General features: G+C 74.3%; 98 protein-coding genes and 1 pseudogene (2 of these 99 cut by a window edge). 33 read left to right on the top strand and 66 right to left on the bottom strand.

The window, feature by feature from the left end:
• The 11 genes from ACQFYA_RS05120 to ACQFYA_RS05070 form a co-directional block, all read right to left on the bottom strand.
• Positions 1-585 carry the 5' portion of a serine/threonine-protein kinase gene (locus ACQFYA_RS05120; protein WP_499122001.1) on the bottom strand. The gene continues 1032 nt to the left of window position 1, outside the view, so the window shows 585 of its 1617 coding nt (coding positions 1-585); its start codon is at positions 583-585; its stop codon lies off the left edge, out of view.
• Complete coding sequence (locus ACQFYA_RS05115) at positions 586-2391, bottom strand: FHA domain-containing protein (RefSeq protein ID WP_499122000.1); 1806 nt, start codon at positions 2389-2391, stop codon at positions 586-588.
• A complete protein-coding gene (locus tag ACQFYA_RS05110) occupies positions 2388-3224 on the bottom strand; it encodes a PP2C family protein-serine/threonine phosphatase (protein ID WP_499121999.1) in 837 nt (278 codons plus the stop codon). The genes ACQFYA_RS05115 and ACQFYA_RS05110 overlap by 4 nt, the downstream gene beginning before the upstream one ends.
• Positions 3221-4705, bottom strand: coding sequence for an RDD family protein (locus ACQFYA_RS05105; protein WP_499121997.1), 1485 nt, complete (start codon positions 4703-4705; stop codon positions 3221-3223). The genes ACQFYA_RS05110 and ACQFYA_RS05105 overlap by 4 nt, the downstream gene beginning before the upstream one ends.
• The gene (locus ACQFYA_RS05100) at positions 4702-7284 is read right to left on the bottom strand and encodes a transglutaminase-like domain-containing protein (RefSeq protein WP_499121995.1); all 2583 of its coding nucleotides are present in this window, start codon (positions 7282-7284) and stop codon (positions 4702-4704) included. Before ACQFYA_RS05100 ends, ACQFYA_RS05105 begins: the two co-directional genes overlap by 4 nt.
• Positions 7277-8644, bottom strand: coding sequence for a DUF58 domain-containing protein (locus ACQFYA_RS05095; RefSeq protein ID WP_499121994.1), 1368 nt, complete (start codon positions 8642-8644; stop codon positions 7277-7279). The genes ACQFYA_RS05100 and ACQFYA_RS05095 overlap by 8 nt, the downstream gene beginning before the upstream one ends.
• Positions 8645-8669: 25 nt before the next feature.
• The gene (locus tag ACQFYA_RS05090; protein WP_499121993.1) at positions 8670-9644 is read right to left on the bottom strand and encodes an AAA family ATPase; all 975 of its coding nucleotides are present in this window, start codon (positions 9642-9644) and stop codon (positions 8670-8672) included.
• An 86-nt stretch (positions 9645-9730) separates the two neighbouring features.
• Complete coding sequence (locus ACQFYA_RS05085; RefSeq protein ID WP_499121992.1) at positions 9731-15766, bottom strand: Ig-like domain-containing protein; 6036 nt, start codon at positions 15764-15766, stop codon at positions 9731-9733.
• 373 nt (positions 15767-16139) lie between these two features.
• Positions 16140-17105, bottom strand: a complete 966-nt coding sequence (locus ACQFYA_RS05080) for an NAD(P)/FAD-dependent oxidoreductase (RefSeq protein ID WP_499121991.1) — start codon at positions 17103-17105, stop codon at positions 16140-16142.
• Between the two features lie 7 nt (positions 17106-17112).
• Positions 17113-17652: an isoprenylcysteine carboxyl methyltransferase family protein gene (locus tag ACQFYA_RS05075; protein ID WP_499121989.1), complete on the bottom strand. Its 540-nt coding sequence runs from the start codon at positions 17650-17652 to the stop codon at positions 17113-17115.
• Positions 17649-18860: a type III polyketide synthase gene (locus tag ACQFYA_RS05070; protein WP_499121988.1), complete on the bottom strand. Its 1212-nt coding sequence runs from the start codon at positions 18858-18860 to the stop codon at positions 17649-17651. The genes ACQFYA_RS05075 and ACQFYA_RS05070 overlap by 4 nt, the downstream gene beginning before the upstream one ends.
• On the opposite strand from ACQFYA_RS05070, the gene ACQFYA_RS05065 reads away from it, so the two are divergent.
• Positions 18810-19643 (top strand): UbiA family prenyltransferase, encoded by an 834-nt coding sequence (locus ACQFYA_RS05065; protein ID WP_499121987.1) that lies wholly within the window; start codon positions 18810-18812, stop codon positions 19641-19643. The two genes, ACQFYA_RS05070 and ACQFYA_RS05065, sit on opposite strands and share 51 nt — an antisense overlap.
• A 66-nt stretch (positions 19644-19709) precedes the next feature.
• Positions 19710-20282 carry a prepilin peptidase gene (locus ACQFYA_RS05060; protein ID WP_499121985.1) on the top strand — a complete coding sequence of 191 codons (573 nt, stop codon included), beginning with the start codon at positions 19710-19712 and terminating at the stop codon, positions 20280-20282.
• 28 nt (positions 20283-20310) lie between these two features.
• On the opposite strand, the gene ACQFYA_RS05055 is transcribed toward ACQFYA_RS05060, so the two are convergent.
• The 16 genes from ACQFYA_RS05055 to ACQFYA_RS04980 all read right to left on the bottom strand — a co-directional run bounded on the left by ACQFYA_RS05055 (position 20311) and on the right by ACQFYA_RS04980 (position 39647).
• A complete protein-coding gene (locus tag ACQFYA_RS05055; protein WP_499121983.1) occupies positions 20311-21366 on the bottom strand; it encodes a polyprenyl synthetase family protein in 1056 nt (351 codons plus the stop codon).
• Positions 21367-21485: 119 nt separating this feature from the next.
• Positions 21486-23252 carry an NADH-quinone oxidoreductase subunit NuoN gene (gene nuoN, locus ACQFYA_RS05050; RefSeq protein ID WP_499121981.1) on the bottom strand — a complete coding sequence of 589 codons (1767 nt, stop codon included), beginning with the start codon at positions 23250-23252 and terminating at the stop codon, positions 21486-21488.
• Positions 23249-24907 (bottom strand): NADH-quinone oxidoreductase subunit M, encoded by a 1659-nt coding sequence (locus ACQFYA_RS05045; protein ID WP_499121979.1) that lies wholly within the window; start codon positions 24905-24907, stop codon positions 23249-23251. Before ACQFYA_RS05045 ends, nuoN begins: the two co-directional genes overlap by 4 nt.
• A gap of 39 nt (positions 24908-24946) precedes the next feature.
• Positions 24947-26872 (bottom strand): NADH-quinone oxidoreductase subunit L, encoded by a 1926-nt coding sequence (nuoL, locus tag ACQFYA_RS05040; protein WP_499127442.1) that lies wholly within the window; start codon positions 26870-26872, stop codon positions 24947-24949.
• Between the two features lie 24 nt (positions 26873-26896).
• The gene (gene nuoK, locus ACQFYA_RS05035) at positions 26897-27196 is read right to left on the bottom strand and encodes an NADH-quinone oxidoreductase subunit NuoK (protein WP_380241969.1); all 300 of its coding nucleotides are present in this window, start codon (positions 27194-27196) and stop codon (positions 26897-26899) included.
• Complete coding sequence (locus ACQFYA_RS05030; protein WP_499121978.1) at positions 27196-28041, bottom strand: NADH-quinone oxidoreductase subunit J; 846 nt, start codon at positions 28039-28041, stop codon at positions 27196-27198. The genes nuoK and ACQFYA_RS05030 overlap by 1 nt, the downstream gene beginning before the upstream one ends.
• A complete protein-coding gene (gene nuoI, locus ACQFYA_RS05025; RefSeq protein ID WP_499121977.1) occupies positions 28038-28817 on the bottom strand; it encodes an NADH-quinone oxidoreductase subunit NuoI in 780 nt (259 codons plus the stop codon). Before nuoI ends, ACQFYA_RS05030 begins: the two co-directional genes overlap by 4 nt.
• A complete protein-coding gene (nuoH, locus tag ACQFYA_RS05020; RefSeq protein WP_499121975.1) occupies positions 28814-30148 on the bottom strand; it encodes an NADH-quinone oxidoreductase subunit NuoH in 1335 nt (444 codons plus the stop codon). The genes nuoI and nuoH overlap by 4 nt, the downstream gene beginning before the upstream one ends.
• On the bottom strand, positions 30145-32820 hold the full coding sequence (locus ACQFYA_RS05015; protein ID WP_499121974.1) for an NADH-quinone oxidoreductase subunit G: 2676 nt from the start codon (positions 32818-32820) through the stop codon (positions 30145-30147). The genes nuoH and ACQFYA_RS05015 overlap by 4 nt, the downstream gene beginning before the upstream one ends.
• Positions 32820-34169 carry an NADH-quinone oxidoreductase subunit NuoF gene (nuoF, locus tag ACQFYA_RS05010; protein WP_499121973.1) on the bottom strand — a complete coding sequence of 450 codons (1350 nt, stop codon included), beginning with the start codon at positions 34167-34169 and terminating at the stop codon, positions 32820-32822. Before nuoF ends, ACQFYA_RS05015 begins: the two co-directional genes overlap by 1 nt.
• Entirely contained in the window at positions 34162-35055 is an 894-nt protein-coding gene (gene nuoE, locus ACQFYA_RS05005; RefSeq protein WP_499121972.1) for an NADH-quinone oxidoreductase subunit NuoE, read from the bottom strand. Before nuoE ends, nuoF begins: the two co-directional genes overlap by 8 nt.
• Positions 35052-36398, bottom strand: coding sequence for an NADH-quinone oxidoreductase subunit D (locus ACQFYA_RS05000; RefSeq protein WP_499121970.1), 1347 nt, complete (start codon positions 36396-36398; stop codon positions 35052-35054). The genes nuoE and ACQFYA_RS05000 overlap by 4 nt, the downstream gene beginning before the upstream one ends.
• Positions 36395-37216: an NADH-quinone oxidoreductase subunit C gene (locus ACQFYA_RS04995; protein ID WP_499121969.1), complete on the bottom strand. Its 822-nt coding sequence runs from the start codon at positions 37214-37216 to the stop codon at positions 36395-36397. The genes ACQFYA_RS05000 and ACQFYA_RS04995 overlap by 4 nt, the downstream gene beginning before the upstream one ends.
• The gene (locus tag ACQFYA_RS04990) at positions 37213-37764 is read right to left on the bottom strand and encodes a NuoB/complex I 20 kDa subunit family protein (protein WP_499121967.1); all 552 of its coding nucleotides are present in this window, start codon (positions 37762-37764) and stop codon (positions 37213-37215) included. The genes ACQFYA_RS04995 and ACQFYA_RS04990 overlap by 4 nt, the downstream gene beginning before the upstream one ends.
• 130 nt (positions 37765-37894) lie before the next feature.
• Entirely contained in the window at positions 37895-38257 is a 363-nt protein-coding gene (locus tag ACQFYA_RS04985; RefSeq protein WP_499121966.1) for an NADH-quinone oxidoreductase subunit A, read from the bottom strand.
• A gap of 76 nt (positions 38258-38333) precedes the next feature.
• Entirely contained in the window at positions 38334-39647 is a 1314-nt protein-coding gene (locus ACQFYA_RS04980) for a geranylgeranyl reductase family protein (protein WP_499121964.1), read from the bottom strand.
• A gap of 291 nt (positions 39648-39938) precedes the next feature.
• Here ACQFYA_RS04980 and ACQFYA_RS04975 point away from each other — a divergent pair, with 291 nt between their 5' ends.
• Positions 39939-40154, top strand: a complete 216-nt coding sequence (locus tag ACQFYA_RS04975; RefSeq protein WP_499121963.1) for a YtxH domain-containing protein — start codon at positions 39939-39941, stop codon at positions 40152-40154.
• A 63-nt stretch (positions 40155-40217) separates the two neighbouring features.
• On the opposite strand, the gene ACQFYA_RS04970 is transcribed toward ACQFYA_RS04975, so the two are convergent.
• Both ACQFYA_RS04970 and ACQFYA_RS04965 read right to left on the bottom strand, forming a co-directional pair.
• On the bottom strand, positions 40218-41549 hold the full coding sequence (locus ACQFYA_RS04970; RefSeq protein WP_499121962.1) for an MFS transporter: 1332 nt from the start codon (positions 41547-41549) through the stop codon (positions 40218-40220).
• Positions 41550-41731: 182 nt separating this feature from the next.
• On the bottom strand, positions 41732-42427 hold the full coding sequence (locus tag ACQFYA_RS04965; protein WP_499127441.1) for a demethylmenaquinone methyltransferase: 696 nt from the start codon (positions 42425-42427) through the stop codon (positions 41732-41734).
• 155 nt (positions 42428-42582) lie between these two features.
• On the opposite strand from ACQFYA_RS04965, the gene ACQFYA_RS04960 reads away from it, so the two are divergent.
• From ACQFYA_RS04960 to ACQFYA_RS04950, 3 genes are all read left to right on the top strand, one after another.
• The gene (locus ACQFYA_RS04960; protein ID WP_499121960.1) at positions 42583-43953 is read left to right on the top strand and encodes an 8-oxoguanine deaminase; all 1371 of its coding nucleotides are present in this window, start codon (positions 42583-42585) and stop codon (positions 43951-43953) included.
• Between the two features lie 138 nt (positions 43954-44091).
• The gene (locus ACQFYA_RS04955; RefSeq protein ID WP_499121958.1) at positions 44092-45561 is read left to right on the top strand and encodes a nucleobase:cation symporter-2 family protein; all 1470 of its coding nucleotides are present in this window, start codon (positions 44092-44094) and stop codon (positions 45559-45561) included.
• Positions 45562-45639: 78 nt separating this feature from the next.
• The gene (locus ACQFYA_RS04950) at positions 45640-47055 is read left to right on the top strand and encodes an isochorismate synthase (protein ID WP_499121956.1); all 1416 of its coding nucleotides are present in this window, start codon (positions 45640-45642) and stop codon (positions 47053-47055) included.
• Positions 47056-47140: 85 nt separating this feature from the next.
• On the opposite strand, the gene ACQFYA_RS04945 is transcribed toward ACQFYA_RS04950, so the two are convergent.
• On the bottom strand, positions 47141-48739 hold the full coding sequence (locus ACQFYA_RS04945) for a DUF6114 domain-containing protein (protein WP_499121954.1): 1599 nt from the start codon (positions 48737-48739) through the stop codon (positions 47141-47143).
• 28 nt (positions 48740-48767) lie between these two features.
• Complete coding sequence (locus ACQFYA_RS04940) at positions 48768-49358, bottom strand: DUF6230 family protein (RefSeq protein ID WP_499121953.1); 591 nt, start codon at positions 49356-49358, stop codon at positions 48768-48770.
• A gap of 153 nt (positions 49359-49511) precedes the next feature.
• On the opposite strand from ACQFYA_RS04940, the gene ACQFYA_RS04935 reads away from it, so the two are divergent.
• Positions 49512-50120, top strand: coding sequence for a TetR/AcrR family transcriptional regulator (locus tag ACQFYA_RS04935; RefSeq protein ID WP_499121951.1), 609 nt, complete (start codon positions 49512-49514; stop codon positions 50118-50120).
• Positions 50121-50673: 553 nt separating this feature from the next.
• On the opposite strand, the gene ACQFYA_RS04930 is transcribed toward ACQFYA_RS04935, so the two are convergent.
• The 4 genes from ACQFYA_RS04930 to ACQFYA_RS04915 all read right to left on the bottom strand — a co-directional run bounded on the left by ACQFYA_RS04930 (position 50674) and on the right by ACQFYA_RS04915 (position 55664).
• A complete protein-coding gene (locus tag ACQFYA_RS04930; RefSeq protein ID WP_499121950.1) occupies positions 50674-52491 on the bottom strand; it encodes a S1C family serine protease in 1818 nt (605 codons plus the stop codon).
• A 96-nt stretch (positions 52492-52587) separates the two neighbouring features.
• The gene (gene menD / locus ACQFYA_RS04925; RefSeq protein WP_499121948.1) at positions 52588-54417 is read right to left on the bottom strand and encodes a 2-succinyl-5-enolpyruvyl-6-hydroxy-3-cyclohexene-1-carboxylic-acid synthase; all 1830 of its coding nucleotides are present in this window, start codon (positions 54415-54417) and stop codon (positions 52588-52590) included.
• On the bottom strand, positions 54414-55430 hold the full coding sequence (locus ACQFYA_RS04920) for an o-succinylbenzoate synthase (RefSeq protein WP_499121946.1): 1017 nt from the start codon (positions 55428-55430) through the stop codon (positions 54414-54416). Before ACQFYA_RS04920 ends, menD begins: the two co-directional genes overlap by 4 nt.
• Positions 55431-55496: 66 nt before the next feature.
• Positions 55497-55664 carry a hypothetical protein gene (locus tag ACQFYA_RS04915; RefSeq protein WP_499121945.1) on the bottom strand — a complete coding sequence of 56 codons (168 nt, stop codon included), beginning with the start codon at positions 55662-55664 and terminating at the stop codon, positions 55497-55499.
• Positions 55665-56061: 397 nt separating this feature from the next.
• Between ACQFYA_RS04915 and ACQFYA_RS04910 the strand changes: the two genes are divergently transcribed.
• Entirely contained in the window at positions 56062-57771 is a 1710-nt protein-coding gene (locus ACQFYA_RS04910; protein ID WP_499127439.1) for a BCCT family transporter, read from the top strand.
• Positions 57772-57934: 163 nt separating this feature from the next.
• On the opposite strand, the gene pdxR is transcribed toward ACQFYA_RS04910, so the two are convergent.
• On the bottom strand, positions 57935-59335 hold the full coding sequence (gene pdxR / locus ACQFYA_RS04905) for a MocR-like pyridoxine biosynthesis transcription factor PdxR (protein ID WP_499121944.1): 1401 nt from the start codon (positions 59333-59335) through the stop codon (positions 57935-57937).
• 110 nt (positions 59336-59445) lie between these two features.
• On the opposite strand from pdxR, the gene ACQFYA_RS04900 reads away from it, so the two are divergent.
• From ACQFYA_RS04900 to ACQFYA_RS04885, 4 genes are all read left to right on the top strand, one after another.
• Positions 59446-60441 (top strand): DMT family transporter, encoded by a 996-nt coding sequence (locus ACQFYA_RS04900; protein ID WP_499121942.1) that lies wholly within the window; start codon positions 59446-59448, stop codon positions 60439-60441.
• Positions 60438-61430 (top strand): 1,4-dihydroxy-2-naphthoyl-CoA synthase, encoded by a 993-nt coding sequence (locus tag ACQFYA_RS04895; RefSeq protein ID WP_499121941.1) that lies wholly within the window; start codon positions 60438-60440, stop codon positions 61428-61430. Before ACQFYA_RS04900 ends, ACQFYA_RS04895 begins: the two co-directional genes overlap by 4 nt.
• Positions 61431-61539: 109 nt before the next feature.
• On the top strand, positions 61540-63150 hold the full coding sequence (locus ACQFYA_RS04890) for an outer membrane protein assembly factor BamB family protein (protein ID WP_499121940.1): 1611 nt from the start codon (positions 61540-61542) through the stop codon (positions 63148-63150).
• Positions 63151-63241: 91 nt separating this feature from the next.
• Positions 63242-64873, top strand: a complete 1632-nt coding sequence (locus tag ACQFYA_RS04885) for an outer membrane protein assembly factor BamB family protein (protein ID WP_499121939.1) — start codon at positions 63242-63244, stop codon at positions 64871-64873.
• 12 nt (positions 64874-64885) lie between these two features.
• On the opposite strand, the gene ACQFYA_RS04880 is transcribed toward ACQFYA_RS04885, so the two are convergent.
• Both ACQFYA_RS04880 and ACQFYA_RS04875 read right to left on the bottom strand, forming a co-directional pair.
• Positions 64886-65968, bottom strand: a complete 1083-nt coding sequence (locus ACQFYA_RS04880; protein WP_499121938.1) for a DUF3048 domain-containing protein — start codon at positions 65966-65968, stop codon at positions 64886-64888.
• 78 nt (positions 65969-66046) lie between these two features.
• Positions 66047-67168 carry a DUF3048 domain-containing protein gene (locus ACQFYA_RS04875; RefSeq protein WP_499121937.1) on the bottom strand — a complete coding sequence of 374 codons (1122 nt, stop codon included), beginning with the start codon at positions 67166-67168 and terminating at the stop codon, positions 66047-66049.
• 109 nt (positions 67169-67277) lie between these two features.
• Here ACQFYA_RS04875 and ACQFYA_RS04870 point away from each other — a divergent pair, with 109 nt between their 5' ends.
• A complete protein-coding gene (locus tag ACQFYA_RS04870; RefSeq protein ID WP_499121935.1) occupies positions 67278-68579 on the top strand; it encodes an AMP-binding protein in 1302 nt (433 codons plus the stop codon).
• A 49-nt stretch (positions 68580-68628) separates the two neighbouring features.
• On the top strand, positions 68629-69498 hold the full coding sequence (locus tag ACQFYA_RS04865; protein WP_499121933.1) for a 1,4-dihydroxy-2-naphthoate polyprenyltransferase: 870 nt from the start codon (positions 68629-68631) through the stop codon (positions 69496-69498).
• Here ACQFYA_RS04865 and ACQFYA_RS04860 read toward each other — a convergent pair.
• Positions 69481-69789: a DUF4229 domain-containing protein gene (locus ACQFYA_RS04860; protein ID WP_499121932.1), complete on the bottom strand. Its 309-nt coding sequence runs from the start codon at positions 69787-69789 to the stop codon at positions 69481-69483. The two genes, ACQFYA_RS04865 and ACQFYA_RS04860, sit on opposite strands and share 18 nt — an antisense overlap.
• A 55-nt stretch (positions 69790-69844) precedes the next feature.
• Between ACQFYA_RS04860 and ACQFYA_RS04855 the strand changes: the two genes are divergently transcribed.
• Positions 69845-70201 carry a PLDc N-terminal domain-containing protein gene (locus ACQFYA_RS04855; protein WP_499121930.1) on the top strand — a complete coding sequence of 119 codons (357 nt, stop codon included), beginning with the start codon at positions 69845-69847 and terminating at the stop codon, positions 70199-70201.
• Positions 70202-70286: 85 nt separating this feature from the next.
• Here the strand turns inward: ACQFYA_RS04855 and ccsB are convergent, their stop codons facing one another.
• From ccsB to ACQFYA_RS04825, 6 genes are all read right to left on the bottom strand, one after another.
• The gene (ccsB, locus tag ACQFYA_RS04850; protein WP_499121929.1) at positions 70287-71270 is read right to left on the bottom strand and encodes a c-type cytochrome biogenesis protein CcsB; all 984 of its coding nucleotides are present in this window, start codon (positions 71268-71270) and stop codon (positions 70287-70289) included.
• A 2-nt stretch (positions 71271-71272) separates the two neighbouring features.
• Positions 71273-73048 carry a cytochrome c biogenesis protein ResB gene (gene resB, locus ACQFYA_RS04845; RefSeq protein ID WP_499121928.1) on the bottom strand — a complete coding sequence of 592 codons (1776 nt, stop codon included), beginning with the start codon at positions 73046-73048 and terminating at the stop codon, positions 71273-71275.
• Positions 73048-73824 (bottom strand): cytochrome c biogenesis CcdA family protein, encoded by a 777-nt coding sequence (locus tag ACQFYA_RS04840; protein WP_499121927.1) that lies wholly within the window; start codon positions 73822-73824, stop codon positions 73048-73050. Before ACQFYA_RS04840 ends, resB begins: the two co-directional genes overlap by 1 nt.
• Positions 73824-74456, bottom strand: a complete 633-nt coding sequence (locus tag ACQFYA_RS04835; protein ID WP_499121925.1) for a TlpA family protein disulfide reductase — start codon at positions 74454-74456, stop codon at positions 73824-73826. The genes ACQFYA_RS04840 and ACQFYA_RS04835 overlap by 1 nt, the downstream gene beginning before the upstream one ends.
• Positions 74456-75100, bottom strand: coding sequence for a histidine phosphatase family protein (locus ACQFYA_RS04830; protein ID WP_499121923.1), 645 nt, complete (start codon positions 75098-75100; stop codon positions 74456-74458). The genes ACQFYA_RS04835 and ACQFYA_RS04830 overlap by 1 nt, the downstream gene beginning before the upstream one ends.
• 61 nt (positions 75101-75161) lie before the next feature.
• A complete protein-coding gene (locus tag ACQFYA_RS04825) occupies positions 75162-75743 on the bottom strand; it encodes a MarR family winged helix-turn-helix transcriptional regulator (RefSeq protein WP_499121922.1) in 582 nt (193 codons plus the stop codon).
• A 77-nt stretch (positions 75744-75820) separates the two neighbouring features.
• Between ACQFYA_RS04825 and ACQFYA_RS04820 the strand changes: the two genes are divergently transcribed.
• Positions 75821-76393 (top strand): YceI family protein, encoded by a 573-nt coding sequence (locus tag ACQFYA_RS04820; RefSeq protein ID WP_499121921.1) that lies wholly within the window; start codon positions 75821-75823, stop codon positions 76391-76393.
• Positions 76394-76501: 108 nt separating this feature from the next.
• Here ACQFYA_RS04820 and ACQFYA_RS04815 read toward each other — a convergent pair whose 3' ends face one another.
• A complete protein-coding gene (locus ACQFYA_RS04815) occupies positions 76502-77161 on the bottom strand; it encodes a redox-sensing transcriptional repressor Rex (RefSeq protein ID WP_499121919.1) in 660 nt (219 codons plus the stop codon).
• A 19-nt stretch (positions 77162-77180) separates the two neighbouring features.
• The gene (locus ACQFYA_RS04810; protein ID WP_499121918.1) at positions 77181-77456 is read right to left on the bottom strand and encodes a glutaredoxin family protein; all 276 of its coding nucleotides are present in this window, start codon (positions 77454-77456) and stop codon (positions 77181-77183) included.
• Positions 77457-77491: 35 nt separating this feature from the next.
• Between ACQFYA_RS04810 and ACQFYA_RS04805 the strand changes: the two genes are divergently transcribed.
• Positions 77492-78295, top strand: a complete 804-nt coding sequence (locus ACQFYA_RS04805; RefSeq protein ID WP_499121917.1) for an HAD family hydrolase — start codon at positions 77492-77494, stop codon at positions 78293-78295.
• 94 nt (positions 78296-78389) lie between these two features.
• Here the strand turns inward: ACQFYA_RS04805 and ACQFYA_RS04800 are convergent, their stop codons facing one another.
• Together ACQFYA_RS04800 and ACQFYA_RS04795 are read right to left on the bottom strand one after the other, a co-directional pair.
• Positions 78390-78488 carry a 30S ribosomal protein bS22 gene (locus ACQFYA_RS04800; RefSeq protein WP_003792170.1) on the bottom strand — a complete coding sequence of 33 codons (99 nt, stop codon included), beginning with the start codon at positions 78486-78488 and terminating at the stop codon, positions 78390-78392.
• Positions 78489-78640: 152 nt separating this feature from the next.
• Complete coding sequence (locus ACQFYA_RS04795; RefSeq protein WP_499121915.1) at positions 78641-79816, bottom strand: acetoin utilization protein AcuC; 1176 nt, start codon at positions 79814-79816, stop codon at positions 78641-78643.
• Positions 79817-79880: 64 nt separating this feature from the next.
• On the opposite strand from ACQFYA_RS04795, the gene ACQFYA_RS04790 reads away from it, so the two are divergent.
• The 3 genes from ACQFYA_RS04790 (at position 79881) to ACQFYA_RS04780 (ending at position 83434) form a co-directional block, all read left to right on the top strand.
• Positions 79881-81269: a TrkH family potassium uptake protein gene (locus ACQFYA_RS04790; protein ID WP_499121913.1), complete on the top strand. Its 1389-nt coding sequence runs from the start codon at positions 79881-79883 to the stop codon at positions 81267-81269.
• A 23-nt stretch (positions 81270-81292) separates the two neighbouring features.
• On the top strand, positions 81293-81964 hold the full coding sequence (locus ACQFYA_RS04785) for a potassium channel family protein (RefSeq protein ID WP_499121912.1): 672 nt from the start codon (positions 81293-81295) through the stop codon (positions 81962-81964).
• 90 nt (positions 81965-82054) lie between these two features.
• A complete protein-coding gene (locus tag ACQFYA_RS04780; protein WP_499121911.1) occupies positions 82055-83434 on the top strand; it encodes a phytase in 1380 nt (459 codons plus the stop codon).
• A gap of 266 nt (positions 83435-83700) precedes the next feature.
• Here ACQFYA_RS04780 and ACQFYA_RS04775 read toward each other — a convergent pair whose 3' ends face one another.
• From ACQFYA_RS04775 to ACQFYA_RS04750, 6 genes are all read right to left on the bottom strand, one after another.
• A complete protein-coding gene (locus ACQFYA_RS04775) occupies positions 83701-84423 on the bottom strand; it encodes an ABC transporter permease (protein WP_499121910.1) in 723 nt (240 codons plus the stop codon).
• Positions 84420-85199, bottom strand: coding sequence for an ABC transporter ATP-binding protein (locus ACQFYA_RS04770; protein WP_499121909.1), 780 nt, complete (start codon positions 85197-85199; stop codon positions 84420-84422). Before ACQFYA_RS04770 ends, ACQFYA_RS04775 begins: the two co-directional genes overlap by 4 nt.
• A gap of 63 nt (positions 85200-85262) precedes the next feature.
• Positions 85263-85871, bottom strand: coding sequence for a TetR/AcrR family transcriptional regulator (locus ACQFYA_RS04765; protein ID WP_499121907.1), 609 nt, complete (start codon positions 85869-85871; stop codon positions 85263-85265).
• Positions 85872-85883: 12 nt separating this feature from the next.
• Complete coding sequence (gene proC, locus ACQFYA_RS04760) at positions 85884-86684, bottom strand: pyrroline-5-carboxylate reductase (protein ID WP_499127438.1); 801 nt, start codon at positions 86682-86684, stop codon at positions 85884-85886.
• Positions 86685-86770: 86 nt separating this feature from the next.
• The gene (locus ACQFYA_RS04755; protein WP_499121906.1) at positions 86771-87397 is read right to left on the bottom strand and encodes a hypothetical protein; all 627 of its coding nucleotides are present in this window, start codon (positions 87395-87397) and stop codon (positions 86771-86773) included.
• Positions 87398-87509: 112 nt separating this feature from the next.
• On the bottom strand, positions 87510-88202 hold the full coding sequence (locus ACQFYA_RS04750) for a DUF2087 domain-containing protein (protein WP_499121905.1): 693 nt from the start codon (positions 88200-88202) through the stop codon (positions 87510-87512).
• Between the two features lie 70 nt (positions 88203-88272).
• Here ACQFYA_RS04750 and radA point away from each other — a divergent pair, with 70 nt between their 5' ends.
• Positions 88273-89703 carry a DNA repair protein RadA gene (radA, locus tag ACQFYA_RS04745; RefSeq protein WP_499121904.1) on the top strand — a complete coding sequence of 477 codons (1431 nt, stop codon included), beginning with the start codon at positions 88273-88275 and terminating at the stop codon, positions 89701-89703.
• Positions 89704-89727: 24 nt separating this feature from the next.
• Positions 89728-90813 (top strand): DNA integrity scanning diadenylate cyclase DisA, encoded by a 1086-nt coding sequence (disA, locus tag ACQFYA_RS04740; protein ID WP_499121902.1) that lies wholly within the window; start codon positions 89728-89730, stop codon positions 90811-90813.
• A gap of 71 nt (positions 90814-90884) precedes the next feature.
• Here the strand turns inward: disA and ACQFYA_RS04735 are convergent, their stop codons facing one another.
• Positions 90885-91610, bottom strand: coding sequence for a hypothetical protein (locus ACQFYA_RS04735; RefSeq protein ID WP_499121901.1), 726 nt, complete (start codon positions 91608-91610; stop codon positions 90885-90887).
• 127 nt (positions 91611-91737) lie between these two features.
• Here ACQFYA_RS04735 and ACQFYA_RS04730 point away from each other — a divergent pair, with 127 nt between their 5' ends.
• Positions 91738-92265, top strand: coding sequence for a hypothetical protein (locus ACQFYA_RS04730; RefSeq protein ID WP_499121900.1), 528 nt, complete (start codon positions 91738-91740; stop codon positions 92263-92265).
• Positions 92266-92358: 93 nt separating this feature from the next.
• Positions 92359-93279, top strand: a complete 921-nt coding sequence (locus tag ACQFYA_RS04725) for an HhH-GPD family protein (RefSeq protein ID WP_499121899.1) — start codon at positions 92359-92361, stop codon at positions 93277-93279.
• Positions 93280-93347: 68 nt separating this feature from the next.
• On the opposite strand, the gene ACQFYA_RS04720 is transcribed toward ACQFYA_RS04725, so the two are convergent.
• Entirely contained in the window at positions 93348-93878 is a 531-nt protein-coding gene (locus tag ACQFYA_RS04720; protein ID WP_499121898.1) for an amino-acid N-acetyltransferase, read from the bottom strand.
• 56 nt (positions 93879-93934) lie between these two features.
• Positions 93935-94900, bottom strand: coding sequence for a sugar-binding transcriptional regulator (locus ACQFYA_RS04715; protein WP_499121897.1), 966 nt, complete (start codon positions 94898-94900; stop codon positions 93935-93937).
• A 99-nt stretch (positions 94901-94999) separates the two neighbouring features.
• On the opposite strand from ACQFYA_RS04715, the gene ACQFYA_RS04710 reads away from it, so the two are divergent.
• The 3 genes from ACQFYA_RS04710 to glpK all read left to right on the top strand — a co-directional run bounded on the left by ACQFYA_RS04710 (position 95000) and on the right by glpK (position 99202).
• A complete protein-coding gene (locus ACQFYA_RS04710) occupies positions 95000-96745 on the top strand; it encodes a glycerol-3-phosphate dehydrogenase/oxidase (RefSeq protein ID WP_499121896.1) in 1746 nt (581 codons plus the stop codon).
• A 105-nt stretch (positions 96746-96850) separates the two neighbouring features.
• Positions 96851-97612, top strand: a complete 762-nt coding sequence (locus ACQFYA_RS04705) for an MIP/aquaporin family protein (RefSeq protein ID WP_499121895.1) — start codon at positions 96851-96853, stop codon at positions 97610-97612.
• Between the two features lie 75 nt (positions 97613-97687).
• A complete protein-coding gene (glpK, locus tag ACQFYA_RS04700) occupies positions 97688-99202 on the top strand; it encodes a glycerol kinase GlpK (RefSeq protein WP_499121894.1) in 1515 nt (504 codons plus the stop codon).
• 210 nt (positions 99203-99412) lie between these two features.
• Here the strand turns inward: glpK and ACQFYA_RS04695 are convergent, their stop codons facing one another.
• Both ACQFYA_RS04695 and ACQFYA_RS04690 read right to left on the bottom strand, forming a co-directional pair.
• Positions 99413-100018 (bottom strand): TetR/AcrR family transcriptional regulator, encoded by a 606-nt coding sequence (locus ACQFYA_RS04695; RefSeq protein ID WP_499121892.1) that lies wholly within the window; start codon positions 100016-100018, stop codon positions 99413-99415.
• On the bottom strand, positions 100002-100721 hold the full coding sequence (locus ACQFYA_RS04690; RefSeq protein ID WP_499121891.1) for a YqeB family protein: 720 nt from the start codon (positions 100719-100721) through the stop codon (positions 100002-100004). The genes ACQFYA_RS04695 and ACQFYA_RS04690 overlap by 17 nt, the downstream gene beginning before the upstream one ends.
• 62 nt (positions 100722-100783) lie before the next feature.
• Between ACQFYA_RS04690 and ACQFYA_RS04685 the strand changes: the two genes are divergently transcribed.
• Entirely contained in the window at positions 100784-102082 is a 1299-nt protein-coding gene (locus tag ACQFYA_RS04685; protein WP_499127437.1) for an alpha/beta fold hydrolase, read from the top strand.
• A gap of 15 nt (positions 102083-102097) precedes the next feature.
• Here the strand turns inward: ACQFYA_RS04685 and ACQFYA_RS04680 are convergent, their stop codons facing one another.
• Complete coding sequence (locus ACQFYA_RS04680) at positions 102098-102478, bottom strand: YybH family protein (RefSeq protein WP_499121889.1); 381 nt, start codon at positions 102476-102478, stop codon at positions 102098-102100.
• Positions 102479-102768: 290 nt separating this feature from the next.
• Between ACQFYA_RS04680 and ACQFYA_RS04675 the strand changes: the two genes are divergently transcribed.
• Positions 102769-103911 (top strand): IS30 family transposase, encoded by a 1143-nt coding sequence (locus ACQFYA_RS04675; protein ID WP_499121887.1) that lies wholly within the window; start codon positions 102769-102771, stop codon positions 103909-103911.
• Between the two features lie 46 nt (positions 103912-103957).
• Here ACQFYA_RS04675 and ACQFYA_RS04670 read toward each other — a convergent pair whose 3' ends face one another.
• The 3 genes and pseudogenes from ACQFYA_RS04670 to ACQFYA_RS04660 form a co-directional block, all read right to left on the bottom strand.
• Positions 103958-104416, bottom strand: a complete 459-nt coding sequence (locus ACQFYA_RS04670) for a hypothetical protein (protein WP_499121885.1) — start codon at positions 104414-104416, stop codon at positions 103958-103960.
• Positions 104417-104870: 454 nt separating this feature from the next.
• Positions 104871-105407 (bottom strand): GrpB family protein, encoded by a 537-nt coding sequence (locus tag ACQFYA_RS04665; protein ID WP_499121883.1) that lies wholly within the window; start codon positions 105405-105407, stop codon positions 104871-104873.
• A 163-nt stretch (positions 105408-105570) separates the two neighbouring features.
• Positions 105571-106293 (bottom strand): annotated as a pseudogene (locus ACQFYA_RS04660) (inositol monophosphatase family protein); the annotation flags it as partial.
• Between the two features lie 162 nt (positions 106294-106455).
• Here ACQFYA_RS04660 and ACQFYA_RS04655 point away from each other — a divergent pair.
• Both ACQFYA_RS04655 and ACQFYA_RS04650 read left to right on the top strand, forming a co-directional pair.
• Positions 106456-107247, top strand: coding sequence for an ABC transporter ATP-binding protein (locus tag ACQFYA_RS04655; RefSeq protein WP_499121881.1), 792 nt, complete (start codon positions 106456-106458; stop codon positions 107245-107247).
• Positions 107248-107359: 112 nt separating this feature from the next.
• On the top strand, positions 107360-108673 hold the full coding sequence (locus ACQFYA_RS04650) for a hemolysin family protein (protein WP_499121879.1): 1314 nt from the start codon (positions 107360-107362) through the stop codon (positions 108671-108673).
• Here ACQFYA_RS04650 and ACQFYA_RS04645 read toward each other — a convergent pair.
• Entirely contained in the window at positions 108670-110199 is a 1530-nt protein-coding gene (locus ACQFYA_RS04645; RefSeq protein WP_499121878.1) for a helix-turn-helix domain-containing protein, read from the bottom strand. The genes ACQFYA_RS04650 and ACQFYA_RS04645 overlap by 4 nt on opposite strands.
• A 187-nt stretch (positions 110200-110386) precedes the next feature.
• Between ACQFYA_RS04645 and ACQFYA_RS04640 the strand changes: the two genes are divergently transcribed.
• Positions 110387-112315: a phosphoenolpyruvate carboxykinase (GTP) gene (locus tag ACQFYA_RS04640; protein WP_499121876.1), complete on the top strand. Its 1929-nt coding sequence runs from the start codon at positions 110387-110389 to the stop codon at positions 112313-112315.
• A 203-nt stretch (positions 112316-112518) separates the two neighbouring features.
• Here ACQFYA_RS04640 and trpS read toward each other — a convergent pair whose 3' ends face one another.
• Complete coding sequence (gene trpS / locus ACQFYA_RS04635; RefSeq protein WP_499121874.1) at positions 112519-113649, bottom strand: tryptophan--tRNA ligase; 1131 nt, start codon at positions 113647-113649, stop codon at positions 112519-112521.
• 305 nt (positions 113650-113954) lie between these two features.
• Here trpS and ACQFYA_RS04630 point away from each other — a divergent pair, with 305 nt between their 5' ends.
• Positions 113955-115343 carry the 5' end (the start) of a helix-turn-helix transcriptional regulator gene (locus ACQFYA_RS04630; protein ID WP_499121872.1) on the top strand. 1395 nt of this gene lie beyond the right edge of the window, so only the first 1389 of its 2784 coding nucleotides appear in the window; the start codon lies at positions 113955-113957; its stop codon lies off the right edge, out of view.

The raw sequence follows: 115343 nt of genomic DNA, 5'->3' as shown, positions 1-115343 counted from the left end.
CACGTCGGTCGACACGCTGGTGCGCGGCGGCTCCGCGAACGACTCCGGCGGCGACCACGGGATCGACATGCCCTCGGCCAGGCCCGCGTCGTCGAGGGTCGACGAGATGCCGAAGTCCGTGAGGGCCGGGTGCCCGTACTCGGTCACCAGGATGTTGGCCGGCTTGATGTCGCGGTGCAGGATCCCGGCGCGGTGCGAGGTCTCGACCGCGCCCGCGACCTGCACGGCGATCCGCAGCACGTCGGGCACGCTGAGCCGCTCGCTGCGGTAGCGGGCGCCCAGGTTGGGCCGGGAGCAGAACTCCATGGCCAGGTAGGGGCGCCCGTCGGCGGCGACGTCCGCCTCGTACATCGTGACGATGGACGGGTGGGTGGACAGCGTGGCCATGAGGTCGGCCTCGGCCTCGAAGGCCTCGCGCTGCCCCTCGTTGGTCCACTCGTGGAGCAGCACCTTGACCGCGACCCGGCGGCGCGGTCGGCGCTGCTGGTAGAGGAAGACGTCGGAGAACCCGCCCGAGCCGATGAGGGAGACGTACTCGAACCCCTCGATCTCGGGCGGCGGCGACGGCGGGCGCTTGCGGCTCACTCAGAGGATCCCTTCGAAGGTCAGCGTCACGCCGTCGCCCAGGTCGATGACGTCCCGCGAGACGACCAGGACGGGCTCGCCCGGGTGCAGCCGCAGCGGGGGCTGGCCCGACCGCAGCAGCGTGGTGCCGTTCGTCGTGCTCATGTCGCTCACGAGGACGTGCCAGCCCTCCAGGCGCACATCCACGTGCGACCGGGAGATGTCCTGCTGCGGGCTGGGGACCGTCACCAGCCGGGGCACGTCGTCCCCCGTGGCGCGCGGCGAGCGCGGGCGGCGGCCCACGACGACCGGACGGTCCAGCGTCACGCGCGGGCCGCCCGAGACGCCCATGACGCCGAGCGCCGGGCGGGGCACCTGCCGGGCCTCCCCCACGAGCGACTGCCCGCACGTGGCGCAGTCGTCGCGCTGGGGCGGGTTCGGGTGCCCGGACGTGCACGACCGCGCGAGGATCATCGGCCGGCCCGGCTGCGGGGCCGACGCGAACGACGGGCCGGGCGGCGCGACGGCGCCGTAGGGCCCCGGGTCGACCGCGACCGCGCCCGACGCGGGCCGGGCGTCCGACCGGGCGTCCGACCGGGCGTCCGACGAGGGCGCGCCGCCCGCGGCCTGCGTGCCCGCCGCGGCGCGGAGGTCCGCGATCGCCGACGAGAGCACCGTGCTGCCCTCGATCTCGTCGGCGCCCGACGCCACGACCTCGGGCGGCGGCGCGACGGTCTCCTGGCCCACCGGCTCCTGGTCGGCAGCGTCCTGCTCAGCGGCGTCCTGGGCTGCGACGTCCTGGGCAGCGGTGCCCGGGGCAGCGGTGCCCGGGGCAGCGGTGCCCGGGGCAGCGGTGTCCGGGGCAGCGTCCGGCACGGCCGGCTCGGCTGCCGGTCCGGCGTCGGGCTCCCGCGCGGGCGCCTCGGCGGCGGCCCCGTCCGGGCCGGCGTCGTCCTCGTCGTCGTCCTCCCCCTGCGGGCGGATCGCCGCAGCCTCGACGGCGCGGTGCACCGTGGAGCCCCAGAGGTGGTCGTACCCGCTGGTCTCCTCGGGCGGCGGCTCGTCGGCGGGCGGCGCGGCGTCGGGCACGGCACCGGCGGCGAAGTCCGGCCCGGGGGTGTCGGCGGCGACCGGGGCCTCGTGCGCGGGGGCCGCCGGAGCGGGACGGGGCACGTCGCCGGACGTCACGGTCAGGCCGGGCACCATCGTCGCCTCGGGCGCGACGGTCGGCTCCGGAGCGGGCGCGGCGTCCACCGCAGCGGGTGCCGTGCCGGGTGCCGAGCCGGGACGCGCGACGACGGGCTCCGGCTCCGGCTCCTCCCACGGCTCGCGGACGGGCTCCGGCCGTCGGGCCAGGGCCGCGGGCAGGGCGTCCTCGGTGAGCCGGGTGCCGACCGAGCGCACCAGCACCACGCCCGCGTCGAGCGGGAGGGCGCGCGCGTCGACCAGGTCGTCGGGCTCGGTCACGCCCACCTGCACCGCGAAGTCGACCACGTCGTGGAACGTGCGCTCCGCCCACGTGGTCACCCCCTCGCCGGACACGTGGTCGCGGCCGTCGGAGCGCGCCACCGTCACCGAGGTGGCGCCGCGGCTCGCGACCTGCACGCGCCGCCCGTCCGCGACCGCCATCGCGAACGGCGGCAGCGACGCCAGGCTGGCGCCGAACGAGCCCGTGAGCACCTCCAGCACCGGCACCACGCCGCCGCCGGCGCCGAGCGCGGTCCACAGCTCGTCCACCAGCTCCGGCGTCACCTTCTCCGGCAGCACGACCACGGCGCCGCCGCGCACCACGGCGTACGCCGGGCCGATCACGTAGCGCACGGTCACGTCAGGGCCCCCTTCCACGGCGACCGCCGGGGCACCGTGTCCTCGTCGTCATCGTGGTCGGCGCGCCGGTCCCGGGGCGCCGTGCTCTCCAGGGCATCCGTCAGCCCTGTGGCGTCCACCACGATGACCGTGATGTTATCCCGGCCGCCCGCCTCGAGGGCCTCGCGTACCAGACGCTCGGCGGCCACCTGCGGGTCGGCCTCGACGAGCAGCAGCTCGGCCACCCGCCGGTCGGTCAGCTCGGCCGTCAGCCCGTCCGAGCACACCAGCATCCGGTCGCCCGGGTGCACGGGCAGGAACCAGAAGTCGGGCTCCGGGTCGTCGGGGGCGCCGAGCGCGCGCGTCACGACGTGGCGGCGCGGGTGCGTGAGGGCCTGCACCGCGGTGATGCGGCCCGCGTCGACGAGCTCCTGCACCTCGGAGTGGTCCACGCTCACCTGCTCGAGCACGCCGTCCGCGCTGCGGTAGGTGCGGGAGTCGCCCAGGTTGACCACGAGCCAGTACGGCTCGCCCCCCTGGTCGGTCAGCACCACGCCCGTGAGCGTGGTGCCGGCGCCCCGGCCCGGGGCGGTCTCGATCGCCTGCACCGCGTCGTGCGCGGCGCGGACGCGGCAGCGCACGTCGTCCACGCCCACGACCACCGACTCCCCCAGGGGGGCCAGCGCCTCGACCGCGGCCGCGCTCGCGACCTCGCCCGCGTCGTGCCCGCCCATCCCGTCGGCGACGAAGAACACGGAGCCGCCCGCCAGGAAGGAGTCCTCGTTGAGGCTCCGGCGCGCACCCTGGTGCGTCGCCGCACCCCAGAGCAGGCCGAGGCTCACCGGTGCGGTCATGCCCCGGCGTCCTGCCCGACCACGGTGAGGCGGCGGGCGCCGGCCTGCACGACCCACCCGGCCGTCACGGTCACCGGACGCCCGGCGGCGAGCTCCTGCACGCCCCCGCCCGGCGCGATGACGGCGCTGCCGTTCGTGCTCCCCAGGTCCGTGACCCGCAGGCCGTCCGCGGCGGGCTGGAGCTCGAGGTGCGTCTTGGACACCGAGCGGGTCGGGTCGTCGAGCCGCAGCAGCGTGGCGGGTGCGCCGCCGTCCTGCTGCGGCTGCCGGCCCACGAGCGTGCGCGTCGCGACGTGCACGCGGCGGTCCGCGTCGATCTCGACGACGATCCGCGGCGGCGCGGTGCCGTCGCCCGCGCTGCGGCGCGACGAGACGCTGAACCGGGTGGCCTCGAGGTCGTCCAGGTCCTCCGCCGGCGGCGCGACGGGCGCGACGGGCGCGACCGGCAGGACGGGCGCCTGCATCGTCGCGGGCGCCGACTCGTGCGCATGCGGGCTTCGGGGTGCGGGCGCCTGCGGGGAGGGCGCCCTGGGCGCCGGGGTCTCGGCGGGCGCCTGCCCGCGGTGGACCGTGTGCGCCTCGACGCCGGCGGGGTCCTCCTGCGCCGGGGCGCCGTCGGCGGAGCCGGGCACGCCCGTGATGAGGCCGCCGGCGTCGCGCTGCGCGGCCGGGAACGCCCACGGGTCCGCCGCCGCCTGTCCCGCGTGCGCCTGGCCGGCGGGCGCCGGGGCGCCGGGCGCGGCCGGGGAGGCGGGCGCGAAGCTGCGCGGTGCGACGCCGCGGACGTCCCGCACCACGCTCCGGGCGGCCTTGTCCTGCCAGCCCTGCCGGCGGCCGGACGAGTCGAACGTCGGGGACACGAGCACGAGCACCGTGCCCACGACCGGGAGGATGCCGCACGCCGCGAGCACGAGCCAGCGCAGCAGGTCCCGCCCGGCACCGACCGGGCCGCCGTCCACGGCGACCGTGCGGATGCCCAGCAGGGAGTTGCCGACCGTGCGGCCCGTGCGGCCCTCCCACAGCGCCAGGCCCACCCAGCACAGCAGGCTGACCAGGCCGACCACGAGGTACACGGTGGTGAGCGCGGAGACCAGCTCTGACGCCGCGGCGTCCTGGCCCATCCGCGTGGTCGCCGCCGCCAGGTCGGACATCCGCGCGAGCAGGCGCACGGCCAGCGCGGTGATGGCCCCGGCGACGCCGGCGACGAGCGAGATCGCGAGCAGGTCGAGCACGTAGGCCCCGGCACGCCGGCCGACGCCCGCCAGGGGCGGCTCACCGTGCTGCGGCGCGCCGGACGCCGCCCGCACGTCCGCCGGGGCGCGGCGGGTGAGCTCGCGCATCTCCGGCTCCGTGGTCACCTCCAGGCTTCCGGTGGGCGGGCCTGGTGTGCGGTAGGCGGTCGCCACGGTGGGCGTCCCGCACACGGAGCAGAACGCGCCGCTCTGCTCCGCGGCACCGCACGCGGTGCACGTCGTCGTCATCGATCCTCCTGCTGCCGGGAGCGCCGGGCGCCGTCCTTGCGCCGCCGCGCGCGCGCCATCCTGTCATGCAGCGGCCGCACCGCGGCCCGCCCGATCCTGCCCATCGCGGCGGGCACCGACGCCAGTCGCCGGCGGACGGCCTCCCGCGCGGGCGGCGCGTCCGCGCCGCGGACCGAGCGCAGCGAGAGCCGGGCCGCCACACGGCGGCGCCAGGGCACGCCCGCGCGCATCGTCCCGACGGCCTCGTCGACCTCCGCCCAGTACTGCGCGACCTCCTCGTCGGAGGGGACGCCCGCGCCGAAGACGGTCTCGTCCGCCCGGTGCGCGAGCAGCACCGTGCCGGGCGTCGCCGACGGCACCTGCTCGGCCACCAGGCGGGCACCCTCGCGCCGCGTCGCGGCCGGGGGCACGCCGGCCCCGAGGTCCGTCGCGGCGTCGACCACCTCGCGCCAGCCGCCGCTGACCCGGTCGGCGGGCAGGGGCGCCGTCAGACGCCGGCCGCGGCGCCGGCGCTTGAAGCCGAGGATCAGCAGCAGCGGGATCGCGACGATGGCGAGCGGCACGCCGACCGACACGGCGATCATCGCGACCATGCGCCAGTCGATGGCGGACGGGTCCTCGTCCTGGTCGTCCTCCTCCACGTCGCCGGCCTCCGCCTGCGGCGGCTCCTCGGGCGACTCCGGGGTCTCCAGGACCGGGGGCTTCGGCACCTGCTTGGAGCGCGGGAGCGGCTCCACCTTGTTGTCCTCGTCCGGGACGACGTCGAACGGCACCCAGCCGTAGCCCTCGAACGGGACCTCGACCCAGGCGTGCACGTCCCCGCCGGTGACGGTGTACGGCTCGCCCGGCTTCACGGCGTCCTTGTCCGGGTAGAAGCCCATGACGACGCGCGCCGGGATGCCGGCCTGCTGCGCCATCAGCGAGAACGCGACGGCGAACTGCTCGTCGTCGCCGACCATCTCGTCCTGCGCGAGGAGGGTGTCGATGCGGGCGGCCGAGTGGCCCGGCCGTGACGCCGGCTGGTTCTCGAGGCCGCTCGAGTAGACGCCGGTCGCCACGAGCGTGTCGCGAATGTTGGTCAGGCGCTCGAACGGCTCGGTGGCGTCGGCCGCGAACTGCGCCGACTTCGAGGGCACGGCGTCCGCCACGTCCTGCGGCTTGGGGAGGTCCACGTCCTCGATCGGCACGGTCGCCAGGTCGTCGTCGGAGGGTCGCGGCGCCACGATCGCGTCGATCTCGTAGGAGTCGCCGGGCCGCACCCCCGCGGTGGACAGCGCCGTGCCCGAGGTGGCGTTGTAGTACGTGGTGGACGCGAGCTCGCCGGAGCGCTGCCCGCCGAACGTGATGCCGCCCATCTCGCCCACGTCGGGCAGCCAGACGCCCGCGTAGCCGGTGACCGACACCTGGACGTCCGCGCGCGTGCCCGCCGCGACCGTGTCCACGACCTCACCGGCGCGGTTGAACACGCCGGTGCTGCCGCCGCTCGACGCGTCGTACACGGTGCCCGCGTAGGTGTCGAGGGTCGCGAGGCGTACCCGGCCGTCCTCGGGCAGGCCGGTGACGGTGAACAGCTCGGTGTCCTTGAGGTCCTTGGTGTAGTGCCGGAAGCCGACCAGCGGGCTCGTGTACTGGTGCAGGTCGAGCGGCGGGGTGATCAGCTCGCGGAGCGCGAGGCGCTCCCCGTGCGCCGTCTGCGGCGCCACGAGCACCGCCGCGACGCCGCCGATCGCCAGCAGCATCGCGCCGCCGCGCACCCGCTGCGCGCGCAGCCGGCGCGTGGCCGAGCGGCTCGCGTCGGACAGCAGCCGGTTGGCGCCCATCCGGCTCTCCATCGCGCGCCACGAGCCCCACAGCAGCCCCACGACCGCGACCACGAGGCCCTGCGCCAGCGGGTACGCCGGGAGGATCGTGCCGAGCAGGGCGACGCCGGCCAGCGCCACCACGACGGGCAGCAGCGCCCAGGCGGCCAGCCGCGCCCGCCACGCGATCGTCCCCGCGAGCAGGCCCGTCAGGAGCATCAGCAGGTACGGCACCACCGCGAGGTCGGGGAACGACGCCAGCGGCGGCACGGTGGTGACGAACGCCTTCCACCCGTGCACGGCGCCGAGCGCGAGCTCCTGCAGCGTGGTGAGGGAGGGCAGGACGCCGGCGATCGCCGTGTCCGGCAGGGCGAGCGCGCCGCCGAAGAGGAAGTACGCCAGCACGGTCGTGGCGGCCGTGAGCAGCACCGACCAGCGCAGCCAGGCGCCCAGCCACGCCACGAGCAGGCCGACGACGGCGCCGCCGAGGGCGGGCACGAGGTAGCCCGTGGTGCCCCAGGCGGGCCCGAACCCGACCGCGACGACGCCGAGCAGCGCGAGCAGCACGACGCCGTCGATCGCGCCGGCGCCCGTGAGCGCGCGCGGGCCGTCGCCCTCGCGGCGCTTCGCGCGGGTGGTCCCGCCGCGCACCGAGGTGCGCGACGTGCCGCCGGTGCGGCCGGTGCTCCCCGTGTGGCCCGTGCTGCCGGTGTGCCCGGCGGGTCCGGCGTGCGACGTGCGGTCGTCCGGCTCGGCCCCGGGGGCGTGGCCCTCAGTCATTCATCCTCCGCAGCGCGTTCGGCAGGTCCGGCAGCTCGCCGAGGGTGAGCACCTGCATGTCGGCCACCCGGCCGCGGCTCACCTTCGCCCCGGGGACGCACTGCATCGCCACGAGGCGGGCGTCGACGGGGAGGCGCACGGCGGCGGCGCGCAGGTCGGTCGGGGTGACGCGGCTGCCCACGACCACCGCGACCACGGACGCGTCCGTCACCGTGGCCGACGCGACGCGCGCCACCTCGGCGAGGCTGGTGCGCGCGGGGGCGAGCTCGAGCCGGGTCAGGTCGTCCAGCAGGCGGGTGCGGTGGTCGCCGCGCACGCGCGCCTGCTGCACCAGCACCGTGAGGCCGCCGTCCTCCCGGATGGCCTGCAGGCCGAGCGAGCCGCACACCGACACGGCGAGCTCGAACTCCTCCGGGTCGGCGTAGTCCTCGCTGCGGGTGGACAGGATGACGGCGAGCCGGGAGCGGCGGGTCTCCTCGAACTGCCGCACCATCAGCTGACCGGTGCGGGCCGTGGACTTCCAGTGGATGTGCCGGCGGTCGTCGCCGGGCACGTAGTCGCGCAGGGCGTGGAACGACACGTCGGAGTCCGAGATGTCGGGTGTGACCCGGCCCTCGAGGTCGTGCAGCAGGCCCGTGGAGGACCCGGACAGCGGCAGCGTGCGCGGGTGCACGAACAGCTCCTCCGGCTCGGTCCACGTCAGCTCGCGACGCAGCAGGCCGAGGGGGTCGGCGCGCACGGAGCGCACGGGGCCCAGGGGGATCACCGCGCGGCGGTGGGTCGGGACCGCGAAGATCTCCTCGTGCTCGGCGTCGGGCCGCAGCCGCGGCACCGGGAACGTGGCGATGCCCTGCCCCACCTGCAGCTCCATGACGGCCGGCAGCATCGTGCGCGGCGAGCCGTTGCGCACCAGCAGGCGGCCCACGGCCCGGTCCCCCACGACCACCCGGCGGGAGGCGACGTCGAGCGTCACGTCGTAGCGCAGCCGGCCGAGCACGAACACGATCGCGCCCAGGAGCGCGACCGTCACGGTCACCGCGACGACGGCCCACTCCTCCCAGTGCAGCGCGAGGCCGGCCCACCACGCCGCGACGGTGAGCGCGAGCACGACCCAGCCGAAGGACGAGACGACGCCCAGCACGGGGGCCGTGCGCGCCCAGCCCCGCACGGCGAGGTCGCCGGCGGCGCGGCCCGCGCGCGCGAGCGCGTCCCCGACGCCGCGGGTCCCCGCCGCGACGGTGCGCGCGCCGCGGCGGCGCGCCTCGTCCGACGACGGCTCGGGCGTCTGCTGGTCGGGGCTCGCGTCCGCGTCCGGCCCCGCCGGGGCGGCCGCGGTGTCCCGCTCGGTGGTGGTCGTCATGAGATCTCCGGGTCTGCTCTCCGGCTCAGGCGGTCCGGCGTTCCTGCGGGGCGGCGACGTCGCTCAGCAGGCGGGCGATGGTCCCCTCCGCCGTGGCGCCGCCGAACTCCGCCTCGGCGTCCAGCACGAGACGGTGGCCCCACACGGGCTGCACGAGCTCCTTGACGTCGTCGGGCAGCACGTAGTTGCGCCCGTGCGCCGCCGCCCACACCTTCATGCAGCGCACCAGCGCCAGGGCGCCACGCACGGAGACGCCGACGTGCACGTCGGCCGCCGCGCGCGACTCCTCGGCGAGCCGCGACACGTACTCCAGCACCGCCGGGTCGACGTGGGTCGCCGCCGCCAGGGACGCCATCTCCACCACGGCCTGGCCGGTGATGACGGGCTGCAGCGCGGCGCTGCGGTCGCGGACCGCTGAGCCCGCGAGGATCTCCACGGTCGAGGCAAGGTCCGGGTAGCCGATCGACGTCTTCATGAGGAATCGGTCGAGCTGCGCCTCCGGCAGGCGGTACGTGCCGGCCTGCTCGATCGGGTTCTGCGTCGCGACCACCATGAACGGGGTGCCGGTCCGGTGCGTGGTGCCGTCCACCGTGACCTGGCCCTCCTCCATGACCTCCAGGAGCGCCGACTGCGTCTTCGGCGAGGCGCGGTTGATCTCGTCCGCGAGCACGATGTTCGCGAAGATCGGCCCCTCGTGGAACTCGAACGTGCCGGTCTTCTGGTCGTAGATCGTCACGCCCGTGACGTCCGACGGCAGCAGGTCCGGCGTGAACTGGATGCGGTGGTTCGTGCCCTGCACGCTCGCCGCCATCGCGCGCGCCAGCATCGTCTTGCCGGTGCCGGGCGCGTCCTCCAGCAGCAGGTGGCCCTCGGCCAGCATGCACGTCAGCGCCAGGCGGATCTGGTCGTCCTTGCCCAGCACCGCCTGCGCGACGTTGCCGACGATCCGGTCGAACGTCTGGGCGAACCAGCTGGCCTGCTCGGGGGTCATCGTGGTCATCTCGTCGTTCCTGTCCGTTCGGTGTGCGCCGGGGCGCGGTCTGCTCGTTGTCCAAGAGGCCGCAAGCGGCCGTGTGTAACCCGCGGCTACCAGATGACGGTGTTGCTGGTGAGGCCGAGACTGGTGGTGACCTTGACTCGCTCGCCGCTGGCGCCTGTGTAGCACCACAGGTCGCGCGGGCCGGCGTTGCCGTTGGCGTCCGTGCTCGTCGCCTCGGCACGCTTCCAGTTGGTCCCAGCCTTGTTGAACTTCACGTCGTTCGAGATGCACTCATACGTGAACTTCTGGTTCGGCTGTGCGTCGCGGATCGTGATGTTCAGGAATGCGCAGGGGTCATAGCTGCATGCGCCGTACTCGTACTCACCCTTGGCGCTCGAGCCACGCTGGAGCGTCAGCGTCGGCTTGGGCTCCGCCTCGGTCGCTCCGCTCGCCGAGGCGTTGGAGCAGCCCGCGTTGTTACAGGCCTGCACGCTGACGGAGTACGACTTGTCGTAGCCGCCGTTCACACCGACCCGTCCGGCACCGTTGCCCGAGCCGTTTTGCGATCCGGAGAGTGTCCACTTCACCGTGCCAGAGTCGCCGTTCCAGCTGCCCGGCCCGCTGACGGTGAAGTAGCCGTCCGTCGCTGACGTCTTCGTCCAGCTCACGGCGGGCGCGGACGGCGCGCTGTAGGCCTTGACCCCGTTGGACGGTCCGCCGGCACCGGACTCGCCTGCGGCGTTGTGCGCCGTCACGGTGAACGTGTAGGTGCCCCCGTTCGGAAGGCCCGTGAACCGGGCGCTCGTCCCCGTGGCCGACACGGTGGCGCCGTTGGACGCCGACACCGTGTAACTGGTGATCGGCGAGCCGTTGTCGTCCGGGGCGCTCCACGACACGACCGGCACGCCCTTGTCGTCCGTCGCCTTCACACCCGTCGGGGTGCGGGGCTTGCCGTACGGCGTCACCGGGGTCGACGCCGCGCTGGTGGCGCCCTCGCCCGCCTTGTTCGTCGCCGAGACGGCGAAGGTGTAGGAGGCCTTGGTGTCGAGGCCCTCGAACGTCGTCGAGGTGCCGTCCACCGTGCGGGTGTCCACGGCGGACCCGTTCTTGAGCACCTTGACGGCGTACTCCGAGATGGTGTCGCCGTTGTCGTTCGGCGCGGTCCAGGACACGTCGACCTGCCCGCCGTCGGGGGCGATGTCCGAGCTGACGCGGGTGGCGGTCGGTGCGGCGGGCGCGTCGGGCTTGCCCGCCGGGATCTCCGACGCCGACCAGGCGCCCCAGTCGGACGGGTCCTCCGCGAGGTTGTTCGCGCGGATCCGCACCTTGTAGGCGGTGCCGTTCGACAGCCCCTCCCACACGACCCGGTTCGCGGTGACGCCGACCTTCTGCGTCTCGCCGTTCGTGGGGGACGGCGAGATCTCCAGGTCGACCGACGTAATCGGCGACCGGTCGGTGTACGACGCGTTGGTCCACGTGACCGTGAGCGACCCGTCCCCGAACACGAGCTCGGGCGCGGCCGGCGGGTCCGGCTTCTGGTCCGGCCGGGCCTCGGCGGACGCCGGGGAGGCCTCCGAGTCGCCCACCGCGTTGGTCGCCTGCACCGTGAACGTGTACGTGACGTTGTTGGTCAGCGGCGTCAGGGTGCAGGTGGTGGTGCTGCAGTCGAACGTGTCGCCCTGGCTCGACGTCACCGTGTAGCCGGTGATCTCGGAGCCGTTGTTCGCCGGCGGCGTCCACGACAGCACGACCGTCTCGGAGCGGACCTCCTCGACCACCGGCTTGGAGGGCGCCTCCGGCACGCCGATGACGTTGACCGTCACGCGGCCCTCGACCTGGCGGTCCGGGTCCTGCGTGGCGTCCTGCACCGTGTAGCGCACCACCATCGTGCCGACGAAGTCCTCCTTCGGCGTCACGACCACCCTGCCGCCGTCCGACGTCGCGTCGCCGCGACCCGTCTCGACGGTGGGCTGGCCGACGAGCTCGAGCGGCCCGCGGTCCTCGAACGGGTTGGAGTCGTTCGCCAGCACCTCCACGGACACCGGCTCGCCCTGGTGGGCGTCCTCGATCGTGTCGTCGACGGCGCGGGCCAGCGGGCGCGTGGAGGCGACGACCTCGACCGAGAGCTCGCCGTCCACCGGCGGGTGCTCGTCGTCGGTCACGGTGAACGGCACCGTGAGCCGGGTGCCCTTCGGGGTGTCCGGCGTGGCCTCCAGGGTCACGCGGCCGCCCTGCAGGGTGGCCCCGAGGCCGCCGGGCAGCGACCCGAGGTCGAAGCGCAGGTCGTCGCCGTCCGGGTCCTTGGCGAACCGGCTGAGGTCGACCACGCTCTCCTCGCCCGCGGCCACCTGGCCGGACGGCGAGCCCGGCTCCGGCGGCAGGTTCTCCGGGGGCAGCACGGTGATCGGCAGCGTCAGGACGGCCGTGTGGCCGTCCGGGTCGTCCGGTCCCTCGCCGTCGGTGACCTCGAAGGTCACGCCCGCCGAGCCCGTGAAGTCCTCGCGCGGCGTGTACGTCATGGTGGTCTTGCCGGTCACCTCGACCTCGCCCTCCAGGGCGGTGACCTCGTCCGCGGTGGTGAGGCGCGGGGTGCGGCCCTCCAGCACGAGCACGTGGTCGGCGATGTCGATGTCCAGGGACTCGCCCGCCGCGACCTCCAGCGGGGCCTGGCCCGGCTTGAGGATCGGCTCGGCGGAGGCCAGGCCGGGCACGACCACGAACGCCTTCGACGTCAGGCCGTCCATGTCGGTGACGGTGTAGGTGATGACCTGGCGGTGCTCGGTGAGGGCGATCTCCAGCTCGCCCTCGGGCGTGACGGTCACGGCCTCGGTCCCGACGGTGACGGCGAGGTCGTCGGCGGCGCCGTCCGGGTCCTCGTCGTTGTCGAGCACGGGCACGGTCACCGTCGTCTTGCCGAGGATGTCGGCCACGGGCACCGAGTCGTCGCGCGCGATCGGCGCGAGCAGCGGGGCGTCCTTCGCGACCTTCACGCTGACGGACGCCGACGCGCGCGCCGCGTAGGTGTCCTCGACGGAGTAGAAGAACGTCGTGGTCCCGTCCTCGGACGGCGTCTGCACGACGATCCGGTCCTCGGCGACCTTGGCCTTGAGGTCGTCCCCACCCTCGATCGACCCGGGCACGAGCCCGATCTGGTCGCCGTCGGGGTCGGAGTCGTTCTCCAGCGCCGGCACGGCGACCCGGCGGTCCGGGCGCACCGTGACCTCGTCGTCCTCGGCGACCGGCGGCTGGTTGGTGGCCGGCGGCTGGGCGATCCCCACCCGCACGAGGCCGGTCGCGACCTCGCCGCGCGCGTCCTGCACGGTGTAGCGGAACTCGTCGAGGCCGCGCGCGTTCTCGCTCGCCGCGTAGTCGATGTACCCGTCGACGACCTCGGCGCGACCCTGGGTCGGGCCCGTGGCCAGGCCGGTGAGCTGCACGGAGTCGCCGTCGGGGTCGATGCCGTCCAGGGGCACGGGGATGCGCACCGTGCCGCCCGACAGGGCGCGGGCGTCGACGTCCCGCGGCACCGGCGCCGCGTTGTCCTTGCCGCCGCGGATGTGGATCGTGACCTGGGCGGAGTCCTCCTGCCCGTTCGGGTCGCGCACCTTGTAGATCGCGTACGCCGTCCCGGCCTGGGAGCCGGCGCGGAACCGCAGCCGGTCCTCGGAGACGAACAGCTCGCCCTGGCCCGGGTCCACGGACTGCTCGAGCTCCTCGTCCAGCGTGAGCTCGAGGCCGTCCGGGTGCGTATCGTTGTCCAGCACGTCGATGTTCACGTAGTCGCCGGCGCGCACGGTCACCTCGTCGGGTGCGGCGTTCGGCGGCTGCAGGCGGTCCGGCGGCGGCACCGGGAGCACGCGCACCTCGCCGGTCGAGGTCTCGGTCCCGTTGGAGACCGTGTACGCCAGCGTGATCGCCTCGGAGATGCGGCGGGTCTCGGTGATGCGCAGCATCTGGTGGCTCAGCACCGCGACGCTCACCCCCGCGTCGTCCGGCACGTCCACCGACTGCACCACGAGGACCCCGCCCGCGGGGTCGGTGTCGTTGGCCAGCACGTCCACGAGGGTCGACCCGCCGGCGGGCAGCAGCGCGGTGTCGGAGACGACCACGGGGGCGCCCTGCGCGGCGTCGGGGTCCTGGACGTCGACGCGCACGACGCCGGTCGTCGAGCCCGGCCCGTCGCTGACCTGGTACAGCACGTCGTAGGACTTCGGCTCCTGCGCCAGGAAGGTGAAGGTGCCCGCGTCGTAGTTCGGCGTGATCTCGGCGGGCGCGGCGTCGGCCACGTTGGCCAGCCGCAGCTCGTCGCCGTTCGGGTCCGTGTCGTTCTTCAGCGGCTCGATCGTGACCGGCTGCCCCGCGGTGACCACCACGTGGTCGCCCACGGCGACCGGCGGCTCGTTGCTGTCGCCCAGCACCTGCACCCACAGGGTGCCCTCGATCGTCTCGCCGCGGCCGTCGCCCACGACGAGCGTGACCTTCTTGCGCCCGGTGGCGGTGCCGCCGTCGCGGAACTCGACGGTGCCGTCCGGGTAGGCCCGGACCTCGTCGCCCTCCACCGTCGACGCCGCCGTCGCGAGGTAGACGTCGTCGCCGTCGGGGTCGCGGAAGTAGGGCAGCACCTTGATCGACGCCGACTTCCCCTGCTCCACCCGCAGCACCGGGTCGCCGTCCTGCTCCGGGGCCTCGTTCTGGTCCTCGGGGACCACCTTGACCTTGACGGTCGCCTCGTCGGTGCCGCCGCGCCCGTCGTCGGCCTCGTAGGTGAAGGTCACCGTGCCGCTCGCGTCGTCGGGGACGACGGCCTGCAGCGCCTTGCCGCCCATGACGCGCTCGATGCGCACGCCGTCGGGCTGATCGCCCACGAGGGACGCCGTGATCACGTCGCCGTCGGGGTCCATGTCGTTCGACAGCACGTCCAGCACCGTGGTGCGGCCGGGACGGGCGCCGAACGAGTCGTCGTCGGCCTTCGGCGGGTCCTCCTTCTTGCGGTCCACGACCGTGTTGTCGACCAGCTCCGGCTTCGCGTCCTCGGCGTCCTCGTCCGAGCCCTCGGCCTGCTCCGGGAGCTTGATGTCCCAGTCGTCGACCTTCTCGTACTCGTCCAGCGCCATCCACAGCGTGCCGGCCGTGAGGTCGTTGAGCACCACGTTGCGGCGGTTCACCTGGTAGGCGAGCTCCGTGCTCTGGTCGATCCCCTCGAGCACCTCGTCGACGTCGCGGTCCGTGCCCTCGCAGTCGCGCACGATCTGCCCCGTGCCCGACCAGGCCCCGTACAGGCAGCCCTCCAGCTGCACGGGCGCCGCGGGCGACCCCGACGCCTCGCGCGAGGTGGCCGCGCCGCCGCCCAGCGGCTGCAGCACGAGCGCCGAGTCCGTCGCGTAGGCCACCGCGTCGGAGTCCGCGCCCGGCTGCTGCAGCTGCGCGTCCTGGGCCCCCTCGACCGCGACGACGTCGCCGCCGGGCAGGCGCAGCCTCCCCCGGGTCCGGTCGAGGACCACGACGTCGTCGCCCACCGTCGTCAGGGTGACGTCGTCGCCCTCCGCCGTGAGGTCGAGCGCCGTCGTCTCCGGCGCCTTGCCCGGCTCGACGGTCCACAGCACGTCGCGGCCCGGCACCACCGCGTACGTGGTGCCCTCCTCCGAGACCACGACCTCGGCGGCCCCGTCGAGCTCGGCCGTCGGGTCGGCCTCCTCGGTGTCCAGGCCCGGGAAGCGGTCGACGGTGGTCACCCACAGCGAGCCGGACTCGTCGTCCACCACGGCCACCCGGCCGCCGCCCATCGAGCTCTGTGCGCCGGCCGGCAGCTTGGTCGTCGACCCGAACTTCATGTGCGCGACCTGCACCAGGTTCCCGGCGCTGCTGCCCTCGTCGGCCACCAGCACCTGGCTCGCCTGCTGGTCCACGTCGAACGCGGAGCTGCCCGCGAGCATGGTCCCGTCCAGGGCCTTCGCCTCGGTGTTGAACCGCCCCACCAGGCCCGACGCCTGGTTGGTGACCCACACCCCGGAGTCGTTGAGGTCGACGTCGGCCGTCGCCTCGCCGTCGTAGAGCACCGCGGCCGTCACGACGCCCGCGGACAGCGCGAGCACCACCGTCGTCGCGATGCCGGTCCGACGGTCCGTGCGCAGCCGCGTGAACACGCTGAGTATCCTCCTGAGATGTGGGCACTGCCCGGCCGGTCCCCGTCATTCGGCCGCATGCAGCGCCCGCACAGGATAGCCAGAGTCGGTACGTCGGGGACACTGCCGACCGCGACTTGAGCATGGGGAGAGGTCCCCATGCGCCGCCTCGTGGGACCCTTCCTGAGCTTCTCCACGTGCACGTGACCTCGGCCAGACACCCCCCGACCTGCACCGTCGTCAGGGCACAGGGAGAGACCGGCCTGCGCCCCTGATACGTGCCGTCAGCGCGCGAGCCGGTCCACGACCGCCCCGTACAGCCGCGGCAGGCGGACGGCCGCCGGGACGACCACGCCCCGCAGCGGCGACCCGGCGGCGGCGACCAGGCCGGCGGTCAGCACCCGGACGTCGCGGGTGGCCCGGGTCCACGAGCGCTCGTAGCCGGACGGGTCGTCCAGGTGCTCGACGGCGGCGCGCGCCTGGGCCAGCCCCACGCGCAGCCCCTCCCCGTGAGCGCGTCGACGTACCCGGCCGCGCCGCCCCCCAGCCGCCCCCGCCCCGCCGTCCGGGCGGAGGACCGCACGCGCATCGGCCCGGCGCCCCGCACCGGCCCGTCCGGCGTGGCCCCCGCGATCCTGCCGGCGAGCTCGGGCAGCGTGGCGAGCTCGGCCTCGAAGTCGACCCCGGCCGGCCCCAGCAGCGCGACCCCGACCAGGCCGTCCGCCACGGGCGTCACGTACGCCTCGACGCGGGGACCCCAGTGCACCTCGACGAGGTCGGTCCACGGCGCCACCCGGTAGTGCCGTCGCAGCCCGAACCGCCGCCGTCGCCGCCCGTCCGTGCGCCGGCCGGCGGCACCGGGCCCGTGGTCGTCCCGCGCCCCGAGCCCCCCCTCGCTCCGCACGCGGGAGTGCAGCCCGTCGCAGGCGAGGAGCCACCTCGCCCGCAGCCCGCCCGCCGTCACGTGGGCGTCGTGGCCGTCGGCACCGTCGGACTGCTCGACGGTCGTGACCCGGCGCGGCAGCACGACCGCCCCCGCGTCCCGCGCGGCCTCGTGCAGCGCCGCGTGCAGCGCCGTCCGCCGCACCCCCCGCCCCGGGCCCGCGACGAACCGGTGGTCCGCGACCGCGTCGCCCTGCCGGTAGGAGATGCCGCCCAGGTCGTACCCGGGCGGGTCGACGCCGAGCCGCCGCACCGCGGCGAGCGTGCCCGGCATGAGGCCCTCGCCGCACGCCTTGTCGACGGGGGCGGCCCGCGGCTCGAGCACCACGACGTCCAGGCCGGCGCGGCGCGCCTCGATCGCGGCCGCGAGCCCGACGGGGCCGCCGCCCGCCACCACCACGTCGGTGTCCGGCGTCATGGCGGGGTCACCCCGGCCGGGCGTCGTCCGCGACGCGCAGCGCGCGCTCCTCGGCGGGCACGCGGAACCCGAGCAGCAGCCAGGCGTTCAGCACGGTGAAGACGACGGCGGTGAGCCACGCGGTGTGCACCAGCGGCAGCGCGATCCCCTCCACCACGACCGCCACGTAGTTCGGGTGCCGGAACCACCGGTACGGGCCCCCGTGCACCAGCGCCATCCCCGGCACGACGATCACGCGGGTGTTCCAGCGCGGGCCGAGCGTCGCGATGCACCACCAGCGCAGACCCTGGCTCGCGAGGACCAGCGCCAGCATCGGCCAGCCCAGCCAGGGCACGAACGGCCGGTCGAGCGTCACCACCTCGACGACGCACGCGAGCAGCAGCCCGGTGTGCAGCGCGACCATCGCCGGGAAGTGGCCGCGCCCCGACTCCACGCCGCCGCGGTCGAAGGACCAGCGGGCGTGCCGCGCCGAGACCACGAGCTCGGCGACGCGCTCGGCCCCGGTCGCGAGGACCAGCGCGACGTACAGGACGACCGACGTGCTCACGCGACCTCCCGACCGCGTAGGAGCACGAGCTCGGCGGACACCCCGGGACCGAACGCCATGAGCACGGCCCAGCCGCCGGGCGGCGGCGCGCCGTCGTCGAGCGTGGACGCGAGCACGTGCAGCACGGACGACGACGAGAGGTTGCCCTCCGCGGCCAGGGTCGCCCGGGTCCGGGCCAGGGCGGCGTCGTCGAGCCCCAGCGCGTCTCGGACGGCGTCGACGATCTTCGGTCCGCCCGCGTGCACCACCCAGGTCCCGACGTCGGACACCTGGAGGTCGTGCGCGGCGAGCAGGTCCTTGACGTCGCCCGCGAGGTGGGCGCGCAGCAGGCGGGGCAGCTCGGCCGACAGGACGATGCCGAACCCGGTGTCCCGCACGTCCCAGCCGAGCTGGCGCTCGGTGCCCGGGTAGAGCCGGCTCCGCGTCCCGACGACCTCGGGTGCCACGCGCCCGGGCGGGACCTCGACGTCCTCCCCTGCCATGACCACCGCGCTCGCGCCGTCCCCGAACAGGCCCGACGACACGAGGTTCGCCGTCGACGCGTCGTCGCGCTGGAACGTGAGCGAGCACAGCTCCACCGAGACCAGCAGCGCCCGGCCGCCGGGGGTACCCCGCAGGTACTCGTGCAGGAGGCCGAGCCCCGCGGCGCCGCCCGAGCACCCCAGGCCGAACGACGGCACCCGCCGCACGTCCGGCCGCAGCCCGAGCCGGCCCACGAGGGCGGCGTCGAGCGACGGCGCGCTGATGCCGGTCACGGAGGTGAAGAACAGCAGGTCGACGTCCTGCGGCGGGACACCGGCCGCCGCGAGCGCGGCGCGGGCCGCCTCCTCGGCCAGGTCGGTGCCCTCGCGGACGAAGTGCTCGTTGGCGCGGGCGAAGGTCGTCAGCCCCGCGTAGTCGGGCAGCGGGAGCGCGAGATGGCGGGTGCGCACGCCCGACGAGGCGTGCAGCCGGCGGGCGAGGGTGCGGCGGGAGTCGTCGGCCGCGAGGAGCGGGAGCACGGCGTCGTCGATCCGCTCCTGCGGGTGCGCCGGTCCGGGCAGGACGGGGGCGACGGCCAGGACTCGCGACATGCTGGCATCGTGGCACCGCTCGGTGTGTTCCGCGCGGGCGCGGGTCTGGCTGCCCGATCGGCCAGGCCGCGCTACGTTCCGTTCATGACGGTCGTGGGCGTGGCGCGCTGGCGCGGGCTGGTCGTCGCCGCGCACGCGGCGCCCGCCGTCGTGGTGACGCTGCTCGCCCTCGGTCTGGCGCTCGGCGCGGGGGCGGCCGTCCCGCGCGCCCTGCTGGTCACCGCGGCGGTCGCCGCGGGCCAGCTCTCCGTCGGGTGGAGCAACGACTGGCTCGACGCCGCCCGGGACGCCCGCGTCGGGCGCCGGGACAAGCCGACGGTCACCGGCGCCGTTGACGCCCCGACGCTACGCGCCGCGGCCCTCGGCGCGCTGGCGGCCTGCGCGGCGCTCTCCCTCGCGACCGGGCTGCTCCCCGGGCTGCTGCACCTCGCCGCCGTGGCGAGCGCGTGGGCGTACAACGGCGGTCTCAAGGCGACCGTCGTGTCGTGGCTGCCGTATGCGGTCTCGTTCGGCCTGCTGCCGGCCTTCGTCGTCCTCGCGGCCGGGCGGCCGGTGGCTCCCGCCTGGCTCGTCGTCGCCGGGGCCCTGCTCGGGGTGGGCGCCCACGTGGCGAACGTGCTGCCTGACCTGGAGGACGACCGCGCGACCGGCGTGCGCGGCCTGCCCCACCGCCTCGGCCGCCGGCCCTCGAGCGTGCTGGCCCCGGTGGTGCTCGCCGCGGGAAGCGTCGTCGCGCTGGCCGGGCCCCCGGGCGCGCCCACGCCCGCGGCGGTCGCCCTCACCGCGGCGGCCGTGGCCCTCGCGGTCGCCGCGGGCGTCGTCGGGGTCGCGCGACCCCGCAGCCGCGCGCCGTTCCTCCTGAGCATGGCCGTGGCGGTCGTGTGCCTGGCGCAGCTGGTGCTCGCCGTCTCCCTCTAGGCGGACCGACACCACGGCCTGTGGACGGGGGCCCCGGCCGCCGGACGGCCCGCCTAGCATCGTCGGGTGCCCCTGTCACTCGACCGCACCCGGCGCGAGCTCGCGCCGTACCGGCGCGCCGTCGGCTGGGGCAGCGTCCCGGCGGCGGCGTGGGCCGTGTGGGTGAGCGGCCCGGGCTGGTCCGCGCCCGCGTTCGTCGTCGTGGCGTGCGCCGGGGTCGCGCTGGCCGTCGTCGACGCGCGCACCCATCGGCTGCCCGACGCCGTCACGCTCCCGGCGACCGCGCTGACCGCCCTGCTGCTCGGCGTCGCCGCCCTCGCGACCGGCGACGGGCAGGCGCTGCTCCGGGCCCTGGCCGGCGGGCTGGCGCTGGGGGCGGCCTACCTGCTGCTGCACCTCGTCCACCGCGCCGGGATGGGGCTGGGGGACGTGAAGCTCGCCGTCCTGCTCGGCCTGGCGACGGCCTGGGCGGGCTGGTCCGCGTGGACGGCGGCGGCCCTGCTCCCGTTCCTGCTCGGCGGGGTCGTCGCCGCCGTCCTGCTCGTCGCACGGCGCGCGTCGCGCACGACGGCCCTCGCGTTCGGCCCGTTCATGCTGGTGGGCGCGGCGGTCGCGCTCACCGTGGCGCGCCTCGCCTGAGCGTCGGGCGCCGGAGCACGCAGGCGGGTCAGACCGTACGGTCCGCGAGGGCCGTGGCCAGGTCGGCGAGCGCGTCCTTGACGGGGCCGGCGGGCAGCGGGTCGAGCTCGGCCGCGGCCTCCCGCGCCCAGCGGCCGGCGAGCGTCCGCGTCCGGGCGAGGACGTCGTGGGCCCGCAGGTCGGCGACGACCGCGGCCAGCGCCTCGTCGTCGGACAGGTCGCCGTCGAGCCGCGCGACGAGCGCGGCGTCCTCCGCCGTGCCCTCCCCGCGCCCGACGCGCTGGCGCAGGAGCAGCACGGGCATCGTCGGCACGTGCTCGCGCAGGTCGGTCCCCGGGGTCTTGCCGGACTCGTCGCCCGTGGACGCGATGTCGAGCACGTCGTCGGCGAGCTGGAACGCCACGCCCACCTTCTCGCCGTACGCGGTGACGGCGTCCATGATCTCGGGCGGGCAGCCGCCGAACATCGCGCCGAGCCGGGCCGACGTCGCGAGCAGCGACGCGGTCTTGTCGCTGAGCACCTGCAGGTAGTGCTCCACCGGGTCCTCGCCGTCGCGCGGCCCGATCGTCTCGTGGAGCTGGCCGAGGCACATGCGCTCGAACGTGCGCGACTGGAGCACCACCGCCTCGGGGCCGAGGCCGGCCACCAGCGCCGACGCCCGGGCGAACAGCAGGTCGCCGACGAGGATGGCCACCGAGTTGCCCCACACCGTGTGGGCGGCGGGCGCCCCGCGGCGCACGGGCGCGGAGTCCATCACGTCGTCGTGGTACAGCGACGCGACCTGCGTGAGCTCGACGACGACCGCGGCGTCGACCAGCTCGGGGACCGTGCCGTCGCCGAGCTCGCCCGCGAGCAGCGTGAGCAGGGGCCGGAACCGCTTGCCGCCCGCCGCCACGAGGTGGCGCGACGCGTCGTCGGCCAGCGCGTCCGTCGAGGCCACGGCCGTGTCGAGCGCCGCGTCGACGCGCGTCATCCGCTCCGCGAGCCGCTCGGCGAGCGCAGGGTCGGACAGCGGGATCGCCGTCGGCGGCGAGGGCGGCGTGCGCCGCGGCCCGGGGGCCGGTGCGGAGGGTGCGCGAGTCACTGTCCGAACCTATCCGCCCACGACGCCGAACACCGCACCGAAACGGCCCGCAGGCGCATCGCGTGGCTCACTGCCGCGCCCCGCGCACGCCAGGGTCGCCCCCGCCCCGCCCGCCCGCGTCAGGGCCGGAACTGCGCCGCCTGGGCGGCCAGGTCCAGCGCGCCCGCGGGCAGGATGCCGAGCAGCAGCACGCCGACCGCGCACACGGCGATCGCGAACGCGGCCGGGCCGCGCGAGCCGACCACCGTCACGACGGTGCGGGAGACCAGGGTGCGCGTCGCCGCACCGGTGAGGGTGGCCGCGCCGCCGCCCGACGCCCCCGGTGCGGGCGCGCCGCCCTCCGACGACGCGTCCTCGGCCGCCGCGCCCTCCGCGGCGGTCCCGGCCAGGTCCCGCTCGGCGGGCGGGGTGAGCACCATGAGCACGATGACGCGGACGTAGAAGAACACCGCGATCGCCGAGGCGATGACGCCGAGCAGCGCGAGCGGCCACGCCCCGGCCTCGACCGCGGCGGAGAAGACACCGAACTTCGCCACGAACCCGGCCGTGAGCGGGATGCCCGCCATCGACAGGAGGAACAGGGAGAACGCCGCGGTGAGCCACGGGGCCTTGCGGCCCAGGCCCGCCCACTGCGCGAGCCGGGTGGCCTCGCCGAGCACGACGCCGTCGTCGGGGACGGGCCCCTCGGCCGGCACCTCGTCACCCGTCACGGTGCGCTCCCGGACGAGCGTCACGACGGCGAACGCACCGATCGTGGCCAGCCCGTACGCGAGCAGGTAGAACAGCACCGCCTGCGCGCCGACCTCGTCCATCCCGACCAGGCCCACGACGAGGAAGCCGGCGTGCGCGATCGACGAGTAGGCGAGCATCCGCTTGACGTCGGTCTGCACGGCACCGGCGACGGTGCCGACCAGCATCGTGAGGATCGCGACCGCCCAGAGCGCGACCTCGACGTCGTGCCGCGTCGCCGGGTCCAGGCCGTTCGCCAGCGTGAACAGCACCCGCACCAGCGCGCCGATCGCGGCCGCCTTGGTGCAGGCCGCCATGAAGCCGGTGATGGGCGTGGGGGCGCCCTGGTACACGTCGGGCGTCCAGGCGTGGAACGGCGCCGCGCCGATCTTGAACAGCAGGCCGCTGAGCACGAGCAGCAGCCCCACCACCACGAGGGCGGGCATGGTGCCGAGCGGCGAGACGGACGGGTCGGCGAGCACCTGGACCACGCCCTCCAGGCGCACCGTGCCCGCGAAGCCGTAGACGAGCGCGATGCCGAAGACGAACAGCGCCGAGGCGAACGCGCCGAGCACGAAGTACTTGAACGCCGCCTCCTGGCTGAGCAGCCGGCGCCGGCGCGCCGTCGCGCACAGCACGTACAGCGGCAGCGACAGCACCTCGAGCGCGACGAACATGACGATGAGGTCGTCCGTGGCCGGGAACAGCAGCATCCCGCCGGTGGCGAACAGCATCAGGGGGTAGATCTCGGTCTGCTGCAGCCCGGCGCGCCGGGTCTCGTCCTCGTACGCCGTGCCGGGCACGGCCGCCGCGGCCGGGGCGAACGCGTCCTGCCCGGTGGTGGTGCGCTCCGCGACGACCAGCACGCCGAGCAGCGCGCAGATCGCGACCACGGCCTGCACGCCGAGCCCGAACGGCGTCAGCAGGTACGACCCGCCGACCACCGACACGGCCCCGTCCTGCACGCGGTCCCAGAGCAGCCCGACCGCCACGAGCGAGCCCGCGAGCGCCGCCAGGGCGAGCGTGAGCTGCGTGGCGCGGCGCGCGCGGTCGGGGACGAACGCCTCCAGCAGGACGCCGAGCACGCCCGCGGCGAGCACGATCAGCACCGGGGAGACGGCCGCCCAGTCGATGGGCGGGGCGACGAACTCGTTCACAGCAGGCTCCCCTCGGTGATGCTTCCGTCGGTCGAGCCTGTCGAGACCATCGCCGGGGTCTCGACAGGCTCGACCACCGGTGGCGGGTCGGTCTCGCCGACCTGCTCGACGGCGACCTCGCCGGGCGCCCGCACGTAGTCGAGCACGGGACCCGGCACGAGGCCGAGCACCAGCAGCGCGGCGACGAGCACCCCGGCCACCGTCTTCTCCCTGCCGTCGAGGTCGCGCGCCCCCGCGAGCTCGGGCGTCGTCTCGCCGGTGAACATCCGCTGGTAGGTGAGCAGCACGTACACGGCGGCGAGGACGACGGCGGGCACGGCCACGAGCACCGCGGCGGGCCAGCGGGAGTACGAGCCGAGGAACACCATGATCTCGGAGACGAACGTGGCCAGGCCGGGCAGCGCCGCCGCGGACAGGCCCGCCACGAGGAACGTGCCGCCCAGGATCGGGGCCACCCGGCGCAGCCCGCCGTAGTCGCCGACGAGCTGGCTCTGCCGCGGGTGGCGTGCGATGGCGAACCCGGCGATCAGGAACAGCGCGCCGGTGGAGATGCCGTGGTTGAGCATCATCAGGCTGGAGCCCGCGGTGCCCAGCGACGTGAACGTGAAGATGCCCAGGATGATGAACCCGAAGTGGGACACCGACGTGTAGCCGATCAGGCGCAGCACGTCGCTCTGCCCGATGGCGAGGATCGCGCCGTACAGGATCGAGATCACCGCGAGCACGATCACGAACGGGGCCGCCCACCGGCTGGCCCCGGGGAACAGCGGCAGGCAGAGCGTCAGCATCCCGAAGGTGCCCACCTTGTCGAGCACGCAGATGAGCAGCGTCGACGTGCCGGGCGTCGCGTGCTGCGCGACGTCGGGCAGCCATGTGTGCACCGGGAACATCGGCGCCTTGATCGCGAACGCGAGGAAGAAGGCGCAGAACATGAGCTTCTCGGCCGTCGGGTCGAGCGTCAGCCCCGTGAGGTTGTCGGTGAGGAAGGCCTGCGGCCCGCGGTCGGCGGCGGGCACCTGCAGGTAGAGCGCGATGACGCCCACCAGCATGACCAGCCCGCCCGCGAGCGAGAAGAGCAGGAACTTCACGGCCGCGTACCGGCGCTGCGGACCCTGCCCGAACCCCCCGATGAGGAAGTACGCGGGGATGAGCATGGCCTCGAAGACCACGTAGAAGAGGAAGACGTCGCGGGCCACGAAGACCGTCACCATGAACGCCTCGAGCAGCAGCACGGTGGCCAGGTAGCGGCGCAGCCGCACGTGGTCGCCCCCCTGCTCCCGCCACGCGGCGAGGATCACCAGCGGCACCAGGCACACCGACAGCGCGACGAGCAGCAGCCCCACGCCGTCCACCCCGACGGCGTAGCTGGCGCCCAGCGCCGGGATCCACGAGTGCGTCTCGGAGAGCTGGTGGTCGCCGGCCGCGCCGGTGTCGAAGGCGGCGAACGCCCCCGCGAGCAGCGCCACCTCGACCAGCGCGCCCACCAGCGCGACGGTGCGGGCGGAGCCCGCCCCGAACCGGCCCGCGCCGGTCACCGCGCCCCCGGCGGGGCGGCCCCGGCCCACGCCGGTGAGCGCCGTCGCGGCGGCCGCCACGAGCGGCCACACGATGAGGAGCGTCAGCCAGGGGAACCCTGCGGACGTTGCTTCGGACATCGTCATCCTTCCTTCGTCCGTGTCATCAGCAGGGCCCCGTCAGCTCGCCAGCGCCCACACGACGATCCCCACGACCCCGAGGCCGCCGAGCATCGTCGCCGCGTACGAGCGCACGTAGCCGTTCTGGAGCTTGCGCAGCCTCGTGCCGAGCCGCCCGATCCCGCCCGCGAGGCCCAGCCAGCCGCCGTCCACCGCCGTGCGGTCGGAGTACACGAGCGACCGGGTCAGGTACTGCCCGGGCAGCATGACCAGCGCCTCGTTGACGTCGTCCTGGTGCAGGTCGACCCGGGCGGCGCGCACGACGGCGGGCGCCCGCGGCGGCGCCACCGGCACCGCCGCGACGGCGTACTGCCGGAAGGCGAGCAGCGCGCCCAGCACCACGAGCACCAGCGTGAGCGTGATCAGCAGCCACACCGGCAGCACCGGCTCGGCGTGCTCCGCGTGGCCGGTGACGGGCTCGAGCCAGGTGACGAACCGGTCGCCCGCGGCGAGGATCCCGCCGAGCGCCACGGAGCCCACGGCCAGCACGATCATCGGCCAGGTCATGAGCCGCGGGGACTCGTGCGGGTGCCGCACGGGCGCGCCGTCGTCGCCGGGCCCGCCGTCGCTCCAGCGGCGCCGGCCCGCGAACGTCATGAAGAAGAGGCGGGACATGTAGTACGCGGTGATCCCGGCGCCCAGCAGCGCGGTGAGGCCGAACACCCACGGTCGCCAGCCCTCCCCCACGAACGCCGCCTCGATGATCTTGTCCTTCGACCAGAAGCCGGAGAACGGCGGCACGCCCAGGATGGCGAGCCAGCCCAGGCCCATCGTGATGGCCGTGACGGGCAGCAGGCGGGCGAGGCCGCCGAAGCGGCGCATGTTCACGTCGTCGTCCATCGCGTGCATCACGGAGCCGGCGCCGAGGAACAGCCCCGCCTTGAAGAAGCCGTGCGTGAGCAGGTGGAAGATCGCGAACGCGTACCCGACCGGGCCCAGCCCGGCGGCGAGCATCATGTAGCCGATCTGCGACATCGTCGACGCCGCGAGCGCCTTCTTGATGTCGTCCTTCGCGCAGCCGACGATCGCGCCGAACAGCAGGGTCAGGGCGCCGACGATCGCGATGACGAGCTGCGCGTCGGGCGCGGCCTCGAGGAGCGGGCCGGAGCGCACCAGCAGGTACACCCCGGCGGTCACCATCGTGGCCGCGTGGATCAGCGCGGACACCGGCGTCGGGCCCGCCATCGCGTCCCCGAGCCACGCCTGCAGCGGGAGCTGCGCCGACTTGCCGCACGCGGCGAGCAGCAGCATGAGGCCGATCGCCGTCATCGTGCCCTGGCCGGCCGCCGCCGCGCCCTCCCCCGCCGCCGGGAGCACCGTGCCGAAGTCCACGGCGCCGAACGTCGCGAGCAGGAGCATCATCGCGACGATGAGCCCCATGTCGCCCACGCGGTTCATGACGAACGCCTTCTTGCCCGCCACCGCGTTGGCCCGCTTGCCGTCCCAGAACCCGATGAGCAGGAAGGACGCCAGGCCCACGCCCTCCCAGCCGACGAAGAGGAGCAGGTAGGAGTCGGCGAGCACCAGCAGCAGCATCGCCGCGACGAACAGGTTGAGGTAGCCGAAGAAGCGGCGCCGGTCGACGTCGTGGTCCATGTACGCCACCGAGTACACGTGGATCAGCGTGCCGACGAAGGTCACCAGCATCACGAACGTCATCGACAGCGGGTCCACCTGGAACCCGAGGTCCACGTGCAGCGACCCGGTGTCGATCCACGTGCCCACGGTGCGGGTGCCCACCCGCTGGTCCGCGGGGGTGCCGAGCATGTCGAGGAGCATCACCAGCCCGACGACGAACGTCGCGGCGCTGGCCAGCACGCCCAGCCAGTGCCCCCACCGGTCGGTGCGCCGGCCGGCGACCAGCAGCACCAGGGCGCCGGCCATCGGGATCGCGACCAGCCAGGGGGCCAGGGAGAGGGTCTGCATCATCTGCGTCGTCACCGGAGCCCTTCAGCTCTGCAGCAGGTTGACGTCGTCGACCGAGGCCGATCGGCGGGAGCGGAAGATCGTGATGATGATCGCGAGACCCACCACCACCTCGGCGGCCGCGACCACCATGACGAAGAACGCGAGCACCTGGCCCGTCACGTCGCCGTGGATGCGGGCGAACGTGACGAACGCGAGGTTGGTCGCGTTGAGCATGAGCTCCACACCCATGAACACGACGATGGCGTTCCGCCGCAGCAGCACCGTCGTCGCACCGATCGCGAACAGGATCGCGGCCAGCCCCAGGTAGTTGGTGATCTCCATCAGCGCGCCTCCCCGTCCTCGTCGTCCCCGCCGGTCGAGCCTGTCGAGACCACGTCGGGGGTATCGACCGGCTCGACCAGCGAGATCGACGAGACCACCAGCGTCTCCTCCTCGGCGAGCAGCGCGGTGGCCGACCGCTCCTGGCCGCGGATGCGCAGCACCCGGGGCACCGAGTGCGGCAGCGGCTCGCCGTCCGGGCCGAGCGCCGGCGTGTCCATCGCGTTGTTCTGCGCGTAGACGCCGGGAGCGGGCAGCGGCGTGAGCGTGCGGCCCTCCTCGATGGCGGCGACCCGCGCGGCGGCGAGCGACCGCTGGGTGGGCCGCACGTGCAGCCGGCGCCGGTGCGTGAGGACCAGCCCCGCCAGCGCGGCGGTGACCAGCAGGACGCCGACCACCTCCATCGCGAGCACGTAGTCGCCCAGCAGCACCCGCGCGAGGGCCACCGGGTTGGTCACGGCGTTGGCCTCGGCGAGCCCGACCGCGGGCGGGAACGCCGCCTGCGCGATCACGCCGAGCAGCACCGCGACCAGCCCGAGGCCGAGCAGCACGCCCAGCCACCGCTGGCCCTTGATGGTCTCGGTCAGCGAGTCGGCCGAGTCGACGCCCACGAGCATCAGCACGAACAGGAAGAGCATCATCACGGCGCCCGTGTACACGACCACCTGCACGACGCCGAGGAACGGCGCCTCCTGAGCCACGTACAGGATGGCCAGGCCGACCATCACGAACATCACGCAGACCGCGGCGTGCACCGCCTTGCGGGCGAACAGCAGCCCGAGGGCGGCGAGCACCATGAGCGGCGCGAGCACCCAGAACAGCGCGGCCTCCGCGCCCGACGCCGTCACGACCGGCCGTCGCTGGGGTCGGGGGTCGGGAGCGTCGCGACGTGCCCGCCCTCCGCGGCCTGCCGCGTCGCGACCGCCGCCTTGGTGGCGCTGCCGCGCAGCCGGTGCCGGCGCGGGGTGGGGGGCGGCGCGTCGCCGTGCACCACCTGCTCGGCGCCCTCGAGGCTGGGGTCGTCGGGCCGGTGCTCGCGCACCCATGCCACCTGCTCGTCCGTGGGCGCCGTGACCTCGCCGCGGTAGTACTCGGTGTCGGTGGTGCCCTCGACCATCGGGTGCGGCGCGGCGAGCATGCCCTCCGCGAGCGGGGCGAGCAGGTCCTGCTTCTCGTAGATCATCCCGGCGCGGTCGGGGCCGGCCAGCTCGTAGTCGTTCGTCATCGTGAGCGCCCGGGTGGGGCACGCCTCGATGCAGAGCCCGCAGAAGATGCAGCGCAGGTAGTTGATCTGGTAGACGCGGCCGTACCGCTCGCCGGGCGACATGTGCTCGCCGTCGGGCAGCTCGGCGTTGTCCGCGCCCTCCACGTAGATCGCGTCCGCGGGGCACGCCCAGGCGCACAGCTCGCAGCCGATGCACTTCTCCAGCCCGTCGGCGTACCGGTTGAGCTGGTGGCGGCCGTGGTACCGGCGCTGCGGCGGCGTCTTGGTGCGGGGGTACTGCTCCGTCACCGTGGGCCGGAACATGGAGGAGAACGTCACGCCGAACCCGGCCACCGGGGCGAACAGGTCGCCCAGCGGGCCCTTGCTCGGGCGCAGCGGTTCGTACGGCTTGTCGGTCATCGCGTCTCCTCGGATCGGTCGACGGCGGAGGCGGGGACGTGCCGGCGCGCCCGGGGCGACGGCGGCAGGGACTGCCCGGGCAGGGGCGGCACGGGGAAGCCGTCGGCGAAGGCGTCGAACTCCCCCGACCGGGCGGGGGAGGCGCCCGGCGGGCCGGACCCCGCCTCCGCGGGTCTCCCGTCGGCGGCATTGCGGTCGGGCCACAGCCACAGCAGGCCGATGACCACCGCGGCAGCGACGACCACGCCGGTGATGAGCTGGGTGCGGGTGATGCCCGCGAGCCCGAGGTACTGGAACACGCTGAGCACCACGACCCACACCAGCGCGACCGGGATCAGCACCTTCCAGCCGAAGGACATGAACTGGTCGTACCGGAGCCGCAGCAGCGTGCCGCGCACCCAGACGAACACGAACATGACCAGCCAGAGCTTGACCAGGAACCACAGCACGGGCCACCAGCCGGTGTTGAACATGCCGTCGTTGATCGCCGAGATCGGCCACGGTGCGCGCCACCCGCCGAGGAACAGCGTGGTGGCGACGGCCGAGACGTTGAGCATGTTGATGTACTCCGCCAGGAAGAACCAGGCGAACTTCATCGAGCTGTACTCGGTCATGTACCCGGAGACGAGCTCGCCCTCGGCCTCGGGCAGGTCGAACGGGAGGCGGTTGGTCTCGCCGATCATCGAGATGACGTACACGACGAACGCGGGCAGCAGGGGCAGGAACCACCAGATGCTCGTCTGCGACGCGACGATCTGCGACGTCGACATCGACCCGGCCATGATGAACACGCTGACCAGGGAGAGGCCCATCGCCAGCTCGTAGGAGATGACCTGGGCCGTGGACCGCACCGACCCGAGCAGCGGGTAGGTGGAGCCGGAGGACCAGCCGCCCAGCACGATGCCGTACACGCCCATCGACGCGCAGGCCAGCACGTACAGGATGGCCACCGGGAAGTCGGTGAGCTGCGCCGGCGTGGAGTAGTCGGTGAACGGGATCGTCACCTCGGGGCCGAACGGGATGACCGCGAAGACCAGCAGCGCGCAGAACACGGAGATCATCGGCGCCAGCAGGTACACGACCCGGTCGGCGCGGGTGACGTTCACGTCCTCCTTGAGGAGCAGCTTCATCGCGTCCGCGAGCGACTGCAGCAGGCCGAAGGGGCCGTGCCAGTTGGGGCCGGGGCGCACCTGCATGCGCGCCACGACCTTGCGCTCGAACCAGATCGCGAACAGCACGCTCGTCAGCAGGAAGACGACGATGAGCACCGCCTTGATCAGCGAGACCCACAGCCAGTCGTTGCTGAAGTCGGACGCGACCCCGGGGATCATGCGGCACCTCCGTCGTCGGTCGAGGCGGTCGAGGCGGTCGAGGCGGTCGAGGCGGGCGGCCCGATGCGCACGAGGTCGCCCGGTACCGCGCCGAGCGCGTCGTGCACGCGGCAGCCGCGGGACGCGAGCGGCAGCCACACCACGTGGTCGACCATCTCCGTGATGGCCACCGGCACGGTCACGGAGCCCCGGTCGGTGGTCACCGTCACGCGGTCGCGGTCGTAGACGTCGACGGCGGCCGCCGTGGCGGCGGACATCCGCGCCACGGGCCGCTTCGCGGTGCCGGCGAGGAACTGCTCGCCGTCCTGCAGCGCGCCGTCGTCGAGCAGCAGGTGCCAGCTCGCCAGGACGGCGGAGCCCGGCGGCACCTCGGGCGGCTCGACGAGCTCGCCCTCCGGGGCCGGCACCCTCGCGCCGCCCCAGGCCGGCAGCGCCGCGATCGCCCGGTGCGCCTCGAGCGGGGTCGCCGCGCCGAGGTCGACGCCGGCCTGCTCGGCGAGGGCGTCGAGCACGCGGTGGTCGGGCAGCGCGCCGCTCTCCAGCGCCGCGCCGAACGCGCGGACGCGGCCCTCCCAGTTCCAGTACGACCCGGCCCGCTCGACCGGCGGGGCCACGGGCAGCACGACGTCCGCCAGGTCGGTCACCTCGGACCGGCGGACCTCGAGCGAGACCACGAAGCCCGCGGCGGCGAGCGCCGTCCGGGCGTGCGCCGGGTCGGGCAGGTCGGCCGGCTCCACGCCGCCGACCAGGGCGCCGCCGAGCTGCCCGACCGACAGGGCGTCGAGGATCTCCGCGACGTCGCGACCCGGTGCGGCCGGCAGCGCGTCGGCGTCGACCCCCCAGGCGGCCGCGACCTCGGCGCGGGCCGCGGGGTCGGTCAGCGGGCGTCCGCCGGGCAGCAGGCCCGGCAGCAGCCCCGCCTCGAGCCCGCCGCGCTCCCCCGCGCGGCGCGGGATCCACGCGACCCGCGCGCCGGTGGCGGCGGCGAGCCGCAGGGCCTCCGCGTAGGCGCCGGGAGCCGACGCGAGCCGCTCGCCCACGAGGATCACGGCGCCCGGCGCGGCGAGCGCCTCGGCGACGGCGCCGAGGGTGGCGGCGTCGGAGTCGGCGGGCACCAGACCGCCGCCGGCCCGCGTGGCGAGGATGCCGAGCCACTCGGCCTCGGTGCCGGGGGCGGCGGGCAGCAGCGTGCCGTCCAGGCGGGCGAGCCCGCGGCTGGCGAACGGCGCCATCGACCAGACCTTCGTTCCGTGCGTGCGCACCCCCTTGCGCAGCCGCAGGAAGGTGACGCCGGCCTCCTCCTCCGCCTCCAGGCCCGCCAGCAGCACGGCGGGGGCGGCCTCGACGTCGCCGAAGGTCACGCCGACGCCCGTCCCGGCCACCGCGTGGCCCAGGAACGCCGTCTCCTCCGCCGAGCCCACGCGGGCGCGCTGGTCGACGTCGTCCGTGCCGAGCACGGTGCGCGCGTACCGCGACCAGGCGAAGGCGTCCTCGACGGTCAGCCGGCCGCCGGGCAGCACCCCGACCCCGCCGGCCGCCCGCGCGGCGGCCAGGCCCTCGGCCGCCAGCTCGAACGCCTCGACCCACGACGCGGGCCGCAGCTCGCCGCGCGACACGACGGCGCCGTTCTCGTCGAGCACCCGGTCCCGCACCAGCGGGGTGGTGAGCCGGTCCGGGGCGGCCTGCCAGGTGAAGGCGAAGCGGTCCTTGTCGGTGATCCACTCCTCGTTGACCGCCGGGTCCTCCCCCGACAGCCGCCGCAGCACGACGCCCCGCCGGTGGTCGACGCGGATCGCGGAGCCGCAGGAGTCGTGCTCGGAGACGCCGGGCGTCGACACGAGGTCGAACGGGCGGGACCGGAAGCGGTACGCGGCGCCGGTGAGCGCGCCGACCGGGCAGATCTGCACCGTGTTGCCGGAGTAGTAGGACGCGAACGGCTGCCCGGACGTGCTGGTCGTGCTCGTCGAGACCACGCCCTCGCTGTCGGCGGGCTCGACCGTCGACGACGGCGGCGGCGCGAAGTCGAGCACGGTCTCGTCGAAGCGGCCGATCTGCTGGACCGACCCGCGCTCCTGCAGGGCGATGAACGCGTCGCCCGCGATCTCCTCGCTGAACCGGGTGCAGCGCTGGCACAGCACGCACCGCTCGCGGTCGAGCAGGATCTCGGTGGAGACGGCGATCGGCTTGGGGAAGGTGCGCTTGACGTCCTCGAACCGGGACTCGGCGCGCCCGTTGGTCATCGCCTGGTTCTGCAGGGGGCACTCGCCGCCCTTGTCGCACACCGGGCAGTCCAGCGGGTGGTTCATGAGCAGCAGCTCCATGACCCCCTGCTGCGCCTTGTCCGCGACCGGGGAGGTGCGCTGCGTCTTGACGATCATCCCGGGGGTGACCGTCATCGTGCACGACGCCTGCGGCTTCGGCATGGGCCGCACGTTGCCCTCGCGGTCCGGCATCGCGACCTCGACGAGGCACTGCCGGCATGCGCCGGCGGGCTCCAGCAGCGGATGGTCGCAGAACCGCGGGATCTGGATGCCCACCTGCTCGGCCGCGCGGATGATGAGCGTGCCCTTCGGCACGGTCACCTCGACCTCGTCGATGGTGAGCGTCACCGTCTCGACGGGAGGCGCGCCCTGGCCCCCGCCGGAGGTCGGCTTGTCCGTGGTCGCCGTCATCAGTGACCTCCCACACCGGCCGCGCCCGCCAGGGCCGGGGTCCGGTGATTCCTCGGGGTGTAGTCGAACAGGGCGCTGGCGCGCGGGTCGAACGGGCACCCGTGGCCCTCGATGTGCGCCTCGTACTCGTCGCGGAAGAGCTGGACGCTCGACGTCACGGGCGACGTCGCGCCGTCGCCGAGCGCGCAGAACGCGCGGCCCAGGATGTTGTCGCACAGGTCGAGCAGCAGGTCGACGTCGCGCTCCTCGCCCTGGCCCGCCTCGATGCGGTGCAGCACCTGCTTGAGCCAGTACGTGCCCTCGCGGCAGGGCGTGCACTTGCCGCACGACTCGTGCGCGTAGAAATCCGTCCAGCGGCTGACCGCTCGGACCACGCAGGTCGTGTCGTCGAAGAGCTGCAGCGCGCGGGTGCCGAGCATCGAGCCCGCCGCCCCGACCGACTCGTAGTCGAGCGGGGTGTCGAGGTGGTCGGCCGTGAACAGCGGCGTCGACGACCCGCCCGGCGTCCAGAACTTCAGCTCGTGGCCCGGCCGGATCCCGCCCGCGAGGTCGAGCAGCTCGCGCAGGGTGATGCCGAGCGGCGCCTCGTACTGCCCCGGGCGGACGACGTGCCCGGACAGGGAGAACAGGCCGTGGCCCTGCGACTTCGCGGTGCCCATGCCGGAGAACCAGTCGGCCCCGCGCGCCACGATGCCCGGCACCGACGCGATGGACTCGACGTTGTTCACCACCGTGGGCCGCGCGTACAGTCCGGCGACGGCCGGGAACGGCGGCTTCAGCCGCGGCTGGCCGCGCTTGCCCTCGAGGGAGTCGAGCAGCGCCGTCTCCTCCCCGCAGATGTACGCGCCCGCGCCCGCGTGCACCGTGACCTCCAGGTCGAAGCCGGAGCCGAGCACGTCCTTGCCCAGGTAGCCGGCGTCGTAGGCCTCCTGCACCGCCGCGAGCACGCGCCGGTACACGTGCAGCACCTCGCCACGCACGTACACGAACGCGTGGTGGCAGCCGATCGCGTAGCTCGTGATCGCGATGCCCTCCACCAGGTGCTGCGGGCTCGCCATCATCAGCGGGATGTCCTTGCACGTGCCCGGCTCGGACTCGTCCGCGTTGACCACGAGGTATCGCGGCCCGCCATCGGGCGGTGGGAGGAAGCCCCACTTCATGCCGGTCGGGAACCCGGCGCCGCCGCGGCCGCGCAGGCCCGAGTCCTTCACCGTCTGCACGAGGTCGCCGGGCTCCGTCGCCAGGGCCGTGCGCAGCCCGCGGTACCCGCCGGCCGCCTCGTAGGCCGCGAGCGTCCACGACCGGTCGGCGTCCCACGTGTCCGTCAGCACGGGCAAGAGCTCAGTCATCGCCGTCACCCTTTCCGGAGGTCGAACGTCCCGGCTCGTCGTCCCCGGGCACGGAAGGCTCCCGCTCCGCCGACGACTGCTCCCCGCCGGTCTCGGGCGCGACCTCGGTGGTCGAGCCTGTCGATCCGCTGGTTGAGCTGGTCGAAACCCGGGTCTCGACAGGCTCGACCGACGACGACGAAGGCTCCCCCGCCCCGTCCGACGCACCCTCCACGGCAGCAGCAGCCCGGGCCAGCCGAAGACCGGCCAGCGTCGGCTCCCCCGCCCCCACGCCCTCGTCGGCGCGGCCGTCGGTGAACCCGGCCAGCACGCGGCTCATCTGCTTGAAGCTGCACACCGAGGACGCGCCGCGCGTGGGCGCCACCTCCTGGCCGGCGCGCAGCCGGTCGGCGAGGTCGGTGGCCGACCCGGGCGTCTGGTTGTCGAAGAACTCCCAGTTGACCATCACGACGGGCGCGTAGTCGCAGGCCGCGTTGCACTCGACGCGCTCGAGCGTGATCGCGCCGTCGTCGGTGGTCTCGTCGTGCCCGACGCCGAGGTGGTCGCTCAGCTCGTCGAAGATGGCGTCGCCACCCATGACGGCGCACAGCGTGTTGGTGCACACGCCCACGGTGTAGGTGCCGTTGGGGTGCCGCTTGTACTGGGTGTAGAACGTGGCGACCGCGCTGACCTCGGCCGGCGTGAGCTCCAGCTGCTCGGCGCAGAACAGGATGCCGTCCCGGCTCACGTACCCGTCCACGGACTGCACCAGGTGCAGCATCGGCAGCAGCCCGGAGCGCGGGTCCGGGTAGCGTGCCCTGATCGCCGCCGCGTCGGCGGCGAGTCCCGCCAGCGTGTCCGCGTCGTACCGCGTCTGCGAGCGCGCGCTCGTGGGTTCTGCCGTCATCGGTCGACCCCTCCCAGCACGGGGTCCAGGGACGCGACGGCCACGACGACGTCGGCCACCTGGCCGCCCTCGCACATCACCGACACGGCCTGGAGGTTGTTGAACGACGGGTCGCGGAAGTGCGCCCGGTACGGCTTGGTGCCCCCGTCGGACACCGCGTGCACGCCGAGCTCGCCGCGCGGGTGCTCGACGGTCTGCCAGACCTGCCCGGCCGGCACGCGGAAGCCCTCGGTGACGAGCTTGAAGTGATGGATCAGGGCCTCCATCGAGGTGCCCATGATCTGGCGGATGTGGTCGAGCGAGTTGCCCTGGCCGTCCGCGCCCACCGCGAGCTGGGCGGGCCAGGCGATCTTCTTGTCGGCCACCATGACCGGTGCACCGGCCGTCCCCTCGAGCCGGGCGAGCGCCTGCTCGACGATCCGCAGCGACTGGTAGCACTCCTCGATCCGCAGCACCACGCGGGCGTAGCAGTCCGCGTCGGTCGACGTCGGGACGTCGAAGTCGTACGTCTCGTAGCCGGAGTACGGGAACGCCTTGCGCACGTCGTAGGGCAGCCCGGTGGAGCGCAGCACGGGGCCGGTGACCCCGAGCGCCATGCACCCGGCGAGGTTGAGCACGCCGACGTCGACGAGGCGCCCCTTGAAGATCGGGTTGGCGAGCATGAGGTCGCCGAGCTGCCCGAGGTAGTGGCGGATCTTCGGCAGCGCCGCCCGCACCTGGTCCTCGAAGCCCTCGGGCACGTCCTGCGCGACGCCGCCCGGGCGCACGTAGGCGTGGTTCATGCGCAGCCCGGTGACCGCCTCGAACAGACGCAGGATCTCCTCGCGCGCCGTGAACCCGATGGTCATGACCGTCGTCGCGCCCATCTCGTTGCCGCCCGTGCCGAGGCACACGAGGTGGGACGCCACCCGGTTGAGCTCCATCATGAGCACCCGGATGATCGACGCCCGCTCGGGCACGTCGTCCGTGATCCCCAGCAGCTTCTCGGTGGCGAGGCAGTAGGCCGTCTCCTGGAACAGCGGCGCGAGGTAGTCCATCCGGGTGCAGAACGTGGTGCCCTGCGTCCAGGTGCGGAACTCCATGTTCTTCTCGATGCCGGTGTGGAGGTAGCCGATGCCGCAGCGGGCCTCGGTGACCGTCTCGCCGTCGATCTCGAGCATGAGGCGCAGCACCCCGTGCGTGGACGGGTGCTGCGGGCCCATGTTGACGACGATGCGCTCCTCGCCCACGGCCTCGCGGGCGATCTCGTCCCAGTCCCCGCCCGAGGCCTCGAACCCGGGGATCCCCGGGTCGAAGTCGTCGGTGGGCGGGCGGGTGGCGTGCGGCGTTCCCGTGGTTGTCACGAGTACGACCTCCTCGTGTCGGGCGGGGGCACCGTGGCGCCCTTGTACTCCACGGGGATGCCGCCCAGCGGGTAGTCCTTGCGCTGCGGGTGGCCCGGCCAGTCGTCGGGCATCTCGATGCGCGCCAGGCCCGGGTGGCCGTCGAAGACGATCCCGAAGAAGTCCCAGGTCTCGCGCTCGTGCCAGTCGTTCGTCGGGTACACGGACGTGGTGGAGGGGACGTGCGGGTCCGCGTCGGGCACCGCGACCTCGAGCCGCACCTGCCGGCCGTGCGTCACCGACGTGAGGTGGTAGACGGCGTGCAGCTCGCGCCCGGCGTCCTGCGGGTAGTGCACCCCGGAGACCCCGAGGCTGAGCTCGAAGCGCAGGTCCTGGTCGTCGCGCAGCGCCCGGCAGACGGCCAGCAGGTGCTCGGGCGCGACGTGCAGCGTGAGCTCGGCGCGCGGGCTCGGCGGGTCGGCCTGCGGGTCGACGACGACGCGCTCGACCGCGGCGTCGAACGCGACCCCCGCCGCCGCCAGCACCTCCCCGAGCACGTCGACCGCCTCGTCGAACCAGCCCCCGTACGGGCGGGTCGCCGCGCCGGGCATCGCCACCGGCTGCTGCAGGCCGCCGTAGCCCGACGTGTCGCCGGAGCCCTGCACGCCGAACATCCCGCGCCGCACCTCGACGACCTCGGGCCCGCGCCCCGGCCGCCCGGCCTGGTCGCTGCCCGCGACCAGCTCGCCCGCACGCGGCCCGAGGACCTCCTCGGGCTGCGGCACGGGCTTGTCGGCGCTCGCCCCGCCCGCCGGCGTGCCGGTGGTGCCCCCGCTCATCGCAGCAGCCCCTTGAGCTCGAACGTCGGCGTGGCGTCGAGCGCGGCCGCCTCGGCGGCCGCGGCCGCCTCCTTGCGGTTGACGCCCAGCGGCGAGTCCTGGATCTGCTGGTGCAGCGCGAGGATCGCGTTGATCAGCATCTCCGGGCGCGGCGGGCAGCCGGGCAGGTACACGTCGACCGGCACGATGTGGTCGACGCCCTGCACGATCGCGTAGTTGTTGAACATGCCGCCGCTGGACGCGCAGACCCCCATGGACAGCACCCACTTGGGCTCGCTCATCTGGTCGTAGACCTGCCGCACGACCGGGGCCATCTTCTGACTCACCCGGCCCGCGACGATCATGAGGTCCGCCTGCCGCGGCGACGCCCGGAACACCTCCATGCCGAACCGCGACAGGTCGAACCGCGACGCGCCGGCCGCCATCATCTCGATGGCGCAGCACGCCAATCCGAACGTCACCGGCCACACGGACGCCTTGCGCAGGTAGCCCGCCAGGTCCTCGATCGTCGTCAGCAGGAAGCCCGACGGAGCCTCTTCCAGGCCCATGAACCCTCCCCTCGTGAGCATCGGTGCCGGATCCCGCCGGCACCGTCGCCGTCCGTCTTGCCGTGTTCGTGCTGGGTCGTCGTGCTGGGTCGTGCAGGTCGTGCTGGGTCGTGCCGTCGTGCGCCCGGGCCTAGACCCAGGAGAGTCCGCCCCGTCGCCACTCGTAGACGAAGGGCACGGTGATGAGGGCGAGGAAGGTCAGCATCGCGACCAGGCCGAAGCCGGCGAGCGCCGCGAAGTCCACCGCCCACGGGTAGAGGAAGACCACCTCGATGTCGAAGACGATGAACGTCATGGCGACCAGGTAGTACTTGACCGGGAGCCGACCGCCGCCCACCGCGTGCGGCGTCGGCTCGATGCCGCACTCGTAGGCGTCGAGCTTGGCCCGGTTGTAGCGCTTGGGCCCGATGACGGCGCTCGCCGTCACGCCGCCCACGGCCAGCACCAGGGCCACGCCCATGAGCATGAGGACCGGCACGTACGGGTTCGTCATCGTGCCGCTCCCGACCGCGCCGCCGCGCTCCGCCCGACCTCGTGCATCTCGACCACTCCCTTGTGCTCGTCTGCGCTCATGCCGCCGGGACCACCCTGGTGAGCCCCGCGACGACCCGGTCCACCCAGTCGCCGCCGCGCGGCTCGTAGCAGTCGGACAGCAGCTTGAGCACGAACCTCATGACCACCGGCCGCGGCAGCCCGTACCGCACGCACAGCCGCATGACCTGCGGGTGCTCGATGAGCCGCACGAACCAGCGACCCACCGTGTAGTAGCCGCCCAGGTCGGCCCGCATCCGGTCCGCGTAGGACGCGAGCGTGCGCTCCCGGGCGTCGTCCGTGGTGCGGGTGCGCGCCTGCGCGATCGCGTCGGCCGCGACCCGCCCCGCCTGCAGGGCGTAGGCGATGCCCTCGCCGTTGAACGGGCTGACCATCCCGGCCGCGTCGCCCACCAGCACCGCGCCGTCGCGGTAGAGCGGGCTGCGGTTGAAGCCCATCGGCAGCGCCGCGCCCCGCACCGGGCCCACCTGGTTGTCGGGCGTGAAGCCCCAGTCCTCGGGGGTGTTCCGCATCCAGGCCTGCAGCATGCTGCGGTAGTCGTGGCCCGTCGCCGACTGCCGCGCGGGCGTGGAGCTCACGGCGCCGAGGCCCACGTTGGCCGTGCCGTCGCCGAGCGCGAAGATCCACCCGTAGCCGGGCAGCAGGTTGGACGCGCCGGGCGCGCCGTCCCACAGCTCGAGGTGCGACTCCATCCACGCGTCCTCGTGCCGGGAGGTGCCCTCGGTGCGGAAGTACGTGCGGACGGCGGTGCCGAGCGGCCGGTCGTCGCGGCGCGTGATGCCGAGCGCCGTCGCGAACCGGGAGGAGACGCCGTCGGCCGCGACCACGACGGGTGCTCGGTAGACCGCCTCCGCGCCGTCGGCGCGGCCGCGAGCGTCCAGGGGTTGTGCGCGCACGCCCACGACCCGGCCGTCCCGCTCGTCCAGCAGCGGACCGGCCACCTTGGTGCGCTCGAGCAGCTTGGCGCCGCTGGCCTGCGCGTGCTGGGCGAGCCGGTGGTCGAGCGAGGTGCGGGCGCGGGCCATGCCGTAGCCGGGGTAGGAGTCGAGGTCGGGCCAGGGCAGCTCCCACGACCGGGCGCCGGCGACGACACGCAGGCCCTCGTTGCGGATCCAGCCGTCCTCGGGCTGCGTGCCGAGCCCCATCCGGGCCAGCTCGCCGACCGCGCGGGGCGTCAGCCCGTCGCCGCAGACCTTGTCGCGAGGGAAGGACGCCTTGTCGAGCACGAGCACGTCGAGGCCCGCGGACGCGCACCAGTGGGCCGTGGACGTCCCGGCCGGGCCGGCGCCCACGACGATGACGTCGGCGTCGTCCAGACGACCTGACCGCACGTGCTCACCTCGCTCCCTCGAGCGCCCCGGCGACGGTGCCGGAGTCGATTTGTGAACCCCATCACAACTCTTGCCAGCACTCTAGTCACGTTCGCGGGACGATGTGTAGGAAGGTAACCCTTCCTTCCGCGGCGCCCTCCGGCGGGCGGGCGCGAAGAGGCGCGGGAACCTGCGTCCCCGCAGGTCCGGCGGTGTGACCCGATCGGCATGTCGCGAGGTGCGTACTGCTCCGGACGCGCCTACGGTCGTGCGCACGACCCCCACCGGCTCGACCACAAGGAGGCGCGTCCCATGAAGGCAGGACCGGCATTCGTCGTCGGCGCAACGCTCGGCTATCTGCTCGGCACCGAGAAGGGCCGGCAGCAGCTCGACAAGGCCAAGGGCTGGGCCACCGAGACCTGGAACGACCCGCGCGTCCAGGCCAAGGTCTCGGACGTCACCAGCAGCGTGACGGAGTTCGCCAAGGAGCAGGGCAGCGCCCTCAAGGACCGCACCGCCGGCGCCTGACCCGCACCGACGCGCGGCGGGCCCGGCGACGGCGGCTCCGTCGCCGGGGCCCGCCCGCCGCCGTCAGCGCGCGACCGGGACCTCGGCCTCGTCGAGGTCGGCGCCGTAGCGCTCCCGCTCGATCTCCTTGAGGCTCTTGCCCGCGGTGTCCGGCGCCCAGACGACGCCGATGACGAGGGACGCGACGAGGAGCGCGACCATGATCCCGCCGACGAACGGCACGCCCTGGTTCGCGAGCATCGTCGGGAACAGGTAGCTCAGCAGGCCCACCGCGATGCGCGCCACGAAGAAGAGCACGCCCTGCGCGGACGCGCGGTAGGCGGTGGCGAACAGCTCCGCGGTCCACAGCGCGTAGAAGGCCTGGGCGCCGATGCCCGCCGACACGCCCCACAGCACGGCGTAGGCGATCAGCAGGGGCATCGAGACGTGCGGCACGAACGCGAGGATCATCCACGCGGCGACGGCCATGACCGCGCCGATGCCGTACAGCAGCCGCCGGCTCACCCGGTCGCCGTACTTCATGAAGCCCCAGAAGGTGGCGGCGGACGTCAGGCCCCAGACCAGCACCTGGAGCAGGTTCTGGGCCACCGCGCTCTCGACGCCGGCGGTCTGGTAGACGCGCGGCATGAAGATGCCCGCCTGGCCGGCCACCGTGTTCCACAGGGCGTACACGCCCACGAGGAACAGCAGCGCCTTGACGTTCTGCGGGTGCGACACCAGCTCCCGGAAGCCGCGCCGGCGGCGGCCGAGCGCGACCTGCTTGGCGTTCGACTCCTTCCAGACGTCGGACTCCGCGAGGCCGCGGCGCACCCACCAGGTGACGAAGGCGATCACGAACAGGTGGGCGAAGATGATGCGGCTGCCGAGCAGGCCGAGGGGCACGAGCGCGGTGGCGAGCACGAAGCCGACGAACGGCCCGAGCGACCAGGCGAGCTGCGCGGTGCCGACGTGCCGGGCGCGCTGGCCGTCGGGCGCCTCCTCCGCGATGTACGTCCACGCGACGGGGACGCCCGCGCCGACGGCGATGCCGGTGAGCACGATGCCGACGAACAGCATCCACGGGGCGCCGGCGAAGACGATGAACGCCGTGCCGAGCATGTAGAGCAGCAGGTCGTAGGTGTAGATGAACTTGCGGCCGTACCTGTCGCCCAGCGGCCCGCCGATCATGGCCCCGACGGCCGCGCCGAAGGCGTTGGCGCTCAGCGCGGCGGCAAGGCCGACGGCGAGGTTGCTGAGCCCGAAGTGCTCCTGCCAGAGCGTGAGACTGGTGGCGAGCGCGATGATCGAGCCCGCCTCGATGTAGTTGGACATCGCGACCGCGACGGTCGCCCGGTACCCGTGCAGACGGGTGCCGCCGCCCGGCGTCGGGCGCGTCGCGCTGTGTGGTGTCGTCATCGACTGAGCCTTTCGTGCGTACGTCGTCGTGCTGCGCGTCATCCTTGAAACGTTTCAGGCGCTGGTGGACGATACGACGACGACGGAAGCGACGTCAAAGGCCCTGGTCGGGCTCGGCGGTCGGGCTCGGCGGTCGGGCTCGGCGGTCGGGCTCGGCGGTCGGGCTCGGTGGTCGGGCTCGGTCAGCGCGGGCGCACGGCCCGGTGCAGCGCGACGATGCCGCCGGCGAGGTTGCGGTACGACACCCGGTCCCACCCGGCGGCGAGGAGCCGTCGGCCGAGCGCCGCCTGGTCCGGCCACGAGCGGATCGACTCGGCGAGGTAGTCGTAGGACCCGCGGTCGCGGGTCACGGCCCCCGCCACCACGGGCAGGGCGCGCATCAGGTACTCCTGGTAGAGCACGCGGAACGGCCGCCACGTGGGCGTGGAGAACTCGCAGACGACGACCCGCCCGCCGGGCCGCACCACCCGCAGCATCTCGCGCAGCGCCGCGTCGGTGTCGACCACGTTGCGCAGCCCGAAGCTGATCGTCACGGCGTCGAAGGCGCCGTCGGCGAACGGGAGCCGGGTGGCGTCGCCGGCGACGAAGGACAGGTCCGGACGCCGGCCCTTGCCCACGGTGAGCATGCCGAGGCTGAAGTCGGACGGCACCACCAGCGCGCCGTCGTCGGCGAAGGGCTCGCTGGACGTGCCGGTGCCCGCCGCCAGGTCGAGCACGCGCTCGCCCGGGACGGCCGCGACGGCGTCCACCACCGCGCGCCGCCAGCGCCGGTCCTGGCCGAGCGAGACCAGGTCGTTCACGAGGTCGTAGCGCCGCGCGATGCCGTCGAACATCGACGCGACCTCGGCGGGCTTCTTCTCCAGGCTGGCGCGGGACACGGGTGTCATCGTCGCACGTTGCCACCGGGGCGGCGGGTGACCTAGCGTCGTGCAGGACGACGGCGCGAGGCCGGCGCTCCCTGGATCGGCAGACAGGCCCACTGAGCCGGCGCGACGCGGCGCCGCTGCCCGGCCGCCGCCGTCAGGAGGCACCGATGAGCACCTGGATCAAGAACCCGCTGGCCGTCTTCACCGCCGACGACTCCCCCGCCGACCCCACGGGCGCGACCGACGCCCGCGGCGGGGTCGTGGTGTCGGGCGGCGTGATCACCGAGCTGGTGGCCGCGGGAGCGAGCCCGACGGGCCCGGTGGACGCGACCTTCGACGCGTCCGAGCACGTGGTCACGCCCGGCCTGATCAACACGCACCACCACTTCTACCAGACCCTCACGCGCGCCTGGGGGCCGGTCGCGGACGCCGAGCTGTTCCCCTGGCTCGTGAACCTGTACCCGGTGTGGGCCCGCCTCACGCCGCGCGCCCACGAGCTCGCCACCAAGGTCGCGCTGACCGAGCTGCTGCTGTCGGGGTGCACCACCGCGGCGGACCACCATTACGTCTTCCCCGGCGGCCTGGACGACGCGATCGACATCCAGGTGGCGGCCGTCCGCGAGCTCGGGATGCGCGCCACCCTCACGCGCGGGTCGATGACGCTCGGCACGGACGACGGCGGCCTGCCGCCGCAGTCGGTCGTCCAGGACGCCGACACCATCCTGGCCGACTCCGAGCGGCTGATCTCGGCGTACCACGAGCGCGGCGCGGGAGCCCGGGTCCAGATCGCCCTCGCGCCGTGCTCCCCCTTCTCCGTCACGCCGGAGAACATGCGCGACACGGCGGAGCTCGCCGAGCGGCACGACGTGCGGCTGCACACCCACCTCGCCGAGACGATCGACGAGGAGGACTTCCTGCGGGAGAGGTTCGGGATGCGCACCGTGGACTACCTCGAGTCCGTGGGGTGGCTCACCGACCGCGCCTGGCTGGGCCACGGCATCCACTTCGACGACCGCGAGATCGAGCGGCTCGGCGCCGCGGGCACGGGCGTGGCGCACTGCCCGACGTCGAACATGCGGCTCGCGTCGGGCATCGCGCGGGTGCTGGAGCTCGAGGCGGCCGGGGTGCCCGTCGGCCTCGGCGTCGACGGCTCCGCGTCCAACGACGCCTCCACGATGATCCTCGAGGCCCGGCAGGCCCTGTACCTGCAGCGGCTCAAGTACGGGGCGTCCGTCCCCGTGGCCCGCGCCCTGGGCTGGGCCACCCGGGGCTCGGCCCGCGTGCTGGGCCGCGACGACGTCGGCGTCCTGGCGGTCGGCAAGCAGGCCGACCTCGCCCTCTGGCGGCTCGACGAGCCCCGCTTCTCCGGCTCCCACGACCCGGTCGCGGCACTGCTGCTGTGCGGAGCGGACCGCGCCGACCGCGTGATGGTGGGCGGCGAGTGGCGCGTCGTCGACGGCGCGGTCGTGGGGCTCGACCTGCCCGCCCTCCTCGCCGAGCACCGCGAGGCCGCCCGCCGGCTCGTCGACGCCGGTTGAGCCTGCCGAAGCGCGGAGGTCTCGACAAGCTCGACCGGCGGAGGGGGTTGACACAGATCACACTTGCCGGTCGAATAGTGGAAGGCTTCTTCCGTAGAACGGAAGAGTAGGCACTGGTAGCGCACAAGGAGGTCCGCTATGGCTCGATCCGCCACCACCCGCGCGACGACCGACCCCGCCCGTCCCGAGGACGAGCGGCTGCCGATCGGCGCCACGTTCGGGTACGGCTTGCAGCACGTGCTGACGATGTACGGCGGCATCATCGCGCCGCCGCTCGTCGTCGGCGGCGCCGCCGGCCTCACGTCCGCCGAGATCGGCACGCTCATCGCCGCCTCGCTCTTCATGGGCGGGCTCGCGACGATCCTGCAGACGGTCGGCATCCGGTTCTTCGGCTCCCAGCTCCCGCTGGTCCAGGGCGTCTCGTTCGCGGGCGTGTCCACGATGGTCGCCATCGTCGGGGGCGGCGGAGGGATCCCCGCCGTGCTGGGCGCCGTCCTGGTCGCCTCCGCGATCGGCTTCCTCATCACCCCGTTCTTCGCCCAGATCATCCGGTTCTTCCCGCCGGTGGTGACCGGCGTCGTCATCACGACGATCGGCCTGACCCTCATGCCCGTCGCAGCGAACTGGGCGATGGGCGGCGACGCCGAGGCGCCCGACTACGGCTCGACGAGCAACATCGGCCTCGCGTTCCTCACCTTCGCCATCGTCATCCTGCTGTCGAAGGTGGGCTCCGGGGTCGTCTCGCGGCTGTCGATCCTCATCGCGATCGTCGCCGGCACCCTGATCGCCCTCGCCCTGGGGATGGCCGACTTCTCCGGCGTCGGCGAGGGCCGGGTGTTCGCCTTCCCGACGCCGTTCGTGTTCGGCGCCCCGACCTTCGAGGTCGCGGCCATCGTGTCGATGCTCATCGTCATCCTGGTGACCCTCACGGAGACGACGGCGGACATCATCGCCGTCGGCGAGATCGTGGGCACCAAGGTGGACCGCAAGCGCATCGCCAACGGCCTGCGCGCCGACATGGCCTCCTCCGTCGTGTCCCCCGTCTTCGGCTCGTTCACGCAGTCCGCGTTCGCGCAGAACGTCGGCCTCGTCGCCATCACGGGCGTGAAGTCGCGCTTCGTCGTCGCCGCGGGCGGCGCGATCCTCGTCGTCCTCGGCCTGCTGCCCGTGCTGGGCCGCGTGGTCGCCGCCGTCCCCACTCCCGTGCTCGGCGGCGCCGGCGTCGTGCTGTTCGGCTCGGTCGCGGCGTCGGGCATCCGCACCCTGGCCAAGGTGGACTACGCGAACTCGATGAACCTTGTCATCGTCGCGGCGTCGATCTCGTTCGGCATGATCCCGATCGCCAAGCCCGACTTCTACGACCAGTTCCCCACGTGGTTCGGCACCATCTTCCACTCGGGGATCAGCTCGGCGGCGCTCATGGCCATCCTGCTGAACATCCTGTTCAACCACATCAAGGCCGGCACGCCCGAGAACCCGTCGGTGTTCGTCAAGGGCACCGCGAGCAGGGCGGTCGACGACGACCAGCTCGAGGACCTCGCCGACGACGGCGTCCTCAACCGCTCCACCGAGTCCACCGAGGGCCGCGGCGGCGCGGGCCCGCGGTGACGTCGTCGCACCGGTGACAGCACCGGGCGCCGCACCGTGAGCAGGGCGTGGCGGGCCGCCGGGCGTACCCTGGAGCCGATGTCCGCCACGCCTCTGCCGGCACCGCGCCCCTTCCCGGGCACGACCACCGGCACCGCCTCCGATCCCGCGACCGAGCCCCTCGCGCTCCTGGTCCGCACCACCCGGATCGACGACCTCCCCGGCGGGCTCACCGCCCTCGTCGATCTCCTCCCCGACGCCCGCCCGCTGAGCTGGGTGCGGCGCGGCGACGGCATCGTCGGCTGGGGCGAGGCGCTCCGCCTCGACACCTTCGGCCCGGGCCGCTTCGCCGACGCGGAGGCCGCCTGGCAGGCCACCCTCCAGCGCGCCGTGGTCCGCGACGACGTGCGCCTCCCCGGCACGGGGCCGGTCGCCTTCGGCACGTTCGCGTTCGACGACGCCGGCCAGCTCGACGACCAGGACGGCGACGACGTCGGCCCGGGGCGGCCTGACGGGTCCCTCGTGGTGCCACGGGTGGTCGTGGGCCGTCGCGGCGGAGTCACCTGGATGACCACCATCTCCCCGCGGGCGAGCCTCGAGGACGCCCCCGGCGCCGACGCGCTCCGCCGGGAGCCCCGCACCCCCGTCCCCGCGCCCGGCCGCGTCCGGTTCGCCGACGGGGCCGTGGCCGCCGACGACTGGCCCGCCGTCGTGCGCGAGGGCGTGGCCCGCATCCAGTCCGGCGCGCTCGAGAAGGTGGTGCTGGCCCGCGACGTGCTCGCCACCGCGGAGCGCCCCGTCGACCCGCGCTGGCTGCTGCGGCGCCTGGCCGACCGCTACGAGGCCTGCTGGACCTTCTCGGTGTCCGGCATGGTGGGCGCCACCCCCGAGCTGCTGGTGCGCAGCGAGAAGGGGCTCGTGACGTCCCGCGTGCTGGCCGGCACCATCCGCCGCGAGGCGGGCATGTCCGACGACGACGCGCTGCTGCACGCCGCCCAGCTCGCCCGATCCTCCAAGGACCTGGAGGAGCACGAGTACGCGGTGCGCTCCGTGGCGCGCGCGCTCGAGCCCTTCTGCTCGTCGATGAACGTGCCGGACGCGCCGTTCGTGCTGCACCTGCCCAACGTCATGCACCTCGCGTCGGACGTCACCGGGGTCCTGGACCGCGTGCCGTCGGACGGCGGGGACGGCGCGCCGTCGTCGCTCACCCTCGCCGCCGCGCTGCACCCGTCGGCCGCCGTGTGCGGCACGCCCACGGTCGTCGCGCGCGACCTCATCCGCGAGATCGAGGGCATGGACCGCTCCCGCTACGCCGGCCCCGTCGGCTGGGTGGGGGCCGACGGCGACGGCGAGTGGGGCATCGCCCTGCGGTCGGCGGAGCTCTCGCCGGCCGACCCCCGGCACGTGCGCCTGTTCGCGGGCTGCGGCATCGTCGCCGCGTCCGACCCCGAGGCAGAGCTGGCGGAGTCCGAGGCCAAGCTGGAGCCGATGCGCTGGGCGCTCGGCGGGGACTGATCCCCGGCACGACCGGCACGACGAACGCCGGGCGACGAGGACCCTTCCTCGTCGCCCGGCGCCGTCGCCGCAGGGCCGGGAGCTGCTACTCCTCCCAGACCTGCTCGCGGAAGTCGGACCACACCTGGACGTCGGAGGTCGCGCCCATGAGCCCGATCCGCGCGTCGACGAGGCCGAGCAGGATCTCGACGAGCGACGCGCCGTCGCCGAGGTTCTCCCCCAGCTCCGCGAGGTCGTCGCCGTCGGGGAGGTTCGCGTGGATGGAGGAGATGTACATCTGCGCGTTGCCCTCCATCGACACGTAGTCGGCGTCGGTGACGGTGCCACCGAGCGTGCCGTCGTTGTCGGCGTAGGTCTTGAGCCAGAACCCGGGCACCTTCACGGAGTCGACCGAGAGCCGCAGCGCGTCCCGCCGCGGGCCGTCGTTCGTGACCGGCACGTTCACCACGTCGATCCCGTTGATGCCGGTGAGCGGCAGCTGCAGGTCGCGCGTCTCGAGGTCGCCGTCGAGCGAGAACACGTTCGCGTCCTCGCGCTTGCCGCAGTCCCCCGGCAGCGAGATGTTGATGTCGAACTCGCCGCCGAACGTGATCCGCGCGCACGGGCCGAGCTCGAGCGTCGCCGCCTTCTCGACGGACTCCTCGGCCTCCTCGTCCGTCGGCTTCTTCCCGTCGTCGGCCTTGTCGCCCTGGTCGTCGGACTGGTCGTCGGACTGGCCGTCGGCCGTGTCGCCCTGGCCGTCGGCCTTGTCCGTCGTCCCGCCCGACGCGTCCCCGGCCTGGCCGTCCGCGGCGCCGTCGTCGCTGCCGGCGCCCGTGTCCCCGGAGGGCTCGTCGACCGTCCCGGAGCCGTCGTCCGCACCGTCGTCGGTCGCGCCGTCGTCCGTGCCCGCGTCGCCCGTCGCGGACGGCGACGGGCTGGGCGTCGCCTCGGGGTCGTCGTCGCTGCCGCAGGCCCACTCGAGCCACCCGAGCGGGTCCCAGCAGTCGGAGGCCGCGCTCACCTGGGCGGGCACGGCGCCCGCGGCCTGGGTCGTGGCCGTCGCGCCCGTGCCGCCGAGCGCGAGCACGGCGACCGCGGCGACCACGGCCGCGTGCCGCCCGCCCCTGGCCGGCTCGTCGTCGAACGGCAGGAGCTCGCCGAAGGCCTCGGTGTTCGACCCGGCGTCCTGCTCGTCGGAGGCGCCCGGGGCGCCCGCGGCCGCCGGCTGCGGTGCCGGCTCGGGCGTCGCGCCCGCGTCGTCGCCCGCCTCGTCGTCGGTCGACCCCGCGGCCGCCTCGGCCCCGGCGGGGCGGGGCAACCAGGACACCGCGAGGATGGCACCCACGACGCCCAGGACCATGCCGATCCCGAACCCGCCCAGGTTGACCCCGAGCAGCGAGTAGACCGAGATGGCCAGCGCGATGACGCCGTAGAACACCCGGAACTGGGGCTGCAGCATCACGAGGACGCCGAGCAGCACCAGCGCCACCGGCAGCAGCGTGGACTGCATGCCCTCGATGCCGAGCTGGATCTCGAAGTTGTCGATCTGCAGCCGGCCGGAGAACCACAGCACCACCCCGGCCAGGACGGTCAGGGCGCCGCCCCAGAAGGGCCGGTCCCGCCGCCAGGCGGCGAACCGCCGGCGGCGGGTGGCCGGCACCTCGGGGGGCGCCTCGGGGACCGAGGCGTTCTCGTCGCTCACGCGGACTCCTCCCTGGCTCCCGGGCGGCTCAGAAGCACTCGGTGCCGTCGGAGACCTTCAGGTGCAGGTCGGTGAGCTTGAAGACCGCGGCCGACGTGCTCGACGAGACCTGCTTGAGGTTCTGGATGTCGATCGCGTCGGAGTCCATCGCGAAGTCGCCCTTGCTGCCGTGCGCCTTGGTGTTGACGGTCGAGGCGTCGACCCCGATGCGGATCTGGTTGAACGTGGCGGTGCCGCGCAGGTCGCTCATGCCGATCTGCAGGTCGGTCGCCTTGACCGGGTTCTTGGGGTTCGTGCCCGCGGAGATGAGCAGCCCGAGCGGCATGCCGGGCACCTTCACCGACTGGCACAGGTTGTGCAGCGTCGCGTCCTTGATGTTCGCGATCGCGACGGGCTGCGACTTGCCGTCCGCGTCCTTCGCCTGGCCGGCGTACTGCGAGAAGCCGGTGCCTTCGAGCGAGTCGGCCGCGATCTTGAACTGCTGGCCCGAGATGGCCATCGACACCGGGACCGCCCCCTGGGCGACGCCGCCCATGAGGACGCCGATGACGGCGACCGTCGGGACCGCGGCGAGCATGGCACGGCCTCGGCGCGTGCGCGTCAGTGCGCTGAGCTTCATTTCCCCTCCACAGACGACTTGGCGACCCCTGTGTCGCCGACGAGTCGTGACGGTACGCCCCTTACTGAGGCGCCGTCAATAACGGTCCGCAGCGTGTCCGGAGGGCACGGCAGGCGTGCCCGCCACCTGCCGGAACGGCCATATGCTCGGCACATGGCAGCACCGCGACGCACCCGGATGAGCCCCGACGAACGACGTCAGCAGCTCGTCGCGCTCGGGGTCGCCGCCCTCGCCGACCGCCCGCTCGAGGCCGTCACGGTGGAGGACCTGGCCGCCCAGGCCGGCGTCTCTCCCGGCCTCGTGCACTACTACTTCGGCAACCGCCAGGGCCTGCACTCCGCCATCGTGCGCACCGCCCGCGACGCGATGCTGCACGCCACCGAGCCCCGCGCCGAGCTGCCACCGCGCGAGCGCCTGCGCGACACCCTCGACCGGTTCGTGGAGTTCGTGCACGACCACGACGCGACCTTCTACTCGCTGGTGCGCGGCGCGGCCTCTGGCGACGAGCACGTGCGCGCCACCATCCAGCACGCGCGGGACGTGCTCGCCGGGCACCTGCGCGACGCCTTCCAGGAGATCGGCGTCGCACCGACCCCGCTCCTGGAGGTCGCCCTGCACGCCTGGATCTCGTTCGCGGAGCAGGCGCTCGTCGAGGCCGCGACCGACCCCGAGATCTCCGCCTCCGAGCTCGCCGACTTCCTCGAGAGCAGCGCCCTCGGCGTCCTCGCCGCACTGCGCCCGGCGAACCCCGCTGCTGGTTGAGCCTGTCGAAACCCGTCCGTGGTCTCGACAGGCTCGACCGACGGAGCCCGCCGCTGGTTGAGCCCGTCGAAACCCGTCCGTGGTCTCGACAGGCTCGACCGACGGAGCCCGCCGCTGGCTGAGCCCGTCGAAACCCGTCCGTGGTCTCGACAGGCTCGACCGACGGAGCCCGCCGCTGGCTGAGCCCGTCGAAACCCGTCCGTGGTCTCGACAGGCTCGACCGACGGAGCCCGCCGCTGGCTGAGCCCGTCGAAACCCGTCCGTGGTCTCGACAGGCTCGACCGACGGAGCCCGCCGCTGGTCGAGACCGTCGAAACCCGTCCGTGGTCTCGACAGGCTCGACCGACGGAGCCCACCGCCGGCTGAGCCCGTCGAAACCCGTCCATGGTCTCGACAGGCTCGACCGACGGAACCCACCGCCGGCTGAGCCCGTCGAAACCCGTCCGTGGTCTCGACAGGCTCGACCGACGGGCACGGCGAAGCCCCGCGGGTCGCGACGGGGAGGGGGAGTTCGTCGCGTCCCGCGGGGCTGATCGTGGAGGTCGGCCGCGGCTCAGTTGTTGCTGCCGCTGCCGCCCTGGAGCAGGTCCTCGAGCCAGCTGGGCAGATTGCCGGGGTCGGTCGAGTCGGAGCTGCCGCCCTGACCCTCCTGGCCCTGGCCGTCCTGACCCTGGTCCTGACCGTTCTGGTCCTGGCCCTGGCCGTTCTGGTCGCCGTTCTGGTCCTGGCTGCCCTGGCCGGTGGTGGCCGACTCGTCGCGCACGGCGAGGGTCACGTCCACCTTCTGCGTCTTGCCGTCGCGGACATAGGTCAGCGTCACCTTCTGGTCGGCCGCCTTCTCCCGCACGTACGCCGTGAGGGACTCGGCGCCGTTCACGGCGTCGTCGTCGATCGCGACGATGACGTCGCCCGCCTTCACGCCGGCGTCCGCGGCCGGCGACCCGGACGACACCTCGACCACCTGGGCGCCGCGGCGCGTGACGTCGTCGGCCGTGGCCGTCGCGTCCTGCATGGTCACGCCCAGGAAGGCGTGCTCCGCGGTGCCGTCGTCGATCAGCTGGTCCGCGATGTTGGCCGCAAGGTCCACCGGGATGGCGAACCCGAGGCCGATCGAGCCGGACTGGCTGCTGCTCGCGCCGCCCGAGAGCGTGGCGATCGACGACGTGATGCCGATGACCCGGCCCTGCGCGTCGAAGAGCGGCCCACCGGAGTTGCCCGGGTTGATCGCGGCGTCGATCTGGAGCGCGTTGGTCACGACCTGCGTGCTGCCGTCCTCGCCCGACGCCGACACGGGTCGGTCGAGCGCGGAGACGATGCCCGTGGTGGCGGTGTTCGCCAGGCCCAGCGGGTTGCCCACGGCGAGCACGGCGTCGCCCACCTGCACCTCGTCGGCGCTGCCGAACGACGCCGGCTGCAAGTCCTGCGGCGGGTTCTTCAGCTGGACGACGGCCAGGTCGGTGGTGGGGTCGGTGCCCACGATGCTCGCCTCGTACAGGCGGCCGTCGGACAGCGTGACCTGCACCGTGTCGTTCTGAGCGCCCGACACGACGTGGTTGTTGGTGAGGATGTGGCCCTTGTCGTCGTAGACCACCCCGGACCCCTCGGCGCCGCCGGCCTGGCTCGTCACCTGGATGGCGACGACGGACGGGGACACGGCCGTCGTGACGGACTCCCAGTCCGGGTTGCTCGACGTGGAGTTCTTGACCGGTGCCTCGTCGTTCGAGTGGGAGGACGACGTGCCGACGCTCGCGAGCGACGACGGGTCGCCGGCGTCGAACGCGCCGGTCGCCGCCGCGGTGCCCAGGCTCGCGAGGACCGCCGCGATCACGGCCGCGCTCGTCACCGGGACCCAGACGGACCGCTGACGCTGCGCCTTCACGCCGCCGCCCGCGGGCTCGCCCGGCTGCGCGGGAGACTGCCCCAGCGAGTACGGGTCGCCGGGGCCGCCGCCCTGGCCGTACGGCCGCTGCTGCTGCGGCGGCTGCTGCCCCTGCTGCTGGTGGTACTGCCCCTGCGGCGGGTACTGCTGCGTGGGCTGGCCCTGCGGGTGCTGCTGCTGGGCGTAGTACGGCGACCCGGGGGCCATCTGCCCGTAGCGGGGCTGCTGTGCGGTCGCCTGCTGGGGGGTGGAGTGCTGCTGCGTCGGCTGCTGGCCGGCCGGCGGCTGCGCCGGCTGGTGCGCGGACGAGGTCGGCAGCTGCTGGGTCGGCTGCACGGTGAGGTGCTGGGTGTCCTGCGTGTCCGGCTGCGGAGCGCGCTCGGCAGTGGGCTGCGCGGTCGGCTCGGTCGGCTGCTCCGTCGACGGAGTCGCGTTCCGGTTCGGCTCGTCGGCGCCCGACGGCTGCGGTGCGCCCGGGGTGTCGGTGCTCATGGTGCCCTCCTCGATGTGTGACCCCAGAACACCACCCGATCCTGGTGCGGGCCTTGGCTCAACCTGGGAACATCCTGCGAATCACGTCGTCGCAGGTCAGAGCGTCGAACTCACCGCCGCGACGACCCGCGCGGCGAGGTCGCGCGTCTCGGTGAGCCGGTTGGCGCGCGGGACGCGCACCTCGATCACCTGCACGCCGCGGGTCGGGGCCTGCAGCGCGTGGCGCAGCGACCCGACGTCGAGCACCAGCTGGTGGTCCACGCCGTAGCCCGCGCACAGCTGCGCGAGGTTCGCCCCGTGCGGCGTGCCGAAGACGCGCTCGAACGTGGCCGACCCGCCCGCGGACGACGCCGCCAGCTCGCCGTGCTCGAGGGTGGCGAAGATCGACCCGCCGTCGTCGTTGACCACCACGACCTCCAGGTCCACCGACGGCTCGTGCGGGCCGCGCAGCAGGCCGCCGACGTCGTGCAGGAACGTGAGGTCGCCGACGAGAGCGCGCGTGCGGCGGCCCTGCCGGGCCGCGGCGTGCGCGACGCCGGTCGCGGTCGAGACGGTGCCGTCGATGCCGGCGAGCCCGCGGTTCGCGAGCACCTCGGGCAGGTCGCCCGCCTGCGGGTGGTCGAGACCGAGCACCAGGTCGAGGTCGCGCACGGGGTTGGACGAGCCGACGACGAGCACGTCGTCGGGGCCGAGGACGGAGGCGACGGCGCGCGCGACGGCGAGCGCCGCGTGCGGCGCGGTCAGCAGGCCCCCCGCGACGGCGTCGTCACCGGTCGCGGCGTCGACGACGGCGGCCGCGGCCCTGCCCGCGGCCTGCCAGCGCGCGAGGAACGCGCCGTCGTCGGCGCCCGCGTGGGCCGACGGCGACGACCAGCGGTCGGCGAGGCGAGCCACGACCCGCTCGGCGTTGCGCGCGGCGTCCGGCCAGGGCCCGCCGCCGGGCGCGACGACCGTGACGGCCACGTCCGGGCGCGCCAGCAGGCGCTGCACGGGGCGCGAGAGCGTCGGCCGCCCGAAGACCACCGCGTGCTCGACGTCGCGGGCCAGCTCCTCGACCCCCAGCACCGACCGGTAGGCCGCGACCGCGTTCGGCCCGCCGCACGCCCCGGACGACGGCTCGGCGAGCAGCGGCCACCCCTGCGCCTCGGAGACGGCGCGCGCGACCGGTCCGGCGCCGTCGCCCGCGACGACGACCGTGCGCGCGGGGTCGCCGTACAGGGCGGGGTCGTCGCCGGGGGCGGGCGCGGGCGGGACGACGGTCGTGCGGCGGAAGGCCTCCGGCCAGGTCTGCTCCGGCCGCAGCGGGACCAGCGGCTCGGGCGGGTGCAGCGGGTCGCGGAACGCGAGGTTGACCTGCACGGGGCCGGGGTGGCCGTCGCGCAGCCCCTGGGCGGCGGCGAGCGCGCGGCCCAATGTGCCGAGCAGATCGCGCACCTCGCCGTCGCGCCCGTCGGGAGCGGGCACGTCGACGGAGTACCGGACGGCCGTGCCGAAGAGGCCCACCTGGTCGGTGGTCTGCGAGGCGCCGGTGCCGCGCAGCTCGTGCGGCCGGTCCGCGGTGAGCAGCACGAGCGGCACGCCCGTGTGGTGCGCCTCGAGCACGGCCGGGTGGAGGTTCGCCACCGCGGTGCCGGACGTCGTCACGACGGCGACCGGCCGGGGATGCTCGGTGCGGTCGTCGTCCCCGGCCCCGCGGACGACCGGCTCGGCGCCCCGCGACAGCCCGAGCGCGAGGAACCCGGCGGACCGCTCGTCGACCCGCACGTGCAGGGTGAGCCGCCCGGCGCCCGCAGCCTCCGCCAGGGCGTACGCGAGCGGCGCGGACCGCGACCCGGGCGCCAGCACGACGTCGCGCACGCCCTGCAGCGCCAGGTCCGTGACCACGGCGCGGGCGGCGACGACCGACGGCGGCAGGACGGCGCTCACGCGGCCTCCTCGACGAGAGCGGCGAGGCGCGCGTAGCGGGCGAGCCAGCGGTCGCGCGTGTCCGGGTCGGCCTCGGCCGCCGCGAAGGCGTCGGCGTCGGGGTCTGGGCGACGCACGGGCAGGGCGCCGCCCACCGGCAGCAGCGGCTCGGCGACGACGTCGTGCACGAGGAGCTGCGACGTCGCGAGGCCGCAGGCGTACGGCAGGTCGGGCAGCGCGGCCGCGAGCGCCACGCCGGCGGCGAGGCCGACCGACGACTCCAGCGCGGACGACACCACGACCGGCAGCCCCACCTGCTCGGCCAGGTCGAGGCACGCGCGCACGCCGCCGAGCGGCTGCACCTTGAGCACGACGACGTCCGCCGCGTCCTCGCGCACCACCCGCAGGGGGTCGGCGGCGCGCCGGATCGACTCGTCGGCGGCCACGGGGACGGGCGAGCGCAGCCCGCGCCGCACGGCGGCGAGCTCCGGGACGGTGGCGCACGGCTGCTCCACGTACTCCAGCCCGCCCGCGGCGGCGTCGAGCACGGGGATCCTGGCCAGCGCGTCCTCGACGGTCCACCCGCCGTTCGCGTCCACGCGGATCGCGCCGACGCCGGGCCCGTGCAGCTCGTCGAGGGCGGCCCGGACGGCGGCGACGCGCGCCTCCTCGTCCCCGAGGGGCTCGAGGATGCCCGGCCGCCCACCGGCGCCGGGGCCGCGCTGGGCGACCTTCACCTTGGCCGTCCGGCAGCCGCCCGACGCGAGCACGATCTCCCGCGCCCGCTCGGGGCCGACGGCCGGCACGGTGACGTTGACGGGGACCCGGTCGCGCACCGGGGCGGGGAAGCCGACGTCGGCCGCCTCCCGCGCGGCGCGGAGCCACGTGGCCGACTCGGCGTCGTCGTAGTCCCAGAACGGCGACAGCTCGCCCCAGCCGGCGTCGCCGCGCAGCAGCACGCCGTCGCGCACGTCGAGGCCGCGGAACCGGGTGGTCAGCGGGGTGCGGTACACCAGTTCACGGAGGAGCTGCACGCGTTCAGGTTACGCGGCGCGGACGTGCGAGGACGCCGGGAGACCCGCCCTGCGGCGCTCCCGCGGTCAGTCGGTGAACTCGACCAGCTCCGGCTCGAACGTCAGCGGGCTCGGAGCGGGACGGCCACCGATGCGCTGCGCGTCGCGGCGGACCGTCTCGGCGTCGTACACGAAGATCTCGTGCGCGACGTCGGCCGGGTCCACCACGTCGTCCTCGGTCTCCCGCGTGCTCATGCCTCCAGCGTGCGCCCGCGCGCGCCGCTCGGTCGGGAAGTGCGCCGGGCGTGCCGCGACGGGAGCGAGCCCGTGCTCCGGAGTGGTGGAGCAGCGCGCGCCGTCGCCCGGGCTTGCCCACGACGTGCGGGGTGGCCCGCAGCGGTTGCACAGGAGGGCCAGGTGCGACACCGTCGGACCCCGTCCCACCTGGGTCACACGGAGCTGACGTCAAAGACACGGACGGGGTTACGCAGTGAACGAGCAATCGGGCAAGGTCGAGCAGCGTGGCGCGAGGCGGCATGCGCATGACGCTGCGGACAGGGTCGGGCGCGCGCTCAGGTCTCCGACCGCCGAGGTCGTGCCACACCCTGCCCTGGACTACCCGATCGGGATCGACGAGCATCGGCGCAGTCCGATGGACTGGATCGTCTTCGGCGTCACCGCGGCCGTGGCCGTCGCCTTCCTCGTCTGGGGTTTCGTCGACACCGACGGCCTGGCGAGCGCCTCCAGCTCGGCCCTGGGCTGGGTGACCACGAACATGGGCTGGCTCTTCGTGCTGACCGCCAGCCTGTTCGTCGTGTACAGCCTGTGGCTGGCGATCAGCAAGTTCGGCGCCATCCCGCTCGGCGCCGACGGCGAGGCACCCGAGTTCCGCACGGTGTCCTGGGTGGCGATGATGTTCTCCGCCGGGATGGGCATCGGGCTGATCTTCTGGGGGGTCGCCGAGCCGCTCGCCCACTTCGTGGACCCGCCGCCGGGCACCGTCGACGCCGGCGACCCCGAGGCCGTCCAGCACGCGATGTCCACCACGATGTTCCACTGGACGCTGCACCCCTGGGCGATCTACGCCGTGGTCGGGCTGGCGATCGCCTACAGCGCCTACCGCAAGGGCCGCAAGCAGCTGATCTCCTCGGTGTTCGAGCCGCTGCTGGGCCGGCACGCGCACGGCCCGGTCGGGAAGGTCATCGACATGCTCGCGATCTTCGCGACGCTGTTCGGGTCGGCCGCCTCGCTCGGGCTGGGTGCGCTGCAGATCAAGAGCGGCCTGCAGGTCGTCGGCTGGGCCGGCGACGTCGGCAACGGCGTCCTGGTCGCGATCATCGCGGTGCTCACGGTCTGCTTCGTGCTCTCGGCGGTCTCGGGCGTCGCCCGCGGCATCCAGTGGCTGTCGAACATCAACATGGTGCTGGCCCTGGCGCTGGCGGTGTTCGTCTTCGTGGTCGGGCCGACGGTGTTCATCCTGAACCTCGTCCCGAACTCGATCGGCACCTACTTCCAGGACCTGGCGATGATGGCGGCCCGGACCGGCGCCGACAGCGCCGCCACCCCCGGCGGTGTCTCCACCAGCGACTGGCTGGCGCAGTGGACCGTCTTCTACTGGGCCTGGTGGATCTCCTGGACGCCCTTCGTCGGCATGTTCATCGCCCGGATCTCCCGCGGCCGGACGATCCGCCAGTTCGTCGGCGGTGTCCTCCTGGTGCCGAGCCTGGTCACCATCGTGTGGTTCTGCATCTTCGGTGGCGCGAGCCTCTTCCTCCAGAAGGGCGGCACCGACATCGCCGGCGCCGGGGAGACGGAGGCGCAGCTGTTCGGGATGCTCGGCGAGTACCCGTGGCAGTCGCTCACCAGCGTGGTCGTGATGATCCTGGTCGCGATCTTCTTCGTCTCCGGGGCGGACGCCGCCTCCATCGTGATGGGCACGCTGTCGCAGCGCGGCAGCGCCGAACCGAGTCGTCCCAACGTCATCTTCTGGGGTGTCGCGACAGGTGCGGTCGCCGCGGTGATGCTGCTCGTGGGCGGGAACGATGCGCTCACCGGCCTCCAGAACCTCACCATCCTGGTCGCTCTGCCGTTCGTGGTCGTGATGGTGCTGCTGATGGTCTCGCTGACCCGAGACCTCAACCAGGACCCGATGATCGTCCGGGCGAAGTACGCCCGGGAGGCCGTCAAGCAGGCGGTCATCGCCGGCGTCACCGAGCACGGGGACGAGTTCGCCATCGCGGTCGAGCCCTCCGACCGGCCGATCACTCCCGACGGCGTCGAGGTGCCCGACGAGGTCGATCTTCCTGGCGACGTGGCGGCCCGCGTGGAGGCCGCCGGCGGGGCCGACCGCGACGCCGAGTAGCGGTCGCTCGGCGGTCAGCCGGTGGCGTGTCGCGCCCGGTGGCGGACAGCACGTCGTGCAGCTCGCGGGCCGCGGGGACCACGGCACGGTGCAGCGGCCGGAAGGCGAACACCGCGATCGGGTCCGCGACCGTGAAGCACTCTTCGCCTTGATCTGAAGCGAGCTACACACGAGACTCCGCGAGACCTGCGGCCGACCGCAGGATCTGGACGACCCGCGGGACAGCGGCCCCCTGCACCCGCGCGGCGCCCACGACGACGCCCCGGGCCCCGGCGCGTGTCGACGTGCCGGACAACGGCTCGGCCGGCACGCCGGACGCGCGCAGCGCGGACACCGCCCGGGCCTCGGCGTCGTCGTCCGGCAGGCGCACGACGAGGTGGAGGCCCGCCGCCACGCCCTCCACCACCAGGTGCGGCGCGTCGCGAGCCAGGGCGTCGAGCAGAACCCCCCGGCGGCGGCGGTACGTCAGGCGGGCCCGGCGCAGGTGCCGCGCGTACGCACCGTCGGCGATCAGCCGGGCGAACGCGGCCTGCTCCGGCACCGAACAGCCGAGGTCGGCGCGGCGCTTGGCGTCGACGAGCGCCTCCCGCACCCCGGCCGGCGCGACGACCCAACCCAGCCGCAGTGCCGGGGACAGCAGCTTGGACACCGAGCCGAGCAGCGCGACGTGCTCCGGGTCCAGACCCCGCAGCGCGCCGACCGGCTGCCGGTCGTAACGGAGCTCGGCGTCGTAGTCGTCCTCCAGCACCAGTCGACCGCCGTCTCGCGCCCACGCGACGAGCTCGCGACGCCGGTCGGGGGCCAGGACGACCCCGAGGGGGAACTGGTGGGCCGGGGTCACGACGGCCGCCGCGGCGTCGGGCAGCGCGTCGGTCCGGAGCCCGCGCTCGTCGACGGGCACCGGGACGACCTCCAGACCGGCGTCGCGCAGCTGCGCGACGACCCCGGGCGACGCCGGGTCCTCGACGACCACCCGACGCCCGGCAGGCCGCTCGCCGAGCACCTCACCCAGCAGCGCCAGCCCCTGCGCGACGCCGCTCACGATCACCAGGTCATCGGCCTCGACCGGGGCGGCGCGCGCGGCACGGAGGTGGGCCGCCAGCGCCTGGCGCAGCCCGAGCAGGCCCTGCGGGTCCGGGTAGCCCAGCTCGGCGTCGGGCAGCTCGCGCATCGCGTCCCGCACGGCGCGCGCCCAGGCCGCGCGCGGGAAGAGCGCCGGGTCGGGCGCCCCGACGCTGTCCGTACGCCCCGCCCCGGGGCCGGAGCGCGCGGGGCCGGGCGCCGGGCCGCGCGGGCGACGGTCGAGGTCGGCGACGACGACGCTCGAGCGCGGTCGGCTCACGAGCACCCCCTCCCCCACGAGCTCGTCCACCGCCGCCGCCACCGTGCCCCGCGAGACGCCGAGCCCTGCTGCCGCGGTGCGCGACGACGGCAGAGCCGTGCCGGGCTCCAGCCGCCCTGACGCGGCGGCATCCCGCAGGCCGTCGCGCAGCCAGGCGCCGACCTCGGTCCGTGGGCGGGCGCCGAGCACGAGGAGCAGGTCCTCCGGCTGCAGCCGCCTCATCGCGTCACGCTCCTCATCTGGTCATCTGGCCGCTCTGGTTTATCTGGCCCAGTGAACCAGGATCGAACTGGCCCTGCCCACCGGTCCAGCGCGCTCGTAGCGTCGCAGGCATGACGCGTTCCTCGACAGCCTCCGTCGACGCCGACCGACCGACCTCTCCCGGGTCTCGACAGGCTCGACCACCGGGAGCCCCGGACGGGCTGACCGCCGCGTACGCCCGCAGCTCCGCCGCGATGGCGCTCGTCGGCGCGTCGTTCACCGCCTCCGCCGCGCTCGCCGACTTCCCGGTGTTCGGCGGGCAGGCCGTGCGGTACGCCGTCGCCGCCCTGTGCCTGCTGGCCGTGATGCGGTGGCGGCGGGTCGCCCTCGTGCTGCCCAGCCCGCGCCAGGCGGGCCGCCTCCTGGCGCTCGCCGCCACGGGGCTCACCGGGTTCAGCGCGTTCGTGGTCCTCGCCACCCGGCACGCCGAGCCCTCGCTGGTGGGGGCGGTGGTGGGCGCGACGCCCGTCGTCCTGGCCGCGACGCAGGCCGTCCGCGAGCGGCGCCTCGCGCCCCGGACGCTCGCGGCGGCGGTCGTCGTGACGGCCGGGGTGGCGCTCGTCGAGGGTGTCGGGTCCGCCGACCCGCTCGGGCTCCTGCTGGCCGTCGGGGCGCTCGCGTGCGAGGCGGCGTTCTCGCTGCTCGCCGTGCCGCTGCTGCCCACGCTGGGGCCGCTGCGCGTCTCGGCGTACGCCTGCGTCGCGGCGGTCCCGCAGCTCCTGCTGCTCGGCCTGCTCGTGCCCGGGCCGCTGCTCGCCGTCCCCGGCGGCGGCGAGCTCGCCGCCCTGGTCTACCTGTCCGTCGTCGTCACCGCGGTCGCCTTCCTGCTCTGGTACACGGGGCTGGCGCGGGTCGGCCCGGCCCGCGCCGGGCTCTTCGCCGGTCTGATGCCCGTCGCAGCCCTCGTGACCTCCCTCGCGCTCGGCGTCGAGAATCCGACGGTCCACGGCGTCGCGGGGGCGGTCGTCGTGGCGTCGGGGCTCGTGCTGGGGCTGTCGTCGCGCCGACGAACCACGCCTGCGAACCACGCCGACGAACCACGCCGACGAACTAGGGTGACCGCGTGAGCAGCGCACCCCTCCCCCGCACCGTGTCCCACACGTTCGACCCGGCCCGCTGGCGCGAGGTCTCCGGGTTCGAGGGGCTCACCGACCTCACCTACCACCGCGGGGTCGAGCGCGACGCCGACGGCGCCGTCGTGCGCGACCTGCCCGTGGTGCGCGTCGCGTTCGACCGCCCCGAGGTGCGCAACGCCTTCCGCCCCCACACCGTGGACGAGCTGTACCGCGTGCTCGACCACGCCCGCATGACGTCCGACGTCGGCACCGTGCTGCTCACCGGCAACGGCCCGTCGCCGAAGGACGGTGGCTGGGCGTTCTGCTCCGGCGGCGACCAGCGCATCCGCGGGCGCTCCGGCTACCAGTACACGACCGCCGTCGACGACCCCGCCGGGGGCGGCGAGGTCCTGGGTGAGACCGCCGACGCCGTCGACCCCGCCCGCGCCGGGCGGCTGCACATCCTCGAGGTGCAGCGCCTCATCCGCACCATGCCCAAGGTGGTGATCGCCGTCGTGGACGGCTGGGCGGCCGGCGGCGGGCACTCCCTGCACGTCGTGGCGGACCTGTCGATCGCGTGCCGCGAGCACGGCCGCTTCAAGCAGACCGACGCCGACGTGGGCTCGTTCGACGGCGGCTACGGCTCGGCGTACCTCGCCCGGCAGGTGGGGCAGAAGCGGGCGCGGGAGATCTTCTTCCTCGCCCGCGAGTACTCCGCCGACGACGCCGAGCGCTGGGGCGGCGTCAACGAGGTGGCCGACCACGACGACCTCGAGGGCCTCGCGATCGAGTACGCGCGCACCATCGCGGGCAAGTCCCCGCAGGCGGTCCGGATGCTCAAGTTCGCGTTCAACCTGGCCGACGACGGCCTCATGGGGCAGCAGGTCTTCGCCGGGGAGGCCACGCGCCTCGCGTACCTCACCGACGAGGCCGTCGAGGGCCGCGACGCCTTCCTCGAAAAGCGCGACCCCGACTGGTCCCGCTTCCCGTACGCGTTCTGACCTGCGGCCGGTCTGCACCACCGTGCTGAGCGCCGACGCCGGCACGGCCACGTTCGCGGTGGGACACCGACGCCACCTCGACCTCTGATCGGCCGGGTAGCCTCCGGGCATGCCCCCGAGGTCCCGTCGCCCCGAGCAGATGGCCACGTTCGAGCTCGTGCCGGACGACGAGCGCGAGGACGCCGACGGGCCGCTCGGGCCGGAGGGCGAGGAGAAGGCCGGGCCCACGCTCCGCGAGCGGGCCGCCACGCGGTGGCGGCGCCTGTCCCGCCGGGGCCGCGTCCTCGTCGCGACCGGCAGCGCCGTCGTCGTGCTCGCCGCGGCCACCGCTGCCGTGGCCCCCGGGCTCCTCGACGCCCGCGACCAACGGCTGCGCGCGGAGGCGGTCCAGGGGCTGCCCGGCGTGGTCGGGGACCTGTCCGAGCCGCTGACGAACACCTGGGAGGTCCCGGTGGGCGACGACGGCACCTTCGTGATGCTCTCCGGCGGTGTGCTCGTCACGACCGACGGGACGGAGGCGGTGGCGACGTCCGTCGCGAACGGCGGCGCGCTCTGGCGTCAGGAGGTCGGCGCCACCCCCACCTGCGGGCCCGACCCCGGTTTCTCCACCGGCTGGGCGGATCCGCCCGACCTCGCGGTGTGCCTTGGTGGCGAGCCGGGCCGCCGGGCGGCCACGGTGCTCGACTCCGCCGGACAGGTGCTCGGCACGCGGGAGCTGGGCGAGGTGAACGACCCCATGGTCCAGTGGTCGTCCCACGCGCCGACGGTGTGGCCCGGCCCGGACGGGACGCTCGCCGTCGTCGAGGACGCCCCGCTCGTCACGGTGCCGGCTGCCGAGGACCGCACGGCTGGCGAGACCTTGCGCGCTCTGCGTGACGCAGGGTGGCGCGACCCGACGCTCCGGGTTCAGGACGTCGCGACCGGCGACCTGGTCGCCGGGGCCACGGCCCGCCTGCGGGCGTCCGACGTCGCGGGATGCGGGACGTTCCAGGAGGACGGCCATGCGGAGCCCCAGGTTCAGCCGTTCCCGTACCTCGACACCTCGTCCACCCGTTCCGTGCTCCACGTGTGCAACGTCGCGGTCGGGATCACCGCCGACGGGGACGTCCTCGACCTCACGTCGACCGACGGGGCCTCCCAGCCCTTGCCCGGCGGCGGGTCGGTGGTGCTCGGCGAGTCGAGCAGGTTCCTGGACGCGGCCGGCGCCGAGATCGTCACGGTCCCGGGCTGGGCCGTCCCTCCGACGATCGACGACGACGGCGGGGCCTTCATCTCCGTGGTGCCCGGTGCGGGCTCCGACCTCGAGCACGCCACCCTCGTCGCCACGTCCCGCGGCGGAGAGCGGCTGTGGTCGCGGCCCTCCGACGGGTTCTCGGTCGTCGCGGCACGGCTGGCGGGCACCGTCGTGGTGGCGGACGCTCACGGCATCGTCGGCCTCGATGCCGACACGGGGAGCGTGCGCTGGGACGCCGGCGAGCTGGTCGACGTCGCCCCCGACGGGACGGGCGACCAGGTCGTCGGGGCCGTCACGGACGGCACCCGCGTGCTCCTGGGGATCGGCGGCGAGAACAGGCCGCACCGGCTGATCGCCCTGGACGCCCGCGACGGCGGTGTCGCCTGGCAGCAGGAGGTCAGCGGCGCCCTGGGCAGGCTCGTGGCCGCCGACGGACACCCGGTCGTGGTCTCGGCGTCGTGGCAGTCCGTGCGCGGGTTCGGCTGAGCGCGACGCCGCGCCCCGCCCCACGACATCTCACCCGGTGCGCGGGCCGCTTCCGGCGTCGCGCGGCGTCCGCCGCAGGTAGCCTCCGGGCATGCGCCCGAGGTTCCGTCGTCCCGAGCCGATGGCCACGTTCGAGCTCGTGCCCGACGACGAGCGGGACGACGACGCGCACCCCGTCCCTGCCGGCGCGGGCGGGGACGACGACGTGGGCGCGCGCCGGGGCGTCGTCGCGGTCCGGGAGCGCGCCGCCGGGCGCTGGCGGCGGCTGTCGCGCCGGGGCCACGTCGCGGTCGCGGCCGGGACCGCCGTCGTCGTGCTCGCCGCGGCCACCGCGGCCGTCACCCCGGGGCTGCTCGACGCGCGCGACCAGCGCGTCCGGGCCGAGGCCGTCCAGGGGATGCCCGGCGTCGTCGGGGACCTGTCCGAGCCGGTGACGCCGACCTGGACGCTCCCCCCGACCAGCGCCGTGGCGGCCGCCCTCCCGGACGGCGTGCTGGTGCTCGGCGACGGCACGTCGGTCTCCGCGGTGGACGCGGCGACGGGCGGGACGCTGTGGGAGCACCGCTTCGACGACGGGGCCCAGTGCGGCCCCACCCCCTGGTCCGCCGCGGACTGGGCCAGGCCCTCGGAGACCGTCGTCTGCGTCGGCAGCGACGGCACCACGGTGACCGTGCTCGACCCGTCGGGCGAGGTCGTCGGCGAACGTCAGCTCGACGCCTCCGCCGACGCCGACCTCGAGGTGAGCATGTTCTGGCCCCTCGCGATGCCGGCCGCCGCGGGGGCGGTCGCCATGCTCGACGGAGGCTCCTCCGCGGTGAGCGTCCCCTGGCAGGAGGGCGACGACGCGGCGCACACCCTGCGCGCGCTCCACGACGCCGGCTGGTCCGACCCGACCCTGCGCGTCGAGGACGCCCTCACCGGCGAGGTGCGCGCCGAGGTGACGATCCGCCTCACGGCGGAGGACGTCGACGGCTGCGGCGTCGCCGAGGACGGGCTGGGCGGCTCCGGCATCGACGTGCAGCCCTGGATCGACGCCCTGCCGTGGGCGACCACCCTCAGCCTGTGCGGCATCACGCGCGCCGTCACGCCGTCGGGGGACGTGATCGACGTCGGCGACGGCTCGCGCATGCTGTCCGCGACGACCGACGGCGGGTACGTGCTCCAGGGCGAGACCAGCGACCTCCTCGACGAGCACGGCGCCACCCGGACGACGATCGACGGCTGGGCCCCGCCCCTGGTCGTCGACACCGCGCCGGACGGGCCCGTGCTCGCGATGCTCGGCTCCGCGGGCGAGGGGTCCGCCGCGCTCGCGGCCGTCGGCGACGACGGCGAGCCCGTCTGGACGCACTGGCTCACGAGCGTCACCGAGCTCGCCCGCGTCGGCGACACGGTGGTCGTGACCGGCGAGGACACGATCACGGCGCTGGACGCCGCCACGGGCGAGGAGAGGTGGCGCCTCGAGGACGCGATCGACGCCGACCCCGAGCACGGCGAGTACGTCGTCGGGGTCGCGACCGACGGCACGCGGCTCCTGCTCGCGCTCGCGTCGAGCGTTATGGACGCCGAGACCGGCGAGACCCGGTCGGGCCACCGCCTGGTCGCCCTCGACCTGCGGGACGGCTCGACCGCGTGGGAGCGACCCGGCGAGGGCGACCTGTGGGGGCTGAGCTCCGTCGGCGGGCACCTCGTGGCCACCGGGGAGCGGGTCGGCGGCCTGGGCTGACGGCGCTCGCGGTCAGGAGATCTTCCAGCTCCCGGTGTCCTTCGGGACGAGCTCGATCCACGTGCTGCCGGGGTCGAGCTCCACGGGCTCGCCGTCGTGGGTCAGCTCCACCGGGGACGCCTGGTCCTTCTTCGACCACCGCACGGTGACGCTCTTGCCGCCCGAGGCCAGCACCCCCTTGCCCTTGCCGACCACCTTGGACTCGGGCACCGGCGCGCCGGCCGGGTCCTTGTACTTCGTGTCCACGACCTCGACGGACAGGAGGAGCACGTTGGTGGCGGCGTGCCGCTTCCCCGACGTCGACACGGACTCCGCGGAGCCCTCGCTGCGCTGCCACTGCTTCTGCTTGCCCGACCAGTCCCAGACGCTGTGCTGCGCGGGGCTCATCACCACGTCGACGGTGGCCGCCTTCGAGCCGTCGGCGCTCGCCGTGCCCTTGCCGGCCTCGGCCGCGTACCGGAACTGCGCGGGCGGCGGCGCCGTGCGGTCGCCGTCGGCCTGGTCGAGGAAGGCCTGCGTGTCGCCGACGACGTTGTGCGGCGCGGAGCGGTTCGGGTCGCGGCTGAACCCGGCGTCACCGCGGTCCATGATCACGGACTGCGTGCCGGACTTCTCCACCGCCGCGATGAAGGGCGCCTGCGCGCCGGAGTACGCGAGGATCCCGTCGAGCGGCGCGACGATCGTCGGGTCCATGGGCCGCACGGACCGCACGGGCTCGACCGTCTCCGGGAGCTTCGAGTGGAACACCGCGACGAACCGGGTGATGCCTCCCTCGACGACCTCCTCCCACACCATGTCGGCGTCCTCGAGCCCGGTCTGCGGCCGCGCCTCGGGGGCGTTCTCGACCTTGACGGCGAGCGCGGGGCGGGCCGCGACGTCCTCCGACCGCACGCCCGTGAGCGGCCAGGCCGACGGCGCCTCCGGGGAGGGCGGCGCGCCCTTGTCGGCGGTGCTGCCCGGCGTCACCGTCGGCGACGGGGACCCGCCGGAGGACGAGCACGCACCGAGCGCCAGGGCGGTACTGAGCGCCAGGACGACGGCGGCTCCCCGGGCCGCGACGGGCCGGGCGTGGTGCGGGCGGGGCGTTGCGGTCATGCGGTCCTCCCGGGGACAGCGGACTGTGGGCGCGGTCACACGCCCCTCACCGTATGCCGCGGGGACCCCGATCCGGCGTCAACGCACCCGCCACGACCCGCTGCCGCGCGGCACGAGCTCGACCCACAGGTTGCCCGGGTCGAGCGTCACGGGGTCGCCGGCGCGCGTGGTCAGGACGATCTTCTTGCCCGTCTTCTTCTTCGACCAGTCGACGTTGAGCGCCTTGCCGCGGGTGAGGAGCACGCCCTTGCCGGACCCGACCATCTGCGTCTCGGGCACCGGGGCGCCGCTCGGGTCGCGGTACTTCGTGTTCTTCATCGCCACGGACAGGACGAGCACGTTGCGCGCCCGCAGCTGCGACCCGGACGAGATCGACGGCTGCGAGCCGTCGTAGCGCGCGTAGGTCTTCGTCTTCGCCTTCCACCGCCAGACGGTGCGCTGGGCCGGGGAGAGCCGGACGTCGGCCACGTGGCCCTTACGGTCGTTCTGCGCGGCGCTGCCCTGACCCACCTTCGCCGCATAGGAGAACTGCGCGGGCGGCGGCGTGGCGCGGCCCTTGCTCGCCTGCCTCGCGAAGCTCTTCACCGACCCGTAGACGTTGTGCGGCGCGAGCCGGTCGCCGCTGCGCCGGAAGCCGGGGTCGCCGCTGTCCATCGTCACGGACTGCACCTTGGCCTTGCCGACCGCGCGGATGAACGGCGGCTGCCCGCCCGAGTACGCGAGGATGCCGTGCATCGGCGCGACGATCGCCGGGTCCATCGGGCGCACCGACCGGACCGGCCCGACGGTGCCGGGCAGCGTCGAGTGGTAGACGGCGACGTACCGGGTGATCCCGCCCTCCACGACCTGCTCCCACACGGTGTCCGCCTGCTGGAGGCCGCTCTGCGGGCGCGCCGCCGTGGAGTTCTCGATCTTCACGGCGACGGCCGGCCGCGCCGGCACCTTCTTCGTGCCGGTCGGTTTGCCGTTCAACGGCCACACCACGGGCTTCGGCTTCGGCTTGGGCTTCGGCGTCACGGGGTCGGGCGGGGTCGCCTTCGACACGGCGACGTCCGGGGCGGCGGTCACGGTGGGCGGCGCGGCGGGGTCCCCGACGCCGCAGGCGGCCGTGGCCAGCAGCGCGAGCGCGACGAGCGCAGCGGCGGCCCCGCGACGGGCGGTGCGGGCGCGGCGAACCGGGGTCGCGGGCATCGTGGGCATCGTCGGCGTCCTCCTCGACGTCCGTGCGGCGGTCGGCCCGCGATCTCCCCGGGCCGGGACCGGACCACCCTACGGCAGGCCCACGCCGGCCCGGACCTACCCTGGTGCGGTGCCCGGTCCCTCGCTCCCCCCGTCCGTCGGTGCGCTCCGCGACGCCGTGCGCGACGCCATCGACGGCGGGCCCGCCGTCGTCCCCCTGCCCCGCACCACGGCCGGCCCGGTGCCGCCCGGCACGGCGCTGGTCGTGCGCACGTCCGGCTCGACGGGCGCGCCCCGCGAGGTGGCGCTGACCGCGGACGCGCTGCGGGCCTCGGCCTCGGCCACGCACGAGCGGCTCGGCGGCCCCGGCCGATGGGTGCTGACGCTGCCGCCCACGCACGTCGCGGGCCTGCAGGTCGTGGTGCGGTCGGTGCTCGCCGGGACCCCGCTGACGGCGGCCGACCCGGCCGCGCGGTTCACCCCGGACGGCCTCGCCGACCTGCTGGAGCCCGCCGCCGACGCGGCGGGCGACGACCCGCTGTACGTGTCGCTGGTGCCCACCCAGGTGCACCGCCTGCTCGAGGCGGCCCGCGACGGCGCGCCCCGCGGCCTGGCGGCGCTGGCCCGCAGCGCCGCCGTCCTGCTCGGGGGCGCTGCGTCCCCGCCCGCGCTGCTCGGGCGGGCGGCCGACGCGGGCGTGCGCGTCGTGACGACGTACGGGATGTCCGAGACCGCCGGCGGCTGCGTGTACGACGGCGCCGCCCTGCGCGGCGTGCGGGTGCGCGTCGTCCCCGCCGACCTGTCAGAGCCACAGGGGCGTATGGGCCGCGCTGGCTCTGACAGGTCCCGGGAGGTGGGGGTGATCGAGCTCGGCGGCCCCACCCTCGCGGAGGGGTACCTCGGCGACGAGGACGCCACCGCCGCGGCGTTCCGCACGGACGGCGACGGCGCGCGCTGGTTCCGCACGTCCGACCTCGGCCGCCTGGCGCCCGACGGCACGCTGCAGGTGCTCGGCCGCGCGGACGACGTCGTCGTGACGGGCGGGGTGAACGTGGCGCCCGCGCCGGTGGAGGCGCTCGTCGGCGAGCTGCTCGGCGGCGAGGCGTGCGTCGTCGGCGTCCCCGACCCGGAGTGGGGCCAGGCCCTCGTCGCCGTCGTCACCGCCCCGTCCGCAACGAGCGTGCTGACGTCGTCCTCACACCTGCGCCATGAGGAGCATGCCGGCACGCACGATGCCGGAGGGGCGCCGCGGCTCGCACCGGTCGCGCCCGACGACGTGGCGCGGGTGCGGTCCGCCGCGACGACTAGGCTGGGGGCGCCGTCCGCGCCCCGCCGCGTGTATCGCACGGCCGCGCTCCCCCTGCGCGGTCCCGGCAAGGTGGACCGCAGCGGCGTCGTCGCCCTCGTCCGCGAGCACGAGGCGCACGCCTGACCTGCTCGCGGCCGCGACGCCCCGGCGCCGCACGGACGGACGGAGAACGATGGCCACGTCGAGCGAGTGGATCGCCGGAGCACGCCCCCGCACGCTGCCCGCGGCGGCCGCGCCGGTGCTGATCGGGTCGGGCGCGGCGGCCGACGTCGGCGTGTTCGGCTGGCTGCCGGCGGTCCTCGCGCTCGGCGTCGCGCTGGCCCTGCAGGTGGGCGTCAACTACGCGAACGACTACTCCGACGGCGTGCGCGGCACCGACGTGGACCGCGTAGGGCCGCTGCGGCTCACCGCGTCCGGCGTCGCCCCGCCCCGGCGGGTCAAGGGCGCCGCGTTCGGCTCGTTCGGCGTCGCCGGCGTGCTGGGCGTCGCCCTGTGCGCCGTCAGCGGCCACTGGTGGCTGCTGGCCGTGGGCGTGCTGTGCGTGCTCGCCGCCTGGTACTACACGGGCGGCAAGCACCCGTACGGGTACGCAGGCCTGGGCGAGGTCGGGGTGTTCGTCTTCTTCGGCCTCGTCGCGACGCTCGGCACCACGTACACGCAGGCGGACCTCCTCACCTGGCCGTCCGTGCTGGGCGCCGTCGGGGTGGGGATGATCGCCTGCGGGCTGCTCATGGTGAACAACGTGCGCGACATCCCGACCGACGTCCTCGCCGGCAAGCGCACCCTCGCGGTGCGGCTGGGCGACCACCGGGCCCGGCGGTGGTACGCGGCCTGCATCCTGCTGCCCGTGGTGCTGGGCATGGTGTGCGCGGCGTGGTCGCCGTGGGCGCTGCTCGTCACGGTGCTGCTGCTGCCCGCCGCGCTGCTCGTGGCGCCGGTGATGGCCGGGGCCCGGGGCCCGCTGCTGGTCAAGGTGCTCGCCGGCACCGGCATGTTCGAGCTCGCGTACGGGGTGCTGCTGGGGCTAGGCCTCGCGCTCTGAGCGCTCGGCGCCCCCGCGCCGGTCGTCGGCGGACTCCCGGTCCATGAGACCGTCCTCGTAGTCGGTGTCCACGTCGTGCTTGGCGGAGCCGTCCTTGCGCCGCTGCTCCTTCTCCGCCAGCCAGCGCGCCGCGGAGTCGCGGGGCCCGCCGAGCGCGAGATAGGACACGGCGAACGCCACCACGGCGGCCACGAGGACGAGGAGCCAGCTGCGCAGGCCGAGCAGGTAGCCGGCGCCGAGCGCGGCGACGAACAGCAGGATCCGCCAGAAGGTGTACATGACGAGGGGCACCCGTCCAGGGTAGGCGCGATTCCTGAGCACTCCGACGCGCAACTAGGCTGAGGGCATGTTCGCGCGTGTGATCCTGCCGCTCCTCGTGGTGGGGCTCGCCCTCTACGCCCTCCTCGACCTCGCCGGGTCCGAGGAGGAGGAGCGGGGCGGCCTCCCCCGCTGGCTGTGGGCGGTGATCATCCTGCTGCTGCCGGTGTTCGGTGCCGTCGCGTGGATCGTCGTCAAGCAGGCGAGCCGCCGCGCGCCCGGCGGGCGCGGGCCGTCCGGCCGGTCGGGGCGCCCCCGCCCGTCCGGCCCGCGGCGCCCCTCCGGCCCCGTGGCCCCGGACGACGACCCCGAGTTCCTCTGGCGCCTCGAGCAGGAGAAGCGCCGCCGGGAGCGGGAGTCCGGCGGCAACGGCGACGCCCCCTGACGTTGTGGGTACGAAAACGGCGTGAATTCCCTGCGGAATTCACGCCGTTTTCGTACCCACAACGCGGTGGGGGCGGGCGACCGGATCAGTTCTCGGTGTTGAGGCCCGAGTACGAGTGCTTGCCGTTGAAGATCAGGTTCACGCCGGTGAAGTTGAACAGCACGCACAGGTAGCCGACCACCACGAACCAGGCGGCGCGACGGCCGTCCCAGCCGCGCGTGGTGCGGGCGTGCAGGTAGGCCGCGTAGACGACCCAGATGACGAAGCTCCAGACCTCCTTGGGGTCCCAGCCCCAGTACCGGCCCCAGGCGTGCTCGGCCCAGATGGCGCCGCCGATGATGGTGAACGTCCACAGCACGAAGCCCACGGCGTTCAGCCGGAACGACAGTGCCTCCAGCGAGGTGGGCGTCGGCACGCGGTCGAGCCAGCGGAAGCCGGGCCGCTGCAGGTACGGCGAGCCGGAGTCGCGGCTGTCGCGCACCAGCTGCAGCACGGACGACACGAACGCGACGGTGAAGATGCCGGTGGCGCTGATCGCGACGCCGACGTGGATGACGAGCCAGTAGTTCTGCAGCGCCGGCTGCACGCCCATCGCGGCGACGTAGAAGACGTTGAGCCCGAGCACGAGGAACAGCACGGCCAGGCCGGTGACGAACGCGCCGAGGAACTTGAAGTCCTTGCGCACGTTCATGCCGAGGAAGACGGCCAGCGCCATGAACGAGCCCACGAGCGTGAACTCGTACATGTTGGCCCAGGGCGTGCGGCCGGCGGCGATGCCGCGCAGCACGATCGCCACGAGGAGCAGCGCCGTGCCCACCCAGGTGGTCGACATCGCGATGCCCGCGGCACGACGGCGCGGGGGCGCGGCGTCCGCGGCGACGACGCCCGCGGGGGGCGTCGTGGCGCCGGACGCGCCGGCGCCCACGGCGGCCGGGACGCGCGCCTCGGCGTGCGCCTCGGCCCGGGCCTCGGTGCGGCGGCCGAGGTCGATCGCGAACGCCACGAGCGCGATGGTCAGCGCGGTCGCGGCGCCCCAGACGAGCAGCACGCTCAGCTCGGCGATCTGCATGGTCAGTCCTCCGTGACGGTGGTCGTGCTCTGCGGTTCGGGCCGGTCGGTGCTGCGGTCGTCGTCAGCGGGCGGGCCGACGTCGTCGAGGCCCGGCACCGCGGCCATGGCCTTGTCGACCTCGCGCTGCAGGCCGGCGTCGTCCCCGCGCGCGAGCCCGGCGAGCTCGACGCGGGTCACGGGCCGGCCCGCGCCGTCCGTGGCCTCCCATGATCGCACCCAGACGCGGCGACGCGGCGTGAACAGCGAGACCGCGAGGCCACCGAGGGCCAGCAGGGCGAACGTCAGCACGAAGGCGAGCGACGGGTCGAACCGCAGGTCGAGCGCGACGTAGCGGGGCACGTCCTCGCCGAGCGAGACGGTGCCGAGCCCGTCGGGCAGGTCGACGGTCTCCCCCGGCTTCACCAGGATCTTGACCGTCTCTCCGTCCTCGTCCACGGACGGGGTGAGGTTCGCCGTGTCGAGGCGGTACACGTTCTGCGGCACGCCGTCGTCCAGCCCCAGGTCGCCGCGGTACACCTCGAGCACCAGGAGCGGGTTGTTCGGCTGCGGGAAGACGGAGCGCGCCGAGCCGTCCTGGTCGACCACGGCGGTCGGCAGGAAGTACCCGACGAGCCCGATCTGCTCCTGGCCGCCGGAGACGTCCGGCACCTTCACGACGCCGCGCGAGGTGTACATCGTGTCCTCGGGCAGGAACGGCACCCGGCCGGCGAAGGCCGTCTCGCCGGCGCCGTCCTTGACCGTGATCTCGGGCGCGAAGCCGTTGCCCTGCAGGTAGATCTTTGCGCCGTCCACGGTCAGCGGGTGGTTGACCTTGATCTGCTCGGCGCTCTGCGCGCCGTCCGGCTCGGTCACGGTGACGTGCGCGGTGAAGTCGCGCGCCTGCGCGAAGGCCACGGTGTCGGACGCGAACTCGGAGTCGAACGAGTCCAGCGTCATGGAGAACGGCGTCAGCGACGACGGCTGGAACCACGCGCCCTTGTCGAAGGTGTCGTAGTCGACGACGGCGTTCGCGAAGCCGCGGTCCTCGGTGACGATCGCCTGCCCGCGGTAGTGCAGCAGCTGGCCGAGGGCCACCGAGACCAGCAGGCCCAGCAGCGCCAGGTGGAACAGGAGGTTGCCGGTCTCGCGGAGGTAGCCGCGCTCGGCGGCGACGGTGCGGGTGGCGGGCCGCCCGAGCCGCGGCTCCTCCGCCCCGACGTCGACCCGGAAGGTGGGCAGGCGTCGCAGCGGGCCCCGCAGGTGGGCGGCCACCGCGTCCGTCACCTCGTCCGGCGACGCCGCGGTGGTGCCCTCCGCGGTGGCGGGGAACCGGCCGAACCGCACGGGCGTCTTCGGCGGGCGGTTCCGCAGCGCGCGGGCGTGCGAGAGCGTCCGCGGGACGATGCAGCCCACCAGCGACACGAACAGCAGGATGTAGATGGCGGAGAACCAGACCGAGCTGTAGACCTCGAAGAAGCCGAACCGGTCCAGCCACTCCCCCAGCGTGGGGTGGTCGCCGAGGTACTCGAGCACCCGGGCGGCGTCCTGGCTGCGCTGCGGCAGCACCGAGCCGGGCACGGCCGCGACGGCGAGCAGCATGAGCAGCATGAGCGCCACGCGCATGCTCGTGAGCTGGCGCCACGTCCAGCGCAGCGCGCCGCGCCAGCCGAGGGACGGGAGGGTCGGGCCGCCGGGCTTGGTGGGCCCGCCGTGAGGCGCCGCGGGAACCTCCTGGGCGCGTCCCTCGGTGAACGCGTCGTGGATGCCCTCGGGGCGGTAGGTCGCCTTCTCGCTCATCACACCACCGTCACGAATCCGCCGATCCAGCCCTGGAGCTGGCTGGTCCACGAGGCCCACAGGCCCGTCACCAGCGCCAGGCCGACCAGCACGAGCAGAGCGCCGCCGGCGCGCTGGATGCCCAGCCGGTGCTGCCGCAGGAAGCCGAGCATGCGCTGGGACGACTGCAGCCCGAGCGCCACCAGCAGGAACGGCACACCGAGCCCGACGCAGTACGCGACGCCCAGCACGATGCCGCGGCCGGCCGACGCCTGGTCGAGCGACAGCGCCTGCACGGCCGCGAGGGTGGGGCCGATGCACGGCGTCCAGCCCAGGCCGAAGACCACGCCGAGGAGCGGCGCGCCCCACAGGCCCGCGCGCGGGCTCAGGTGCATGCGGCGCTCGCGCTGCAGGAACGGGACGGCGCCGAGGAAGGCCAGGCCCATGAGGATCACGACCACGCCGAGGACGCGCATGATCGTGTCCTCCCACTGCACGAGGTAGGACCCGAGCGCACCGGCCGCGGCCATGAGCGCGACGAACACGGCGGTGAAGCCGAGCACGAACAGCCCCACGCCGGCGACGACGCGCCGCCGGGCCGGGTCCTGCGGCGCGCCGCGGCCCTTCGCCCCGGAGCCCGCGGTCGCGGCGGCCATCCCGCTGACGTACCCGACGTAGCCGGGCACCAGCGGCAGCACGCACGGCGACGCGAACGACACCAGGCCCGCGATCACCGCGACCGGCAGCGCCAGCAGCATCGAGCCGCTGAACGCGGTGGCCGCGAACGTGTCGCCCATCAGGCGCCCTTCGCGGCGCCGTCGCCCGAGCCGTCCGACTCGGCGAGCACCTCCTCGACGATGGCGTCGAGGGTGGACGCCTCGGCCTGCCCGATGACGCGCGCGGCGACGCGGCCTTCGGCGTCAAGCACGACGGTGGACGGCACGGCCTGCAGGGGCACGACGCCGGAGAGCCGGGCCACGACCTGGCCGCTGCGGTCCTCGATCGACGGGTACGGCACGTCGAAGGTGCGCTGGAAGGCGGTGGCGGCGCCGGCCTCGTCCTCGGTGTTGATGCCGAGCACCCGCACCCCGTCGGCCTCACGGTCGTTCGCGAGGTCCACGAGGTCGGGAGCCTCGGCCCGGCACGGCGCGCACCCGGCGTACCAGGTGTTCACCACGACCACGTCGCCGCGCCAGTCCTCGGTGCTGACGTCGTCGCCCTCGAAGGTGGTGCCCTCCACGGTGACCGGGTCCTCGCGGTCGCCCGCGTCCCACTGCTTCACGGACCCGTCGCCCGAGACGAAGCCCTGGCCGACGACGTCGCCCGCGCCCGAGTCCTGCGCGCCGCACGCGGCGAGGAGCCCCGCCGCGACGACGGCACCCGTGACGGCCGCAGCGCGCCGCAGCGCGCGCGAGGTGGTGGTGCGCATCACGCCCCCGGGACCGGGTCGGCGCCGGCGAGCAGGTCCGCGGCCGGCTCGGAGTAGTGCAGGCCGAGGAACGTCTCGCCGTCGAACCGCAGCGACGTCAGCGACGCCAGCGCGCACTGACGGCGACGCGGGTCGTGCGCCAGGGAGGCGCCCTCGTACGACCGGCGGGTGACCCACACGGGAAGCTGGTGGCTGACCAGCACCACCTCGTGACCGTCGTGCGCGCGGCGCGCGTCGTCCACCGCGGCCCGCATCCGGGTCACCTGGTCGGCGTACGGCTCGCCCCAGGACGGGCGCGCCGGGTTCCACAGGTAGCGCCAGTAGCGGGGGTGGGCGAGCTGCGCGGGGTTGCTCCCGATCGTCGTGCCCTCGAAGTGGTTGCCGGCCTCGACGAGGCGGTCGTCGGTGGCGAGGGTCAGGCCGAAGGCCTCGGCCGTCGGGGTCGCGGTCTCCTGCGCGCGCTGCAGCGGCGAGGCGACGACGGCGACGACGTCGCGGCCCGCGCCGGACAGGTGCTCCGCCACGCGGCGCGCCATCGCCTGACCGCGCTCGGACAGCCGATAGCCGGGGATGCGCCCGTAGAGGACCCCGTCCGGGTTGTGGACCTCGCCGTGCCGCACGAGATGGACGGTGGTGGTGGCCATGCCCCCCAGTGTCCCAGAACTGTGGAGCACCCAGGTCCCGCCCAGCCAGGCGTGATGCCCCTCACTCCGCAGCGGCGCGCGACCCCTCGACCGGGGCGGCGGACACCGCGGCACCGGGCTCGGTGGCGAGCAGCTCGGCCGGGTCGATGCCCCGCGCGGTGGCCGCGACCTTGGCCATCGCGCGGCCCAGCACCGCCATCTCCCGGGGGTCGAGCGCGTCGACCAGCAGCCGCCGCACGGCGGTGACGTGACCCGGCGCGGACTCCACGAGGGCCGCGTACCCGGCGTCGGTCATGACGCAGTTCACGCCCCGGCGGTCGCCCGGCACGGGGGTGCGGACCACGAGGCCGCGCTGCTCCATGCGGTCGACGGTGTGCGTGAGCCTGCTGCGGGACAGGGCGAGGAACTCCGCGAGCGCCGACATGCGCAGCGTCCGCTCCGGCGCCTCCGAGAGCTGCACCAGCAGGTGGTACTCGTTGAGAGTCACCGCCAGGCCCGCGTCGTGCGCGTCGCCGAGCGCCTCGAAGAACCGGGACGTCCCCTCGAGGAAGCGTCGCCACTCCCACTGCTGGTTCTCGTCCAGCCAGCGCACGTCCACGTCGTCCTGGTCGTCGCGCCGCTGCGCGTTCGTCGTCCCGCCCACGGGAATAGGTTACGAGACCGGCGTGTTCTCTCCCCCGTGACGGTAGTTGAGTGCTCAACTACCTAGGGAACGCCCGCATGACCGACACCCGAGGAGACACCATGACCGCGCTGCCCGCAGGCCTGACCGCCGGTACCTACGCCATCGACCCCGCCCACTCCACCGCCTCGTTCTCCGTGCGCCACGCCGGGATCGCCAAGGTGCGCGGCACGATCGCGATCACGTCCGGCGAGATCTCCGTGGGCGACGACCTCGAGTCGTCCGCCGTCACCGCCGAGCTCGACGCGGCGTCGGTCAACACCAACGACGAGAACCGCGACGCGCACCTCAAGAGCGCGGACTTCTGGCACGCCGAGGAGAAGCCGGTCTGGTCCTTCGCCTCGAAGGGCATCAGCACGGACGGCGACGACTACACGATCTCCGGCGCCCTCACCATCAACGGCGTGACCAACGACGTCCAGCTCCCCACCGAGTTCACCGGCACCGCGACCGACCCGTTCGGGAACCCGCGCGCCGGCTTCGAGTCCGCGCTCGAGATCTCGCGCAAGGACTACGGCCTGACCTGGAACGCCGCGCTCGAGACCGGCGGCGTCCTCGTCGGCGACAAGATCAAGATCGTCCTCGACGTCTCGGCCATCAAGCAGGCCTGAGCCTCTCGCCGAGATAGAGAAGCTGGAACCGCGAGATAGAGAAGCCCGGACGGGTCCGCAACCAGTGCGGACCCGTCCGGGCTTCTCTATCTCGCGGTTCCAGCTTCTCTATCTCGGCGTGCCGTTCGTCGCCGCGCGGGCGGCGGCGTGGAACGCGAGGATCTGCAGCTCGCCGGCCACGTCCACGGAGCGCACGACGACGTCGTCGGGCAGCTGCAGCGCGACGGGCGCGAAGGAGAGGATCTCCCGCACCCCGCACGCGACGATCCGCTCGGCGATCGGCTGCGCCACCGGCCCCGGCGTCGCCAGCACGACCATCGACACGCCGGTGCGCGCCAGCACGTCCTCCAGCGCGTCGACGTGCTCGATCGCCAACCCGGCCGCCGTCCCACCCACGACCTGCGGGTCGGCGTCGAGCAGGGCCACCACCTGGAACCCGCGGGCCGCGTACCCCGAGTAGTTCGCCAGGGCGTGCCCCAGGTTGCCGACCCCCACGATGGCCAGGCGGTGCTCCGACCCCAGGCCCAGCGCCGTCGCGATGTACTGCGCCAGCGACTGCACGTCGTAGCCGACGCCTCGCGTGCCGAACGACCCGAGGTACGACAGGTCCTTGCGCAGCTGCGCCGAACCCACCCCCGACCGTTCCGCCAGCTCCGACGACGACGTCGTCGTCACGCCGGCGTCCGCCAGGTCGCGCAGGGCGCGCAGGTAGTAGGGCAGCCGCGCCACTGTCGCGGCCGGCACCGTCGCCTCACCGAGCTCGATCACTCCGTCGTCCTCCCCGGGCTCAGCGTGCCAGCCGACGCGCCAGCCGCGCGGCGTCCACCCGCCAGAAGCCCTGCTGCACGCCGTCCACCTCGACGACGGGCACGTAGTCCCCATACTTGCCCACCAGGTCGCCGCCCGGAGCGTCGTCGACGTCGATGTCGACCTCGCGCCATGCCTCCCCCGCCGCGCCGCACACGTCCTCGACCACGGCCCGTGCCTCGTCGCACAGGTGACAGCCGTCGCGCGTGTACAGCAGCACCCGGGGGTCGCCTGCGGATCCCTGCGGCCTGCTCACCTGCACAGCGTATCCGCGCCGATACAGTGGGCCGCATGCCGTCGCCCACCGAGTCCTCCGTTCCGGTGCGCGCGGCGGCCTTCTTCGACGTCGACAACACGATCATCCGTGGGGCCAGCGCGTTCCACCTGGCGCGCGCCCTGTACCAGCGCCGGTTCTTCGGCACCCGCGACCTGCTGCGGTTCGCGCTGATCCAGGCGAAGTACCTGGTCTTCGGGGAGTCGCGCACGCAGATCGAGACCGTGCGCAGCCGGGCCCTGTCCCTCATCGCGGGCCGCTCCGTGGCGGAGATCACCGCCGTCGGCGAGGACGTCTACGACACCGTGCTGGAGCTCCGGATCTTCCCCGGCACCAAGCGGCTGCTCGACGAGCACCTCGCCGCCGGCGACCAGGTGTGGCTCGTCACCGCGACCCCGGTCGAGATCGGCGGCCTCATCGCGCGCCGTCTCGGCGCCACCGGCTGTCTCGGCACCATCGGGGAGCACTCGGGCGGCTTCTACACCGGCCGCCTCGTCGGCGACCTCATGCACGGTGAGGCCAAGGGCGCCGCCGTCCGCGAGCTCGCCGAGCGCGAGCACATCGACCTTGCCGCGTCGTACGCCTACGGCGACTCGCTCAACGACCTGCCGATGATGCGCACCGTCGGGCACCCCTGCCCGATCAACCCGGACGTCCGGCTGCGCCGGCACGCCAAGGAGGTCGGCTGGCCGATCCGCGAGTTCCGCGGCCGCGGGCGGCGGGTGGCCGGCCGGGGCATGAAGACGGCGTCGTGGGCCGGCGCCGCCTGGGTGGCGGGGCTCGTCCTGCGCTCGATCCGGCGGCGGATCCAGGGTCGCTGACCCCCCACCCCGAACCGACGAACGGGCCCGGCACCTCCGAGGAGGTGCCGGGCCCGTTCACGCTCTGCCCGCCGGACTCAGCCGGCGGACGAGGTCACTTCTTGTTGCGACGCTGGTGGCGCGTCTTGCGCAGCAGCTTGCGGTGCTTCTTCTTCGCCATGCGCTTACGGCGCTTCTTGATGACGGAGCCCATGAGGTCCTCACAATGCTTGTCGGTCGGTGGAACACGGTTGGTCCCAGGAGTCCTGTGTCCAGGAGCAGCCGACCAACGCGGAAAAGTCCGTCCCCCAGGGTACCCGACTCCGGGCGTCCGCCCGACCGCTGCCCGCCGCCGCCGGCGTGACGTCAGTCGCGGTAGGGGTCGAGCCCCCAGGTCGGGAAGACGTGGCGCCGGGTGGCGAGGACCGCGCGGTCGACGTCGTCGGCCGGGTCGTAGCCGTCGGCCCAGGGCCGCCAGACGACGTCCCCGCTGCCGAGACGCTCGGCGGGGTCGAGGCCGGAGAGCTCCTCGACCTCCCGACGCCAGGACTCCGGGAGCACGAGGCCGAGCGGCAGGGGCGCGTGCGCCGCCTCCGCGACGAGGCTCGCCCACACGAGCGGGACGACGTCGACCACCGCGTACCCGCCGCCGCCGAGCGCCACCCAGCGGCCGTCGGCGAGCTCGTGCGCGAGCTCGTGCACCCAGCGCGCCGCCGTGCGCTGGGCGGCCACCCCCACGTTCAGGTCCGTGAGCGGGTCGTTGCCGTGCGCGTCGCAGCCGTGCTGCGACACGATCACCTGCGGCCGGAACTCGCGCACCACCGCCGGGACGACGGCGTCCACCGCGCGCAGCCAGTGCGCGCCGTCGGTGCGCGGCGGCAGCCCCACGTTCACCGCCGTGCCCTGCGCGGCCGTGCCCCCCGTGTCCCCGGCGTTGCCGCTGCCGGGGAACAGGGTGTGCCCGTCCTGGTGCACCGAGACGGTGAGCACGCGCGGGTCGTCCCAGAAGATCGCCTCGACGCCGTCCCCGTGGTGGGCGTCGAGGTCGACGTAGGCCACCCGCTCCGCCCCGAGGTCCAGCAGCCGCTGCACCGCGGCGGCGGCGTCGTTGTAGATGCAGAACCCGGACGCGGCGCCGCGCTGCGCGTGGTGCATGCCGCCCGCGATGTTCACGCCGTGCGCCACGTGTCCCGACCAGACCGACTCCGCCGCGTCGACCGACGCCGCGACGAGCCGGGCTCCCGCCTCGTGCATCGTCGCGAACACCGGGTCGTCCTCGGTGCCGAGCCCGCGCACCAGGTCCGGTATCCCGGTCGCGGCCGCGCGGCGCACCGCGGCGACGTACGCGGGGTCGTGCACCGTCTCGATCAGGGCGTCGGGGGCGGGCGCGACGTCCGCCACCTCGAGCGTGGGCTCGTCGAGGAGCCCGAGCTCCGTGACCAGCCGCATCGTCAGGTCGAGGCGGGCGGGCGCCATGGGGTGCCCGGGGCCGAAGTCGTAGCGCAGGAGCTCAGGACTCCACAGCAGCCGGGCGACGCGCATCCCGTCACGGTAGCCGACGGCGTGGCAGGCTGTGCCCAGCGACTGAGGGGCGAGAGGGGTCAGGGTGCCGGGGACGTGGGGCGGTCGCGGGCTCTCGCTGCGCGGGTGGGCCAACCGGGCGGCACGCGAGTACCCCGCCAGGCTCGCGATGACGGTGTTCGCCGCCGTCATCACCGTGATCTGGCTGCTGCTGCTCACCCCGTGGGCCACGGCGTCCGGCCGCGGCGCGTCCGTCGTCGACGCCCTCTTCACCGCGACCTCCGCGGTCTGCGTGACCGGCCTGGTCGTGCACGACACCGCGACCTACTGGTCGGAGTTCGGGCACGTCGTCATCCTCGTGGGCATCAAGGTGGGCGGCCTCGGCGTCATGACCCTCGCCTCGCTGCTCGGCCTCGCGGTGTCCCGGCGGCTCGGCCTGACGCAGAAGCTGCTCACGGCGTCGGAGACGAAGACGGAGCGGCTGGGCGAGGTGGGCGCCCTGCTGCGCACCATCATCATCACCGCCACCAGTATCGAGCTGTGCATCTCGCTGCTGCTGTTCCCGCGCTTCCTCGCCCTGGGCGACGGCGCGGGCACCGCGGCGTGGCACGCCCTGTTCTACGGGATCTCGTCGTTCAACAACGCCGGTTTCGTCCCTACCGAGCACGGCCTGCTCCCGTTCGCCTCCGACTGGTTCGTGCTGGTGCCGATCGCGCTCGGCGTGTTCATCGGCTCGCTCGGCTTCCCCGTGATCCTCAACGTGCTCACCAACCGGCGCCGGCACAAGCACTGGGTCCGGGCCCTGTCGCTGCACACCAAGCTGACGGTGACCACCAGCCTCGCGCTCCTGGTCGGCGGCGCGGTCCTCATCGGCGCGATGGAGTGGGCCAACCCCGCGACCTTCGGCGGGCAGGGCTTCGCCACCAAGATCCTGTCGTCGGTGTTCGCCTCCGTGATGCCGCGCTCCGGGGGGTTCAGCTCCGTGCCCGTGGAGGGGATGACGCAGGAGACCTGGCTGGTCACGGACGCGCTCATGTTCGTGGGCGGCGGCTCCGCGTCGACGGCGGGCGGCATCAAGGTCACGACGTTCGCCGTCATGCTGCTCGCGATCGTCGCCGAGGCGCGCGGCGACGCCGACACGGAGGTGTTCGGCCGCCGCATCCCGCGCGACACGCTGCGGCTGTCCATCGCCGTGGTCTTCATGGGCGCCACCGCGGTGCTCGTCTCCTGCCTCGCGCTGCTGCGCCTCACCGACCTGCAGCTGTCCGAGGCGCTGTTCGAGGTGATCTCCGCCTACGCCACCGTGGGCCTGTCCACCGGAGTCACCGGAACCCTGCCCGACGCCGCCAAGTACGTGCTGTGCGCGCTGATGTTCGTGGGCCGCGTCGGGGTCATCTCGCTGCTCGGCGCCCTCGCGCTGCGCGACCGGCGCCGCATCGTACGCTTCCCCGAGGAGCGCCCGATCATCGGGTGACCCGTACCGGAAAGAGGAGAACCGTGCCCGACAAGAAGGCCCCCGCACGCGACGCGGGCGTGCTGGTGATCGGCCTCGGCCGCTTCGGCTCGTCGCTCGCGACCACGCTGGACCGGCTGGGCCAGGACGTGCTCGCCGTGGAACGGGACGAGAAGCTCGTGGCGCAGTGGTCGGGCCGGCTGCCGCTGGTGGAGGCGGACGCGTCGGAGGCGGAGGCCCTCGTCCAGCTCGGGGCCAAGGACTTCGGGGTCGCGGTCGTGGGCGTCGGCACCGAGCTCGAGGCGTCCGTGCTCATCACGGCGAACCTCGTGGACATCGGCACCCCGCAGATCTGGGCCAAGGCGATCTCCGCGGAGCACGGCCGCATCCTCACCCGCATCGGCGCCCACCACGTCGTCTACCCCGAGGCCGACGCCGGCTCCCGCGTCGCGCACCTCGTGAGCGGCAAGATGCTCGACTACATCGAGGTCGAGGACGGCTTCACGATCGTGAAGATGCGCCCGCCGAAGGAGATGCAGGGCTTCACCCTCGCCCAGTCGGACATCCGCAAGCGGTACGGCGTCACCGTCATCGGCGTGAAGTCGCCCGGCGTCGAGTTCACGTACGCGACGCCCGAGACCCGCGTGAGCGCCAACGACCTGCTGGTGTGCTCGGGCCACGCCGACCTGCTGGAGCGGTTCTCGGCGCGGCCGTAGCGCCGCCGCACGACCCCGGCACCTGCGGTTCGCCCCGAGTTCGCCCGCGGGACAGCGGGGCGCCATCGACGAGGGGCACGCTCGGGGTCCATGCGATCCCCCCGACGCGCCCTGCCGGCGCTGCTCCTGCTGCCCGCGCTCGCCCTCGTGCCCGCCTCCGCGGCGTGGGGTCACGGCGGCCACGGACCGGGCCACGGTCATGGGCACCCGCACGGCGGCGTCGCGACCGTGACGACCGGCATCGAGACGCCCGTCCTCTACGACGACGAGGAGGGCGGGAACGCCTCCGGCGACGACCCGGCGATCTGGGTGCACCCGGGCGACGACGACGCGTCGCTCGTGCTGGCCACCGCCAAGGAGGGCGGCCTGCGCGTGTACGACACCGACGGCCGCGAGCTGCAGTCGCTCGCCGCCGACCCGGCGCCGCGCGCGGACGGCGTCCCGGGCCGCTACAACAACGTGGACGTCGCGTACGGGCTGCGGGTGGGCGGCGAGACCGTCGACGTCGCCGTCGTCTCGGACCGCTACAACGACCAGCTCCGGTTCTTCGCCGTCGACCCGGACGGCGCCGACGCGGACCGGCCGCTCACCGAGATCACCGCCCCCGAGCAGGACTTCCTCTTCCAACCCGACCGCGCGGGCGTCGACACCGAGCACACGGCGTACGGGCTCGCCGTGTGGCAGGCCCGCGACGGCGCGGCCTACGCCGTCGTGACGCAGGAGGGCACGACGGCGGTCGCCACCGCGCGGCTCCTGCCCCGCGCCGACGGCACCGTCGGGTACGACGACGTCGAGCACCTGGACCTGCCCGCGTCGTTCGACCTGCCCGACGGCAGCACCTGGACGCCGTGCGAGGAGCCGGGCGTGGGGCCGCAGCTGGAGGGCCTGTCCGTGGACCAGCGCACCGGCACCCTGTACGCCGCGCAGGAGGACGTCGGCCTGTGGAGCCTGCCGCTGCCGCTCGGCTCGGGCGAGCCGCGCCTCGTCGACGAGGTCACGGACTTCGGCGTGGCCGACGCCTGGGACCCGGTGACCGAGGAGTGCGAGCCGGTGGATCCGGCCGCCGGCGCCCCGTTCGGCGGCGACCGCCTCACCGCGGACGCCGAGGGCGTGGACGTCTACCACGGGCCCGGCCGCACGGGATACGTCATCGTCTCCAGCCAGGGCGACGACACGTACTCCGTCTACTCCACGACCGGCCGCCACCAGGCCCTCGGCACCTTCCGGGTCGCGGGCACCGGCGGCGTCGACGACGTGAACGGCTCCGACGGCCTCGCGGTCACGCACCGCCCCGTGGGCGACTTCGACGAGGGCCTCCTCGTCACCCACGACGAGCCGGAGACCGGTGCCGACGTCGAGCCCGGCCGCGGCGACGCCACGGGCTTCTCCTACGTCGGCTGGGACGATGTCGCCGACCGCCTGGGCCTCGTCGTCAGCACCCGGGCCGGCAACGACCCGCGGTTCCGCTGACGCCCTCCCCGTCGATCGAGACCGTCGAGACCACGCCGTCCAGGTCTCGACAAGCTCGACCAGCGATCCTGTCGTCGGTCGAGCGTGTCGAGACCACGCCGTCCAGGTCTCGACAGGCTCGACCAGCGATCCTGTCGTCGGTCGAGCGTGTCGATACCACGCTGTCCAGGTCTCGACAGGCTCGACCAGCGATCCTGTCGTCGGTCGAGCGTGTCGAGACCACGCCGTCCAGGTCTCGACAGGCTCGACCAGCGGGCAGGCGTCGGTCAGGCCGTCCGACGACGCAGGGTCGCGACGCCGAGGACGACGGCGCCGACGATGAACAGGGCGATGGCTCCCACGGCCCCGCGCACGTCGCCCCACTCGCCGCCGGCGGCCAGCGTCTGCATGGCCTCGACCGCGTAGGTCAGCGGGAAGACGCGCGAGAGCCACTCGAGCACCTGCGGCATCTCGTCGCGCGGCATGAGCAGGCCGCAGGTGATGAGCTGCGGGAAGATCACGGCGGGCATCATCTGCACGGCCTGGAACTCGCTGCGCGCCAGCGCCGACGCCGCCAGGCCCAGGCAGCAGCCGAGCACGGCGTCGAGCATGGCGACGGCGATCACCAACCACAGCGGGCCGAGCACGTCCATGCCGACGGCGAGGGCGAAGCCCACGACCACCAGCGACTGCAGCAGCGCGAGGCCGGCGAAGGCGAGCGCGTAGCCGGCCACGAAGTCGCCCTTGCGCAGCGGCGTCGTCATGAGCCGCTCGAGGGTGCCGGACTGCCGCTCGCGCAGGGTCGCGACGCTCGTCACGAGGAACATCACAATCAGCGGGAACAGCCCGACGAGCATGGGACCGAACTGGTCGAGCACGGGGGTGCCGTCGAACATCCACGCGATGAGGCCGAGCAGCAGGCACGGCAGCACGAGGATGAGCGCCACGGTGCGGTGGTCGAACCGGAGCTGGGCCAGCACCCGGCTCGCGGTGTCCAGCGTGAGCGTCATCGCTGTCCCTCCCCGGTCGTCGGCCCGGACGCCGAGCCGGACGTGGTGGCCTGCTGGTCGATCAGGGCGAGGAAGGCGCGCTCGGCGTCGGGCGCGCCGGTGCGCGCGAGGAGCTCCGCGGGCGTGAGGTCGGCGACGAGGGCGCCGTCGCGCAGCAGCAGGAGCCGGTCGCACTGGGTGGCCTCGTCCATCACGTGGCTGGAGACCAGCAGCGTGCGGCCCTCGCCGGCGAGCCGCCGGAACATCGCCCACAGGTCGCGGCGCAGTACGGGGTCGAGGCCGACGGTGGGCTCGTCGAGCACCAGGAGCTCGGGGTCGCCGACCAGCGCCGCGGCGAGGGAGACGCGCGACAGCTCGCCCCCGGACAGGGTGCCGACACGCTGCTTCTCGTGCCCGCCCAGGTCGACGGTGGCGACCGCGCGCCGGACGGCGGCCTCCGCGCCCGCGCCGGGCAGGCCGGCCAGCCGGGCGAAGTAGCGCAGGTTCTGCAGCACCGTGAGGTCGGTGTACACGGAGGCGGCCTGCGTCACGTAGCCGACGCGGCGGCGCAGCCCGGCCGCCCCGGCGGGCTCGCCGAGCACGGTCATCTCGCCGGCGACCCGCGCCTGGACGCCGACGACGGCGCGCAGCAGGGTGGTCTTGCCCGAGCCGGAGGGCCCGAGCAGGCCGACCACCTGGCCGGCGGGCACGGACACGTCCATCCCGTCGATGATCGTCCGGCCGCCGCGCTCGACCCGCAGGCCTCGGGCCCGGACAGCGTCGTCCTTATTCACCATGTGAAGAATTCTGCTCCCGCCGGGGCGTGAGCGCAATGGCCCGGGCCCTCCGACCTCCGCACCTCAGTCCTCGGCGGGGAGCTCCCCGGTGAGGTAGCGCTGCACCGTCGGCCCGACCAGCGCCGCGACCCGGGCAGGTGACGACGACGCCAGCGGCTCGATCGGCACCAGGTAGCGCGTCAGGAGCACGCCCGCCATCTGCGACGCGACCAGCGCCGTGCGCAGCCGCGCGTCCGCGACGTCCAGCCGCTGCACGATCGGCCCGAGGAGCTCCGCCCCGAGGAACTGCGGCAGCAGCACCCGCAGCCCGGGGTCGGCCATCACGGCCGGGATGACGATCCGCACGGTCTCGCCGTAGTCCGCGTCCCACACGTCGACGACGGAGCGCACCAGCCGCTCCCCCAGCGTCCCGACAGGCCCGCCCTCGGCCGCCGCGCGCACGATCGCCGCGGGGTCGACGTCCGCCAGGCCGAGGGAGGCGGTGAACAGGTGCGTCTTGTCGCCGAACCAGTGCCGCACGGTGCCGGGGTCGACGCCCGCGCGCCGTGCGACCGAGCGCACCGACGCCGCCTCGTAGCCGCGCTCGCGGAACTCCTCGCGGGCGGCGGCGAGCACCGGCTCGCGGGTGTCCTGACCCCCCGGCCGGCGGCCCCGCCGCGCCTCGCCCGCCACGACCGGGCTCCGTCAGCCGTGCTCGGCGGCGAGCTCGCGCGACCGGTCCCGCGCCGCCTCGAGCGCGTCGAGGAACGCGGCCCGCACGCCGCCGTCGTCCAGCTTGCGCAGCGCCGCGACGGTGGTGCCGCCGGGCGAGGACACCTTCTCCCGCAGCAGCACGGGGTGCTCCCCCGTCTCGTCGAGCAGCTTCGCCGAGCCGAGCACGGTCTCGACCGCGAGGCGGCGCGCGACGTCGCGGGTGAGACCGAGCAGCACGCCGGCCTCCGCCATCGCGTCGACCACGTAGAACACGTAGGCGGGGCCGGAGCCGGCCAGCGCGCCGAACGCGTCGATGTCCTTCTCCGCGACGCGGAACACGTGCCCGGAGCCGGACAGCACCTGCTCCACGAGCGCTACGTCGTCCTCGCGGGCCGCCGACCCGCCGACCACGGCGGTGACGCCCGCGCCCACCAGGGCGGGGGTGTTCGGCATCGCGCGCACCACGGGAGTGCCGGCGGGAAGGCGCTGCTCGAAGAACGACAGCGGCAGCCCGGCGGCCACGCTCACGACGACGGCGCCCGGCTCCAGGGAGTCGGCCACGCGGTCGAGCATCGCGCCCACGTCCTTCGGCTTCACGCCGACCACCACGACGTGCGCGCCGGCCACGGCGGCGACGTTGTCCGTCGTCGCGCGGACCCCGAAGCGCTCGGTGAGGTGCGCGCCGCGCTCGGCGCGCCGGGAGGTGGCCACCACGTCCTCGGGGGCGACCCCGGCGGCCAGCGCGCCGGCCAGCACCGCCTCGCCCATGTTGCCCGTCCCGAGGAACGCCATCGTCACGCCGCTCGTCCGGGCACCGGCCTGCTCGTCATTCTGCTCGCTCACGGGGACCACGGTACGTCGCCGCCGGGCGGCCCGGCCTACAGGGGGTAGGCGGAGTAGAAGTCCTCGACGAGGTCCGCCGGACCCGTGGCCTGCAGCACCGCGGTGCCGTTGCGCCACGTGACGACGGCGGTGCCCTCGGTGGATCCGGGCGTCACGACGTACGCCCCGGTGGCCTTGCCGCCCACCGAGACCTCGCCCTCGCCGGTCGGCTCGCCCGCGGCCTGGACGAGCGCCTCGTACGCGCTCGTCGCGGCGTCGTCGTCCTCCCACTGGCCGGCGTGCACCTGTACGGACGCGGCGCCCTCGCCGTCACCGTCCGCGTAGGTGAGCTGCCACGCCTCGACGGCGTCGGCGTCCCTCTCCCACGTCTCGTCCTCGGTGGCCTCGCGCAGCGCGAGCGCCAGCACCGTGTCCGGCTGGGCCTGGAGGAAGGCCGTCTGGGCCTCCGGCCGGCCGCTCGGCGAGATCGTCGGCGTCGGCACCGGCGCCGTCACCGTGGCCTGCGGCTCCGGCTCGTCGCGCGCGAACCCCGGCCACACGAACGCCGTCAGCAGCACCACCAGCAGCACCAGCGCGCCCGCGGCCGAGGCCACCACGATCCGACGGCGGCGGAACACCTCGGGCGACGGGCGGCCCTTCCCGCCCGTGCGTGCCTGGCTCACGATGTCCTCCTGCGGGGTCGGCGGCGGTGCACCCCGCAGCCTAGGGCGCGCCGCCCGGGATCGATCGCGTCCCACGGCCGCGTGTCGACCTGCCCGCGACCGGCGCCCCGGGTCAGCGCAGGACGAGCTCCACCTCCGGGTGGCCGGCGAAGACCTCGAGGACCAGCTCCGCGTAGGTCTTGCCGCGGCCCGCCTCGAGGTCGGCGAGCCGCCGGCGGAAGCGCGCGGCGTCGAACACCTGCGGGTCGGCGAGCTTCGCGAGGTAGTAGGTGCGCGTGGCCGCGAACCCCAGCGCGTCGCGGGACCGGGCGAAGCCGTGCCAGACGACGGTGACCCGGCCGGCGCCCTGCACGCCGCCGAACCCGCCGTGCAGCAGGTCGTCCAGGGCGTCGAGGCTCTGGCCCAGCGTCCAGCCCTCGCCCGTCATGAGCACGCGGTCCAGCTCGGCGTAGAACGTGGCGATCGAGTCGACCCGGGCGCCGTCGAGGTGGAACGTGCGGTGGTCGCCGTCGCCCGCCGCGACGTCGTCGTACTCCGTCAGCTCCGTGCGCCAGTACTCGGCGCCGTCGCGGGTGCGGCGCACGAGCCCGAGGTCGACCATCGCGCGCCGCGCCCCGACCGGGTCGTCCGCGAGCGCCGCCAGCCTCCGGGTGAGCTCGCGCTCCCCCACCGGCTCGAGCAGGTCGGGCAGCACGGCGTGCGCGAGCCAGCGCGCCACGGCCCTCCGGTGCTCCCACCGCCGGGGCATCACGACCAGACGCCCGTCGTGCAGGAACCGGGTGACGTCGGGGTTCACGGGGGTCACGCCGTCATCATCCCGCGCGGCGCTCCGGGCGCGGGGCCGCTGTCGGTACCGACCTCTAGCGTCTGACGACGTGAGCACCACGACGTCGTCCCGCACCCGCGCCAAGCAGTCGCGCCCCGGCTACCGCTGCACGGAGTGCGGGTGGACCACCCCCAAGTGGGTGGGGCGGTGCGGCGAGTGCCAGGAGTGGGGCACGGTCACCGACGAGGGCCCCGCGTCGACGGGGCCGCGCACGGTGGCCGTGAGCCCGGGCCGGACGCCGGCGCGGCCGATCGCGGACATCGACGTCGCCGCCGCGCAGGCCGCGCCCACGCGGGTGGACGAGCTGGACCGCGTGCTGGGCGGCGGGCTCGTGCCCGGCGCGGTCGTGCTGCTGGCCGGCGAGCCGGGCGTCGGCAAGTCGACGCTGCTGCTCGACGTGGCGGCCACGTACGCGCGCGGCGCCGACGGCCGCGACGCCCGCACCGTGCTCTACGTGACGGGCGAGGAGTCCGCCGGTCAGGTGCGCCTGCGGGCCGAGCGCGTGGGCGCGCTGGCGCCGAGCCTGCTGCTCGCCGCGGAGACCGACCTCGGCACCGTGCTCGGTCACGTCGAGGCCAACGAGCCCGACCTGCTGGTCGTGGACTCCGTGCAGACCATCGCCTCCGCCGAGGTGGACGGCGCCCCCGGCGGCGTCAGCCAGGTGCGCGAGGTCGCGGCGGCGCTCATCGCCGTGGCCAAGTCGCGGCAGGTGCCCGTGCTGCTGGTCGGCCACGTCACCAAGGACGGGACGGTGGCCGGGCCGCGCACGCTGGAGCACCTGGTCGACGTCGTCTGCCAGTTCGAGGGCGACCGGCACTCGCGGCTGCGCATGGTGCGCGCCGTGAAGAACCGGTACGGCCCCACGGACGAGGTCGGCTGCTTCGAGCTGTCCGAGTCGGGCATCGTCGGACTTAGCGACCCGAGCGGGCTGTTCCTGTCTCACCTCGGCGCGGGCGTGCCGGGCACCTGCGTGACGGTGACGCTCGAGGGCCGCCGCCCCCTGGCCCTGGAGCTCCAGTCGCTCGTCGCCCCGTCGCCGCTCGCCAACCCGCGCCGCACCACCAGCGGCGTGGAGTCGTCCCGGCTGGCGATGATCCTCGCCGTCCTGCACCGCCACGCCGGCCTGCGGCTGGCCGACCAGGACGTGTACGTGTCCACCATCGGCGGCGCCCGCGTCACCGAGCCCGCGGCCGACCTGGCCACGTCCCTCGCGATCGTCTCGGCCCGCACGGGCGAGCCGCTGCCCACCGGCACGGTCGCGCTCGGCGAGGTCGGCCTCGCGGGCGACATCCGGCCCGTCACCGGGCTGGACCGACGCGTCGGCGAAGCGGCGCGCCTCGGCTTCGTGCGCGCCGTCGTGCCCGCCGGGGCCGCCGTCAAGGCGCCCCCCGGCATGCAGCTCCTGGAGGCCCGGCACCTCGCCGAGGCGGTCGAGCTCGCCGGTGTCGGAGTCCGATCGGCGGATCGCCGGGGCGAGTGACCCCCCACGTCGTAGGATTCCCCCGTGGCTCCCTCCTCCGTGCACTCCGATGCCCTGCTCCGGGAGACGCTTGCCGCGGTCGCCCCCGGCACCGAGCTGCGCGACGGGCTGGAGCGCATCCTGCGCGGCCGCACGGGCGCGCTCATCGTGCTCGGCCTCGACAAGACGGTCGAGCAGATGTGTTCCGGCGGCTTCGAGCTGGACGTCCAGTTCTCCGCCACCCGGCTGCGGGAGCTGTCGAAGATGGATGGCGCGTGCGTGCTCGACCACGACGCCACCCGCATCCGGCGCGCCGCCGTGCAGCTGCTGCCCGACCCGTCGATAGAGACCAGCGAGTCCGGCACCCGGCACCGCACCGCGGAGCGGGTCGCCAAGCAGTCCGGCCTCCCGGTGATCTCCGTCAGCCAGTCCATGCGGATCATCGCGATCTACGTCGGGTCGCACCGGCACGTGCTGGAGGACCCGGACACCATCCTGGGGCGCGCCAACCAGGCGCTCGCCACCCTCGAGCGGTACCGCTCCCGCCTCGACGAGGTGTCCGGCACCCTGTCCGCCCTGGAGATCGAGGACCTCGTCACCGTGCGCGACGTGTGCTCGGTCGTCCAGCGCCTGGAGATGGTGCGCCGCATCTCGGAGGAGATCGACGGGTACGTCGTCGAGCTCGGCGCCGACGGCCGCCTCCTCGCCCTGCAGCTCGACGAGCTGATCGGCGGCATCGGCTCCGACCGCGACTTCGTGGTGCGCGACTACGTCGAGCTTGAGCGCAGCGGCCGCTCCCTCGCCGGCGTGCAGGCCGACCTCGCCGCACTCGACTCCGCGCAGCTTCTCGACCTCGGCCACATCGGCCGGGTGCTGGAGCTGCCCGGCGGCGGCGTCGCGCTCGACGCCGCGGTCGCGCCGCACGGCTACCGGCTGCTGTCCAAGGTGCCGCGCCTGCCCGCCGCCATCATCGAGCGCCTGGTCGGGCACTTCGGCGGGCTGCAGAAGCTCCTCGCCGCGAGCGTCGACGACCTCATGGCCGTCGACGGGGTCGGCGAGCAGCGCGCCCGCGCGGTGCGCGAGGGCCTGTCGCGCCTCGCCGAGTCCAGCATCCTGGAGCGCTACGTCTGACGGTGCGCCGCCTGACCGGGGTCACTCCCGTCGCGTCGGGATGTCGTGCACGCCGACCGACCGGACGACGATCAGCCGTCCTCGCCCGCGTCGTCTGACGTCTTCTCGTCGGCCGTCTTCTCGTCAGCCGTCTTCTCGTCAGCCGTCTTGTCTTCGGCCGGCTCGGTGTCGGACGTCGGGGTGTCGGACGACTTGGCCTCGGTGCCCGGGTCGCCCGCCTGGGCGTCCTCGCCCGAGTCGGTCGCCTTCGCCTTCTCGGCGACGGTGAAGGTGACGGGCTCGCTCTTGGCCCCGGGGACGTCCGCGAGCGTCGCGGTGGCCCGGTAGGTGCCCGGCCCGACCGCGGCGGACCCCTTCGGGCAGCCCTTCGCCGACTGCACCGACTTCCAGTGCACCTCACCGGCGTTGACGTCCTCCGGCCCCAGCAGCAGCATCGTCGACCCGTCGGAGCAGTCCGCGGAGGACCAGACCCGCTCCTTCCCCGACTCGTCCGTGATCGTCACCGCGCGGCTCGCCGCGGCGCCGTCGAAGAGACACGGCACGCGACCGACGTTCGTCACGCGCACCATGAACGACATCGGCGACCCCGCCGTCACGGTGTTCGCGCTCGACGACAGCCGCAGCTCCACGTTCTCCGGACGGCACGCGGTCGCCGGGCCGCCGACGTCGAGCGGCTCGGGGGCGGCCACCTTGTCCGCCGGGAGGCTCTCGGGCCCGGCCAGCAGGCTGCGCGCGCCGTCGACGACGCGACCGACCCCGTAGCCGCCGGCGACGCCCGCCACGCAGAGCAGCACCACGACCAGCAGCGAGACGACGGCCGGGCGACGGCCGCGACGCGGGGCCGCCGTCCGGGTGCTCGTCCGTCGCCCGGCCGCGGAGCGTGCGCCCGAGCGGGACGACCCGGGGGCGACGAGCCGAGACGTCGTGACGACCTTCCGGCCGCCGCGCGCGCCCGACGAGCGCGTCGACGTGGAACGGGCGGAGGTCGAGCGCGTCGACGTGGAACGGGCGGACGTCGACCGGGTCGCCGTCGACCTCGTGCCGCCGGAGCGCGCGGAGCCGGACGTCGGGCGGCCCTGGGACGAGCCCTTGGCGCCGGCCTTCGACGTCGACGCGCCGCCCTTCGACGTCCCCTTCGCCGCGCCCGGCGAGGCGCCCCGCGACGACGTCGACGACCGGCCCGACCCGCTCGCGGGCCGCTTGCCCGACGCCGCGCCCGAGCGCCCGGACGCGCCGGAACCGCCGGTGCGCCCTGTGCCGGAGCGCGCACCGGAGCCGCGCGAGGTGCTGGCACCTCGACGCCCGTCGTCCGCACGTGCCACGGGCCATCCCTCCGTCTCGATCGGTGCCGCGGCGCCACCGTACGACGCGCGACTTCCCTGGCCGGGGAGCCGCGCCGCCGCCCACTCCTCGCGACCTGTCAGAGCCAGGGACGGGTATACCCCCACGTGACTCTGACAACTGCCCGGGTCCACGACCTGTCAGAGCCACGTCCTGCCCTACCCGCGCGTGGCTCTGACAGGTCGTGGGCGAGAATGGGCGACCGTGCCGCCCCTCGCCCCCGCCTCGCAGCCCACGGCCCCGTCGTCCCGCCCGGACGCGCTGGTCGCGCGCACCGTGGCGTGGTTCGACGACGCGGCGCGCGACCTGCCCTGGCGGCACCCCGACCGCACGCCGTGGGGCGTGCTCGTCAGCGAGGTGATGCTGCAGCAGACGCCGGTCGTGCGGGTCGAGCCGGTGTGGCGGGCCTGGCTGGAGCGCTGGCCCACGCCGGCCGACCTCGCGGCCGCCCCCACCGCGGACGTGCTGCGCGCCTGGGACAGGCTGGGCTACCCGCGCCGGGCGCTACGGCTCCAGCAGTGCGCGGCGGCGATCGTCGAGCGGCACGACGGCGCCGTCCCCGACGACGAGGACGCGCTGCGTGCGCTGCCCGGCATCGGGGAGTACACCGCGGCCGCCGTGCGCGCGTTCGCGTTCGGCCGACGCTCCGTCGTCGTCGACACCAACGTGCGCCGGGTGCTGGCCCGCACCCTCGGCGGCACCGCGCTCGGCGCCCCCTCCCCCACGGCGGCGGAGCGGGACCTCGCCGCCGGCGTCGTGCCCGACGACGACGCGACCGCCGCACGGTGGGCCGCCGCGTCGATGGAGCTGGGCGCGGTGGTGTGCGCCGCCCGGGCCCCGCGCTGCGGTGCCTGCCCCGTGGCCGACCTGTGCGCCTGGCGCGCCGCCGGGCACCCGCCGGACGAGCACGCGCACCGGCGTCGCACCCAGTCCTGGCACGGCACGGACCGCCAGGTGCGCGGCCGGCTCATGGCGGCGCTCCGCTCCGCGCACGACCCGCTGCCCCGCGCGCTGCTCGCCGACTCCGGCCCGGACCAGGCCCAGGTGGGCCGCTGCCTGGCCGGCCTGGTGGAGGACGGCCTCGTCGAGCAGGACGACGCGGGTCGGTACCACCTGCCGCGGTGACGGTCGTCGAGCCTGTCGAGACGGGCACGGGGTTTCGACAGGCTCAACCAGCGGTCCCTGCGGGGTGGTCAGAGCTCGAGGAGCATCCGCGTGTTGCCGAGGGTGTTGGGCTTGACGCGTGCGAGGTCGAGGAACTCCGCGACGCCGTCGTCGTGGGAGCGCAGCAGCTCGGTGTAGACGTCGGGGGTCACGGGGGTGCCGTCGATCTCGCGGAACCCGTGCGTCCGGAAGAACTCGACCTCGAAGGTGAGGCAGAAGACGCGCCGGAGCCCGAGCTCGCGGGCCCGGCCGACCAGTCCCTCGACGATCGCGTGGCCCACGCCGCGGCCGCGCCACGTCGCGTCCGCGGCGAGCGTCCGCACCTCGGCCAGGTCGTCCCACATGACGTGGAGGGCACCGCACCCGATGACGCCGCCGTCGACGTCCGCGGCCACCAGGAACTCCTGCACGGCCTCGTAGTAGCCCACCATCTCCTTGGCCAGGAGGATCCGTCGCTCGGCGTACGGCTCCACCAGCCGGCGCACGGACCGCATGTCGGCCGGCAGCGCGGGGCGGACGGCGAAGGACGCGCCGTGGTCGTGAGGAGGGTCCGGGAGCACGCCGACACTCTACGGTCGCGCCCCGGCCCGGGCGCGGGCGCCCGGTGCACGGACGTTCACGCCTCCTCCACGAGCGCGGCGGCGGTGGCCTCGTCCACGACCAGGTCGGTGACGACGCCGGCCGCGAGCGCCGCCCGCAGGGGCGCCACCTTGTTGTCGCCCGCGACGGCGCACAGCCGCCGCGGGATGCGTCGCAGCTCGGCGGGTGACGGCCCGGTGGCACGCGCGTTGAGCGGGATGTCGCGGTAGGTGCCGTCCGAGCGGATGAAGACGGTGCACACGTCGCCCACCACGTCCTCGGCGTCGAGGACGGCGACGTCGTCGGGGTCCAGGTAGCCGGCCGAGTACACGTGCGACGGCACGCCGCCCGTGAGGGCGCCCACGGAGAACAGGGCGATGTCGGCCCGGCCCTGGACGTCGAGGACGCGGCGCACGGACCGCTCGCGCCACATCGCGGCCTTGGTCTCGGCGAAGTCGAAGAATGCGGGCACCGGGAAGTAGTGCACCGACGCGTCGAAGGCGGTGCCGAAGCCGGAGATGAGGTCGCCGGCGTAGCTCATGCCCGACGTGCGCGTGTTGGCGGCGCCGTTGAGCTGCACGACGGCGGACCCGCGGGTCGGCTTGTGCGGCAGGTGCTCGGTGATCGCGGCGAGGGTGGTGCCCCATGCGACGCCCAGCACCATGTCGGAGTCGAACCAGCGCGCCAGGAGGCGGGCGGTGGTGATGGACACCTGCTGCAGGCGGTCGTCGTCCGTGGCGGAGTCCGAGACGGGCACCACGTAGGCGTCGATGCCGTGCCGCTCGGCGATCTCCTGGCTGAGGCCGGGGGCGCGGGAGGGGCCCGGGCGCAGCGTGATCTCGACGACGCCGGTGTCGCGCGCCCGCTTGATCAGCCGCGACACGGTGGAGCGCGACGTGCGCAGGTGCCGCGCGATCGTCTCCATCTTCATGTCCTGCAGGTAGTACATCGTCGCGGCCATGACGACGTCGCGCTCTCGGTAGCCCGCCATGTAGTTCGGCATGCCGCCAGGATCTCACCCTGCACGTTCGTGCACCCAGGTTGCGCGGACGTGCCGCCGGTGCTGGTCTGGGACCGTCTCCGCCGATCGGAAGGAATCACGATGGCCTCCACCCGGCTCACCGCCGAGTCACGCACCCAGGCGCTCGCTGCGATGAAGGACTCGGGCTCGCCGAGCGGCGAGCTCGACGTCCTGGTCATCGGGGGCGGTGTCACGGGCGCCGGCATCGCGCTCGACGCCGCCACCCGCGGCCTGTCGACGGCGATCGTCGAGGCGCAGGACTGGGCGTCCGGCACCTCCAGCCGCAGCAGCAAACTGGTGCACGGCGGGCTGCGCTACCTGCAGATGCTCGACTTCCACCTGGTCAAGGAGGCGCTGACCGAGCGCGACCTCCTGCTCAAGGAGATCGCGCCGCACCTGGTCAAGCCCGTGCCGTTCCTCTACCCGCTGGAGCACCGGCTGTGGGAGCGCGCGTACGTCGGCGCCGGCATCGCGCTCTACGACACCCTCGCCTCGCTCGCCCCGGGTCGCCGCGCCATGCCGCTGCACCGCCACCTGAGCCGGCGGCGGATGGAGAGCAAGTTCCCCGACCTCGCGCACGACGCCGCGATCGGGGCCGTGCAGTACTGGGACGCGTCCGTCGACGACGCCCGCCTCGTGTCCACCCTGGTGCGCACCGCCGTGAGCTACGGCGCCCACGCGGCAGCCCGCACCCAGGTCGTGGCGCTCACCAAGGGCTCCACCGGCGCGGTGAACGGCGCCGTCCTCACCGACCTCGAGAGCGGCGAGGAGTTCACCGTCCGCGCCCGGCACGTCATCAACGCGACCGGCGTGTGGACGGAGGACACGGAGGCGCTGGCCGGCGACTCCGGCGGGCTGCGCGTACTGGCCTCCAAGGGCGTGCACATCGTGGTGCCCCGCGAACGCATCAAGGGCACCGTCGGCCTGATCCTGCAGACCGAGAAGTCGGTGCTGTTCGTCATCCCGTGGTCGCGGTACTGGGTGGTGGGCACCACCGACACCCCGTGGACCCAGGACCCGGTCCACCCCGTCGCCACCGCGCAGGACATCGACTACGTGCTGGACCACGCCAACGCCGTCCTGGCGCACCCGCTGTCCCGCGACGACATCATCGGCACCTACGCGGGCCTGCGGCCGCTGCTGCAGCCCGGCACCAAGGAGGGCACCAGCTCGGCCAAGGTGTCGCGCGAGCACACCGTCGCGAGCCCGGTGCCCGGCCTCACCGTCATCGCCGGCGGCAAGCTCACCACCTACCGCGTGATGGCGAAGGACGCCGTGGACTTCGCCATCGGCCAGCGCGCCGCCGCGCTGCCGTCGATCACCCACGAGATCCCGCTGCTCGGCGCCGTCGGCCTCCAGGCCACACGCCGACTGGCCCGCACCTGGGCGGCGAAGTACGGCTGGAAGCCGCCCATGGTCGATCACCTGCTGCACCGCTACGGCTCCCAGCTCAGGGAGCTCGTCGACCTGTGCGAGCAGGACCCGTCGCTCGCCCGGCCGCTGGAGCACGCCCCCGCCTACCTGCGCGCCGAGATCCACTTCGGCGTCACCCACGAGGGCGCGCTGCACCTCGAGGACCTGCTGCTGCACCGCACGCGCCTCGTGTACGAGGTCGCGGACCGGGGCATCGCCGCCCTGCCCGAGATCGCCGACATCGCGGCGCCCCTGCTCGGCTGGGACGACGCCGCGAAGCAGGCCGAGATCGACGCCTACACCGCACGCGCCCGGTCCGAGGACGCGGCGGAGAACGAGCCCGACGACGCCAGCGCGGAGGCCGCACGCCTGCGCGCACCCGACGTCGCCGCCATGCAGCCCCTGCGGGGCTGACCGACCCGGCACCCTGGCCGGGACTCCCGCAGGGCATCGCCCGTCGCGGGCTCTCTCCGACACCGGAGAAGACAACGTGGTCCCTCAAGAGAAAGAGATCCGACGATGGACTCATTGATCATGCAGGCGTTCTGGTCCGAGATCCTCGGGACCGCGACGCTGATCCTGCTGGGCGCCGGCGTCGTCGCCAACGTGGTGCTCCCGAGAACCAAGGGGTTCAACGGAGGCTGGTTGCTCGTCAACTTCGGGTGGGGCCTCGCGGTCTTCGCGGGTGTCTTCACCGCGTACAAGTCCGGCGCGCACCTCAACCCCGCGGTGACGATCGGCCTCTACACGGCGCAGCAGCCGTTCGCCACGCTCACCGGCCCGGAGGGGCGGGTCACCGCCACGATCGAGCCGACCGTGAGCAACATGTTCATCTACTTCGGGGCGGAGATGATCGGCGCGATCATCGGCGCCGTGCTGGCGTTCATCGTCTACAAGAAGCACTTCGACGAGGAGGCGCCGGGGGCCACCAAGCTCGCGGTGTTCTCGACCGGTCCGGAGCTGCGCTCCTACGGCTGGAACTTCATCACCGAGGTCGTCGCGACCTTCGTGCTGGTGTTCTTCGTCGTCGTCTCCGGCAAGACGCCGAACGAGCTCGGACCGCTCGCCGTCGCCCTCATCGTGGTGGCCATCGGTGCCTCCCTCGGTGGTCCGACGGGGTACGCCATCAACCCGGCACGTGACCTCGGCCCGCGCATCGCGCACGCCTTCCTGCCCATCAAGGGCAAGGGCTCCAGCGACTGGGCCTACTCCTGGGTGCCTGTGGCCGGCCCGCTGGTGGGCGGCGTGCTCGCCGGCCTCCTGGGCTCCGTCTACTCCTGACCCGACCCCGCCGGCCGGGCCATCGCCGGCCCGGCCGGCACCTCACCACCCACATCGACGTGAAGGGCATCCCCCATGGCTGACTACGTCCTCGCCATCGACCAGGGCACGACGAGCTCGCGTGCCATCGTCTTCGACCACTCCGGCCGGATCGTCTCCACCGGCCAGCTCGAGCACGAGCAGATCTTCCCCAAGGCGGGCTGGGTCGAGCACAACGCCGAGCAGATCTGGAGCAACGTCCGCGAGGTCGTCGGGCTCGCGCTCACCCGCGGCAACCTGGCGCACACCGACCTCGCCGCCATCGGCATCACCAACCAGCGCGAGACCGCCGTCGTCTGGGACAAGAACACCGGCAAGCCGGTGTACAACGCGATCGTGTGGCAGGACACCCGCACGCAGGCGATCGTCGACGAGCTGGGCGGCGACGAGGGCCCCGAGAAGTACAAGTCGATCGTCGGCCTGCCGCTGGCGACGTACTTCTCCGGCCCCAAGGTGAAGTGGATCCTCGACAACGTCGAGGGCGCGCGCGAGGCCGCCGAGCGCGGCGACCTGCTGTTCGGCAACACCGACACCTGGGTGCTGTGGAACATGACGGGCGGGTCCGAGGGCGGCGTGCACGTCACCGACGTCACCAACGCGTCGCGCACCATGCTCATGGACCTCGACACCCTCAGCTGGCGCGAGGACATCGCCGCGGACATGGGCATCCCGATGTCGATGCTGCCCGAGATCCGCTCCTCCTCCGAGGTGTACGGCACCGGCCGGCCGCGGGGCATGGTCCCCGGCGTGCCCATCGCCGGCATCCTCGGCGACCAGCAGGCCGCGACGTTCGGCCAGGCGTGCTTCGAGGTCGGCACCGCGAAGAACACCTACGGCACCGGCAACTTCATGCTCCTCAACACGGGCACGGAGAAGGTGCCGAGCAAGAACGGCCTGCTCACCACCGTCTGCTACAAGATCGGCGACGCCCCCCAGGTGTACGCCCTCGAGGGCTCCATCGCCGTGACGGGCTCGCTCATCCAGTGGCTCCGGGACAACCTCGGCATGTTCGAGGACGCCCCCGACGTCGAGTGGCTGGCCCGCAAGGTCGACGACAACGGCGGCGCGTACTTCGTGCCGGCGTTCTCCGGGCTCTTCGCGCCCTACTGGCGACCCGACGCCCGCGGTGCCCTCGTCGGGCTCACGCGGTACGTCAACCGCAACCACATCGCGCGCGCGGCGCTGGAGGCCGTGGCCTTCCAGACCCGCGAGGTCGTCGACGCGATGCGGCTCGACTCCGGCGTCCAGCTCACCGAGCTCAAGGTGGACGGCGGCATGGTCCAGAACGAGCTGCTCATGCAATTCCAGGCCGACCAGCTCGGCGTCGACGTCGTGCGGCCCAAGGTCGCCGAGACGACGGCGCTCGGCGCCGCCTACGCCGCCGGCATCGCCGTCGGCTTCTGGAAGGGCGAGGAGGACGTCACCGCGAACTGGGCGGAGGACAAGCGCTGGTCGCCGGCCATGGCCGAGGACGAGCGCGAGCGCCTCTACCGGTCCTGGAAGAAGGCCGTGACCAAGACCTTCGACTGGGTGGATGCTGATGTGCAGTAGTCGTCCTTGAGCCCGCGGCGGGGAGGGAACCTCGTGCGGGCGGCCGCGTTCACGGGCGCCAGGGCGCCCTCCACTTCGGGAACACCTACGGCCGCCCGCACGAGGTTCCCTCCCCGCCGCTCTGCGTCCGGCTTGCTGCACGTTGTGGTGGGGGCGCTGGTCGAGCCTGTCGAAACCCGGTGCGACTCTCGCTCAGAGGTCTCGACAGGCTCAGCCAGCGACGTCTCCGCGGAGGAAGGTCTCCGCGGTGCGGAGCAGGAGGTCGCGCTCGCCCTCGACGGTGAAGGCGTCGTCCGTCGCGACGCGCTCGAGGAAGCCGCCGGACAGCAGCGCCAGCCACGAGGCGATGCGCGCCGGCGCCAGGTCGGCCCGGACCTCCCCCGTGGCCTGGCCGCGCTCGACCCAGGGGACGAGCAGGTCGAGCTGCGCCCGGTCGTCGGCCTCGAGGGCCGTCGCGACGGCAGGCAGGTGCATGACGCCCGCGACCGCGCGCACGAAGCCGGGGATGCGCGGGTCGGCGGCGTCGTCGGCCCACGAGCCGAGCAGCTCGAGCAGGACGCCGAGCGCGTCCGTGCGGCTCTCGAGGGCCGCGGCCTGCGCCACCGTCTCGGCCGTGCCGAGCTCGAGGATCGCCAGGACGAGCTCCGTCTTGGTGGCGAAGTAGTGGAAGAACGTGCCCGACCCGATGCCGGCCCGGCGGCAGATCGCGGCCGTCGTCGCCCCCTCGTACCCGCGCTCGGCGAGCACGGTCAGGCCGGCATCGACGATCTGGAGCCTGCGCGCCTCGTGGCGCGCGGGGTCAACGGTGCGGGCCACGGTCGTCGGCCGTGACGGCGAAGCGCCGCACCTGGAGCCGGTCGTCGCGACGCCGGGCCGCGAGACCCCGCGCGGCGAGCTCGGCGTCGGCCTCCGCCACGGCGTCGGCGTCCTTGCGCTCCGCGAGCCGGCGCCGCAGCAGCGCGTGCTCGTCGGGCGTGAACCCGGGCCGGCCGTCCATCCATCGCTCGTACTCGCCGTCGTAGGGGTCGGCGTCGCGCCACGGCCACCCGTGCGCCTCGAAGGCGCGCCGGACGTCGGCCCGGCGCAGCGTGTCGGCGTCCAGGCGCGCCCGGGGCGCGCCGCGGGAGCCGAGGAGCAGCACGTACCGGCCGTCGCGGAAGACGTCCGTGACGTCGCGCCGCTCGACCCAGCCCTCGCGGTCGTCCGTGCGGTGCTCCAGGTGGTCGTCGGCGACGGTCAGGCGCAGCGCCTCCCCGATCGTGGTCAGCGCCAGGACGACCCCGCCGACCAGGCCGAGGCCGCCCAGGATCGGGACGGACCAGGCGAGCGGCAGGCCCGCGAGCAGCTCGACCGGGCCGAGGCTGGGGAGCGGGCTCGCGTCGAGCAGGCCCTGCACCGCCCGGGCGAGCGGCGGCAGCCCGAAGCCCAGCCCGACGCCGAGCGCGAGCGTCGCGAGGCCCACGAGGAGAGGGACGGACGCGGGCTGGCGCACCTCGGTGGTCCGCTCGACGGTCTGCACCCGGCAATTATTGGAGCACGCACTCCATTAATGCAATCCGGCCTACGCTGAGCCCTGTGAGCATCACGGGCACCTCCGCGTACACGATCCCCGGCGTCCACGTCACCGACCGCACCCTCACGGTGCCCCTGGACTGGTCGCGCCCCGACGACGGGCGCACGGTCTCGCTCTTCGTGCGCGAGGTCGTCGACCCCACGAGGCGCGACGAGGACCTGCCTCTGCTCGTCTTCCTGCAGGGCGGGCCCGGCGGCAAGGGGCCGCGCCCCACGGGCCCCGACGGCTGGGTGGGCGAGGCGCTCAAGCGGTTCCGCGTGGTGCTGCTCGACCAGCGCGGCACCGGCCGCTCGACCGCCGTGCGCGCCGGCGCGCTGACCGCCCTCGGCTCGGCCGACGCCCAGGCCGAGCACCTCACGCACTTCCGCGCCGACTCGATCGTCGCGGATGCCGAGCACGTGCGGAAGACCGTGTACGGCGGGCGGCGCTGGTCGACGCTCGGGCAGTCGTACGGCGGGTTCCTCACCCTCACATACCTGTCGCTCGCGCCCGAGGGCGTCGCGGCGTCGTACGTCACCGGCGGCCTCGCCGGCCTCACCGCGAGCGCCGAGGACGTCTACCGGCGCACCCAGCCGCGCGTCGTCGCCAAGAACGCCCTGTACCGGGAGCGGTACCCCGACGACGCGGCCCGCATCGCCCGGATCGCCGACCGCGTCGCCGTCGGGGACGTCCGGCTGCCCGGCGGCGACCTGCTCACCGTCGAGCGGTTCCAGACCCTCGGCACGGCCTTCGGCATGGGGCCCGGCTTCGAGCGGGTGCACTGGATCGTGGACGAGGCGTTCGACGCGGCCTCGGACGAGCCGACCGACACCTTCCTCGCCGAGGTGGAGGCCGCCACCGGTTTCGCCACCAACCCGATGTACGCCGTCCTGCACGAGTCGATCTACGCCCAGGCCGGCACGGGCGCCACCGCGTGGGCCGCCCAGCGGGTGCGCGACGACGACCCGGCGTTCGGCGCCAGCGCCCGGCCGCTGCTGTTCACCGGCGAGATGATCTACCCCTGGATGTTCGACCAGGTCGCGGCGCTGCGGCCGTTCCGCGCCGCCGCCGAGGCCCTCGCCGCCCGCACCGACTGGGACGACCTGTACGACCTCGACGTGCTCGCCACGAACGAGGTGCCGCTCGAGGCGGCGGTCTACCACGACGACATGTTCGTCGACGCCGACCTCTCCCTCGCGACCGCCGCGCACGTGGGGAACGCCCGCGCATGGGTGACCAACGAGTTCGAGCACGACGGCCTGCGCCTCGGCGACGTGTTCCCGAAGCTCCTCGCCCGGATGGACGCCCGCGGGGGCGCCCGCCGGTGAGCGGGCGACCCTGACTCAGGACGTCGTCCAGGACCTCCCCGGCCAGTACGCCCACTCCTCGAAGTCCGCGACGCGGCCGTCGGGGGCGAAGCGGAGCACCCACAGGTCGCGGTACTCCTGCGCCTCGGGCGCGGTGTAGCTCACCTCGACCCGCACGACGGCGACGTCGCCCTCGACGGCGAGCGGCTCGGCCGTCATCGTGAACGCGGCGCCCTCGTCGACGGTCCAGAACCCGCGGATCGCGTCGTGCCCCACGAGCTCGTCCGGGTCGTACGGCGAGCGCGCGTACCGCGCGTCCTGGGCGAAGAGCCGAGCGACGGCCGTGACGTCGCCGGTGCGCCAGGCCGTCTCGTACCCGGCGACCCACCGTCGCACCGACTCCCGGTCCACAGCCATCTCCGCAGTATGCCCACCGACCGCGCACCCGTGTCGCCGTGCAGGCGCAGGTTCCACGGACATGCCGCTGCACGCCGTGGGATCCGAGCGCGCAGTCGCTGACGATCACCAGCGCCCTGGGCCACAGCAACAAACCTACGCCGGAGGTTCTGAACCGGCGGGGTTTTGAACGTGGGTGCTGACCGGCGCGTCAGGGCGCTCCAGGGCGGGTAGACGGAGGGCGTCAGAAACGGTGGCGGTCTCAACCCACCAACGCACCACCTCGGAGAGGATGGCGGCCGGAGGTGGGCGTGGCCTTGTTGGCGGAGCAGGAGCAGGTGTTGTGGGAGCGGTGGCGGGAGGGTGATTCGAGCAGACTGATCGGTCGGACGATCGGTACGAGTCCGAATGCGGTGCGCCGGCTCCTGGCGAAGACCGGTGGTGTGCGACCGGCCCCGCGTCGTCGCAGCCGGCTGCACCTGAGCGCGGCCGACCGTGAGGAGATCTCCCGCGGGATCGCTGCCGGCTTGTCGGCGCGAGCGATCGCGTCCCGGCTGGGCCGTTCTCCGTCGTCGATCTCGCCGGAGGTTGCTCGCAACGGCGGCCGGGACGGGTACCGCGCCCGCGCTGCCGATGCGGCGGCGTGGGAACGGGCGAAGCGGCCGCGACCCTCGCGGCTGGCGTCGAGCCCTGCCCTGCTCGCCATGGTGCGTGGCCGGCTGGAGGAGGACTGGTCGCCGCAGCAGATCGCGGTATGGCTGCGGCGACAGTACCCGGACGACACATCACACCGCGTGTCGCACGAGACGATCTACCGCAGCATCTACGTCGAGAGCCGCCGCGAGCTGGGTGCCCGCGCGGCCAAGCACCTGCGTTCAGGCCGGTCCGTGCGCCGCCCGCGGGGAAAGCAGAAGTCCCATGGACGTGGGCGGCTGCGCAACATGGTCTCGATCCATCACCGGCCCGCGGTCGTGACCGACCGGGTCGAGGTCGGCCACTGGGAGGGTGACCTGGTGATGGGCAGGCGTCCCTCGGCGGTCGCGACCCTGGTCGAGCGCAGCACCCGGTTCGTGCGCGTCGTCCCACTGCACGCCGGCATCAAGGCCGACGCAGTCCGACGCGCAGTCGCCGAGGACCTGCGCCAGCTGCCACCCGAACTGCGGCGATCGCTGACCTGGGATCGGGGCCGGGAGATGGCCGAGCATCAGGAGCTCGCCGCCGAGCTCGGGCTCGAGGTCTACTTCTGCGACCCGCGCAGTCCGTGGCAGCGCGGCAGCAACGAGAACACCAACCGGCTCCTGCGGCAGTACCTGTCGAAGAACGCCGATCTGAACACCTACTCGATGCGCGACCTGGACGACATCGCTAAGCGGATCAACGCCCGACCCCGCCGCGTCCTGGACTGGTCAACTTCCCACGACTTGATGAGGCTGCACCTGCAGGCGGTTTCATAGCTCACGCAAATCAGCGATCGGTCCGCGAGGTTTGGGGCGATTCCGATCAGCTGTACGGAGAGGCGGACTGCCAGCGCAGACGCGGCTTCCACGGCAGCGCGAGCAAGGTGGCCACGGAGCCCTCGGCGGTGTCTTCCATGACTGTGCCGTCCGGCATCGGGACTCGATATGAGCGGACCGCGCGACCGGAGCCGACTTCGATCGACCCGCCTACCGCAGCCTCGACGATCGCCTCGACGGTGCCCACGCTCCCGGACTCGCGCGGCAGGTCCCAGCCAGGACAGCGGTCCAGCCCGACGACGATCCCTTCCGCATCATGCATCAGCCATACCTCAACCGTGCCCTCGACGGCCGAGCGCACTGTGAAGCCCTCGCCAAAGCCGTCAGTGTCAGGCGTGGAGACCTCCCCACGGCCCTCCAACCTCAGGCGAAGCTCCCCGGCGAAAGCTCGAAGGTCAGTACTGACCTGATCCACCGGCAGGGGCTGACTGGCTGAAGACTTCATGAACGCATCCTGCCGCACCATCTACCCTGGCGAGTCGGGTGTTGCGTTGATGGGTTGAGACCGCCGTCATTACTGAAGTGGGGCCGGTCGCCACCTTGTGCGGCCACGGCCCCCGGGCGAAGATCAAGTTCAGTGCTCAGCTCGCACTCCACCACCGAAGGAGACATGTTGTGAGCGGCCCAGAGAACTCCGATGCCACCGAACCGACGAGTCCCGGCACTCCCACCCGCCCGGGCGCACGTCGCTCCGACGATTCCCTCGACGAGCCTAGAAGCCCGGGCCCGCCGGCTCATGAAGGGACGTCGACTCCTTCGACCGACTCCCTCGATGAGCCCAAGAGCCCGGGTTCGCCGGCTCGTGAAGGGACGTCGACCCCTTCGCCCGACGCCCTCGACGAGCCCAAGAGCCCGGGCCCGCCGCCGGGCTCGATCCCTGGAAAATCGGCCTAGATGTACTAGGGCGTGCCGAGGCGCCAGGAGCGCGCCTCCTGCAGCAGCGTGCCGATCAGCGGCGCCTTGCCGTTTCGGTAGCGGGTGCGATCTCGGTCGTCACCAGCCGCGAGCTCTTGTTTGAGCTCCGCGTACCGGCGCATCGCGTCCGGGTGGACCCGTAGATAGTCGCGGAACAGCAGCCAGTCGGGCCACGCCTCCGACCTCTGCTCGACGACGTGGAGGTGATGCGTGCGATGTTCGACGCTCGGAAAGCACGCGGACCACCGTCGTCGCTCGAGGTCCCCCGGTTCGGGCGCCGGCAACCATCCGATGTCCTCGAGCGGCTCGAAGGCGGGCGCGAAGGACGCATGGTCGTCGATCAGGGCGAGCATGTCGACGATCGGCTTCGCGGGAAGTCCAGGCACCGAGGTCGAGCCGATGTGCTCCACCGGTGCGACGAGCCAGACCTTCAGCGCACCGGTCAACGTCGCTCGCTGCTCCTCGAAGGCGCCCTGCCACGCTGAGTCGTACGGCTGGATGACGATCCGGTCCTGGCGCACGCTCGCATCGTGGCACACGGCAGCGCGCCAGCATCGGTGGTCCGCAATACTCGCGCGGCGGAGCGACCCCCGACAGCCGTTCGGGGTCCGCGAGCACGCCGCGCGTCGCCGCGGCGGTCGCGTCGTCACACGCGAACACGCCGGTCCCCGTGACCGGGTGCCGCTGCCCCCGGTCGCCGCCGAAGTTGCCGCTCGCCTCGGTGACGACCAGCGACAGCGGCGCGTAGTCCCACACCTTGCCGCCCACCTGGACCGCGAGGTCGAGCTCGCCGGCAGCGACGAGCAAGGCTCCGTGCACCCGCCATCCGGAGGTGTCGACCGACGGCTCGACGGCGGCCACCAGCCGGTCGATCTCGGGCCGGTACTGCTCCGGCACCATCGCGACCGGCGGCAGCACCGCCGTCCGGGACGACCCGAGAGACACGGGCGGCGCGCTGACGCGCAGGGGCCGTTCCCCCGCCACCCGCCCGTCGACGACGTCCGCGACGAACGCCCCCTGGCCCCGCGCGGCGTACCAGACCTCGTGCTGCGCGGGCACGATCGCGACGCCGACGACCACCCCGCCGTCCTCCTCGAGCGCGATCAGCGTCTGCCACCGGTCGTCGCCCTCGACGAAGACGAGCGTCCCGTCGATGCCGTCGAGGATCCACCGGCGCCGCCCGGACCCGAGCTCGCCCGTCTCCTCGCCCAGGAACGCGTCGTCGGGCCGCCCGGCGCGCAGGACGCGGCGCACCTCCTCCTCGACCGCGAGGTCGGCGCGGGTCACCACGGACCCGTCGAGCTTGTGCTCGCGCGCGAGGTCCTGCACCTGCGCGAAGTACCGCAGACCGAGCGCGGCACCGGAGAGCGCCGCCCGCAGCGCCAGGTCGAGATCGTCGGATCGCATGGCCGCATGATCCTCCGCGTCCGCACCGGCACGCCGGCCCGATCGAGGGCACGTCCGACACCCGGCCCGTGCGGGCGCCGCGGGAACCGCGCGGTACCGTCGTTCGTCGGTCTACCCGTCGGCCTGTCGTCCGGCGCACGCACACACGAAGGTGACACCCGCATGAGCGCGACCTCCCCCGCCCCGATCCTGCGCGCGAGCGACCTGGTGGTCGGCTACGGCGGCCCCGCGATCCTGGAGGGCGTGGACCTCGAGCTGCTGCCCGGCGCGGAGCCGGTGGGCGTGGTCGGGGAGTCGGGCGCAGGCAAGTCGACGCTGGTCCAGGCGCTGCTGGGGCAGATCCGGATCCGCGAGGGCCACGTCACGTACGAGGGCCGCACCGTCGCGAAGCTGGGACGTCGCGACAAGAAGCGGTTCCGGGCCGCGGTGCGCACGGTCGCGCAGAACGGGCTCGACGTCGACCCGCGCTGGACCGTCGACCGTGCCGTGTCGGGCGCGCTGACCGACGCGCGCAGGGCCGGCCGCGCCAGTGGCCGCACCGTGACGGACCTGCTCGACGACGTCGCCCTCGAGCCGCACTTCGCCAAGCGGACCGTCCATTCCCTCTCGGGCGGGGAGAAGCAGCGCCTCGCCCTGGCGCTCGCCCTCGCGACGCGCCCCGAGGCGCTGCTGCTCGACGAGCCGCTCACCGCCACCGACCCGGCCATGCGCGGCGAGATCGTGCGCCGCCTCACCGACGCCACCCGCGCGGAGGGCACGGCCGTGCTGCTGGTCTCGCACGACGTCGAGCTCGTCGGGCGGCTGTGCCCCACGGTGCACGTGCTCGCCGACGGCACGTTCGTCGCGTCCGGCCCGCTGGGCGACGTGCTCGCCGCCGGCGGGGACGACGACGCGCACCCGGCCGTACGGGGGCTCGCGGAGGCCGCTCCCCTGGCCGTGCAGCGCTTCCGCTGAGCCTCGCGGCGACGCGGAACCCTCGGCGGCGACCCGCCGTTGAGCACCAAGACGACACCCGGGGGCGGCGAGCGTCGGCGCCTCGGGCCGACGACCGACCGAGAGGACGCCGGTGGACGCGGACACCTGGTGGAACATCGCCCTCGTGCTGCTCTTCGTGCTCCTGGGCGGCGTGTTCGCCGGGACGGAGTTCGCCCTGGTCTCGCTGCGCGGCACGCAGATCGACCAGATGGAGCGGAGCGGCCCGCGCGGCCGCCGGGTCGCCGGGATCGCCCGCGACCCGAACCGGTTCCTGGCCGCCGTGCAGATCGGCGTCACCGTGGCGGGGTTCTTCTCCGCCGCGTACGGCGCGTCCACCCTGGCGCCCGACCTCGCCCCGGCGCTCGAGGCCGCGGGCCTGCCGGCGGGGATGTCCGCGACCGTCGCGCTCGTCGGCCTCACCCTCGTCATCGCCTACCTGTCGCTGGTGCTCGGCGAGCTGGTGCCCAAACGGATCGCGCTGCAGCGGACGGCGCAGGTCGCGCTCGTCGTGGGCCCGCCGCTGGACCGCTTCGCGACGCTCATGCGGCCCGTCATCTGGCTGCTGTCCCGTTCGACGGACGCGATCGTCCGGCTCCTCGGCGGCGACCCGACCGTGCGGTCCGAGGAGATCACCGAGCAGGAGCTGCGCGACCTCGTCGCCGACCACCCGGGCCTGCACGAGGACGAGCGCCGCATCCTCTCGGACGTGTTCGCCGCGTCCGAGCGGAACCTCGGCGAGGTGATGCGCCCCCGGGGCGACGTCGTGTTCCTGCGGGCAGCCCTCACGCTCTCCGAGGCGGAGCGGCTGACGCGCGACCTGCCGTACTCGCGATACCCGGTGACGGGCGAGGACGTCGACGACGTCCTCGGCTTCGTGCACGTGCGCGACCTCGGCCGCGGCGCGCGGGACGGCGATCCCCGGCGGACCGTGCGCGACGTCGTGCGGCCGGTGCTGGACCTGCCCGGCACCGGGCGCCTGCTGCCCACGCTCGCGGAGATGCAGCGCACGCGGACCCATCTCGCGCTGGTCGTCGACGAGTACGGCGGCACCGACGGGATCGTCACGCTGGAGGACCTCGTCGAGGAGCTCGTGGGCGACATCCGCGACGAGCACGACCCGCTCGCCGCGGTGCACGTCGCGGGCACGTACGACGCGGGCCTCACGATCGAGGACTTCGCCCGGCTCTCCGGCGTCGAGCTGCCCGACGGGCCGTACGAGACCGTGGCCGGCTACGTGCTGGCGCGGCTCGGGCGGCTGGCCGAGGAGGGCGACGTCGTCGAGCTGGACGACGGCCACGTCCTGCTCGTCGTGGCGGTCGAGGACCGCCGCATCCGCGAGGTGCGCCTCGACCAGGGACGCACGCCGGGCCCACCGACGACGTCCGCCGACGGGCCCGCCGACTAGGAGTCCGGCGAGGAGGCGTCCGCGTCGGGCGCGTGCCGCTGCAGGAACGCGAACACGTCCGTGTCGTCGACGCCGGGGAACGCGCCGCGCGGCAGGGCGGCGAGCACCTGCTGGTGCATGCGGGCGCTGGGCCAGGCGACCCCGTCCCACCGCTCGGCCAGGTCGGCCGGCGGGCGCTGGCAGCAGGCGGGGTCGGGGCAGGTGGAGCTGCGCCGCACGCGGGTGTCGCGGCCGCGGAACCACTTGGCGTGCGCGTACGGCACGCCCACGGTGATGGAGAACTGCCGGCCGTCCGCGCCGGTCCCCGTCTGCACGGAGTCCCAGAACGTGCCCGCCGGGGTGTCGGTGTACTGGTAGGACTCGGTGGCGCGGTCCCGCCGCGTGAACGCCTCCCGGCCGGCCCACCAGCGGCACACGAGCTGCCCCTCGATCGCGCCCGTGACGTCCCGCGGCAGCGGCAGGCCGTCGTTGGCGTAGCCGCGGAACAGGGCGCCGTCGTCACCCACGCGCAGGAAGTGCAGAGGGATGCCGAGGTGCACGGTGGCGAGGTTGGTCAGGCGCATGGCCGCGGCCTCGTGCGTGACCCCGAACGCGTCGCGGAAGTCCTCGACGGCGAGGTCCTTCTCGCGCTTGCGCTGCTGCAGGAACTCGACGGCCACGGCCTGCGGGATCAGGCAGCACGCCGCGAGGTACGTGATCTCCACGCGCTGGCGCAGGAACTCCGCGTAGCTGCGGGGCCGCTCGTGGCCCAGCACCCGGTGCGCGATCGCCTGCAGCGCGAGCGAGCGCAGCCCGTGGCCGCCCGGGATCGACGCCGGGGGCAGGTAGATGCGGCCGTTCTTCAGGTCGGTCACGGACCGCGCGGACCGGGGCAGGTCGTCCACGTGCAGGATGGTCAGGCCCAGCTGCTCGGCCATCCGCGCGACGGTGCGGTGGGTCAGCGCGCCGGCCCCCGCGTACCCGGCGCGCCGGGTCAGGTCCTCGGCGACGGCCTCGATCTCGGGGAAGTAGTTGTCCTTCTCCTGGCGTTCGTGGCGCAGCTCGGTGTTCGCACGGCGTGCCTCCTCGGGGGTGGCGATGGCCTCCTCCTCGCGGCGCGACAGCTCGGTGTGCAGGCCCACGAGCTGCTCCAGCACCGGCATCGGCAGCTTCTGGCTCGGCCGGACGGACGGCAGCCCGAGCGCGCCGAACAGCGGCCCGCGCTGGGCGCGCTCGAGGGAGATCTCCAGCTCGGCGCGGCGCGACGGCGGCTCGTCGGCGAGCAGGTCGGGCACGGCCACGCCGAGGGCGTCGGCGATCGACCGCAGCAGCGAGAGGCGCGGCTCGCGCCGGCCGTTCTCGATCAGCGACAGCAGGCTCGGCGCGGAACCCACCCGCTCCCCCAGCGCGTCGAGCGTGAGGCCGCGCGACGTCCGCGCGTGGCGGATGCGCCGCCCGAGCGTGATGAGGTCCGCCGCCTCCGCCTCGGGCTTGCCCGTCGCGCCCGGGGCGCCGCTCGCCTTCGAGGACGCGATCTCTCGCGCCATCGGGTCGGTTGCCGCGGGAGATCGCGTGCTGGAAGGTCGGCCGGTTCCGGGCATGGCTTCACGCTACGTGAAGATCGGCGAATCTTCACGGGTGAACTGCCCGAAAGACGCCCCGGTGACGCGAGAGTCTGGAGACAGCCCACCCGGCCGAGCAGGTCGGGGGCCATGCCGACGGACGGAGCACCCGATGACCTTCACCGCGAACCCGCGCCGCACGCGACTCGCGATCGCCGAGCTCGCGCCCGACACGCTGTCCCTCGTCGAGCAGGCAGGCACCGCGACGTGGGGCGCCACGACGCCGGCCGCCCCGACCGCACCGCGGGACGCGCGCGCCTGGGTGCGCCGGATCGCCGAGCTGACGCAGCCCGACGAGATCGTGTGGTGCGACGGCTCGGCCGCGGAGAAGCAGCGCCTGCTGGACCAGATGGTCGAGGCCGGCACGCTGACGAAGCTCGACGAGACTCGGCGCCCGGGCTCCTACCTCGCCCGCTCGCACCCCTCCGACGTCGCGCGCGTCGAGTCGCGCACGTTCATCTGCTCGGAGCGCGAGGAGGACGCCGGCCCCACGAACAACTGGCGCGCCCCCGCCGAGATGCGGGCCGAGCTGACCGACGTCTTCGCCGGCTCCATGCGCGGCCGCACGATGTACGTGGTGCCGTTCTCGATGGGCCCCGTCGGCGGCCCCATCTCCCAGGTCGGCATCGAGGTCACCGACTCGCCCTACGTCGTCGTGTCGATGCACGTCATGACGCGCGTGTCGCCGCAGGTCATGGACCTGATCGACGATGGGCAGCAGTGGGTGCCGGCCGTGCACTCGGTGGGCGCCCCGCTGGCCGACGGCGAGCAGGACGTGCCGTGGCCCTGCAACGACACCAAGTACATCGTCCACTACCCCGAGACCCGGGAGATCTGGTCGTACGGCTCCGGCTACGGCGGCAACGCGCTGCTGGGCAAGAAGTGCTTCGCGCTGCGCATCGCGTCGGCGATGGCGCGCGACGAGGGCTGGCTCGCCGAGCACATGCTGCTGATCCGCGTGACGTCCCCGGAGCAGCGCCAGTACCACCTGGCCGCGGCGTTCCCCAGCGCGTGCGGCAAGACGAACCTCGCGATGCTGCGCCCGACCATCCCGGGCTGGACGGTCGAGACCATCGGCGACGACATCGTGTGGATGCGCCCCGGCCCGGACGGCCGCCTGCGCGCCATCAACCCCGAGGCCGGCTTCTTCGGCGTCGCGCCCGGCACCGGCGTGGAGACCAACCCGACGGCGATCGACACGCTCTCTCACGACGTGATCTTCACGAACGTGGCCCTGACCGACGACGGCGACGTGTGGTGGGAGGGGCTCACCCCGGAGCCGCCCGCGCACCTGGTCGACTGGCAGGGGAACGACTGGACGCCCGCCTCCGACACCCCGGCCGCCCACCCGAACTCCCGGTTCACCGTGGCCGCGGCCCAGTGCCCGTCCATCGCGGACTCGTGGGAGGACCCGGCGGGCGTGCCGGTGGACGCGGTGATCTTCGGCGGCCGTCGCGCGACGAACGTGCCGCTCGTCGCGCAGGCGACCAGCTGGGACCACGGCGTCTTCATGGGCGCCACGATCAGCTCCGAGCGGACGGCGGCAGCCGAGGGCACCGTCGGCGAGCTGCGTCGCGACCCGTTCGCGATGATGCCGTTCTGCGGCTACAACATGGCCGACCACTGGGCGCACTGGCTGCGCGTGGGCAAGTCGCTCGACGCCGACAAGCGGCCCAAGGTGTTCCAGGTGAACTGGTTCCGCAAGGGCGAGGACGGCAGCTTCCTGTGGCCCGGGTTCGGCGAGAACTCGCGCGTCGTCGAGTGGATCGTCACCCAGCTCGACCGGTCGCGCGGCCTGCGCACGGACGCCGGCGCGGTGCACTCCCCCGTCGGGCTGCTGCCCGCCCCGGGCGCGCTGCGCACCGACGGCCTGGACCTGTCCGACGACGACCTCGCGGCCCTCTTCGACGTCCCGGCCGCGCCCTGGTTGGCCGAGACCGCCCTCACCGGGGAGTTCTTCGACTCCTTCGGCGACCGCGTGCCCACGCAGCTCAGGGCGCAGCTCTCCCTGCTGCGCGAGCGGCTCGGCGCGGAGGCCTGACGCCCGGCCCACCGGGACCCCACAGACTCGGGCCCGCCGGCGAGGCACCGGCGGGCCCGAACCTCCCGCTCCGCGAGGTAGTTCGATTCCCCGCGAGGTAGTTCAGATCCCCGCGAGATAGTGGTCCAGACCACTACCTCGCGGGGGTTCGAACTACCTCGGCACAGCTGGAACTACCTCGGCGAGCGGCGCCCCTCGGCCCGTCAGGCGTACACCGTGCCCATGAGGTCGCGGACGTCGGCGAGCGTGCGGTCGGCGACGGCGTTCGCGCGGGCGTTGCCCCGCGCCAGGACGTCGCGCACGACGGCGGGCCCGTCGGCCGCGAGCGCGCGCCGCCGCTCGCGCAGCGGCCGCAGGCCCTCCACGACGGCCTCCGTCACGACCGCCTTCAGCCGGCCGGCACCGGCGTCGCCGACCGACGCCGCCATCCCGTCCGGCGTCGTGCCCGCGAAGTGCGCGCCGATCCGCAGCAGGTTGGCGACCTCGGGGCGCCGCTCGGGCTCGTAGGCGATGTGCCGCTCGGAGTCGGTGCGGGCACGGCGGAAGTACCGCACGGTCTCGTCCTCGGACGCCCGCAGCTCCAGCGCGTTGCCGCGCGACTTGCTCATCTTGGCGCCGTCGTCGCCCAGCACCGTGAGGGACGGCGTGAGCAGCGCCTCCGGCTCGGGGAAGTACGGGCGCGCGGACGCGTAGCGCTGGTTGAACCGCCGCGCGACCGTCCGGGTGGTCTCCAGGTGCGGCAGCTGGTCCAGCCCCACGGGCACGAGGTTGCCGTGACAGAACAGGATGTCCGCCGCCTGGTGCACCGGGTAGGTGAACAGCAGGCCCGACATGCCGCGCCCCTGGCGCCGCTCGGCGTCGGCCGCCTCCGCCTTCACGGTGGGGTTGCGCTCCAGCTCGGCCACGCTCACCAGCGACAGGAACGGCAGCAGCAGCTGGTTCAGGGCGGGCACGGCCGAGTGCGTGAAGACGGTGCTGCGTGCGGGGTCGATGCCCGCGGCGAGGTAGTCGAGCACCACCTCGCGCACGACGGCGGGCAGGTCGCCCGCGTCGTCCCGGTCGGTGATGACCTGGTAGTCGGCGACGACGAGGACGACCTCGACGCCGGCGCCCTGCAGGCGCACGCGGTTGTCGAGCGTGGCCAGCAGGTGGCCGAGGTGCAGGGCGCCCGTCGGACGGTCGCCGGTGAGGACGCGGAACCGGCCCGGGTCGCGGGCGATCTCGGCCTCGATCTCGGCCGAGCGGGCCTGCGCGACGGCGGCGCTCGCCGTGGCCGTCGGTGCGGACGAGGTCGCCGGCTCGGCGACGGGGACGGGTGTGGTCAGGACGGTCATGGGTCGGCTCCTCTGCGGGTCGCCGCCCGTCGGTCCGGTCCGGACACGAAGACGTCCCGGCTGCGACGGGCAGCTCGGGACGGGGACGTGGGCGCGTCGGGTCAGGGCTGCGGAGGCAGCCACCACCAGCACGCGCGCGTCGTCATGCGGCCAAGGGTACGCCCGGGTACGCCCGCGTCCGCCGCGGGTCCGCTCCCGACGACGGTGAGCGGGGCAGGCAGATGCTCGCCACCACGACCGAGACGACGCCTGACGGCCCAGAGGCTGCGCCGCCGTCGCGCGGGAGTCCGTGATCAGATGCTCTCGTGCACGCACCTCGTCCCGACGCCGCCCCCGAGGCAATCCTCGGCCGCGACGCCGAGCTCGCCCGCGTGGAGGCGCTGGCCACGCCGGGCTCCGGCGGGGCGCTCCTCGTCGTCGGCGAGCCGGGCCTCGGCAAGACCATGCTGCTCGACCACGCCGCCGGCCACGCGCGCGGGTCCGGCCGCCGCGTCCTGGTCGCCCGCGGCGCGCGGGGCGAGCGTGACCTCGCGTTCGCCGCGCTGCACCAGCTGCTGCTGCCCCGCCTCGACCACGTCGGCAGCCTGCCGGCGCCGCAGGCGCGCGCCCTCGGGGCCGCGCTCGGGCTGCGCGAGGACTCGGCGATCCCCGACCGGCTGCACCTGGCCGCGGGCGCGCTCACGCTGCTGTGCGAGGCGCCCGGCCCGGACGCCGCGACCGACGACGGCGGCACCCTCGCGATCGTCGACGACCTGCACTGGGCGGACGAGGCGTCCCGCGACGTGCTGCTCTTCTGCGCGCGCCGCCTGACCGACGCGTCGGCGGGGACGGCCCTGCTCGTCGCGACCCGTCCCCCCGGGCCTCCCGACCCGCTGCCCGCGATCGTGCTGTCGGGGCTCGACGACCAGGCGGCCGCCCGCCTGCTCGACCGGCAGCCCGAGCCGCCGCCGGCGGCGATCCGTCGCGACGTGCTGGAGCTGGCCGACGGCAACCCGCTGGCGCTCGTGGAGCTGTCCCGCTCGGGCGGCTCCGTCCCGGCACGCGCCGCCGCGGCGGCGGGCCCGTGGCCGGTGAGCGAGCGGGTCGAGCAGGCGTTCGCCGCCCGGCTCCCCGCGCTGCCGGGCCCCACCCGTCGGCTGCTCCTGCTCGCGGCCGCGGCCGACGGCGACGACCTCGGCCCGGTGCTCGCCGCCGACGGCCACGACGACCCCGGCGACGCGCTCGACGCGTGGGCGCCCGCGGAGCGGGCCGGCCTGGTGCACCTGGACGGCTCGCGGTTCCGCTTCCGGCACCCGCTCGCGCGGGCCGCCGTCTACCAGGCGGCGCCGCTCGCCGAGCGCCGGGGCGCGCACCTGGCCCTCGCCGAGGTCGTCGAGGACCCCGACCGGCAGGCCTGGCACCGCGCGGCCGCCGCCGTCGGCCCCGACGACGAGGTCGCGCGCCAGCTCGAGGACACGGCCGACCGGGCACGGGAGCGGGGCGGCTGGGCCGCCAGCGCCCGTGCCCTGGAGCGGGCCGCCGACCTCTCCCCCGAGCCCGCCGCGGCGGCGCGCCGGTTCCTCCTCGCCGCGCCCGCGGCGATGTACACGGGGCGCACGGCCTGGGTGGAGCGGCTCGCGGGCCTCGCCCGGGCGGCCGCCGAGGACGACCTCACCCGCCTCGAGGCCGACCTCTACGCCGGCTGGGCGGTCGCC

Source organism: Promicromonospora sp. Marseille-Q5078, from assembly GCF_050315395.1.
In the GTDB taxonomy this organism is placed as follows: domain Bacteria; phylum Actinomycetota; class Actinomycetes; order Actinomycetales; family Cellulomonadaceae; genus Isoptericola.
This window is presented reverse-complemented; position numbering and strand designations above follow the sequence as displayed.

Coding starts and splice junctions, on each gene's coding strand:
- ACQFYA_RS04880 (WP_499121938.1), bottom strand. CDS start 65,968: ATGACCGCAACGCCCCGCCCGCACCACGCCCGGCCCGTCGCGGCCCGG.
- ACQFYA_RS04680 (WP_499121889.1), bottom strand. CDS start 102,478: ATGGCTGTGGACCGGGAGTCGGTGCGACGGTGGGTCGCCGGGTACGAG.
- ACQFYA_RS04940 (WP_499121953.1), bottom strand. CDS start 49,358: ATGAAGCTCAGCGCACTGACGCGCACGCGCCGAGGCCGTGCCATGCTC.
- ACQFYA_RS04975 (WP_499121963.1), top strand. CDS start 39,939: ATGAAGGCAGGACCGGCATTCGTCGTCGGCGCAACGCTCGGCTATCTG.
- trpS (WP_499121874.1), bottom strand. CDS start 113,649: ATGACCGTCCTGACCACACCCGTCCCCGTCGCCGAGCCGGCGACCTCG.
- ACQFYA_RS04775 (WP_499121910.1), bottom strand. CDS start 84,423: ATGACGCTCACGCTGGACACCGCGAGCCGGGTGCTGGCCCAGCTCCGG.
- ACQFYA_RS05015 (WP_499121974.1), bottom strand. CDS start 32,820: ATGACGGCGACCACGGACAAGCCGACCTCCGGCGGGGGCCAGGGCGCG.
- nuoL (WP_499127442.1), bottom strand. CDS start 26,872: ATGCAGACCCTCTCCCTGGCCCCCTGGCTGGTCGCGATCCCGATGGCC.
- ACQFYA_RS05045 (WP_499121979.1), bottom strand. CDS start 24,907: ATGTCCGAAGCAACGTCCGCAGGGTTCCCCTGGCTGACGCTCCTCATC.
- ACQFYA_RS05110 (WP_499121999.1), bottom strand. CDS start 3,224: ATGACCGCACCGGTGAGCCTCGGCCTGCTCTGGGGTGCGGCGACGCAC.
- ACQFYA_RS04670 (WP_499121885.1), bottom strand. CDS start 104,416: ATGAAGTCTTCAGCCAGTCAGCCCCTGCCGGTGGATCAGGTCAGTACT.
- ACQFYA_RS05080 (WP_499121991.1), bottom strand. CDS start 17,105: ATGACGCCGGACACCGACGTGGTGGTGGCGGGCGGCGGCCCCGTCGGG.
- ACQFYA_RS05100 (WP_499121995.1), bottom strand. CDS start 7,284: ATGACTGAGGGCCACGCCCCCGGGGCCGAGCCGGACGACCGCACGTCG.
- ACQFYA_RS04990 (WP_499121967.1), bottom strand. CDS start 37,764: ATGGGCCTGGAAGAGGCTCCGTCGGGCTTCCTGCTGACGACGATCGAG.
- ACQFYA_RS05105 (WP_499121997.1), bottom strand. CDS start 4,705: ATGACGACGACGTGCACCGCGTGCGGTGCCGCGGAGCAGAGCGGCGCG.
- ACQFYA_RS04985 (WP_499121966.1), bottom strand. CDS start 38,257: ATGACGAACCCGTACGTGCCGGTCCTCATGCTCATGGGCGTGGCCCTG.
- ACQFYA_RS04930 (WP_499121950.1), bottom strand. CDS start 52,491: ATGAGCACCGACACCCCGGGCGCACCGCAGCCGTCGGGCGCCGACGAG.
- resB (WP_499121928.1), bottom strand. CDS start 73,048: ATGAGCGAGAAGGCGACCTACCGCCCCGAGGGCATCCACGACGCGTTC.
- ACQFYA_RS04970 (WP_499121962.1), bottom strand. CDS start 41,549: ATGACGACACCACACAGCGCGACGCGCCCGACGCCGGGCGGCGGCACC.
- ACQFYA_RS05095 (WP_499121994.1), bottom strand. CDS start 8,644: ATGACGACCACCACCGAGCGGGACACCGCGGCCGCCCCGGCGGGGCCG.
- ACQFYA_RS04890 (WP_499121940.1), top strand. CDS start 61,540: ATGCCCCCGAGGTCCCGTCGCCCCGAGCAGATGGCCACGTTCGAGCTC.
- ACQFYA_RS04955 (WP_499121958.1), top strand. CDS start 44,092: ATGGCTCGATCCGCCACCACCCGCGCGACGACCGACCCCGCCCGTCCC.
- ACQFYA_RS04655 (WP_499121881.1), top strand. CDS start 106,456: ATGAGCGCGACCTCCCCCGCCCCGATCCTGCGCGCGAGCGACCTGGTG.
- ACQFYA_RS04715 (WP_499121897.1), bottom strand. CDS start 94,900: ATGCCGAACTACATGGCGGGCTACCGAGAGCGCGACGTCGTCATGGCC.
- ACQFYA_RS04995 (WP_499121969.1), bottom strand. CDS start 37,216: ATGAGCGGGGGCACCACCGGCACGCCGGCGGGCGGGGCGAGCGCCGAC.
- nuoF (WP_499121973.1), bottom strand. CDS start 34,169: ATGACTGAGCTCTTGCCCGTGCTGACGGACACGTGGGACGCCGACCGG.
- ccsB (WP_499121929.1), bottom strand. CDS start 71,270: ATGCAGATCGCCGAGCTGAGCGTGCTGCTCGTCTGGGGCGCCGCGACC.
- ACQFYA_RS05090 (WP_499121993.1), bottom strand. CDS start 9,644: ATGACCACGATGACCCCCGAGCAGGCCAGCTGGTTCGCCCAGACGTTC.
- ACQFYA_RS04800 (WP_003792170.1), bottom strand. CDS start 78,488: ATGGGCTCCGTCATCAAGAAGCGCCGTAAGCGCATGGCGAAGAAGAAG.
- ACQFYA_RS04805 (WP_499121917.1), top strand. CDS start 77,492: ATGCCGTCGCCCACCGAGTCCTCCGTTCCGGTGCGCGCGGCGGCCTTC.
- ACQFYA_RS04875 (WP_499121937.1), bottom strand. CDS start 67,168: ATGCCCACGATGCCCGCGACCCCGGTTCGCCGCGCCCGCACCGCCCGT.
- ACQFYA_RS04840 (WP_499121927.1), bottom strand. CDS start 73,824: ATGGGCGACACGTTCGCGGCCACCGCGTTCAGCGGCTCGATGCTGCTG.
- ACQFYA_RS04795 (WP_499121915.1), bottom strand. CDS start 79,816: ATGCGCGTCGCCCGGCTGCTGTGGAGTCCTGAGCTCCTGCGCTACGAC.
- ACQFYA_RS04645 (WP_499121878.1), bottom strand. CDS start 110,199: ATGGCGCGAGAGATCGCGTCCTCGAAGGCGAGCGGCGCCCCGGGCGCG.
- ACQFYA_RS04705 (WP_499121895.1), top strand. CDS start 96,851: ATGGACTCATTGATCATGCAGGCGTTCTGGTCCGAGATCCTCGGGACC.
- ACQFYA_RS04830 (WP_499121923.1), bottom strand. CDS start 75,100: ATGGCCACCACCACCGTCCATCTCGTGCGGCACGGCGAGGTCCACAAC.
- ACQFYA_RS04910 (WP_499127439.1), top strand. CDS start 56,062: ATGGACTGGATCGTCTTCGGCGTCACCGCGGCCGTGGCCGTCGCCTTC.
- ACQFYA_RS04820 (WP_499121921.1), top strand. CDS start 75,821: ATGACCGACACCCGAGGAGACACCATGACCGCGCTGCCCGCAGGCCTG.
- nuoK (WP_380241969.1), bottom strand. CDS start 27,196: ATGGAGATCACCAACTACCTGGGGCTGGCCGCGATCCTGTTCGCGATC.
- nuoH (WP_499121975.1), bottom strand. CDS start 30,148: ATGATCCCCGGGGTCGCGTCCGACTTCAGCAACGACTGGCTGTGGGTC.
- ACQFYA_RS04640 (WP_499121876.1), top strand. CDS start 110,387: ATGACCTTCACCGCGAACCCGCGCCGCACGCGACTCGCGATCGCCGAG.
- pdxR (WP_499121944.1), bottom strand. CDS start 59,335: ATGAGGCGGCTGCAGCCGGAGGACCTGCTCCTCGTGCTCGGCGCCCGC.
- ACQFYA_RS05065 (WP_499121987.1), top strand. CDS start 18,810: ATGACGGTCGTGGGCGTGGCGCGCTGGCGCGGGCTGGTCGTCGCCGCG.
- ACQFYA_RS04835 (WP_499121925.1), bottom strand. CDS start 74,456: ATGCGCACCACCACCTCGCGCGCGCTGCGGCGCGCTGCGGCCGTCACG.
- ACQFYA_RS04900 (WP_499121942.1), top strand. CDS start 59,446: ATGACGCGTTCCTCGACAGCCTCCGTCGACGCCGACCGACCGACCTCT.
- ACQFYA_RS04780 (WP_499121911.1), top strand. CDS start 82,055: ATGCGATCCCCCCGACGCGCCCTGCCGGCGCTGCTCCTGCTGCCCGCG.
- ACQFYA_RS04885 (WP_499121939.1), top strand. CDS start 63,242: ATGCGCCCGAGGTTCCGTCGTCCCGAGCCGATGGCCACGTTCGAGCTC.
- ACQFYA_RS04710 (WP_499121896.1), top strand. CDS start 95,000: ATGGCCTCCACCCGGCTCACCGCCGAGTCACGCACCCAGGCGCTCGCT.
- ACQFYA_RS04935 (WP_499121951.1), top strand. CDS start 49,512: ATGGCAGCACCGCGACGCACCCGGATGAGCCCCGACGAACGACGTCAG.
- ACQFYA_RS04915 (WP_499121945.1), bottom strand. CDS start 55,664: ATGAGCACGCGGGAGACCGAGGACGACGTGGTGGACCCGGCCGACGTC.
- glpK (WP_499121894.1), top strand. CDS start 97,688: ATGGCTGACTACGTCCTCGCCATCGACCAGGGCACGACGAGCTCGCGT.
- ACQFYA_RS04960 (WP_499121960.1), top strand. CDS start 42,583: ATGAGCACCTGGATCAAGAACCCGCTGGCCGTCTTCACCGCCGACGAC.
- ACQFYA_RS04855 (WP_499121930.1), top strand. CDS start 69,845: ATGTTCGCGCGTGTGATCCTGCCGCTCCTCGTGGTGGGGCTCGCCCTC.
- proC (WP_499127438.1), bottom strand. CDS start 86,684: ATGGCGTTCCTCGGGACGGGCAACATGGGCGAGGCGGTGCTGGCCGGC.
- nuoE (WP_499121972.1), bottom strand. CDS start 35,055: ATGACGGCAGAACCCACGAGCGCGCGCTCGCAGACGCGGTACGACGCG.
- nuoI (WP_499121977.1), bottom strand. CDS start 28,817: ATGACCGACAAGCCGTACGAACCGCTGCGCCCGAGCAAGGGCCCGCTG.
- ACQFYA_RS04865 (WP_499121933.1), top strand. CDS start 68,629: ATGGCCACGTCGAGCGAGTGGATCGCCGGAGCACGCCCCCGCACGCTG.
- ACQFYA_RS04950 (WP_499121956.1), top strand. CDS start 45,640: ATGTCCGCCACGCCTCTGCCGGCACCGCGCCCCTTCCCGGGCACGACC.
- ACQFYA_RS04770 (WP_499121909.1), bottom strand. CDS start 85,199: ATGGTGAATAAGGACGACGCTGTCCGGGCCCGAGGCCTGCGGGTCGAG.